The sequence below is a fragment of the Pseudomonas sp. PDM01 genome, assembly GCF_014852325.1.
Lineage (GTDB): Bacteria > Pseudomonadota > Gammaproteobacteria > Pseudomonadales > Pseudomonadaceae > Aquipseudomonas > Aquipseudomonas migulae.
In genome coordinates this window covers 230687-342681 of the sequence record NZ_JACVBK010000008.1, presented here as the reverse complement: position 1 = coordinate 342681, position 111995 = coordinate 230687, and the positions used below count along the sequence as shown (strand labels likewise).

The 111995-nt window shown below is 61.0% G+C and carries 109 protein-coding genes (2 of these 109 running past the window's edge); 68 read left to right on the top strand and 41 right to left on the bottom strand.

Annotated features, from left to right (window positions below):
- The 3 genes from IB246_RS21480 to IB246_RS21470 form a co-directional block, all read left to right on the top strand.
- On the top strand, positions 1 to 867 hold the 3' portion of the coding sequence (locus IB246_RS21480; protein ID WP_008042803.1) for a nucleobase:cation symporter-2 family protein. It extends 492 nt beyond the left edge of the window; 867 of the gene's 1359 nt are visible here — the last part of the coding sequence; the start codon falls outside the window, past its left edge; the stop codon is at positions 865 to 867.
- 153 nt (positions 868 to 1020) lie between these two features.
- Positions 1021 to 1806 (top strand): outer membrane protein OmpK, encoded by a 786-nt coding sequence (locus IB246_RS21475; RefSeq protein WP_008040551.1) that lies wholly within the window; start codon positions 1021 to 1023, stop codon positions 1804 to 1806.
- A gap of 375 nt (positions 1807 to 2181) precedes the next feature.
- Positions 2182 to 2967 carry an outer membrane protein OmpK gene (locus IB246_RS21470; RefSeq protein ID WP_008040550.1) on the top strand — a complete coding sequence of 262 codons (786 nt, stop codon included), beginning with the start codon at positions 2182 to 2184 and terminating at the stop codon, positions 2965 to 2967.
- A gap of 131 nt (positions 2968 to 3098) precedes the next feature.
- On the opposite strand, the gene IB246_RS21465 is transcribed toward IB246_RS21470, so the two are convergent.
- Together IB246_RS21465 and IB246_RS21460 are read right to left on the bottom strand one after the other, a co-directional pair.
- On the bottom strand, positions 3099 to 4271 hold the full coding sequence (locus IB246_RS21465) for a patatin-like phospholipase family protein (protein WP_008040549.1): 1173 nt from the start codon (positions 4269 to 4271) through the stop codon (positions 3099 to 3101).
- 158 nt (positions 4272 to 4429) lie between these two features.
- Positions 4430 to 5362 (bottom strand): lipid A biosynthesis lauroyl acyltransferase, encoded by a 933-nt coding sequence (locus IB246_RS21460; protein WP_008031451.1) that lies wholly within the window; start codon positions 5360 to 5362, stop codon positions 4430 to 4432.
- Between the two features lie 118 nt (positions 5363 to 5480).
- Between IB246_RS21460 and minC the strand changes: the two genes are divergently transcribed.
- The 8 genes from minC to IB246_RS21420 all read left to right on the top strand — a co-directional run bounded on the left by minC (position 5481) and on the right by IB246_RS21420 (position 13225).
- Positions 5481 to 6218: a septum site-determining protein MinC gene (gene minC / locus IB246_RS21455; RefSeq protein WP_032832547.1), complete on the top strand. Its 738-nt coding sequence runs from the start codon at positions 5481 to 5483 to the stop codon at positions 6216 to 6218.
- A gap of 200 nt (positions 6219 to 6418) precedes the next feature.
- A complete protein-coding gene (gene minD, locus IB246_RS21450) occupies positions 6419 to 7231 on the top strand; it encodes a septum site-determining protein MinD (protein ID WP_008040547.1) in 813 nt (270 codons plus the stop codon).
- On the top strand, positions 7231 to 7485 hold the full coding sequence (gene minE, locus IB246_RS21445; RefSeq protein ID WP_007944431.1) for a cell division topological specificity factor MinE: 255 nt from the start codon (positions 7231 to 7233) through the stop codon (positions 7483 to 7485). The genes minD and minE overlap by 1 nt, the downstream gene beginning before the upstream one ends.
- 180 nt (positions 7486 to 7665) lie before the next feature.
- Positions 7666 to 8301: an RluA family pseudouridine synthase gene (locus tag IB246_RS21440; protein WP_008031443.1), complete on the top strand. Its 636-nt coding sequence runs from the start codon at positions 7666 to 7668 to the stop codon at positions 8299 to 8301.
- A 152-nt stretch (positions 8302 to 8453) separates the two neighbouring features.
- Complete coding sequence (locus tag IB246_RS21435) at positions 8454 to 9296, top strand: lipopolysaccharide kinase InaA family protein (protein WP_008040546.1); 843 nt, start codon at positions 8454 to 8456, stop codon at positions 9294 to 9296.
- Positions 9297 to 9402: 106 nt separating this feature from the next.
- Entirely contained in the window at positions 9403 to 10692 is a 1290-nt protein-coding gene (locus IB246_RS21430) for a M18 family aminopeptidase (protein ID WP_008040545.1), read from the top strand.
- Between the two features lie 130 nt (positions 10693 to 10822).
- The gene (locus IB246_RS21425) at positions 10823 to 10990 is read left to right on the top strand and encodes a hypothetical protein (protein WP_162130712.1); all 168 of its coding nucleotides are present in this window, start codon (positions 10823 to 10825) and stop codon (positions 10988 to 10990) included.
- Between the two features lie 78 nt (positions 10991 to 11068).
- Positions 11069 to 13225 carry a mechanosensitive ion channel family protein gene (locus IB246_RS21420; protein ID WP_192230170.1) on the top strand — a complete coding sequence of 719 codons (2157 nt, stop codon included), beginning with the start codon at positions 11069 to 11071 and terminating at the stop codon, positions 13223 to 13225.
- Between the two features lie 215 nt (positions 13226 to 13440).
- On the opposite strand, the gene IB246_RS21415 is transcribed toward IB246_RS21420, so the two are convergent.
- Positions 13441 to 15114, bottom strand: coding sequence for a DEAD/DEAH box helicase (locus IB246_RS21415; RefSeq protein WP_008031432.1), 1674 nt, complete (start codon positions 15112 to 15114; stop codon positions 13441 to 13443).
- Between the two features lie 432 nt (positions 15115 to 15546).
- Between IB246_RS21415 and IB246_RS21410 the strand changes: the two genes are divergently transcribed.
- Positions 15547 to 16338, top strand: coding sequence for a crotonase/enoyl-CoA hydratase family protein (locus IB246_RS21410; protein ID WP_008040535.1), 792 nt, complete (start codon positions 15547 to 15549; stop codon positions 16336 to 16338).
- A 112-nt stretch (positions 16339 to 16450) separates the two neighbouring features.
- On the opposite strand, the gene IB246_RS21405 is transcribed toward IB246_RS21410, so the two are convergent.
- Positions 16451 to 17206: a spermidine synthase gene (locus tag IB246_RS21405; protein ID WP_008040534.1), complete on the bottom strand. Its 756-nt coding sequence runs from the start codon at positions 17204 to 17206 to the stop codon at positions 16451 to 16453.
- A gap of 149 nt (positions 17207 to 17355) precedes the next feature.
- Here IB246_RS21405 and IB246_RS21400 point away from each other — a divergent pair, with 149 nt between their 5' ends.
- Positions 17356 to 18702, top strand: coding sequence for a class II 3-deoxy-7-phosphoheptulonate synthase (locus IB246_RS21400; protein ID WP_008031425.1), 1347 nt, complete (start codon positions 17356 to 17358; stop codon positions 18700 to 18702).
- A gap of 89 nt (positions 18703 to 18791) precedes the next feature.
- Here the strand turns inward: IB246_RS21400 and IB246_RS21395 are convergent, their stop codons facing one another.
- On the bottom strand, positions 18792 to 20021 hold the full coding sequence (locus tag IB246_RS21395; RefSeq protein WP_008040533.1) for a winged helix-turn-helix domain-containing protein: 1230 nt from the start codon (positions 20019 to 20021) through the stop codon (positions 18792 to 18794).
- A 64-nt stretch (positions 20022 to 20085) separates the two neighbouring features.
- The gene (locus IB246_RS21390; RefSeq protein ID WP_008031420.1) at positions 20086 to 20301 is read right to left on the bottom strand and encodes a DUF1127 domain-containing protein; all 216 of its coding nucleotides are present in this window, start codon (positions 20299 to 20301) and stop codon (positions 20086 to 20088) included.
- A 96-nt stretch (positions 20302 to 20397) separates the two neighbouring features.
- Here IB246_RS21390 and IB246_RS21385 point away from each other — a divergent pair, with 96 nt between their 5' ends.
- Positions 20398 to 21252, top strand: a complete 855-nt coding sequence (locus IB246_RS21385) for a LysR substrate-binding domain-containing protein (RefSeq protein WP_008040532.1) — start codon at positions 20398 to 20400, stop codon at positions 21250 to 21252.
- On the opposite strand, the gene IB246_RS21380 is transcribed toward IB246_RS21385, so the two are convergent.
- Positions 21242 to 21991, bottom strand: coding sequence for a sulfite exporter TauE/SafE family protein (locus tag IB246_RS21380; protein ID WP_032832543.1), 750 nt, complete (start codon positions 21989 to 21991; stop codon positions 21242 to 21244). The two genes, IB246_RS21385 and IB246_RS21380, sit on opposite strands and share 11 nt — an antisense overlap.
- Before the next feature lie 110 nt (positions 21992 to 22101).
- Here IB246_RS21380 and IB246_RS21375 point away from each other — a divergent pair, with 110 nt between their 5' ends.
- The 4 genes from IB246_RS21375 to IB246_RS21360 all read left to right on the top strand — a co-directional run bounded on the left by IB246_RS21375 (position 22102) and on the right by IB246_RS21360 (position 25375).
- On the top strand, positions 22102 to 23058 hold the full coding sequence (locus IB246_RS21375; RefSeq protein ID WP_008031414.1) for a LysR family transcriptional regulator: 957 nt from the start codon (positions 22102 to 22104) through the stop codon (positions 23056 to 23058).
- A gap of 69 nt (positions 23059 to 23127) precedes the next feature.
- Complete coding sequence (locus IB246_RS21370; RefSeq protein WP_008031411.1) at positions 23128 to 23589, top strand: MarR family winged helix-turn-helix transcriptional regulator; 462 nt, start codon at positions 23128 to 23130, stop codon at positions 23587 to 23589.
- A 317-nt stretch (positions 23590 to 23906) separates the two neighbouring features.
- Complete coding sequence (locus IB246_RS21365) at positions 23907 to 24326, top strand: organic hydroperoxide resistance protein (protein ID WP_008031409.1); 420 nt, start codon at positions 23907 to 23909, stop codon at positions 24324 to 24326.
- A gap of 32 nt (positions 24327 to 24358) precedes the next feature.
- On the top strand, positions 24359 to 25375 hold the full coding sequence (locus IB246_RS21360; protein WP_008031407.1) for an alpha/beta hydrolase: 1017 nt from the start codon (positions 24359 to 24361) through the stop codon (positions 25373 to 25375).
- Positions 25376 to 25543: 168 nt separating this feature from the next.
- Here IB246_RS21360 and IB246_RS21355 read toward each other — a convergent pair whose 3' ends face one another.
- Together IB246_RS21355 and earP are read right to left on the bottom strand one after the other, a co-directional pair.
- Positions 25544 to 26113, bottom strand: coding sequence for an elongation factor P (locus IB246_RS21355; protein ID WP_007943632.1), 570 nt, complete (start codon positions 26111 to 26113; stop codon positions 25544 to 25546).
- Between the two features lie 48 nt (positions 26114 to 26161).
- Positions 26162 to 27319, bottom strand: a complete 1158-nt coding sequence (gene earP / locus IB246_RS21350) for an elongation factor P maturation arginine rhamnosyltransferase EarP (protein WP_008040530.1) — start codon at positions 27317 to 27319, stop codon at positions 26162 to 26164.
- A gap of 124 nt (positions 27320 to 27443) precedes the next feature.
- On the opposite strand from earP, the gene IB246_RS21345 reads away from it, so the two are divergent.
- Both IB246_RS21345 and IB246_RS21340 read left to right on the top strand, forming a co-directional pair.
- Entirely contained in the window at positions 27444 to 27854 is a 411-nt protein-coding gene (locus tag IB246_RS21345) for a hypothetical protein (RefSeq protein ID WP_008040529.1), read from the top strand.
- Positions 27855 to 27856: 2 nt separating this feature from the next.
- The gene (locus IB246_RS21340) at positions 27857 to 28339 is read left to right on the top strand and encodes a GreA/GreB family elongation factor (RefSeq protein ID WP_008031400.1); all 483 of its coding nucleotides are present in this window, start codon (positions 27857 to 27859) and stop codon (positions 28337 to 28339) included.
- A 7-nt stretch (positions 28340 to 28346) separates the two neighbouring features.
- Here the strand turns inward: IB246_RS21340 and cysB are convergent, their stop codons facing one another.
- The 5 genes from cysB to IB246_RS21315 form a co-directional block, all read right to left on the bottom strand.
- Entirely contained in the window at positions 28347 to 29321 is a 975-nt protein-coding gene (gene cysB, locus IB246_RS21335) for an HTH-type transcriptional regulator CysB (protein ID WP_008031398.1), read from the bottom strand.
- Positions 29322 to 29434: 113 nt separating this feature from the next.
- Positions 29435 to 29938: a universal stress protein gene (locus IB246_RS21330; RefSeq protein ID WP_008031396.1), complete on the bottom strand. Its 504-nt coding sequence runs from the start codon at positions 29936 to 29938 to the stop codon at positions 29435 to 29437.
- A 94-nt stretch (positions 29939 to 30032) separates the two neighbouring features.
- Positions 30033 to 30938 (bottom strand): 5'-nucleotidase, encoded by a 906-nt coding sequence (locus IB246_RS21325; protein WP_008031392.1) that lies wholly within the window; start codon positions 30936 to 30938, stop codon positions 30033 to 30035.
- Positions 30939 to 30963: 25 nt separating this feature from the next.
- Positions 30964 to 31920 (bottom strand): putative 2-dehydropantoate 2-reductase, encoded by a 957-nt coding sequence (locus IB246_RS21320; protein ID WP_008040528.1) that lies wholly within the window; start codon positions 31918 to 31920, stop codon positions 30964 to 30966.
- Positions 31917 to 32303 (bottom strand): thioredoxin family protein, encoded by a 387-nt coding sequence (locus tag IB246_RS21315; protein WP_032832541.1) that lies wholly within the window; start codon positions 32301 to 32303, stop codon positions 31917 to 31919. The genes IB246_RS21320 and IB246_RS21315 overlap by 4 nt, the downstream gene beginning before the upstream one ends.
- Between IB246_RS21315 and IB246_RS21310 the strand changes: the two genes are divergently transcribed.
- Positions 32302 to 32745, top strand: coding sequence for a PilZ domain-containing protein (locus tag IB246_RS21310; RefSeq protein ID WP_008040526.1), 444 nt, complete (start codon positions 32302 to 32304; stop codon positions 32743 to 32745). The two genes, IB246_RS21315 and IB246_RS21310, sit on opposite strands and share 2 nt — an antisense overlap.
- A gap of 162 nt (positions 32746 to 32907) precedes the next feature.
- Entirely contained in the window at positions 32908 to 33984 is a 1077-nt protein-coding gene (locus IB246_RS21305) for a 3-deoxy-7-phosphoheptulonate synthase (RefSeq protein WP_008031386.1), read from the top strand.
- A 60-nt stretch (positions 33985 to 34044) separates the two neighbouring features.
- Here the strand turns inward: IB246_RS21305 and IB246_RS21300 are convergent, their stop codons facing one another.
- On the bottom strand, positions 34045 to 34332 hold the full coding sequence (locus tag IB246_RS21300; RefSeq protein WP_008031384.1) for a GNAT family N-acetyltransferase: 288 nt from the start codon (positions 34330 to 34332) through the stop codon (positions 34045 to 34047).
- Between the two features lie 644 nt (positions 34333 to 34976).
- On the opposite strand from IB246_RS21300, the gene oprI reads away from it, so the two are divergent.
- On the top strand, positions 34977 to 35228 hold the full coding sequence (oprI, locus tag IB246_RS21295) for an outer membrane lipoprotei OprI (protein ID WP_003172710.1): 252 nt from the start codon (positions 34977 to 34979) through the stop codon (positions 35226 to 35228).
- A gap of 123 nt (positions 35229 to 35351) precedes the next feature.
- Here the strand turns inward: oprI and IB246_RS21290 are convergent, their stop codons facing one another.
- From IB246_RS21290 to IB246_RS21280, 3 genes are all read right to left on the bottom strand, one after another.
- The gene (locus IB246_RS21290) at positions 35352 to 36323 is read right to left on the bottom strand and encodes a L,D-transpeptidase family protein (protein ID WP_008031383.1); all 972 of its coding nucleotides are present in this window, start codon (positions 36321 to 36323) and stop codon (positions 35352 to 35354) included.
- 1050 nt (positions 36324 to 37373) lie between these two features.
- Positions 37374 to 37667 (bottom strand): hypothetical protein, encoded by a 294-nt coding sequence (locus IB246_RS21285; RefSeq protein WP_003226812.1) that lies wholly within the window; start codon positions 37665 to 37667, stop codon positions 37374 to 37376.
- A gap of 56 nt (positions 37668 to 37723) precedes the next feature.
- A complete protein-coding gene (locus IB246_RS21280; RefSeq protein WP_008041183.1) occupies positions 37724 to 38329 on the bottom strand; it encodes an arylesterase in 606 nt (201 codons plus the stop codon).
- A 10-nt stretch (positions 38330 to 38339) separates the two neighbouring features.
- Between IB246_RS21280 and IB246_RS21275 the strand changes: the two genes are divergently transcribed.
- The 3 genes from IB246_RS21275 to greB are packed head-to-tail and all read left to right on the top strand — an operon-like array spanning position 38340 to position 42059.
- Complete coding sequence (locus tag IB246_RS21275) at positions 38340 to 39023, top strand: ABC transporter ATP-binding protein (RefSeq protein WP_008041184.1); 684 nt, start codon at positions 38340 to 38342, stop codon at positions 39021 to 39023.
- Positions 39023 to 41527, top strand: a complete 2505-nt coding sequence (locus IB246_RS21270; RefSeq protein WP_008041185.1) for an ABC transporter permease — start codon at positions 39023 to 39025, stop codon at positions 41525 to 41527. Before IB246_RS21275 ends, IB246_RS21270 begins: the two co-directional genes overlap by 1 nt.
- Positions 41528 to 41561: 34 nt before the next feature.
- Complete coding sequence (gene greB, locus IB246_RS21265; RefSeq protein WP_008031876.1) at positions 41562 to 42059, top strand: transcription elongation factor GreB; 498 nt, start codon at positions 41562 to 41564, stop codon at positions 42057 to 42059.
- Positions 42060 to 42062: 3 nt separating this feature from the next.
- On the opposite strand, the gene IB246_RS21260 is transcribed toward greB, so the two are convergent.
- From IB246_RS21260 to IB246_RS21250, 3 genes are all read right to left on the bottom strand, one after another.
- A complete protein-coding gene (locus IB246_RS21260; protein ID WP_008031878.1) occupies positions 42063 to 42371 on the bottom strand; it encodes a hypothetical protein in 309 nt (102 codons plus the stop codon).
- A 248-nt stretch (positions 42372 to 42619) separates the two neighbouring features.
- Positions 42620 to 43054: a DoxX family protein gene (locus tag IB246_RS21255; RefSeq protein ID WP_008041186.1), complete on the bottom strand. Its 435-nt coding sequence runs from the start codon at positions 43052 to 43054 to the stop codon at positions 42620 to 42622.
- A gap of 105 nt (positions 43055 to 43159) precedes the next feature.
- Positions 43160 to 44581, bottom strand: coding sequence for a transglycosylase SLT domain-containing protein (locus IB246_RS21250; protein WP_008041189.1), 1422 nt, complete (start codon positions 44579 to 44581; stop codon positions 43160 to 43162).
- Between the two features lie 235 nt (positions 44582 to 44816).
- Here IB246_RS21250 and IB246_RS21245 point away from each other — a divergent pair, with 235 nt between their 5' ends.
- Positions 44817 to 45623, top strand: a complete 807-nt coding sequence (locus IB246_RS21245; RefSeq protein WP_008041192.1) for a TatD family hydrolase — start codon at positions 44817 to 44819, stop codon at positions 45621 to 45623.
- 124 nt (positions 45624 to 45747) lie between these two features.
- On the opposite strand, the gene IB246_RS21240 is transcribed toward IB246_RS21245, so the two are convergent.
- Positions 45748 to 46977: an acyl-CoA dehydrogenase gene (locus IB246_RS21240; protein WP_008031886.1), complete on the bottom strand. Its 1230-nt coding sequence runs from the start codon at positions 46975 to 46977 to the stop codon at positions 45748 to 45750.
- Positions 46978 to 47129: 152 nt separating this feature from the next.
- On the opposite strand from IB246_RS21240, the gene IB246_RS21235 reads away from it, so the two are divergent.
- The 4 genes from IB246_RS21235 (at position 47130) to IB246_RS21220 (ending at position 50324) form a co-directional block, all read left to right on the top strand.
- Positions 47130 to 48059, top strand: coding sequence for a LysR family transcriptional regulator (locus tag IB246_RS21235; protein ID WP_008031887.1), 930 nt, complete (start codon positions 47130 to 47132; stop codon positions 48057 to 48059).
- Positions 48060 to 48255: 196 nt separating this feature from the next.
- Complete coding sequence (locus IB246_RS21230; protein ID WP_008041195.1) at positions 48256 to 48657, top strand: MerR family transcriptional regulator; 402 nt, start codon at positions 48256 to 48258, stop codon at positions 48655 to 48657.
- 147 nt (positions 48658 to 48804) lie between these two features.
- The gene (locus IB246_RS21225; protein WP_008041198.1) at positions 48805 to 49704 is read left to right on the top strand and encodes a hydroxymethylglutaryl-CoA lyase; all 900 of its coding nucleotides are present in this window, start codon (positions 48805 to 48807) and stop codon (positions 49702 to 49704) included.
- A 419-nt stretch (positions 49705 to 50123) separates the two neighbouring features.
- A complete protein-coding gene (locus IB246_RS21220) occupies positions 50124 to 50324 on the top strand; it encodes a hypothetical protein (RefSeq protein ID WP_032832611.1) in 201 nt (66 codons plus the stop codon).
- A gap of 58 nt (positions 50325 to 50382) precedes the next feature.
- Here IB246_RS21220 and IB246_RS21215 read toward each other — a convergent pair whose 3' ends face one another.
- Positions 50383 to 52080 (bottom strand): AMP-binding protein, encoded by a 1698-nt coding sequence (locus tag IB246_RS21215; protein ID WP_008041200.1) that lies wholly within the window; start codon positions 52078 to 52080, stop codon positions 50383 to 50385.
- Between the two features lie 295 nt (positions 52081 to 52375).
- On the opposite strand from IB246_RS21215, the gene IB246_RS21210 reads away from it, so the two are divergent.
- The 4 genes from IB246_RS21210 to IB246_RS21195 all read left to right on the top strand — a co-directional run bounded on the left by IB246_RS21210 (position 52376) and on the right by IB246_RS21195 (position 58041).
- The gene (locus tag IB246_RS21210; protein ID WP_008031893.1) at positions 52376 to 53539 is read left to right on the top strand and encodes an isovaleryl-CoA dehydrogenase; all 1164 of its coding nucleotides are present in this window, start codon (positions 52376 to 52378) and stop codon (positions 53537 to 53539) included.
- Positions 53540 to 53551: 12 nt separating this feature from the next.
- Complete coding sequence (locus tag IB246_RS21205) at positions 53552 to 55159, top strand: carboxyl transferase domain-containing protein (RefSeq protein WP_008041204.1); 1608 nt, start codon at positions 53552 to 53554, stop codon at positions 55157 to 55159.
- Between the two features lie 117 nt (positions 55160 to 55276).
- Positions 55277 to 56092: a gamma-carboxygeranoyl-CoA hydratase gene (locus IB246_RS21200; protein WP_008041207.1), complete on the top strand. Its 816-nt coding sequence runs from the start codon at positions 55277 to 55279 to the stop codon at positions 56090 to 56092.
- On the top strand, positions 56092 to 58041 hold the full coding sequence (locus IB246_RS21195; RefSeq protein WP_008041209.1) for an acetyl/propionyl/methylcrotonyl-CoA carboxylase subunit alpha: 1950 nt from the start codon (positions 56092 to 56094) through the stop codon (positions 58039 to 58041). Before IB246_RS21200 ends, IB246_RS21195 begins: the two co-directional genes overlap by 1 nt.
- Positions 58042 to 58080: 39 nt before the next feature.
- On the opposite strand, the gene IB246_RS21190 is transcribed toward IB246_RS21195, so the two are convergent.
- Positions 58081 to 58728, bottom strand: a complete 648-nt coding sequence (locus tag IB246_RS21190) for a LexA family protein (RefSeq protein WP_008041211.1) — start codon at positions 58726 to 58728, stop codon at positions 58081 to 58083.
- 130 nt (positions 58729 to 58858) lie between these two features.
- Here IB246_RS21190 and IB246_RS21185 point away from each other — a divergent pair, with 130 nt between their 5' ends.
- Both IB246_RS21185 and IB246_RS21180 read left to right on the top strand, forming a co-directional pair.
- Positions 58859 to 59200 carry a DUF6124 family protein gene (locus IB246_RS21185; protein WP_008041212.1) on the top strand — a complete coding sequence of 114 codons (342 nt, stop codon included), beginning with the start codon at positions 58859 to 58861 and terminating at the stop codon, positions 59198 to 59200.
- A 488-nt stretch (positions 59201 to 59688) separates the two neighbouring features.
- Positions 59689 to 60840 carry a M14-type cytosolic carboxypeptidase gene (locus IB246_RS21180; protein ID WP_008031906.1) on the top strand — a complete coding sequence of 384 codons (1152 nt, stop codon included), beginning with the start codon at positions 59689 to 59691 and terminating at the stop codon, positions 60838 to 60840.
- 117 nt (positions 60841 to 60957) lie between these two features.
- Here the strand turns inward: IB246_RS21180 and IB246_RS21175 are convergent, their stop codons facing one another.
- Positions 60958 to 61506, bottom strand: a complete 549-nt coding sequence (locus tag IB246_RS21175) for a cytochrome b (protein ID WP_008031911.1) — start codon at positions 61504 to 61506, stop codon at positions 60958 to 60960.
- Complete coding sequence (locus tag IB246_RS21170) at positions 61503 to 62588, bottom strand: catalase family peroxidase (protein ID WP_008041214.1); 1086 nt, start codon at positions 62586 to 62588, stop codon at positions 61503 to 61505. Before IB246_RS21170 ends, IB246_RS21175 begins: the two co-directional genes overlap by 4 nt.
- Before the next feature lie 158 nt (positions 62589 to 62746).
- On the opposite strand from IB246_RS21170, the gene IB246_RS21165 reads away from it, so the two are divergent.
- Positions 62747 to 63253, top strand: coding sequence for a sigma-70 family RNA polymerase sigma factor (locus IB246_RS21165; protein ID WP_032832617.1), 507 nt, complete (start codon positions 62747 to 62749; stop codon positions 63251 to 63253).
- On the top strand, positions 63250 to 64002 hold the full coding sequence (locus tag IB246_RS21160) for an anti-sigma factor family protein (protein ID WP_008041218.1): 753 nt from the start codon (positions 63250 to 63252) through the stop codon (positions 64000 to 64002). Before IB246_RS21165 ends, IB246_RS21160 begins: the two co-directional genes overlap by 4 nt.
- Positions 64003 to 64116: 114 nt before the next feature.
- On the opposite strand, the gene IB246_RS21155 is transcribed toward IB246_RS21160, so the two are convergent.
- Positions 64117 to 64953 (bottom strand): IclR family transcriptional regulator, encoded by an 837-nt coding sequence (locus IB246_RS21155; protein WP_008031920.1) that lies wholly within the window; start codon positions 64951 to 64953, stop codon positions 64117 to 64119.
- A 242-nt stretch (positions 64954 to 65195) separates the two neighbouring features.
- Between IB246_RS21155 and IB246_RS21150 the strand changes: the two genes are divergently transcribed.
- The 7 genes from IB246_RS21150 to IB246_RS21120 all read left to right on the top strand — a co-directional run bounded on the left by IB246_RS21150 (position 65196) and on the right by IB246_RS21120 (position 73061).
- The gene (locus IB246_RS21150) at positions 65196 to 66215 is read left to right on the top strand and encodes an ABC transporter ATP-binding protein (protein ID WP_008041220.1); all 1020 of its coding nucleotides are present in this window, start codon (positions 65196 to 65198) and stop codon (positions 66213 to 66215) included.
- Positions 66212 to 67081, top strand: a complete 870-nt coding sequence (locus tag IB246_RS21145; RefSeq protein ID WP_008041222.1) for an ABC transporter permease — start codon at positions 66212 to 66214, stop codon at positions 67079 to 67081. Before IB246_RS21150 ends, IB246_RS21145 begins: the two co-directional genes overlap by 4 nt.
- A 6-nt stretch (positions 67082 to 67087) precedes the next feature.
- Positions 67088 to 67882 carry an ABC transporter permease gene (locus tag IB246_RS21140; RefSeq protein ID WP_008031926.1) on the top strand — a complete coding sequence of 265 codons (795 nt, stop codon included), beginning with the start codon at positions 67088 to 67090 and terminating at the stop codon, positions 67880 to 67882.
- Between the two features lie 7 nt (positions 67883 to 67889).
- Entirely contained in the window at positions 67890 to 68180 is a 291-nt protein-coding gene (locus IB246_RS21135) for a (2Fe-2S)-binding protein (protein ID WP_008041223.1), read from the top strand.
- A 1348-nt stretch (positions 68181 to 69528) separates the two neighbouring features.
- Positions 69529 to 70884: an NAD(P)/FAD-dependent oxidoreductase gene (locus tag IB246_RS21130; RefSeq protein WP_008040456.1), complete on the top strand. Its 1356-nt coding sequence runs from the start codon at positions 69529 to 69531 to the stop codon at positions 70882 to 70884.
- The gene (locus IB246_RS21125; protein ID WP_008040458.1) at positions 70881 to 71996 is read left to right on the top strand and encodes an NAD(P)/FAD-dependent oxidoreductase; all 1116 of its coding nucleotides are present in this window, start codon (positions 70881 to 70883) and stop codon (positions 71994 to 71996) included. The genes IB246_RS21130 and IB246_RS21125 overlap by 4 nt, the downstream gene beginning before the upstream one ends.
- Before the next feature lie 18 nt (positions 71997 to 72014).
- Positions 72015 to 73061, top strand: coding sequence for an ABC transporter substrate-binding protein (locus IB246_RS21120; RefSeq protein WP_008029601.1), 1047 nt, complete (start codon positions 72015 to 72017; stop codon positions 73059 to 73061).
- A 162-nt stretch (positions 73062 to 73223) separates the two neighbouring features.
- On the opposite strand, the gene IB246_RS21115 is transcribed toward IB246_RS21120, so the two are convergent.
- The 7 genes from IB246_RS21115 to IB246_RS21085 form a co-directional block, all read right to left on the bottom strand.
- Positions 73224 to 74198, bottom strand: a complete 975-nt coding sequence (locus IB246_RS21115; protein ID WP_008040459.1) for a spore coat protein U domain-containing protein — start codon at positions 74196 to 74198, stop codon at positions 73224 to 73226.
- The gene (locus IB246_RS21110; protein ID WP_008040462.1) at positions 74195 to 76555 is read right to left on the bottom strand and encodes a fimbria/pilus outer membrane usher protein; all 2361 of its coding nucleotides are present in this window, start codon (positions 76553 to 76555) and stop codon (positions 74195 to 74197) included. The genes IB246_RS21115 and IB246_RS21110 overlap by 4 nt, the downstream gene beginning before the upstream one ends.
- Before the next feature lie 53 nt (positions 76556 to 76608).
- Entirely contained in the window at positions 76609 to 77397 is a 789-nt protein-coding gene (locus IB246_RS21105) for a molecular chaperone (protein ID WP_008040464.1), read from the bottom strand.
- A 44-nt stretch (positions 77398 to 77441) separates the two neighbouring features.
- Entirely contained in the window at positions 77442 to 77942 is a 501-nt protein-coding gene (locus IB246_RS21100; protein WP_032832536.1) for a spore coat U domain-containing protein, read from the bottom strand.
- Positions 77943 to 77946: 4 nt separating this feature from the next.
- Positions 77947 to 78480, bottom strand: a complete 534-nt coding sequence (locus IB246_RS21095; RefSeq protein WP_008040468.1) for a spore coat U domain-containing protein — start codon at positions 78478 to 78480, stop codon at positions 77947 to 77949.
- A gap of 20 nt (positions 78481 to 78500) precedes the next feature.
- Positions 78501 to 79025, bottom strand: a complete 525-nt coding sequence (locus IB246_RS21090; RefSeq protein WP_008040469.1) for a spore coat U domain-containing protein — start codon at positions 79023 to 79025, stop codon at positions 78501 to 78503.
- A 106-nt stretch (positions 79026 to 79131) separates the two neighbouring features.
- A complete protein-coding gene (locus IB246_RS21085) occupies positions 79132 to 79620 on the bottom strand; it encodes a spore coat U domain-containing protein (protein ID WP_085988404.1) in 489 nt (162 codons plus the stop codon).
- A 315-nt stretch (positions 79621 to 79935) separates the two neighbouring features.
- Here IB246_RS21085 and zapE point away from each other — a divergent pair, with 315 nt between their 5' ends.
- Complete coding sequence (gene zapE / locus IB246_RS21080; protein WP_032832538.1) at positions 79936 to 81066, top strand: cell division protein ZapE; 1131 nt, start codon at positions 79936 to 79938, stop codon at positions 81064 to 81066.
- 233 nt (positions 81067 to 81299) lie between these two features.
- A complete protein-coding gene (locus IB246_RS21075) occupies positions 81300 to 82601 on the top strand; it encodes a protein kinase (protein WP_008040475.1) in 1302 nt (433 codons plus the stop codon).
- Between the two features lie 108 nt (positions 82602 to 82709).
- On the opposite strand, the gene IB246_RS21070 is transcribed toward IB246_RS21075, so the two are convergent.
- Positions 82710 to 83414 (bottom strand): YebC/PmpR family DNA-binding transcriptional regulator, encoded by a 705-nt coding sequence (locus tag IB246_RS21070; protein ID WP_008029612.1) that lies wholly within the window; start codon positions 83412 to 83414, stop codon positions 82710 to 82712.
- Between the two features lie 219 nt (positions 83415 to 83633).
- On the opposite strand from IB246_RS21070, the gene IB246_RS21065 reads away from it, so the two are divergent.
- On the top strand, positions 83634 to 84962 hold the full coding sequence (locus tag IB246_RS21065; RefSeq protein WP_008040477.1) for a type VI secretion system Vgr family protein: 1329 nt from the start codon (positions 83634 to 83636) through the stop codon (positions 84960 to 84962).
- Here IB246_RS21065 and IB246_RS21060 read toward each other — a convergent pair whose 3' ends face one another.
- A complete protein-coding gene (locus tag IB246_RS21060; protein WP_177318181.1) occupies positions 84963 to 86360 on the bottom strand; it encodes an FAD-dependent oxidoreductase in 1398 nt (465 codons plus the stop codon).
- 4 nt (positions 86361 to 86364) lie between these two features.
- A complete protein-coding gene (locus IB246_RS21055; RefSeq protein ID WP_008040481.1) occupies positions 86365 to 87690 on the bottom strand; it encodes an MFS transporter in 1326 nt (441 codons plus the stop codon).
- A gap of 267 nt (positions 87691 to 87957) precedes the next feature.
- Between IB246_RS21055 and IB246_RS21050 the strand changes: the two genes are divergently transcribed.
- The gene (locus IB246_RS21050; protein WP_008040483.1) at positions 87958 to 88830 is read left to right on the top strand and encodes a LysR family transcriptional regulator; all 873 of its coding nucleotides are present in this window, start codon (positions 87958 to 87960) and stop codon (positions 88828 to 88830) included.
- Between the two features lie 93 nt (positions 88831 to 88923).
- Here the strand turns inward: IB246_RS21050 and IB246_RS21045 are convergent, their stop codons facing one another.
- Positions 88924 to 89787 carry a LysR substrate-binding domain-containing protein gene (locus IB246_RS21045; RefSeq protein WP_008040484.1) on the bottom strand — a complete coding sequence of 288 codons (864 nt, stop codon included), beginning with the start codon at positions 89785 to 89787 and terminating at the stop codon, positions 88924 to 88926.
- 109 nt (positions 89788 to 89896) lie between these two features.
- Here IB246_RS21045 and IB246_RS21040 point away from each other — a divergent pair, with 109 nt between their 5' ends.
- The 3 genes from IB246_RS21040 (at position 89897) to IB246_RS21030 (ending at position 92794) form a co-directional block, all read left to right on the top strand.
- A complete protein-coding gene (locus tag IB246_RS21040) occupies positions 89897 to 91006 on the top strand; it encodes a 2-aminoethylphosphonate--pyruvate transaminase (protein WP_008040486.1) in 1110 nt (369 codons plus the stop codon).
- A gap of 122 nt (positions 91007 to 91128) precedes the next feature.
- Positions 91129 to 91956, top strand: a complete 828-nt coding sequence (phnX, locus tag IB246_RS21035; RefSeq protein ID WP_008040487.1) for a phosphonoacetaldehyde hydrolase — start codon at positions 91129 to 91131, stop codon at positions 91954 to 91956.
- A 277-nt stretch (positions 91957 to 92233) separates the two neighbouring features.
- A complete protein-coding gene (locus IB246_RS21030) occupies positions 92234 to 92794 on the top strand; it encodes a cytochrome b (protein ID WP_008040489.1) in 561 nt (186 codons plus the stop codon).
- A gap of 102 nt (positions 92795 to 92896) precedes the next feature.
- Here IB246_RS21030 and IB246_RS21025 read toward each other — a convergent pair whose 3' ends face one another.
- Together IB246_RS21025 and IB246_RS21020 are read right to left on the bottom strand one after the other, a co-directional pair.
- Positions 92897 to 93832, bottom strand: a complete 936-nt coding sequence (locus tag IB246_RS21025) for a 1-aminocyclopropane-1-carboxylate deaminase/D-cysteine desulfhydrase (RefSeq protein ID WP_008042598.1) — start codon at positions 93830 to 93832, stop codon at positions 92897 to 92899.
- A 167-nt stretch (positions 93833 to 93999) separates the two neighbouring features.
- Positions 94000 to 96039, bottom strand: coding sequence for an FAD-dependent oxidoreductase (locus tag IB246_RS21020; RefSeq protein WP_008042616.1), 2040 nt, complete (start codon positions 96037 to 96039; stop codon positions 94000 to 94002).
- 282 nt (positions 96040 to 96321) lie between these two features.
- Here IB246_RS21020 and IB246_RS21015 point away from each other — a divergent pair, with 282 nt between their 5' ends.
- The 15 genes from IB246_RS21015 to IB246_RS20945 all read left to right on the top strand — a co-directional run bounded on the left by IB246_RS21015 (position 96322) and on the right by IB246_RS20945 (position 111701).
- A complete protein-coding gene (locus tag IB246_RS21015) occupies positions 96322 to 96993 on the top strand; it encodes a GntR family transcriptional regulator (RefSeq protein WP_008029632.1) in 672 nt (223 codons plus the stop codon).
- Between the two features lie 114 nt (positions 96994 to 97107).
- Positions 97108 to 98040, top strand: coding sequence for a 4-hydroxyproline epimerase (locus IB246_RS21010; RefSeq protein ID WP_008042617.1), 933 nt, complete (start codon positions 97108 to 97110; stop codon positions 98038 to 98040).
- Positions 98037 to 99152 (top strand): NAD(P)/FAD-dependent oxidoreductase, encoded by a 1116-nt coding sequence (locus IB246_RS21005; protein ID WP_008042618.1) that lies wholly within the window; start codon positions 98037 to 98039, stop codon positions 99150 to 99152. Before IB246_RS21010 ends, IB246_RS21005 begins: the two co-directional genes overlap by 4 nt.
- Complete coding sequence (locus IB246_RS21000) at positions 99145 to 99381, top strand: 2Fe-2S iron-sulfur cluster-binding protein (protein WP_008042619.1); 237 nt, start codon at positions 99145 to 99147, stop codon at positions 99379 to 99381. Before IB246_RS21005 ends, IB246_RS21000 begins: the two co-directional genes overlap by 8 nt.
- Positions 99378 to 100634, top strand: coding sequence for an FAD/NAD(P)-binding oxidoreductase (locus tag IB246_RS20995; protein WP_008042620.1), 1257 nt, complete (start codon positions 99378 to 99380; stop codon positions 100632 to 100634). Before IB246_RS21000 ends, IB246_RS20995 begins: the two co-directional genes overlap by 4 nt.
- Positions 100635 to 100708: 74 nt before the next feature.
- Positions 100709 to 101458 carry an AraC family transcriptional regulator gene (locus IB246_RS20990; protein ID WP_008042622.1) on the top strand — a complete coding sequence of 250 codons (750 nt, stop codon included), beginning with the start codon at positions 100709 to 100711 and terminating at the stop codon, positions 101456 to 101458.
- A gap of 229 nt (positions 101459 to 101687) precedes the next feature.
- Positions 101688 to 102506, top strand: a complete 819-nt coding sequence (locus IB246_RS20985; protein ID WP_008024648.1) for a transporter substrate-binding domain-containing protein — start codon at positions 101688 to 101690, stop codon at positions 102504 to 102506.
- Positions 102507 to 102516: 10 nt separating this feature from the next.
- On the top strand, positions 102517 to 104295 hold the full coding sequence (locus IB246_RS20980) for an aconitase X (RefSeq protein ID WP_008042624.1): 1779 nt from the start codon (positions 102517 to 102519) through the stop codon (positions 104293 to 104295).
- A complete protein-coding gene (locus IB246_RS20975) occupies positions 104288 to 104953 on the top strand; it encodes an amino acid ABC transporter permease (protein WP_008024646.1) in 666 nt (221 codons plus the stop codon). The genes IB246_RS20980 and IB246_RS20975 overlap by 8 nt, the downstream gene beginning before the upstream one ends.
- 10 nt (positions 104954 to 104963) lie before the next feature.
- Complete coding sequence (locus IB246_RS20970) at positions 104964 to 105614, top strand: amino acid ABC transporter permease (protein ID WP_008024645.1); 651 nt, start codon at positions 104964 to 104966, stop codon at positions 105612 to 105614.
- Complete coding sequence (locus IB246_RS20965) at positions 105607 to 106329, top strand: amino acid ABC transporter ATP-binding protein (RefSeq protein ID WP_008042626.1); 723 nt, start codon at positions 105607 to 105609, stop codon at positions 106327 to 106329. The genes IB246_RS20970 and IB246_RS20965 overlap by 8 nt, the downstream gene beginning before the upstream one ends.
- A gap of 121 nt (positions 106330 to 106450) precedes the next feature.
- A complete protein-coding gene (locus IB246_RS20960) occupies positions 106451 to 107479 on the top strand; it encodes a trans-3-hydroxy-L-proline dehydratase (protein ID WP_008042628.1) in 1029 nt (342 codons plus the stop codon).
- Positions 107480 to 107607: 128 nt separating this feature from the next.
- A complete protein-coding gene (locus IB246_RS20955; protein ID WP_008042630.1) occupies positions 107608 to 108525 on the top strand; it encodes a dihydrodipicolinate synthase family protein in 918 nt (305 codons plus the stop codon).
- Positions 108526 to 108596: 71 nt separating this feature from the next.
- On the top strand, positions 108597 to 109994 hold the full coding sequence (gene abaF / locus IB246_RS20950; protein WP_008042632.1) for a fosfomycin efflux MFS transporter AbaF: 1398 nt from the start codon (positions 108597 to 108599) through the stop codon (positions 109992 to 109994).
- A gap of 126 nt (positions 109995 to 110120) precedes the next feature.
- On the top strand, positions 110121 to 111701 hold the full coding sequence (locus IB246_RS20945) for an aldehyde dehydrogenase (NADP(+)) (protein WP_008042646.1): 1581 nt from the start codon (positions 110121 to 110123) through the stop codon (positions 111699 to 111701).
- Between the two features lie 39 nt (positions 111702 to 111740).
- Here IB246_RS20945 and IB246_RS20940 read toward each other — a convergent pair whose 3' ends face one another.
- A protein-coding gene (locus IB246_RS20940; RefSeq protein ID WP_008042648.1) for an Ldh family oxidoreductase crosses the window boundary here: on the bottom strand, positions 111741 to 111995 show its final stretch. It continues 753 nt past the right edge of the window; the window shows 255 of its 1008 coding nt (coding positions 754-1008); its start codon lies off the right edge, out of view; the stop codon is at positions 111741 to 111743.

Here is a 111995-nt window from a genome sequence, read left to right as displayed (position 1 = left end):
GGTGCCGGCGCCGCTCAATTCGGTTCACCGATTTACCTGGCCATTGCCGCACTGGTGCTGGCCACCATTCTGTTGGTCCATCGTTTCATGCGCGGTTTCTGGGTCAACATTTCCGTGCTGATCGGCATGTGCCTCGGTTACGTGATCTGCGGGTTGATCGGCATGGTCGACCTCAGCGGAATGGCCCAGGCGCCTTGGCTGCAATTCGTCACCCCGCTGCACTTCGGCATGCCGAAGTTTGAACTCGCGCCGATTCTGTCGATGTGCCTGGTGGTGGTGATCATCTTCGTCGAGTCCACCGGGATGTTCCTCGCGCTGGGCAAAATCACCGGCCAGGAAGTCTGCCCACGGATGCTGCGTCGCGGCTTGCTGTGCGATGCCGGCGCGTCGTTCTTCGCCGGTTTCTTCAACACCTTCACCCATTCCTCTTTCGCGCAGAACATCGGCCTGGTGCAGATGACCGGCGTGCGCTGCCGTTCGGTGACCATCGTTGCCGGCGGGTTGCTGATCGTATTGAGCCTGCTGCCGAAAGCCGCGTTCCTGGTCGCCTCGATTCCGCCCGCCGTGCTTGGCGGCGCAGCGATTGCGATGTTCGGCATGGTCGCCGCCACCGGGATCAAGATTCTCCAGGAAGCCGACATCGGTGACCGTCGCAACCAATTGCTGGTGGCGGTGAGCATCGGCTTGGGCCTGATTCCGGTGGTACGTCCGGAGTTCTTCGCCCACCTGCCGTTGTGGATGAGCCCGATCACCCACAGCGGCATCGCCATGGCGACGTTGAGTGCCTTGGCGCTGAACCTGCTGTTCAACATCCTCGGCGGCAAGGAACGCGCCGCGATCAACGACTGCCACGCCCACTCGCACTAAGACAGAACGCAAACCCTGTAGGAGCCGGCTTGCTGGCGAAGCGGTGGGTCAGACGACATCAATGTTGGATGTTCTGACCTCATCGCCAGCAAGCCGGCTCCTACAGGGGTGGGACACCTGCGCCTTGAAAATAAAAACAAGAGGGAGCAACAGATGATTCGGACACAGACAAACCTGCTGTTAGGCAGCGGTCTTCTGGCTGCCAGCCAAGCCATGGCCGGCGATTTACTGCTGTGGCAGACCAACAGCCTGAGCTATCTGTACGGCAAGGATTTCGCGATCAACCCGTCGATTCAGCAGACGATCACCTTCGAACACGCCGACCGCTGGAAGTACGGCGACAACTTCCTGTTCGTCGACAGCACCTACTACAACGGCGAGAAAGACCGGAACAAAGGCGTTCACGCCTATTACGGCGAATTCAGCCCGCGCCTCTCCTTCGGCAAAATCCTCGACCGCCGCTTCGAATTCGGCCCGATCAAGGACGTGTTGCTGGCCATGACCTACGAGAATGGCGAAGACGACACCGAAGCCTACCTGATCGGCCCCGGCTTCGACCTTGCAGTACCGGGCTTCAACTTTTTCACCTTGAATTTCTACTATCGCCAGACCGAAGGCTCGCGCCCCGGCGATGATGTCTGGCAGATCACACCGGCCTGGTCCTACACCGTCCCGCTGGGCAATTCGAACCTGTTGATCGACGGCTACCTCGACTGGGTCGTGGACAACGACCAGAACGCGCGCGGCACCTATCACGCCAACCTGCATTTCAACCCGCAGATCAAATACGACCTGGGCAAGGCCCTGGGCTGGCGGGAGAAACAGGTGTATGTCGGCGTCGAGTACAGCTACTGGAAAGACAAGTACGGCGTGGAAAACAACGCCCGCCTCGACACCAATGAAAACACCACCAGCCTGCTGGTGAAGGTGCACTTTTAAGATGACCCGCAACAGTGCCCAAAACCTGTCGTCGGTGCGCTGTTGCGGGGCACTTGAGACCCGGCCCTGGAGTCAGTATTCTCCGCGGCCGCCTGAATCCGCTTTAAAAAAAAGCCCGGATTTAATTCCTGACCAGAAAGCCAACTTATCCCGGCCCTGGACGGTATCAAGGCATTCCAACCCCCCTCTCAATCGACGGCTCTTGAGCCGCCGAACGGGAGTTTTTTTGCTTTTCGAAAGCCTTGGCGCAGCTCTTGCTAACAGCACTGAAGCTGACCGATTGGATGATTTTTTACCGCTACGGAAAAAGGCGCCACACCAGAGCGCCGACCTTAAAAAAACAACGTGAAACACCTACTTTTTGGGAGCAACCGAATGAAACGTACGTGCACTAGCCTGATGCTGGCGGGATCCTTGCTGGCCGGGGGCCAGGCCATGGCCGGCGACTTGCTGCAATGGCAGAACAACAGCCTGACCTACCTGTATGGCAAGGACTTCCAGGTCAACCCGCGCATTCAGCAGACCGTGACCTTCGAACACGCCGATGGCTGGAAATATGGGGATAACTTCTTCTTCGTCGACAAGATCTTCTACAACGGCGAAAAGGATTTCAACGTCGGCCCGAACACCTATTACGGTGAGTTCAGCCCACGCATTTCCCTGGGCAAAGTCCTCGACCAGAAAATCGAATTCGGCCCGGTCAAAGACGTGTTGCTGGCCATGACGTACGAGTTTGGTGAAGGCGATACCGAGTCCTACCTGATCGGCCCGGGTTTCGACCTGGCGATTCCAGGCTTCGACTACTTCCAGCTGAACTTCTACCAGCGTCATACCGAAGGCAGCCGTGCGGGCGACAACGTCTGGCAGATCACCCCGGTTTGGTCCTACACCATCCCGGTCGGCGATTCGAGCATCCTGATCGATGGTTTCATGGACTGGGTAGTCGACAACGACTCCAACTCCAAAGGCGACTACTACGCCAACCTGCACTTCAACCCGCAGGTTAAATATGACCTGGGTAAAGCGCTGAATTTTGGCGAGAAACAGTTGTATGTGGGTGTGGAGTATGACTATTGGTCGGACAAGTACGGGATTAAGGATAGCCAGTACTTCAAGACTGATCAGAGCACGACGAGCTTCCTGGTGAAGTTCCACTTCTGATCCAGCGGCGTCTGTGAGGACGCCTTCGCGGGCAAGCCATGCTCCTACAGGTTTTGTGTCGTTCGCCCATTATGTGAACGACACAAAACCTGTGGGAGCGTGGCTTGCCCGCGAAGGCCGCACCGCCGATCTCAAGCAGCTACCACCGGCTGCACCAACCCAAGAAACCGACACAACTCATCCTTCTTGGCCAACGCATCCCGCCGCCCCAGATCTATCAACTCGCTGCAATACCCCGCCTCGAACAGCAGATAACTCAACACCCCCGCCCCACTGGTCTTGGTCGCACCCGGCCCGCGCAAAAACAGACGCAGCGCTGCCGGCAACTCCTGGCGATGTCGCGCAGCGATCTCATCAATCGGCTGGCTCGGCGAAATCACCAGCACCTCCACCGGCGCTACGCCGAGCGTGCGGGTCGGCGTGCCGGCGGGCATCAGATGGCTGAACTGATTCAAGCGCTGCAGCAGTTCGATGTCACTTTCCAGGCTGTCAATGAACGTACTGTTGAGCATGTGCCCACCGATCTGCGCGAGCGTCGGCTGCTGTCCGGTGTAGGCCCGTTGCAGCGGTCGCTCCGGGTCGACCCCGCGCGGGTTGCCGCTGACGCCCACCACCAGCACGCGGCTGGCACCCAGGTGCAGGGCCGGGCTGATCGGTGCCGATTGGCGCACCGCGCCGTCACCGAAATATTCCTCGCCGATTTTTACCGGGGCGAACAGCAATGGGATGGCGGAGCTGGCGAGCAGGTGCTCGACGGTCAACTGCGCAGGAACGCCGATGCGTCGATGGCGTAACCAGGCGTCGATGGTGCCGCCGCCCTGATAGAAGGTGACTGCCTGACCCGATTCGTAACCGAACGCGGTGACCGCCACGGCCTTCAACTGCTTCTGCGCGATGGCTTCGGCGATGCCGGTCATGTGCAATTTGTCGTTGAGCAACCGGCGCAGCGGCGAGCTGTTGAGCAGGGCCACCGGCACCTGAGCGCCGATGCCGAGCAGACTGTGGCTGACAAACCGGCTGGCCTGACGGATCACGCCCGGCCAGTCACTGCGCAAAACCAGATGGCTACGGAACCCTTGCCAGAAAGCAGTCAGGCGTTCGATGGCATTGCGAAAGTCCATCGCCCCACTGGCGAGGCTGACCGCATTGATCGCCCCGGCCGAGGTGCCGACGATCACCGGGAACGGATTGTTTGCCCCCACCGGCAGCAGCTCGGCAATCGCTGCCAGCACGCCGACCTGATAGGCCGCCCGAGCCCCGCCGCCGGAAAGAATCAACCCTGTAACCGGTTCGCCTGGACTCATGCACAACTCTCCATGGTGCTAGTTGGAATTTTCCATTCCCCTGTAGGAGCGAGACCGGCTTGCCGGCAATGGTCGTCAACGATGACGTTGGCTGCCTGACACTCCGCGACGCTCTCGGGTTTTTCGCGAGCAGGCTCGCTCCTACAGGGATTGGGGGTTCAACCGCGTTTTGCGTACAACTTGGGTTCGCCCGGCGGACGACTCTTGAAGCGGCGATGGGCCCAGAGGTATTGCTCCGGGCAGTCGCGCAAGACGCCTTCGATCCATTGGTTGATCCGCAGGCAATCGGCCTCTTCGGTCTCGCCGGGGAAACCTTCGAGCGGCGCATGGATCACCAAGCGATAACCGCTGCCGTCCGCCAGACGCTCTTGCGTGAACGGCACCACCAGCGCCTTGCCCAGCCGCGCAAACTTGCTGGTGGCAGTGACGGTCGCGGCCTGAATCCCGAACAGCGGCACGAAGATGCTTTGCTTGGCGCCGTAGTCCTGATCCGGTGCGTACCAGATCGCCCGGCCGGCCCGCAGCAGTTTGAGCATGCCGCGCACGTCTTCACGCTCCACAGCCAGCGAGTCGAGGTTGTGTCGCTCGCGGCCATTGCGCTGGATGTAATCGAACAGCGGGTTCTTGTGCTCGCGGTACATGCCGTCGATGGTGTGTTGCTGGCCGAGCAGCGCCGCGCCGATTTCCAGCGTGGTGAAATGCACGGCCATCAGAATCACGCCCTTGCCTTCGCGCTGGGCCTTTTTCAGGTGCTCCAGCCCTTCGACATGCGCCAACCTGGCCAGGCGCTCCCGCGACCACCACCAGCTCATGGCCATTTCAAAGAATGCGATGCCGGTGGAGGCAAAGTTTTCCTTGAGCAGGCGCTTGCGCTCGGCAGCGGATTTTTCCGGGAAGCACAGCTCCAGGTTGCGCTTGGCAATGCGCCGTCGGTCGCCCGCCGCGCGATACATCAATGCACCGAGGGCACGACCAATAAACAGCAGCGCCGGGTATGGCAACTGAACGATCAGCCACAACAGCCCCAAGCCGCACCACAGCGGCCAGAAACGCGGCATCAGAAATGTTTTTTGAAAACGCGGGCGATCCATTAAAGGTTCCGGAAAGACAATGGCCGCGCATTCTACATCGTTCGACCCGGCTTGCGGCTCGCGAGCGTTCTCGTTATAAGTCTCGGCACTTTTAGTGACAAGCCGTTGTATGCCGACCATGAGCCAAATCGAACCGCAAGACCAGGATCCCGTGTTCCAGTTGAAGGGCAGCATGCTCGCCATTACCGTGCTGGAGCTGGCCCGCAACGACCTCGAAAGCCTTGATCGGCAATTGGCCGCCAAGGTCGCCCAGGCGCCCGGCTTTTTCAGCAACGCGCCGCTGGTACTGGCGCTGGACAAGCTTCCGGCCAGCGAAGGTGCGGTCGATCTGCCAGGCTTGATGCGCGTCTGCCGCCAGCACGGCCTGCGCACCCTGGCGATCCGTGCCAGTCGCATCGAAGACATCGCCGCCGCCATCGCGGTCGACCTGCCGGTGCTGCCGCCCTCCGGCGCCCGCGAGCGTGCGCTGGACCCGCTTGAAGGCACCGTGGCGAAGAAACCGGAAAAACCCGCTGAACCGACGATCAAACCGACGAAAATCATCACCTCGCCGGTACGCGGCGGCCAGCAGATTTATGCCCAGGGTTGCGACCTCGTCGTGATCTCTTCGGTCAGCCCGGGGGCGGAACTTCTCGCCGACGGCAACATCCATGTATACGGACCGATGCGTGGTCGTGTATTGGCCGGGGTCAAAGGCGACACGAAAGCCAGGATTTTCTGTCAGCAAATGAGCGCTGAACTGGTCTCCATCGCAGGCCACTACAAGGTTTCGGAAGATCTGCGTCGCGACCCTTTGTGGGGCGCGGGCGTACAGGTCAGCCTGTCGGGCGATGTGTTGAACATCATTCGGCTTTAACGGATACTGCCGCATTTTCCAAGCATCTCTAAAACGTAGCGAAAACGGCTCAAACGAAGTAGGAAAAAGGCCTAAAGCAGTGTTTACCGGGGGTAAGCGCGGTTCATGACCGGATTCCAGCCAAGCTGTCCGACTGCAGTCGTTTTTCCAGAGATGTTTTTCAGGGGCTAAATGTCCTTTTTCCTTAGGGGTGAAACACCTTGGCCAAGATTCTCGTGGTTACATCCGGCAAGGGTGGTGTGGGTAAGACCACCACCAGTGCTGCTATCGGTACCGGCCTCGCACTGCGCGGTCACAAAACAGTTATCGTCGACTTCGACGTCGGCTTGCGTAACCTCGACCTGATCATGGGTTGCGAGCGTCGCGTCGTGTATGACTTCGTCAACGTGGTTAACGGCGAAGCCAACCTGCAACAGGCCCTGATCAAAGACAAACGCCTGGAAAACCTCTACGTACTGGCCGCCAGTCAGACCCGCGACAAAGACGCGCTGACTGTCGAAGGCGTGGAAAAAGTCCTGATGGCGTTGAAGGAAGACTTCGAATTCGTGGTCTGCGACTCCCCGGCCGGCATCGAGAAAGGTGCTCACCTGGCCATGTACTTCGCCGATGAAGCGATCGTCGTGACCAACCCGGAAGTCTCCTCGGTTCGTGACTCGGACCGCATGCTGGGCCTGCTGGCCAGCAAATCGCGTCGCGCTGAAAACGGCGAAGACCCGATCAAGGAACACTTGCTGTTGACCCGTTACAACCCGCAACGCGTCAGCGATGGCGAGATGCTCGGCGTTGAAGACGTCAAGGAAATTCTCGCTGTGACCCTGCTGGGTGTGATCCCTGAGTCCCAAGCGGTACTCAAGGCGTCCAACTCCGGCGTGCCGGTGATTCTCGACGATCAAAGCGACGCCGGTCAGGCGTACAGCGATGCGGTCGAACGCCTGCTGGGCAAAACCGTGGAGCATCGGTTTCTCGATGTGACGAAGAAAGGATTCTTTGAGCGTCTGTTTGGAGGCCGGTAATGAACATTTTTGACTTCTTTCGTGCTAACAAGAAGCCAAGTACCGCCTCGGTAGCGAAAGAGCGTCTACAGATCATCGTGGCGCATGAACGCGGCCAACGCAGTACGCCGGATTACTTGCCAGCCTTGCAGAAAGAGCTGGTCGAAGTCATCCGCAAGTACGTCAATATCGGGTCCGATGACGTGCATGTCGCCCTGGAAAACCAGGGTAGCTGCTCGATTCTGGAACTCAATATCACCCTGCCGGATCGCTGAGTCGATCCGTCGGGAGCCACGGCGGCTCAGGCTTTTGCAGCTCCTTGTAGGAGCGAAGCTTGCTCGCGAAGGTGTGTCAGTCGACATTAACGTTGCTGACACACCTTCGCGAGCAAGCTTCGCTCCTACAAGAGCCCTGAAAGCCTGAGTCGCCGTTGGCGTTTGTTACGAGGCTGTTTAATGCCGCTGTCCAACGTCCACATCATTCATCAGGACGCCGCCGTACTGGTGGTGAATAAACCGACCCTGTTGCTTTCCGTCCCTGGCCGGGCCGATGACAACAAGGATTGCCTGATCACCCGCCTGCAAGAAAACGGCTACCCCGAAGCCCGAATCGTCCATCGCCTGGACTGGGAAACCTCCGGCATCATTCTGCTGGCCCGTGACCCGGACACCCATCGCGAATTGTCTCGGCAATTTCACGACCGTGAAACCGAAAAGGCCTACACCGCACTTTGCTGGGGTCAGCCGGAACTGGACAGCGGCAGCATCGACCTGCCCCTGCGCTACGACCCGCCGACCAAGCCGCGCCATGTGGTGGATTTCGAGTTCGGCAAAAACGCCCTGACATTCTGGCGCGTGCTGGAACGATGCGGCGACTGGTGCCGGGTTGAACTGACGCCAATCACCGGCCGCTCCCATCAGTTGCGCGTGCACATGCTCTCCATCGGCCACCCGCTGCTGGGTGACGGGCTCTATGCCCACGAGCAGGCGCTGGCTGCCTGGCCACGGCTATGCCTGCACGCGAGCATGCTCAGCTTCACTCACCCGCAGACCGGTGAACGCCTGCGTTTCGAGTGCCCCGCTCCGTTTTGAGCAGACTCGCCGAAATGAAAAACGCCCTTCAACTGAAGGGCGTTTTCATTTACTGAAACAAATTACCCGTCGTAAAAATGGCGTTAAATTATTGTCATAAATTTGTAAAGAAACGTAAAATGATGGCACTACGATAGCAGGCAGGATGCCCCGTGCTCAGTTGCAAGACACTTCAGAACGACTACCCAATCACCTTCAACTTTTCCAACACCACCCTGCACCTCAGTGAACAGCCTTGCATCGAAGCACGGCAAGCGCTGGAGCAACTGATTGAAAAGCGCAGCGCTCGCAAGCTCACCCGCGCGAGCGCACCGCTCGCCAGCGGTGACACCCCTCTATTTGCCAAGGTTCAGCCGCTGGATACGTTAAAGGCGAAAGTGCGGGTAACCTTTGGCAAACCACAGCGCAACGGTCGCTTCGACTGGCCGCTGGAAGAACTGATCAATACCCATGAAGCGCAGCGCCGTGGCGTCCGGATGCCACCACTGCAAGGGTTTGGCTACACCAAGGATCTGCTGGGACTGACCCAGGAGTATTTCATTATCACGCGCCTGCTTGACGACCATCTTGACGGCGTACAGTGGCTTAAACGCAACCCCGGCAACGTGGAGGCATTTATCCTGGATGCTTTCGACCTGCTCCACTCCCTTGCCCTGAAGAACATCACTCACATGGATTTCTGGGCCGGCAACATCATGATCCCCGAATCGTCGCAGTCACCGCTCAAAGCCATCGATTTTGAAAACTGCTTCTCCGGCCAGACACCCCATCAAAGCGAAACCCTGGGTTTCCAGCTGGGATTTTTCTATCGCCGGGAAATCTACAAACACATTACTGAAGCCGACTATGATCGGCTGGTTGAAACGTACACAGGACAACTCCCTGGCATCTCGAAGAAAAAGTTCAACCCGGTGTATGTCGCGAGCAAGCATGAATACGTGGGTCGCAAGCAACGCCGTGAAGTGTTCCTCAGCGGACTTCTGATCACAGGCTGACGCGCAAATCAGACCCACCGACAAACGTCGCGCGACGGACGGCATTGTGTCTGCAATGCCGTGAGCCAATACGGTAAACTTGCGCCATTGCTGTCTGGAGCTACTTATGCGCGAAGAGTTGAACCAAGGCCTGATCGATTTCCTCAAGGCCTCCCCTACCCCGTTTCATGCCACCGCCAGCCTTGTTCAGCGCCTGGAAGCGGCGGGTTATCAGCGTCTCGACGAACGCGAGCCCTGGACCACCGAAGCCAACGGCCGCTACTACGTCACCCGTAACGACTCTTCGATTGTCGCCGTCAAAATGGGCCGTCACTCTCCCCTGCACGGCGGTATCCGCCTGGTCGGCGCCCATACCGACAGCCCGTGCCTGCGAGTCAAACCCCAGCCGGAACTGCAACGCCAGGGTTTCTGGCAGCTGGGTGTCGAAGTGTATGGCGGCGCGCTGCTGGCTCCGTGGTTCGACCGCGATCTGTCCCTGGCGGGCCGCGTGACCTTCCGCCGCGACGGCAAGGTCGAGAGCCAGCTGATCGACTTCAAGACGCCGATTGCGATCATTCCCAACCTGGCCATTCACCTCAATCGTGAAGCCAACATGGGTTGGGCGATCAACGCCCAGACCGAATTGCCGCCGATCCTCGCGCAGTTCGCCGGTGACGAGCGCGTGGACTTCCGCGCCGTGCTCACCAATCAACTTGCTCTCGAGCATGGCCTGAACGCCGACGTGGTGCTCGACTACGAGTTGAGCTTCTACGATACCCAGAGCGCTGCGGTCATCGGCCTGCATGGCGACTTCATCGCCGGTGCGCGCCTCGACAACCTGCTGTCCTGCTACGCCGGCCTGCAAGCGTTGCTGACGGCTGAAACCGACGAAACCTGCGTGCTGGTCGCCAATGACCACGAAGAAGTCGGCTCCTGCTCGGCCTGTGGCGCTGACGGCCCGATGCTGGAACAGACGCTGCGTCGCTTGTTGCCCGAAGGTGATGAATTCGTACGCACCATTCAGAAATCCCTGCTGGTCTCGGCCGACAATGCCCACGGCGTTCACCCCAACTACGCCGACAAGCACGACGCCAACCACGGCCCGAAACTCAACGCCGGCCCGGTGATCAAGGTCAACAGCAACCAGCGTTACGCCACCAACAGCGAAACCGCCGGGTTCTTCCGCCATCTGTGCATGGCCGAAGAAGTGCCGGTGCAAAGCTTCGTGGTGCGTAGCGACATGGGCTGCGGCTCGACCATCGGCCCGATCACCGCCAGCCACCTGGGCGTGCGCACCGTGGACATCGGCCTGCCGACATTCGCCATGCACTCGATCCGCGAACTGTGCGGCAGTCATGATCTGGCGCACCTGGTGAAAGTGCTTAGCGCGTTCTACGCCAGCCAGGAATTGCCATAAAACCTGTAGGAGCCGGCTTGCCGGCGATGGCGTCCTTGAAATCGCTATCGCCGGCAAGCCGGCTCCTACAAGTGTTAAAACCGCTAGACTTTAAATACCCCCTTCGACAAGGCAGTCGCTCATGATCTCGATGTCTTCATTTCACGCCATGCTGATCCCGATTCTTGCCGGGATGATCCTGCTGGCGATCGGCTTCAACTTCCGCGACAAAAATGCTGGCGTGTTCGCGATGTGGATCGGCATGCTGACCATCCTCGCTACCGTCGTCTTCAAGATCCTCGCCAAACTCAACGAATAAATCCTCGCCCTCGGCTCGCATTGATTTTGGCGGGCTCGTACACTCGGTCGATCTGCTCTTTTCAAGGTTGACCGCCTAGTGTTCGCTCGTCTTTTTGCCCTGCCCAGCCTTTTCCTCGTCTGCCTGATGGCGCTGCTGCCGGTCATGCCGGCCCAGGCCGTCGGTTTACCGAGCTTGCTCAACAGCTCGGCGAAAACCCAGCCCGAGGCGCAAGAACCCCTCGGGCAATCCCTCGACGAAGTCATCAAGTCACTGGAGAACGATCAGCAACGCAGCAAATTGCTGGCCGACCTGAAGAAGCTGCGCGACGCCACCAAAAAAGCCCAACCGGCTGCTGAAGAAGGCGTGTTGGGCCTGATTGGCGGCACGCTGGCCAATTTTGAAAAACAATTCTCCGGCGCTGACAGCCCGCTCACACGCTGGTCCGACGAGTTTGATCTGGCCAAGGAAGAACTGGCAGGGTTGGTGTTGCCGGCCAATGAATGGCTGCCGATCATCTTTGGCTTCGCCATGATTCTGATGGTCTGGAGCCTGCTGGCCGCCGCGCTGATCTGGCTCGGTCACCGGGTACGGATGCGCTTCGGCCTGACCGAAGAATTACCACAGCACCCCAAGGCCCTCGACATGTTGCGCTTTGCCCTGCGCAAACTCGGGCCTTGGCTGATCGCCCTGGTGATGACCGTCTACATGACCTACGCCCTGCCCTCGTCATTGGGCAAAAGCCTGGCGATGGTGCTGGCCTATGCGCTGGTGGTCGGCACGTGTTTTTCGGCGATCTGTGTGATCGCCTTTTCCTTGCTCGACGGGCCACACCGCCACCGCGCCTTGTACATCCTGCGGCATCAGGCCTTTCGGCCGCTGTGGCTGATCGGCAGTTTTGCCGCGTTCGGCGAAGCCTTGAACGACCCGCGACTGGTCGCCAGCCTCGGCAGCCATTTGGCGCACACCGCCGCCACCATCGCCAACGTGCTGGCCGCGCTGTCTACCGGGCTGTTCATCCTGCGCTTCCGACGCCCCATCGCCCACTTGATCCGCAACCAACCGTTGTCCCGGCGCCTGACCCGCCGCGCGCTCAGCGACACCATCGAAATTCTCGGCACCTTCTGGTACATGCCAGCGCTGGTGCTGGTGGCGATTTCGCTGTTCGCCACGTTCGTTTCCGCCGGCGACACCAGCACCGCGTTGCGCCAGTCGCTGATCTGCACCGTGCTGCTGGTGTTGTGCATGGTCATCAACGGACTGGTACGCCGGCATGCACTGAAACCGCAACGTGGCGTGAAGCGCCATGCACTGTATTCCGAACGCCTGAAAAGCTTCTTCTATACCCTCGCCCACTTGCTGGTGTGGCTGGCGTTCATCGAACTTGGCCTGCGGGTCTGGGGCATGTCGCTGATTGCGTTCACCGAAGGCGAAGGCCATGAAGTCAGCGTCAAACTGTTCAGCCTCGGCGGCACACTGATTTTTGCCTGGCTGATCTGGATCCTCAGCGACACCGCCGTGCACCACGCCCTCACCCGCTCGCGTAAAGGCCAGGCCAACGCCCGTGCGCAGACGATGATGCCGCTGATCCGCAACGTGCTGTTCGTGGCGATTTTCATCGTTGCACTGATCGTCGCCCTGGCGAACATGGGCATGAACGTCACGCCACTGCTGGCCGGTGCCGGCGTGATCGGCCTGGCCATCGGTTTCGGCGCACAGTCGCTGGTCGCGGACCTGATCACCGGGCTGTTCATCATCATTGAGGACTCCCTGGCCATCGACGACTACGTGGATGTTGGCGGCCACCTCGGCACTGTCGAGGGCCTGACCATTCGTACCGTGCGCCTGCGGGACATCGACGGCATCGTCCACACCATCCCGTTCAGTGAAATCAAAAGCATCAAGAACTACTCGCGGGAGTTCGGCTACGCGATCTTTCGCGTGGCGATCCCCTCGAACATGGACATCGATAACGCGATCAAACTGATGCGCGACGTCGGCCAGAAGATGCGCGCCGATCCACTGCAACGACGCAACATCTGGTCGCCGCTGGAGATTCAAGGGGTCGAGAGTTTCGAGTCAGGCAACGCGATTCTGCGGGCCCGCTTCAAGACCGCGCCGATCAAGCAGTGGGAAGTTTCCCGGGCGTTCAACCTGTCCTTGAAACGGCACCTGGATGAAGCCGGGCTTGATCTGGCGACACCGCGCATGAGTGTGCAAGTGGTCACGGCGGGTGGCGGGCCCGCAACAGATTAACCTCCTGTAGGAGCCGGCTTGCCGGCGATGGACGTGAACGATTACGTTTGCTGCCTGAATGAACGCGGTGCCTTTGCGTCCATCGCCGGCAAGCCGGCTCCTACAGGGGTCGCGGAAAATCGCGTGATTGGCAGCGACTAACAAATCGCAGGCATAAAAAAATCCCCGAACCAGTCGGGGATTTTTTATGTTCGATCAATCAGCCCGGGGGCGGATCAATCTTCGCGATAGCGACGCAGCTTCAACTGCTTACCGGCAACGCGAGTGTCCTTCAGCTTGGTCAGCAGACGCTCCAGACCATCTTCCGGCAGCTCGACGAGGCTGAAGCTGTCACGCACCTGGATGCGACCGATCGCTTCACGCGCCAGACCACCTTCGTTGAGGATGGCGCCCAGCAGGTTTTTCGCCGCGATACCGTCACGCGCGCCCAGCGCGGTACGGCAACGGGCACGACCTTCGGCCAATGGAACCGGAGCACGACGCTCACGATCACCACGGTCCGGACGATCACCGGTGCGCTCTGGACGATCGCCACGCGGTGCGTTGTTCGGCACCAGTGGACGTTCTTTCTCGATTGCAGCCAGGGTCAGCGCCTGAGCGTTGGTCGCCTTGCGCAGCAGGGCAGCAGCCAGTGCACGCGGCGTGCAACCGATATCGGCAGTCAGGCGATCCAGCAGATCACCGTGAGTCGATTCGGCATCACCAACCAGCGGCGACAGGCTGTTGGTCAGTTTCTTGATGCGGGCATCGAGAACAGCCTGAGCGTCCGGCAGGCGAACTTCGGCAACTTTCTGACCGGTTACACGCTCGATCACTTGCAGCATGCGGCGCTCACGCGGAGTCACCAGCAGCAGTGCACGACCTTCGCGACCGGCACGGCCAGTACGGCCGATACGGTGAACGTAGGATTCAGGATCGTACGGCATGTCAACGTTGAACACGTGAGTGATGCGCGGAACGTCCAGGCCACGAGCGGCAACGTCGGTCGCCACAACGATGTCCAGACGGCCATCCTTGAGGGAGTCGATCACGCGCTCACGCTGGTTCTGGGCAATGTCACCGTTCAGCGCAGCGGCTTTGTAGCCTTTGGCTTCCAGGGCGCTGGCCAGGTCCAGGGTCGCTTGCTTGGTGCGCACGAACATGATCAGGGCGTCGAAGTCTTCGACTTCCAGCAGGCTCAATACAGCCGAGGTCTTCTGGTCAGCGTGAACCAACAGGTGAGCCTGTTCGATCGCGGTAACGGTCTGAGTCTTGGTCTGGATCTTCACGTGTTGCGGATCGCGCAGGTGGCGTTCGGCAATGGCACGGATCGACTGCGGCAGGGTAGCCGAGAACAATACGGTCTGACGGGTTGGAGGCAGCGCCTTGAAGATGACTTCGAGGTCGTCCATGAAACCCAGTTTGAGCATTTCGTCGGCTTCGTCGAGAACCAGGTGGTTCACGGTCGACAGGACTTTTTCGTCGCGACGCAGGTGGTCGCACAGACGGCCCGGAGTGGCGACAACGATCTGTGCGCCATTACGGATTGCTTTCAGTTGTGGACCCATAGGGGCGCCGCCGTAAACGGCCACAACGGTAACGCCTGGCATTTGCTTGGCGTAGGTTTCGAAAGCGGTTGCTACTTGCAGCGCCAACTCACGGGTTGGCGCCAGGATCAGGGCTTGCGGCTCGCGCTTGGCAGGATCGATGCAGTGCAGGATAGGCAGGGCGAACGCAGCGGTTTTACCCGTACCGGTTTGCGCCTGACCAATCATGTCCTGGCCGGCCATGATGATCGGGATCGATTGCTGCTGAATAGCCGAAGGCTCTTCGTAGCCAGTCGCAATGACGGCTGCAAGGATATTCGGATTAAGATTAAAAGCGGCGAAGCCGCCGGTTTCCTGGGTCATGGGTCTGCCTCTAAGTGCATCCGCAAAGACCCATGCTCCAAAGCTGCGCATGCCGTGTAAGACTCAAGAGTCGCCCTGGCTGCTTTGTCGGCGGGGATTTGCGAAAACGAATGAATGAAAAAGATTCGTCAAGGGAGAGTCCGCTGTGCGGACGTGCAGCCGAAGCTGACTTCGGGGAATTGCGCTACCTAAACGCGGCCCGGTTAAAGGCCGGCGCGCACTATACCGGAATTCGCCCAAAAAGGGAGCATTATTTGTCGGAAAACTGACGGATACACCGTTGTGTCACAGGCTTTGCGGATAATCGTGCGACGGTCTATTTTTCAAAGGCCCGGCCCTGCTGGGGATGGCGCTAAAACGGTTCACCGTTGTGACTCGGACCTGCGGCCTCGCCTACCCCTTCAAACCCCTTCCCGCCCGAGGAATTGTTCGATGAATCAACCTGTTACCAGCCGTGTGACCTGCGAAAGGCGCGGCCATGTCCTGTTGATCGGCCTGGATCGGGTAGCCAAGCGCAATGCCTTCGACCTCGACCTGCTCAACGCACTCAGTCTGGCCTACGGTGAGTTCGAGGCTGACAGCGAAGCGCGGGTGGCGGTGGTGTTCGGCCATGGCGAGCATTTCACCGCCGGGCTTGACCTGGTCAGCGCCAGTTCGGCCCTGGCCGAGGGCTGGCAGGCACCGCCCGGCGGTTGCGATCCGTGGGGCGTGTTCGCGGGTCCGCGAGTCAGCAAACCGGTGATCGTCGCCGCGCAAGGTTATTGCCTGACCATCGGTATCGAGCTGATGCTCGCCGCCGACATCAACCTCTGCGCCAGTAACACCCGGTTTGCCCAGAAAGAAGTGCAGCGCGGGATTTTCCCGTTCGGCGGTGCCACATTGCGCCTGCATCAAGTCGCCGGCTGGGGCAATGCGATGCGCTGGTTGCTGACCGGGGATGAATTCGATGCGCATGACGCGTTGCATCTGGGGTTGGTGCAGGAAGTCATGGCCAGCGAGGATTTGCTGCCCCGGGCGATTGAGCTGGCGGAGCGGATTGCCCGGCAGGCGCCGCTGGGGGTACAGGCGACGTTGATGTCGGCGCGACAGGCGCGTTATGAAGGCGAAACAGCCGCTGCGCTGGGGTTGCCGCCGCTGGTGAAGAGTTTGTTGGCGAGTGAGGATGCGAAGGAAGGCGTGCGGTCGATGGTTGAGAAGCGGCCGGGCATTTTCAAAGGGGTTTGAGGTTTGTGGCGAGGCGGATATTGCCTTCGCGGGCAAGCCTCGCTCCTACAGGGAAATGCGCCCCCTTGTAGGAGCGAGGCTTGCCCGCGAAGAGGCCCTAAAGAACAACAAATCAAGTAGCCGGGCGAATCGCCTTGATCAACGACTGCAACGAATACCCCAACCGTGGCGCCAGCCCTTCGGCCCGCGCAACCAACCCATCCATGTCCAGTTCCTGATCCAGCTCCGACGGCACGAGCAGAATCACATTGCCCTCCTTCACCGGCAACTCCCAGTAATGCCGGTGATAGAGCCCACGCAACAGCGCCGCGCCCAACGGTTTGCCATCGTCGGTGGCCCACTGGTTGATCACCAGCCAGCCACCCGGATTCAGGCGTTTCTGACAGTTTTCCAGAAAACTCCAGGCCAGATGCCCGACACCCGGCCCGACATCGGTATAAAGGTCGACGAAAATCAGGTCGGCCGGCTCGGCGGTATCGAGCAGTTCCAGCGCATCGCCGACACGGATGTACAGCCGCGGATCGTCATCCAGCCCCAGGTATTCGATGGCCAGGCGCGGCACGTCGGGCCGCAGCTCGATGGCTTCGACATCTTCCAGCGGCAAGAACTTCAGGCAAGCCTGAGTCAGCGTGCCGGCACCGAGGCCGAGGAACAGCGCGCTTTCCGGTTGCTCGTGGCACAACGCGCCGATCAGCATGGCACGGGTGTAATCGTATTCGAGCCAGCTCGGGTCGGCAGTGAACACGCAGCTCTGTTCGATGGCATCACCGAACTCGAGAAAACGGTAATCGGCCACTTCCAGCACGCGAATCACGCCGAACTCGTCCTGTACCTCGGCGAGCAGATGCTCGACGCGCTCCTCAGTCATTTCGTCTCCAGATCGTCACCGGGCCCGGCAACGCAATGCACCGCAACATCAGGCGGCAAAGGCGCGATTGTCCGCGAAGCGACGGGAACAGGTCACGCACTAATTTGCTGATAACATGAACGTCCGAGCGTAAAACAACCGAGACCGTGATGAGCCAACCCTGGAGCCCTGACAGCTGGCGCGCCCTGCCGATCCAGCAACAACCCCACTACCCCGACGCGGCGCATTTGCTGCACGTCGAGCAAACCCTGGCGAGTTATCCGCCGCTGGTGTTTGCCGGTGAAGCCCGGGAGTTGCGACGTCAGTTTGCCGAAGTGACCCAGGGCCGCGCATTTCTGTTGCAGGGCGGCGATTGCGCCGAGAGCTTCGCCGAGTTCTCTGCCGCGAAAATCCGCGACACCTTTAAAGTGCTGCTGCAAATGGCCATCGTCATGACCTTCGCCGCGGGCTGCCCGGTGGTCAAGGTCGGGCGCATGGCCGGTCAGTTCGCCAAACCGCGTTCGGCCAACGACGAAACCATCGACGGTGTGACCCTGCCCGCCTACCGTGGCGACATCGTCAACGGCATCGGCTTCGACGAAAAAAGCCGTGTGCCGGACCCGGAGCGTCTGCTCCAGTCCTATCACCAGTCCACCGCGACCCTGAACCTGCTGCGCGCCTTCGCCCAGGGCGGCTTTGCCGACCTGCATCAGGTGCACAAGTGGAACCTGGACTTCATCGCCAACTCGGCGCTGGCGGAAAAATACAGCCACCTCGCTGATCGCATCGATGAAACCCTGGCGTTCATGCGCGCCTGCGGCATGGACAGCTCGCCACAACTGCGCGAAACCAGTTTCTTCACCGCCCACGAAGCGCTGCTGCTGAACTACGAAGAAGCCTTCGTGCGTCGCGACAGCCTGACCAACGACTACTACGATTGCTCGGCGCACATGTTGTGGATCGGCGACCGCACCCGTCAGCTCGACGGCGCTCACGTCGAATTCCTGCGCGGGGTGAACAACCCGATCGGGGTCAAGGTTGGTCCGAGCATGAACCCGGAAGACTTGATTCGCCTGATCGACGTGCTCAACCCGGACAACGATCCAGGTCGCTTGAACCTGATCGCACGGATGGGCGCGAACAAGGTTGGCGATCATTTGCCGCAACTGATCCGCGCGGTGCAGCGTGAAGGCAAGCAGGTGCTTTGGAGTTCCGATCCGATGCACGGCAACACCATCAAGGCCAGCAGCGGCTACAAGACCCGCGACTTTGCGCAGATTCTTGGCGAGGTGAAGCAGTTCTTCCAGGTGCACGAAGCGGAAGGCACCTATGCCGGCGGCATTCACATCGAGATGACCGGGCAGAATGTCACCGAGTGCATTGGCGGTGCGCGACCGATCACCGAGGACGGGCTGTCGGATCGGTATCACACCCATTGCGACCCGCGGATGAATGCGGATCAGTCGCTGGAGTTGGCGTTCCTTATTGCCGAGACGTTGAAACAAGTCCGCCGGTAAACCGTGTCGCTGCCTTCGCGGGCAAGCCTCGCTCCTACAAGGGATCGCGACCCTCTGTAGGAGCGAGGCTTGCCCGCGAAGGCGTCAGCTCAGTCACCACCAATACCGGCCAATGCCACCCGTAACCGCCCCGCACTCTCCCGCGGGCAATTCAACTGCACCCGCTCCAACCCCAACCAATCCGCCATCCGCCGCAAATTCACCGCCAACGCCAGCATCCCTTCCTCATCCAGCCCCGGCTCTTCCTCATGCACGGCATGCACCGCCAACCGCCCCAACGCCCGCTCCGCACGCAAATCCACCCGCGCAGCAATCCGCTCGTTGTATAAAAACGGCAGCACGTAATAGCCGTAGACCCGCTTGTCCGGCGGCGTATAAATCTCCAACCGATAGCGAAAATCGAACAAACGCTCGGTACGACTGCGCTCCCAGATCAGCGAATCGAAGGGTGACAGCAAGGCACTGGCCTCAACCTTGCGCGGCACTTTCGGCTCTGGCAAACAAAAGCCCGGTTGCCGCCAGCCCTGGACTTCACAGGTCAGCAGCTCCCCGACCTCCACCAGTTCCGCCAAGCGCGGACGCGCATCACCCGGGCTGAGCCGGAAGTAATCGCGCAGGTCCTTTTCCGTCGCCACACCCAAGGCATTCGCGGCGTGCAACAACAGCCCGCGCTGGGCCTCGTCCTCCGCGAGCAACGGCTGCTGCAGAATCGCCGAAGGAATCACCCGCTCCGGCAAATCATAGAGCCGCTCGAATCCACGCCGCCCGGCCACGGTCACTTCCCCGGCGGCGAACAACCATTCCAGCGCATGCTTTTCCGCGCTCCAGTCCCACCACGGCCCTGCCCGCTCCTGACGGGTCGAAAGGCTGCCGGCACCCAGCGCGCCGAGCTCTTCAACCGAGGCCAGCACCCGCCGGACAGTGTCCTGCTGCTCACGCCCGAAACGTGCCAGCTGCTGATAGATATCTTCGCCACGACCCGCGCGCTGCATACGCCAGCGCATCAACGGGTACATCGACAGCGGCAGCAACGAGGCTTCATGCCCCCAGTATTCGAACAGCGTGCGTCGCCGGCCCGAACTCCAGGCAGCCTGGTCGAGCAAGTCGGATGAGTAATTGCCGAGGCGGGAAAACAAGGGAAGGTAGTGCGAACGCACCAACGCATTGACCGAATCGATCTGCAAGATGCCCAGCCGCTCGATCAGGCGATTGAGCTGTACCGCTTTGATCGCCGCTGGCGGCTGGCGCCCGTTGAATCCTTGGGCGGCCAGCGCCAGGCGTCGAGCCTGTTTGATGGAAAAGGACAGCATTGCGGGCATGAGCATCTCCTTGTCTGCTCGCAACCTACCTCACCGGGAGACGGTTTGTGTAGTTGTGGCTTACTCATTTGTGCATCGGGTCATCCCAGAATGGGCGGACGGTTTCGTGCTCGACATCCGCACGACTGAGCCCGATGTCCTTCAACGCTTCGTCGCTCATGCCCGCCAACAACTCACGTTCACGGTGCAATTCGTACCAGCGACTGATCTTGTGCAGTAAATCCGAGACGACGTGGATGGAATGTTTCTCTACCTCGACATAACCTTTTTGACCTTTCATCTTGTTGCCCTCCGTTTGGGATGGCTCAAGTGTCACGCCAGAGCTAAGATCAATCCAACGAATGTTTCTTATGCAATACATCTCGGAGATTGATGTATGTCCGCCTTCCCAAGTATCGACACCGAAGTGCTGCGCACCTTTGTTGCCATCGCCGATCAGGGCGGTTTCACCCGCGCAGGGGAGCTGGTCAACCGCACGCAATCCGCCGTCAGCATGCAAATGAAGCGGTTGGAAGAGGACGTGTTGCAACGCCAACTGTTCCAGCGCGACGGCCGCCAGGTGCGGCTGACCGCTGAAGGCCAGGTGCTGCTGGGTTACGCCCGGCGCATCCTCAAGTTGCACAGCGAAGTGTTCAACACCCTGCGCGAACCGCACATGGTCGGCACGGTGCGGATCGGCACGCCGGACGATTACGTGATGCGTTTTCTGCCGGGGATTCTGCGGCGATTCGCCCAGTCATATCCGCTGATCCAGATCGAGGTGCACTGCGAATCATCAAAACAATTGCTGCTACGCCAGGATCTGGATTTATCCATCGTTACCCGCGAGCCGGGCAACGAGATCGGCCAGTTGCTGCGCAAGGAACGTTTCGTCTGGGCCGAGGCACAATGCTACAGCGCCCACGAGCAGACGCCGTTGCCGCTGGCGATGTTCAACAGTGATTGTTTCTGCCGGCTGTGGGCCTGCAATGCGCTGGACGCGATGGGTCGCGACTACCGCGTGGCCTACAACAGCTCAAGCCTGTCGGCGATCATGGCGGTGGTCAGCGCCGGCCTGGCCGTCACCGCACAACTGGAAAGCCTGATCACCCCGGACATGCGCATTCTCGGTGACGCCGAAGACCTGCCCTTGCTGCCTGAAGCCAGCATCATGCTGGTGCGCAACCTGCACAATCCGTCACCGATTACCGAATGCCTGGCCGAACACATCATCGACGGCTTCAAACTTTAAACGCGAGCATCACCGCGCACAGCACCAGGAAGCCACAGAATAGCCCGCGCAGGAGGCGCTCCGGCATGGCGTGGGCGATCTTCACGCCCCAGCTGATGCTCAGCAGTCCACCCACGGCCAACGGCACGCCGATCATCCAGTCCACTTGATGATGCACGGCATAGGTGACCAGCGTGACGCCCGTGCTGGGCAATGCCAGTGCCAGCGACAACCCTTGGGCCACCACCTGGCTGGTGCCGAACAGGCTGGTCAGCACCGGCGTTGCCACCACCGCCCCGCCCACGCCAAACAATCCGCCCATGGTCCCGGACGCCGCGCCGAGCACACCCAGCCATGGCCAGGCGTAATTCATCTGCGAAGAAGCCGGCGCATTGGCGTAGAACATTCGCAACAGGTTGTAGGCCGACAGCGCGATCAGGAAGGCGACAAACCCGATGCGCATGGTTTGCGCATCAATACCCACCGCCCAGATGGAGCCGGCCCAGGCAAAGCAAAACCCCATCGAGGCCAGCGGCAGCGCGTGACGCATTTCGATTTTGTTGCGCTGGTGATAACGCCATAGCGCCAGCATCACGTTAGGGACGACCATCACCAGCGCGGTGCCCTGGGCAATTTGCTGATCGAGACCGAACAACACGCCGAGCAACGGAATCGCGATCAGACCGCCGCCGATGCCAAACAAGCCGCCGAGGGTTCCCAGGGCTGCGCCAAATACCAGGTACATCAAAAACTCGATCACGGCCGATTTCCTTTTATCTCAGGCCATTCATCCTACGCAGTCGGCGCTGGCGGGGAAACGCACAGCAACGCACAATGGCTGTGCCAACTTCGCACAAGCATTAATACGCCATGAACCCTAATCAATTGACCGAACAACTCGGGCTGTTCCTCGATGTGCTGGAAACCGGCAGCTTTTCCGCTGCCTCTCGCCGTCATCCACTGACCCCTTCGGCCGTGGCGCGGCGCATCGATAGCCTGGAAAGCGCGGTCGGCAGCCAGTTGTTCATTCGCAGCACCCATGCCGTCCGAGCGACCCCGGCCGGCGTGGCGTTTGCCGAGCGTGCGCGGCGGATCGTGGCGGAATTGCAACTGGCCCGCGCCGAGGCAGTGTCCCTGAGCAGCGCGCCGGAAGGCTTGATCCGGATCGACGCGCCGGCCGCGTTCGGCCGACGGCATCTGGCGCCGGTGATCGCTGATTTTCTGATGCTGTACCCCGGCCTCGACGTGCAACTGCACCTGATCGACAGTTTTGTCGACATGCAGGGTTTGAATCTGGGCAAGGTCGATCTGGTGCTGCGCGCCGGGCAAATGGCCGACACCCGGCTGGTGGCCACGCCGCTGGCGAGCATGGTGCGCATCGCCTGCGCCAGCCCCGCATACCTGCAACGCCGAGGCGTGCCGACCGATCCGGCGCAGTTGAGTGATCACGACGGTCTCGACTGGGATGGCCTGGCGCCGCCATTTGCCTGGCGCTTCGAGCAAAACGCAGAAATGCATTTGCATCGTCCCGGGCGCATCCGCATGAGCGCCAACAATGCCGAGGCGCTGGTCTGCGGTGCGCTGGCCGGGCTCGGTATCGCGCACTTGCCGACCTGGCTGACCAGCGAATACCTGTTGCGCGGCGAACTGCTGCCGCTGTTCTGTGAACACGGCCTGCCACCGCCGGAAACCACCGGCATCTATGCGTTGCGCCTGGAGCAGCAACCCAACCCGAGGAGTCGTTTATTGCTGGAGTACCTGAAAGTCCGCTTCAGCCCTGTCCCGCCATGGGATCTGGCGCTGCGAACCAATCTGGACCGGCACTAGGTCAGAATTATCTGGCGCATTAAAGATTCGCCCGCTAGATTCATGAAGATCACTGATCAAGGCTTTGAGATGAACACCGAACGCGACACCACGGATAACTGCGACGACCTGCTGCTGGACAACCAGGCCTGCTTCGCCCTGCATTCCACTTCACTGCTGATGACCAAGGTCTACAAGCCGCTGCTGCAAGCGCTGGGCCTGACCTATCCGCAGTACCTGGCGATGATGGTGTTGTGGGAACGGGACGGTTTGACCGTAGGCGAAATCAGCACGCGCTTGCTGACCGATCCCGGCTCGCTGACCCCATTGCTCAAGCGCCTGGAAGTCGAAGGCTTGCTCAGCCGCACTCGCAGCCGCGAGGACGAGCGAGTGGTGATTGTCGAGCTGACTGAACAGGGTCGCGCGTTGCGGGACAAGGCGCGCGGCGTGCCCCAGTGCATCCTCGGCGCCAGCGGCATGACGCTTGAGCGCTTGCAAAAACTGCAAGCGGAGCTGCAAGTGCTGCGCAGTAATCTGCAGGACAGCCTTTAAGCGATCACCTGATAGATCGCGTTATCGTTCTTCGCGGGCAAGCCTCGCTCCTACAGGTCATGTGCGGTCTGTAGGAGCGAGGCTTGCCCGCGAAAGCATCCTCGACGCCACAAAAAAATTCCTGCCTGTTACTCCCACACCAAAGCCTCTACATCAAGCCTCTCCCCGCCGAATGCATACCCTGCGCATGCTTTCAGGGAAACTTTTTTAAAAATTTATCTTGCGCGCTAAATATTAGCGCGATACATTCATCTCGCACTTACTTAGCGCGCAAACATTTAGCGCAAACCATACAAACCTGAAACGAGGCCTACATCATGCAAACTCTCTACACCGCAATCGCAACCTCCACTGGCGGCCGTGACGGTCGTGCGGTTTCCAGCGACAACATCCTCGACGTCAAACTCGCGACCCCGAAAGAACTCGGTGGTGCTGGCGGCGCGGCCACTAACCCGGAACAACTGTTCGCTGCCGGTTACTCGGCCTGCTTCATCGGCGCGCTGAAATTCGTTGCCAGCCAGACCAAACGCAGCATCCCGGCCGACGCCTCGATCACTGCCCACGTCGGCATCGGCCAGATTCCTGGCGGCTTCGGTCTGGACATCGATCTGCACATCAGCCTGCCGGGTCTTGAACAAGCCGATGCGCAAACCCTGGTCGACGCGGCCCACCAGGTCTGCCCGTACTCCAACGCCACCCGCGGCAACGTCGAAGTGCGCCTGCACGTGACCGTCTAACCGTCGACTCCAAGACCGAACAGGAAACGAACATGAACACTTTCAGCAAAGTCTTGACCGGTACCCTTCTCGCCCTGTCCATCCACAGCGCATTCGCGGGCGACGGGGTTGAACACAACACCCAGGCGTTCCTCGATGTCCTGAATGCCGGCACCGGCAAACCGATGGAACAGCTTTCACCGAAAGATGCCCGGGCCATTTTGGTCGGCGCGCAAGCCGGGGTGAAACTGACGCTGCCAAAAGCAGACGTCAGCCAGAAGACCATTCAAGTCGACGGCCAACCGCTCAGCCTGACCATCGTCCGGCCGGCCGGGGTCAAAGGCGAGCTGCCGGTGTTCATGTTCTTCCACGGCGGCGGCTGGGTGCTGGGGGATTTCCCGACCCACGAGCGGCTGGTTCGGGATCTGGTCACGGGTTCGGGGGCAGCGGCGGTGTTCGTCAATTACACCCCGTCGCCGGAAGCGCATTACCCGGTGGCGATCAACCAGGCTTACGCGGCCACTAAATGGGTGGCCGAGCACGGCAAAGAGATCAACGTCGATGGCAAGCGACTGGCCGTGGCCGGTAACAGTGTCGGCGGCAACATGGCGGCCGTGGTTGCGCTGATGGCCAAAGATAAAGGCACCCCGGCGATCAAGTTCCAGGTGCTGTTGTGGCCAGTGACCGACGCCAGCTTTGAAACCGCGTCTTACAACCAGTTTGCCGAGGGGCACTTCCTCACCAAAAACATGATGAAGTGGTTCTGGGACAACTACACCACCGACGCCAAGCAACGTAACGAGATCTACGCTTCACCGCTGCGGGCGACCACCGCACAACTCAAGGGCTTGCCACCTGCGCTGGTGCAGACGGCCGGTGCTGATGTGTTGCGCGATGAGGGTGAAGCCTATGCGCGCAAACTGGATGAGGCGGGTGTGCCGGTCACGGCGGTGCGTTACAACGGCATGATTCACGATTACGGTTTGCTGAACGTAGTGAGCCAGGTGCCAGCGGTTCGCTCCGCAATGCTGCAAGCGTCCGAAGAACTGAAGCAACACCTGAAGAAATAACACCACTCACCTGTAGGAGCCGGCTTGCTGGCGATGGCGTCTTCAAAATCGCCATCGCCAGCAAGCCGGCTCCTACAGGTTTTGCGGCGTTTTCCCAGTCAGCGTGTTTCTGGCAGGCACAAAAAAGCCCGACTCAATGGTCGGGCTTTTTCATTCCTGAAGCAGTGCTTATTTAGCACGGCCTTTGTAGGAACCGCCTTCGCGGGTATCGATCTCGATCATGTCGCCGATTTCGATGAAGTCAGCAACCGACAGCTCGGTACCGTTCTTCAGTTTGGCAGGCTTCATTACCTTGCCGGAAGTGTCGCCGCGAGCGGAACCTTCGGTGTAGTCAACCTGACGCACGATAGTGGTCGGCAGTTCTACGGAAACCAGACGCTCTTCGAAGAAGATCGCTTCGCAAACATCGGTCATGCCTTCTTCAACGAAAGGCAGAACGGCTTCGATGTCTTCAGCGTTCAGTTCGTACATGGTGTAGTCGGTGGTGTCCATGAACGTGTAGGTGTCGCCGCTGATGAAGGACAGGGTCGCTTCTTTGCGGTCGAGGATTACGTCGTCCAGTTTGTCGTCAGCGCTGTAAACGATCTCGGTCTTGTAACCGGTCAGCAGGTTTTTCAGCTTGGTCTTCATGATCGCGCTGTTACGACCGGATTTGGTGAATTCAGCTTTCTGAACCAACCATGGATCGTTTTCGAGACGGATCACGGTACCGGGTTTCAGTTCTTTACCAGTTTTCATTGCGAATATCCGAATTTGGATGGGATTTACAAAAATCTAGGCCGCGTATCATATCCAATTTAGGTAAAACTGTACCAGCGCTGCGGCAAGATCAGCCTGCAAAGCCTGTTCCAGACACCACGCTTCGGCGTGTTTTTGCAGTTCTGGCCAGTGTTTACGGGTCGTAGCCCAATGGTCGGACATATCATGCCCGGCATTCCACTCTCGCCAAAGACCGCTGATCGCCTCGCGGGCAGGCGCAGACAGGCCTTTTGTGTAGAGCGTGAGGAAGGCTTCGAGCTTGTCCAGGTGAATGTCTTCGTCCTGCCGATAGATGTGCCAGAGCAGCGGCCGCCCTGCCCATTGCGCGCGGACAAACGAATCTTCGCCGCGCACGGCGTTGAAATCGCAGCACCAAAGCAGGTGATCGTATTGATCCTGTCGGACGAACGGCAGCACTTGCACGGTCAATGACTCGCGCACATGCACCGCGCCAGCCGCCAAACCCTCGACACCGAGCCAACGCTCGACATCACCGAGAATCCGCCCTTCGGGCACCAGCAGATGCGTGGGCACGGAATCTGCGGCCAGGACATCCAGCCAACTGGCCAGGCCGGCATTTTCGTAGGCGAACAGAGAAATCAACTGCGCGCCTTGCGCCCGATCAATCCCTAAACCTTGCAGGAATGCGCGCTGAGCCTTCGGGTCTTGCTGAAACTGCCGACGCCGTTCCAGCAATCCGCTTTCACGCAGCAAGCCACCGGTGCCCTTTTGGAACCCCGGAAAGAAAAAGAATTTCTGCACATTTTTGTACTTCACCGACGGCAAGCCGTGGCAGCCAACGACCCAATCCTCAGCGCTCAGGTAGTCGAGGTTCAACCACAGCGGCGGTTTCTCCCGCGCCGCCATGGCCTCCATGTAAGCACTCGGCAACTGGCAGGCGAACGCGGCGATCACCACATCAGCCGCGTCAGTCGGCTGCCAGTCGGCCGTCCACTGACGCACCTCGACCCCCTCCTGCCACTGCTGTGGAAGATTGAGATCAATGGCTGGGCACAAACGCTCGAAGGCCCGCAAATCATCGACCCACAAACGCACGTCCATCGCATGTTCGGCCACCAATTGGCGGGCCAGGCGCCAGGTCACACCGATGTCGCCAAAGTTATCGACCACGGTGCAAAAAATATCCCAGCGCCTGCGGTTTTTCATTTGAGGCAGTTCAGGCATTCCGGGCTCCCGTTGGCAAAGGCGCCGATTGTCCGCATAAATTACCCCGTGCAGAAGAGCCGACGGCGATTAATCTTCATGCGACAATCGCCACTCGCCCGCGACCACCCGCCAGGAGGCAGTCATGCCCTACCGTCCCAATCCGCGCCGCCGCTTGCCGATCCAGCTTAATGCCCTGCAACTGACGGGCAGTATCGCCCTCGGATTGTGGCTGGGTTTCCTCGCGATCGCACTGACCTGCTGGCTCGCCTCGCGCCTGTTGTTCAGCGAGCAACTGGCGCCCGTCGCGCAAGCGGTGGAGCAATTGGCCAAGCCGCCGGTAGTGGTGCAACCGGTGCCGGACATTCCGCCGCAGAGCCCGATGTTCCAGCAGTACGAAGAGAACCTGCGCAAGAACGAACAGGCACAACGGCTGGATCAGGCGCGCAGCAGCAACCGCAATCTGTCGAACCCCAATTGCCAGTTCTGGCTGCAACAGGACCGCACCGCACCGAGCGAAAAAAGCCGCGCCAATGTCCTGCAATTCTGCGATTGATCATGAATAAGCAAACCGTCCACCAACTGATTATCGACAAGCTGCGGATTGATCTCGACATTGCCGAGCGTGCCGCGCAAACCGCTTACGAAACGGCGACCCACGAAGAAAACATCGCCGAAAACAAGTACGACACCCTGGGCCTGGAGGCGTCATATCTGGCAGCCGGGCAGGCAAAGCGCGTGGAGGAAATCAGGCAGTCACTGACGCTGTGCCAGAACCTGACGCTGCGGCCTTATGACGATCAGCGCGGCATCGAAGTCGGCGCCCTGCTCGGTCTCGAAGACGAAAAGGGACGTGAGCAATGGCTGTTCCTGGCGCCCGACGCGGCGGGTTTGAAGGTCGATCTGGTGGGGCAGTGGATTACCGTCATCACCCCTCGCTCGCCGCTGGGCAAAAGCCTGCTGGGCAAGTTCGAAGGGGACGAGGTGGAGATTCTGGTGGCGGGTGCTCGGCAACAGTTTTCTGTTACCGAGGTGGTTTAGCGGGAGATCAATGAACCGGCAGTTCGACGCCGTCGAATAGCTCTTCCAGTTCCTGCTTGTTGTGGCACTGAATGGCTTTGGCCATGACTTCGCGGGTCAGGTGCGGGGCGAACTTCTCGATGAAGTCGCACATGAAGCCACGCAGGAAGGTGCCGCGACGGAAACCGATTTTGGTGATGCTGGATTCGAACAATTCGCTGGCATCGAGCACCACCAGGTCATTATCGAGCTTGGTATCGACCGCCATTTTCGCCACGATGCCCACGCCCAACCCCAGGCGAACGTAAGTCTTGATCACGTCGGCGTCGGCGGCGGTGAACACCACTTTCGGCGTCAGGCCGCGATGGCTGAAGGCTTCGTCGAGTTTCGAACGGCCGGTGAAACCGAACACGTAAGTCACGATCGGGTATTCGGCCAGCGCTTCGAGAGTCAGCTTCGACAGCTTGGTCAACGGGTGGCCCTGAGGCACGACCACGCAGCGGTTCCAGCGGTAGCACGGCATCATCACCAGATCACCGAACAGCTCCAGCGCTTCAGTCGCGATGGCGAAATCGACAGTGCCGTCAGCGGCCATTTCGGCGATCTGCATCGGCGAACCCTGGTGCATGTGCAGCGCAACGTCCGGGTATTGCTTGATGAAATTGCTGATCACCGGCGGCAACGCATAACGCGCCTGGGTGTGCGTGGTGGCGATCGACAGGGTGCCTTTCTTCTCGTTGGAGAATTCCTGGGCGATCTGCTTGATGCTTTCAACCTTGCGCAGGATCTCGCCGGCGGTGGTGATGATGCGCTCGCCGGCCGGGGTGACGCGGGTCAGGTGCTTGCCGCTGCGAGCAAAAACCTCGACGCCCAATTCGTCTTCCAGCAGACGGATCTGCTTGCTGATGCCCGGTTGCGAGGTGTAAAGGCTTTGGGCTGTAGCGGAAACGTTGAGGTCGTGGTGCGCCACTTCCCAGATGTAGCGCAATTGTTGAAGCTTCATATGAATCCCTCAAAGCAGGTAGACGCCACGGGCATCAGCGACGGTATATAACTATATTAATGGTTTGAAGAATAAATCTAGAACTTTTTTATCAAACTGCCACTATTCGTGGACTAGCGGTCCCCTTGGCGACGGCGTTCCACCAGCGGCACCAGATAGACCGGGACCCGAGCCAACTGCAACACCCGCGCTGCGGTCCGCCCCAAAGGCGTTTCCGCACCAGCACCATGGCTATGACTACCTACGATCAACAAATCCACGGAGAGTTTCTGCGCCTGTTCGAGAATCACCTGCGACGGATCGCCCTGAAGCACCCGCACCGCTTGTATCCGCTCCAGATCCTGCTCCCCTTCATCCCCCAGTTCTTCACGAAAACTGTCGAGCACGCGCTGCTCGATATTGGCGATCACGGTGTTCAGGCCCTGACTGTGAAACTCGTTCAGCGCCTGCTCATCGAGGTAACTCTGAAGCACCGATTCGGCAAACAGCCCCATGGGTTCAACCGCGTGCACCACATACAGGTCGGCATTGAATGTTCGAGCCAGCTCCAGGGCATGCTGCATCACCAAAGGGGCGTACAGGCCGAGGTCAGTGGCATAGAGCATCGAACGAATCATATGACCTCCTCGAGTGCCAACATGGCGGAGATTGATTCAGCTTAGCAGTGCCTTGGCGAGTGCGACGTCCCGCGTAACGCGTTGAACGGCGGGCTTAAACCTTTTGCTCATTGCTTATGCCATGCGGCACATGGCCGGTAGCGACCACCTCGCGAGCCAACTCGCAATGGCCGGCCTGATCGTCGAAAAACACGTCAGCGGCAAAGGCTTCAAGGAAAGCGGACTTGGTCAGGCCACCCAGAAACAGCGATTCGTCCAAGCGAATATCCCACTCGCGCAGGGTCCGAATCACCCGTTCATGAGCCGGTGCGGAACGCGCGGTGACCAGCGCGGTACGGATCGGACAGTCGTCCTCCGGGAACTCGCGCTGCAACAGATTGAGCGCCGCGAGAAAGCCCTTGAACGGCCCACCGCGCAAGGGCTCGCGGGCGCTTTCGCGTTCGCTGGCCTGGAACGCTTCAAGGCCGCCCGCCTGATAAACCCGCTCCGACTCGTCGGAAAACAGCACGGCGTCACCGTCGAAGGCAATCCGCAATTCATCGCTGGCCGCACGGCTGGCGCCGCCCGACAGAATGGTCGCCGCCGCGAACCCGGCATCCAGCGCACTGCGCACGTCTTCGGCATGGGTCGAGAGGAACAGGTCGCAGCCAAACGCCTTGAGGTACGGATAGGGACTGCGCCCGCCGACAAATGCCGCGCGCGAAATCGCCAGCCCGTAATGGTGAATCGAGTTGAACACCCGCAGCCCGGTGTCGGCACTGTTGCGCGACACCAGGATCACCTCGACCCTGGCGCGGCCGAGGCTGGCGTTCAGGTTCAGGAGTTTTTCAACGAGAGGGAATGCGTCGCCGGGCTCGAGGATTTCGTCTTCGTGTTCGATCTGATATTGCCGATAGGCCTCGACGCCGCTCGACAGATAAACCTTGTGGCTTTCGCTCAGGTCGAACAGCGCACGCGAAGAAATCGCCAGTACCAGTTTGTCGTCAATCGTCTTTGCCATGCCCTTCCCCCTCGGGTTGATCGACTCAGGTGTTGCGTCGATCGATAAAACTCAAACTGCGATACAACGCGTCGATTCGCGGCAATTCGCACCCGACAGCCTTGGCCGCCGCCAGTGGCCGGGCGTAAATGGCCGCCAGTTCCAGCGGTCGCTTGTGCAAAAAGTCGTGGTGCATGCTCGGCCAGTAGTCCGGCATTTTCTCGGTCATCATGAACAGATAATCGGCATAACCGGCCGGCATGTCGTGACCGCAAGCCTTCGCGCCCAAGACCACTTCGGCCATCAAGGCCTTGATCAGTTCGCGGCTGTCGGCGTCGGCCATCAACGCTGTGGTGCCCGCCCCAAGCAGAACCGAGAGGCCGTTGTAAGGAATATTCCAGACCAGTTTTTGCCAACGCGCCTGTTGCAGGTTCGCCATGGCCTGGGAATCGATGCCGGCGCTGCGGAACAACCCGGCGCCCTCCTCGACGATCGCCATGCGCGCCGGCTCATCGCCAGCGGGGCCACTGTGGTAGCCGACGTTCACCGCGCCGAGGGCCTGATGGGTGATCGCGCCCGGGCCGGTGCGATGCACGCAGATCAGACAAAGCCCGCCGAGCAGGTGCAGCGTATCGGGAAGCAATGACCGCAGACTGTCTTCGACGTCCAGGCCGTTTTGCAGCAGCAGTACCTTGGCATTCGGCGCTGCGGCTTGAATGATCGCCGGCGCCAGACCGGCATTGCTGGTGGTCTTGGCGCCCACCAGCAACCAGTCGCAGGGCGGCATGTCTTCGGCCGACGAATAGGCCTGAACCGGATTCAACGTCAGCGCGCCGTGTGGTGCACTGTCGATGTGAAGTCCGTGCTCGGCCACCGCCGAAAACTCGCTGCGCAGCAGAAAATGCACATCGAAACCGGCACGCGCCAGCATGACCCCGTAAAACCCGCCGATCGCACCGGTTCCGATAATACCGATGGTCGGTTTGGCAACTGCAGCCGTCATGGCAACTCCTCTGCTGTTCTCGTCAACGCCTGACCTACGGCCTCATTCAGCTCGGTAGCGGTCAGGCGTGATTTTAGTGCCCCGAAGAACTCACCGTCGCGCACCACAAACAGCGCCGGCAAATGAAAGACCTGATAACGCTCGACCACCCCGCCGTTGTCCCCGGCATCGATCCAGCACAAGCGATCGACATCCAGATCGAGCCTGGGCAATTGCTCTCGGGCAAAACGGCAACTGGCGCAGCCGACGCTGGTAAAAACAACCAGCGAAACGCCGCTCATCGCCAGCAACCGTTGGTCGGCGTCGAAATCGGTCAGTGCCAATTCGACCACTATACTGGGGGAAACAATGTCAGATGGCCGACACATGGAGTCCGTGCTCATGGGACGTTTTATTCCTCATCCTGACGATGTACCCGTCGAATTAACGTTGCTAAAACCTGAGTGTATTTCACGGCAACAGCTGCACACTATCAGCCTCGGGGGCATGGCTTGCAATTACCACCGCGCCTGGCGTCACGGTACCGCGCTGGAAGTACGCATGCCGACCTTGAACCCCGATATGCGTTTTCTGGGCTACGTGGCCTGGTGCTTGCGACGCAAGCGCGGCTACCTGGTAGGCATTGCCTTTGTTGACGAGCAGATGATGTTCAGCGCCCGAATGGGCGAACAGGTGTGTCAGATCGAGCGTTACTGTCGCTTGCATGACGCCCACGACGACCTGCAGGAAACCCAGGCGCTGGCCCTCGAATGGGTCCAGCAGCACGCCGACGAGTTCTCCCACGACACGGTTCGCAAGGCATTTTCGCAGGCGGTGCTGGATTAAGGGACGTCATCAATTCGTTGCGAATGGCCCTTAAACCGCTGTCTGCCCATTGTCGAGCCACGGTGTAACGCGCTAAGGTTCCGCTCCCCGACGCGCTTAATTTGCTGTGCTCCGCCGCGCGGGTTCGCTGGCGGCCGGCACCCGTGACCTGACGAGTAAACGATGGCTGATTTACCGATCAACGACCTAAACGTCGCCTCCAACGAGACGCTGATCACTCCTGACCAGCTCAAGCGTGATATCCCTCTGAGCGACGCTGCCCTGCGCACCGTCACCAAGGGTCGCGAAGTCATTCGCAACATTCTTGATGGCACCGACCACCGCCTGTTTGTCGTCATCGGGCCGTGCTCGATCCACGACATCAAGGCTGCCCACGAATACGCCGAGCGCCTGAAAGTGCTGGCCGCGGAAGTGTCCGATACGCTGTATCTGGTCATGCGCGTGTATTTCGAGAAGCCACGCACCACTGTCGGCTGGAAAGGCTTGATCAACGACCCGTACCTGGACGACTCCTTCAAGATTCAGGACGGTCTGCACATTGGTCGTCAGTTGCTGCTGGACCTGGCCGAAATGGGCCTGCCGACCGCGACCGAAGCCCTTGACCCGATCTCTCCGCAATATTTGCAGGACCTGATCAGCTGGTCGGCCATCGGCGCGCGCACCACCGAATCCCAGACTCACCGTGAGATGGCTTCCGGCCTGTCCTCGGCGGTCGGCTTCAAGAACGGCACCGACGGCGGCCTGACCGTTGCGATCAACGCCCTGCAATCGGTTTCCAGCCCGCATCGTTTCCTGGGGATCAACCAGGAAGGTGGCGTGTCGATCGTTACCACCAAGGGCAATGCCTACGGTCACGTGGTGCTGCGCGGCGGCAACGGCAAGCCGAACTACGATTCGGTCAGCGTCGCACTGTGCGAACAAGCGCTGAACAAAGCGAAGATCAAGCCGAACATCATGGTCGATTGCAGCCACGCCAACTCCAACAAGGACCCGGCCCTGCAACCGCTGGTGATGGAGAACGTCGCCAACCAGATCCTCGAAGGCAACCGGTCGATCATCGGCCTGATGGTCGAAAGTCATCTGAACTGGGGCTGCCAGGCGATCCCGAAAGACCTCGCCGACCTGCAATACGGCGTGTCGATCACCGATGCCTGCATCGACTGGTCCGCCACCGAAAACACCTTGCGCAGCATGCACGCCAAGCTCAAGGATGTGCTGCCTAAACGTGATCGCACCTGATCACTGTTCAGCGCACACAAAAACGCCGGGCTTAACCCGGCGTTTTTTTATGCGTTCGTTTTACTGGCTCAGCTTGGCCGCATGCCGCTGGTGGCGCTCCATGTAGCGCTCCACGTAGGAACACGATGGAATCACGGTGTAGCCCATTTCCTCGGCGTACTCCAGCGCCTTCTCGGTCAAGGCTGCCGCAATGCCGCGACCACGCAATGCGTTGGGCACGAAGGTGCGATAGATATCCAGAGTCTGTTTCCCCAGATCCATATAGGTCAGGTAGGCACGATGACCGTCCACATTGGTCTCGAACTGATGACCTGCCTGGTCATGGTTGATGGACAACGCCTCGCTCATCACAACTCCTCTGCGGGTCTTGAATTCTGACCCCTACCTTACCGATGTTTTTCCGGCGAAGGAACATCTACGCCACCCCCGTGCCTGAATGGACACCGAGAAGAGCTGCACCGATCTCGCGCAACCGAGCACGTATCAAATAGTAGGCACCATTGGCAGAAATGCTCAAGGTGCGCTCGTCATCACGCGGGGTTGGGCGGGTGCTGCTCCGGGTTACGCAGGGACGGCTCGACCGAAGCGCTCTGCGGGTCGATAGCCTGAACATTGCCGGATGTTGAGACTTAAGACGAGCGTCCCTCTATTAAGTCACCTCAACTAGGCGAAAGAGTTTGAGAGGTGCCGCGCAAATTCCGAACAAAAGTGTAGACGAATCCATCTAGACAGACTTTAGCCAAGATGGGAAAAACAGTCCTGCCTCCGGGAACTTTTTCGTGCCAACTCGCTCAGCTCGGGCCTTGCAGCTGGATATTTTTTAATCAATCGCAAGTAAAAGTTGCTCGAAAAAGAATCAACGCCTACAATTTTTTTTGCTTCTTGCTTTACGTCAGTTTACTTACGACAAGTAATGGGTAGTATGTACGCCGGCTATTTCCTCACTCTGAGGAGACAGCTAATTTAATTGAAAGTCCTTGAAGGGGAACACGATGAACAACGTTCTGAAATTCTCTGCTCTGGCTCTGGCCGCAGTTCTGGCTACCGGTTGCAGCAGCGTATCGAAAGAAACCGAAGCACGTCTGACCGCTACTGAAGACGCAGCTGCTCGCTCCCAGGCTCGTGCAGACGAAGCTTACCGTAAAGCTGATGAAGCTCTGGCTGCTGCTCAAAAAGCACAACAGACTGCTGACGAAGCTAACGAGCGTGCTCTGCGCATGCTGGAAAAAGCTAGCCGCAAGTAATAATCCTTCGGGGTTGTTATCAAGCCGACCCATTTTTTGGGTCGGCTTTTTTATTGCCCGGCGTTTGTCCAGGCAATAAAAAACCCGCCGACGCTCTCAGCGCCGGCGGGTTCTGTTCAAGCCTTACTGCAACGGATCGATCGGTGCACTCGTCACCATCGGCGCAGAAGTATTCGGCACGGCGATTTCCACCGGCAGGCCATCTTCAGCGGCAACCACATCACGCACCACATCCCAGTTCATGCGCAGGTTGTTGGTGATGTCTTCGCGCTTGAGCATCGCGTTGATCACAGCCGTGTGCTTGTCGACGACCGACGGGTTGCCCTTGTCGTCCAGCGGCGTGTGCGCTTCCAGATACACCTTGCCGCCACTTACACCGAACTTGTACGGGTCGTTGAGAATGCGCACTGACGTGCCGACCGGCACCATGCCTGCCATTTGCAGCACGTTGTTGTTGAACATGCGGAAGCAGCCGTGGCTGGTGCGCATGCCGATGCCGAACTTCTTGTTCGAACCGTGGATCAGGTAGCCCGGTGTGCCCAGGGTGAACTTGAACGGGCCCAGCGGGTTGTCCGGGCCGGCCGGCACGACGTTCGGCAGCGGATCGCCGTCAGCGGCGTGCTCGGCCTTGATCGACGCTGGAGGCGTCCAGGTCGGGTTCGGCGTCTTCGCAACGATGCTGGTGTGGGCAATCGGCGAACCCCAGCCTTCACGACCGATACCCAGCGGGAAGGTGTAGACCACGTTCCGGCCTTTCGGGAAGTAGTAGAGGCGGTATTCAGCCAGGTTGATGACGATGCCTTCACGTGGGCCTGGCGGCAGGATGAAGCGCGTCGGCAGCACGATCTCGGTGCCGGCACCCGGCAACCATGGATCGACGCCCGGGTTGGCCGCGACCATTTCCGAGTAGCCCAGATCGTAGGTGGTGCCAAGGTCGGCGAAGGTGTCTTCGTACTTGGCCTTGATCACTTGCACCTGGCCGATGATGTCTTCACCGGGCGGTGGCAGGGGTAGCTCCAATGCTGCTACGGGGCCAGCCACACAAAGGGCGGCAAGAGTCAGGCAGCGGGTGACGGCAGGAAAGCGCGGCAACATCCGGAAAATCCTTCGCATAATCGACTGGGGTTTAAGAACGCAATTGTACACTGGCGCTCTGGTATTCGGGGAGTGACACCGATAGAGCGTGAATTGGCTGCGATATTTTTTCAGGGGGCATATCCGTTTCTGCGGTAACGGCCGCTAATGGTTTCGCCCTTACGGCGAGTCACTTGGAAAAGCCCCAAGTAACCAAGGGCTCTTGCCCCTTTCGTTCGGTGCCTCGCCTAGGCTCGGCATGCCCTCGCTCCGGTCCTGCTCCGTGGGCCCGCCGCCATCGGCCATCCTTGGCCGTGCGCGGCTAACCCGGCATCCATGCCGGGTTGCCCACTACGCAGAACCTCCACTCGGCCTCTCGAGGGGGCGCTCAGATCAAAAGCGGAAGGCGAGCTAACGCTCGGCCTGATGAGTGGTGAAAATCAAAAGCGTATGGGATTCCCTGTAGGAGCCGGCTTGCCGGCGAAAAACGTCGGGGCGACGCGCTCATTCAGACACCCAGCGTTATCGTTGACGTCCATCGCCAGCAAGCTGGCTCCTACAATTTTGAGTCGTGTGAACCCAATCCATTGTAGGAGCCGGCTTGCTGGCGATAGCGGTGGATCAGTCGACGCATTTATTGGCTGGACTGACGCTATCGCCAGCAAGCCGGCTCCTACAGGGGGGGCACATGTCCGGAATGAGTGAACGCAGTAGAAAAGGAGAACGCGGACATCAAAAGAGCCAGGTCGGCTTTCAGGCCGCCTCGGCGGCTGTGGCGGTAGTAGCCCCCTCGAGAGGCCGAGTGGAGGTTCTGCGCAGTGGGCAACCCGGCATGGATGCCGGGTTAGCCGCCCCCGGCCATGGATGGCCGATGGCGGCGGGCCCACGGAGCAGGACCGGAGCGAGGGTATGGCGAGCATTAGCGAGCCACCGAACGAAAGGGGCAAGAGCCCTTTGGTTACTTTGGGGCTTTTCCAAAGTGACTCGCCGTAAGGGCGAAACCATAAGTGGCCGTTACCGCAAAAACGGATATGCCCCCAACCCAACCCAACCCAACCCCACATCAAGCCATCAAAGCTCGAACCGCAGCTCCGGCCAGATCGGCGAAGTACCGCGTTTTTGCGACTCCAGAATGGCCCGGCACAACGAACACAGCCGCTGGTCCTGGAACACCCGGCGATCAACGCTCGACCAGCGCGGTTGCGCGGGCAGCAGACTTCCGCACAAGGTGCGATCGGCCGAGCCGCCCAGCTCCAGCTGACGGGTCACCAGATGTACCCGCACTTCCTGGCAGGCGAACAGATCCAGCTGTTCGTCAGGCTCGATCAGTTGATAGGCAAAAAGTGACCAGGCGGGACGCGGCATCGGGGGCTCCAAATCGGGGGCGCCACCTTAGCCGAAACACCGCCGCTAGAAAAGCGTCAAAGCAGCGGTTTCAGTGTCGGCCAGACATTTTCCAGCAACTTGTCCTGAGCGCCCGCAGCCGGGTGCAGGCCGTCTGACTGCATCAGCTCAGGATGCCCGCCCACGCCCTCGAGGAAAAACGGCACCAGCGGGATTTTTTTCTCGGCGGCGACGTTGCTGAAAGCCTCAGCGAAGACCTTGTTGTAGCGCGCACCGTAATTGGGTGGCAGTTGCATGCCGAGTAGTAGCACTTTGGCGCCACTGGCCTTGGAGCTGTTGATCATCGCTGCAAGGTTTTGTTGCAATTGTGTTGGCAGCATTCCGCGCAGCCCGTCATTGCCACCCAACTCGAGGATCACCAACTCCGGTTTATGCTCTGCAAGCAGCGCAGGCAGGCGCGCCCGGCCTCCGGCGCTGGTGTCGCCGCTGATGGACGCATTGACCACCTTATCGTCGAAACCTTCGCGCTTGAGCCGTTGCTCAAGCAGCGACACCCACCCCTCGCGGGTATCCAGTCCGAAACCGGCGCTGATACTATCGCCAACGATCAGGACAGTACCCGCCGCTGCGTTCTGGGCCATGCACATCAAGGCCAGGCCAGCACTCAAAAACCACACTCGCATCGGATTCTCCATGGGCGCAAGCATTCTCACCGCGAAGGACCTCAGCAAAGTGGTTCCCAGCGCGGAAGGTGATCTGACTATCCTGCACGAACTCAGCCTGGAACTGAACAAGGGCGACAGCCTGGCCATCGTTGGCGCGTCCGGCTCGGGAAAATCCACCCTCCTCGGCCTGCTCGCCGGCCTCGACTTGCCGAGCAGCGGTGAAGTCACCCTCGCAGGCCAGGGCCTGAGCAATCTCGATGAAGACCAACGCGCACGCATTCGCGCCGAACACGTCGGTTTTGTCTTTCAATCATTCCAGCTGCTCGACAGCCTCAACGCCCTGGAAAACGTCATGCTGCCGCTGGAACTCGATGGCCGCAAAGACGCCCGTGAGCGCGCCACCGAATTGCTGCAACGGGTCGGTTTGGGCCAACGCCTGACCCACTCGCCCCGCCAGCTCTCCGGTGGCGAGCAGCAACGCGTGGCGATTGCCCGTGCGTTTGCCGCCGAGCCCGATGTGCTGTTCGCCGACGAACCCACCGGCAACCTCGACAGCCACACCGGCGAGCGCATCAGCGATCTGTTGTTCGAACTGAACAAGGAACGCGGCACGACCCTGGTGCTGGTGACCCACGATGAACGCCTGGCACATCGTTGCCGGCGCCTGATCCGCCTTGAAGCCGGCCTGCTGGTCGCCCCTCTGGAGCCTTGATGGCACGCCTGCCGCTGTTGCGCCTGTTCAGTCTCGCCATCCGCCAACTGCTGCGCGACGCCCGCGCCGGTGAGCTGCGGGTGTTGTTCTTCGCTTTGCTGGTAGCGGTGGCGGCGAGTACCGCCATCGGTTACTTCGGCGCCCGCCTGAATGGCGCCATGATGCTGCGCGCCACCGAGTTTCTCGGCGCCGACCTGCTGCTCGAAGGCAGTTCGCCGGCGCGACCCGAACAGATCAAAAGCGGCGCGGATCTGGGCCTCGAACATGCGCAGGTGGTGGAGTTCTCCAGCGTAATCGCCACCGACAATGGCATTCAGCTGTCCAGCATCAAGGCCGCCGACGACGTCTATCCACTGCGCGGCGAGCTGAAAAGCGCCGCCGCGCCCTTCGCTGCGGAAGAATCCGGAGGCGGACCGAAACCCGGCGAAGCCTGGGTTGAAGCGCGACTGCTGACCGCGCTGGACTTGAAGATCGGCGACAGCATCGACGTCGGCATGCGCACCCTGAAACTTGCGCGTGTACTGACCTATGAACCGGATCGCGCCGGCAACTTCTACAGCCTGACGCCACGGGTGCTGATCAACCTCAGCGATCTCGCGGCGACCGGCGTGGTGCAGCCCGGCAGCCGCGTCAGCTACCGCGAACTCTGGCGCGGCAAGGCCGAAGCGCTGGAAACCTACCGTCAATTGATCAAACCCGGCCTCGCCGCCAATCAACGCATTCAAGACGCCCGCGATGGCAACCGGCAGATCGGCGGCGCACTCGGCAAAGCCGAGCGCTACTTGAACATGGCGAGTCTGGTCGCGGTGCTGTTGTCCGGTGTCGCGGTGGCGCTGTCGGCGACGCGCTTCGCCACCCGCCGCTTCGATGCCAGTGCACTGTTGCGCTGTCTCGGGCTGTCCCGTCGGGAAACCATGGTGCTGTTCAGTTTGCAGCTGACGGTTCTCGGACTGTTGGCCAGCATCAGCGGCGCCTTGCTCGGCTGGCTGGCGCAACTCGGGTTGTTCGCGCTGCTGCATGATTTGTTGCCGGCCGATGTTCCACCGGGCGGCCTGCTTCCGGCCATCGCCGGGATCGGCACCGGACTGGTGGCGCTGGCCGGTTTTGCCTTGCCGCCACTGGCTGCGTTGGGTCGGGTCCCACCTCTGCGCGTATTACGTCGCGACATGCTGCCGATTCCTTCCAGCACCTGGATGGTCTACGGCGCTGCACTGGGCGCTCTCGGGCTGATCATGTGGCGCCTGAGCCTGGATTTGGTACTGACCTTCGCCCTGCTCGGCGGCGGCGTGATCGCGGCGCTGGTGCTGGGCGGCCTGCTGTTGCTGCTACTGAAGAGCCTGCGCCGGATGCTCGCGCGCGCTTCGTTGCCGTGGCGTCTCGGCCTGGGTCAACTGCTGCGTCATCCACTGGCAGCAGCCGGCCAATCGCTGGCCTTCGGTCTGATCCTGCTGTCCATGGCGCTGATCGCTTTGCTGCGCGGCGAATTGCTGGACACCTGGCAAAACCAGTTGCCGAAAAACGCGCCGAATTACTTCGCGCTGAACATCCTGCCGGCGGAAAAACAGGCATTCACCGATCGCCTGATCGAACTGTCGGCACAATCGGCGCCGTTGTACCCGGTGGTGCCGGGGCGATTGATCAGCATCAATGGCGAACCGGTGCAGGACATCGTCAGCAAGGACTCGGCCGGTGATCGGGCGATTCAGCGCGACCTCAGCCTGACCTGGGCGGCAGACCTGCCGGCCGGCAACAAACTCACCGCCGGCAACTGGTGGGGCGACCAGGCGCCGGACGACGTTCCCGGTGTGTCGGTGGAAGGCAAAGTCGCCGAGAGCCTGAAGCTCAAGCTCGGCGATCACTTGGTCTTTACTGTCGGCGGGGTCAATCGCGAAGCGAAGGTCACCAGCCTGCGGGAGATCAACTGGGACAACTTCCAGCCGAACTTCTTCATGATTTTCCAGCCCGGCACATTGAAGGATCTGCCAGCGACCTACCTGACCAGTTTCTATCTGGCGGCGGGCCACGACCAGCAGATCGTCGACCTGTCCCGCGCCTTCCCGGCGGTGACCATTCTGCAAGTCGAAGCCTTGCTGGCGCAGCTGCGCAGCATCCTCGCCCAGGTCACCCTGGCAGTGGAATACGTGTTGTTGTTTGTGTTGGCGGCGGGGATGGCGGTGTTGTTCTCGGGCCTGCAAGCCACGCTGGATGAACGCATTCGCCAAGGCGCATTGTTGCGGGCACTGGGAGCCGAGCGCCAGTTGCTGGTCAAGGCCCGACGGATCGAGTTCGGCCTGCTTGGCGCGGTCAGCGGGTTGCTGGCGGCACTGGGCTCGGAGTTGGTGAGCCTGGTGCTGTACCGTTACGCCTTCGACTTGCCGTGGCACCCGCATCCGTGGCTGCTGGTGTTGCCACTGATCGGCGCCGTGCTGATCGGCGGTGCCGGCGTGTTTGGCACCCGACGTGCCTTGAACGCCAGCCCCCTGACAGTCTTGCGCGAGGGTTGATAGACTCAACCCTTCTCAACCACAAGAAGTTGCCATGAGCCGTTATCGCCCTCCCCGCACCGCTGGCACCGCGCTGATCACCCCTGAAGGTGAAGCGCGGATGCGGGCCGAGTTCCATGAGCTCTGGCATGTGCGCCGACCGCAGGTCACGCAATCGGTCAGCGAGGCCGCGGCGCAGGGTGATCGCTCCGAGAACGCCGAATACACCTACGGCAAAAAGATGCTGCGCGAAATCGACAGTCGCGTGCGCTTTCTCACCAAGCGCCTGGAAGCGCTCAAGGTGGTCAGCGAAAAACCCAGCGATCCGAACAAAGTCTACTTCGGGGCCTGGGTCACCATCGAAGACGAGGACGGCAAAGAGTCGCGCTACCGCATCGTCGGGCCGGATGAACTGGACTTGAAACTGGGCCTGATCAGCATCGACTCACCGCTGGCTCGCGCCCTGATCGGCAAGGCACTGGACGCCGAAGTTCGGGTCCAGACGCCTACCGGCGAACAGTGCGTGTATATCGTGGCGATTGATTACCCATAAGCCTTAACGGCGGGTGATCAGCCCTTGCCGGGCGACGCGCGTTAGTTGCCTGATCATCTCTGGCGCGTCTTCAAGGGCGGGCGACTGAATCACCGCCAGGTCGAAACTGTCGCTGGCAAAACGCGCCAGTGACTCACCGTCTTCGACAAACTGGATCAGGAAAGCTGCGGGCCCACCGGTGCGACGTGGCCAACCATCGAGGTAACGCAGGAGCGTCGGCTGATGTTTGCCGCCAAGCAGGATTTTTGGATTGCGCTGGGTCAGATGTGCCGTGATCGGCGCGGGGCGTACAACGGGGTTTAGTGCATTCATCGTGTCGTGTCTCTGCCTCAAAAGTCTGCATGGCAGGTGAGAGGCAACACCGAACCAGCGCTTTAGCGGTATTTCGAAGCCTGTTTCAAGCTTCTATCGGCAACTGAATGAGTCACCTGGCGCCCCGCAAGTAGCTGTTTAAATCGGCGCATGAGCAGCATCCTAGAGAAGCTGACCGGACAGTGTCAAGAATGACGCACAACAAAAAAGGCCCGCGCAATGCGGGCCTTTTCGTTGAGCCAGAGCGATCAACCAGCGATGGCGCGATCAACCGACAGCTTGCCGGCGCCTTCGAACAGCACCGCGACGCTGCCACCCAGCAGGGCCAGGGCGAATTCATAACCGTTGTTGGCCATGAACAGACCGTTGCTGATATGCACGCTGAAGATGGCGACCAGCGACAGGAACGTCAGGCCGAGTGCCGCCGGGCGGACCAGCAAGCCGATGATCAAGGCCAGACCGGCGAAGAACTCGGTACCACCGGCCAACGTGGCCATCAGGTAACCCGGTGCCAGGCCGATGCTTTCCATGTACTGCGCGGTGCCCGCCAGACCGTAGCCGCCGAAAGCGCCGAAGAGTTTCTGCGAGCCGTGGGCCGCGAAGATGATGCCGACGAAGATCCGCAGGACAGTCAGGCCGTAGCCAGCGCGGGTAAACAGTACCTTGTTGATCAGTGAGCTCATGCTGTGTCATCCATTGTGTGTTTGTGTGTTGGTTGGCCGCTATATTAATCAATAAATTAAATGCTAAAAGCGCAAATTTTTCGCCATAACAATCAGTTTATTCGATCACTTCCTTAAGGCTACTTTCTGCCCCTGGGGCTCCAACGACTCCCGCTCCCGATCGAACGCCAAGTAATACTTGTTCACGCTATTAACATAGCTGACAGGTCCCATTCCCACCTGCTCCATGGCGATGCGCTCGACCTGGAAGAACCATTGATTGGGATTCAAGCCTCGCCGACGCGCCTCGGCGCGCATGCCCTGAACCCGCTCCGGCCCGATGTTGTAAGCCGCCAGCACGAACGCCATGCGCTCACGCTCGTTGAGTTTGGGGCTGGCAAAAAACTTGCGGCGGATCATCGCCAGGTATTTGGCCCCGGCCTGCACATTGGCATCGAGGTCCTGAATGTTGTTGACCCCTACCCGCTGGGCCGCGGACGGAGTGATCTGCATCAGGCCAGTGGGGCCACCGCCGCTTCGTGCGCGGGGTTGCAACGCGGACTCCTTGAAGGCCAATGCCGCCAGATTCAACCAATCCATGCCTTGGGCATCGGCGTGTTTCTGCAATACCGGTCTGAGTTTTTCCAGGCGCTGGCGATCAGTCTTGGCCAGTGGGTAATGCACTTGATAGAGGCGACGATAGATGCGCAGGAACGCCGCGTCCTGATCCGAAGGCTTTTTGTACCCGATCAGGAAGCGATCGATGCTCGCCCGCAGCATCGAGGCATCGCGGCGTACGAACCAGAACTCTTCCCCCGGCTCGCTGATCAGCACCTGCCGATCGAAACGCAACTTGGGCAGGATCTTGCCCCAGCGTTCGGCAATCGGCTGCTCGACGATGGTCAGGTGAAAAATCCCGCCCTGAACCATTTCCAGCACGTCTTCGACCGCCAGGCTCGGATCGACCCACTCGATCTTCACCGGTGCCAGTTTGTGCAAGGCAAGCTTTTGATTGATCTGACTGATCGCGTCACCGGCGGCGCTGCCGGTGGGTAGCGCCAGGGTTTTACCGGACAGTTGTTCGAGGCGGGTGTAGCGTTTCTCGCCCTTGATTCCGACCAGGACCAGAGGAATGTCGCTGGCAATCGGTTCGCTGGTGCTGACAGCGTAGCCCGGTTGCAGATCGAGCAACTCGCCCGGTGCAACCAGATCCCCCTCCCCGCGCTGCAACGCGCCGAGCAGTTGATCCTTGGCTTTGGGAATGATCTTGAGCGTCACTTCCTGACCGTCACGGGCATGACCATTGAGGTATTGCTCGAAGGCACGCAAGCGATGGTATTCGACGCCGATGGCCTGGCCCTGGACTTCGCCGGAGCTGTTGCGGCTCTGGTTGACCAGCACCTTCAGCACACGGCTGCTGCGGATTTCCTGCAGGTCACGCACCTGGGCCGCCGGCACGGCTTGCAGCGGGCCGGCCAGCCGCGCAACCGCCGGCATCGGCAGCAGCAACGAACCACACAGCAGTAACAAAATCGAGGGACGCGTCATCCACTCTCCGGAAAGAATACTGGGCCAATTTCAAAAAAATGTTTGAAATCGAACGACAGAAACAGAGCGCCTTGAGCGCTGGCAAAGTGCGAAAGACTGGCACAGTGATGGCATGCTGACCACCCCAGCTTGTCTCGCGGCATCAAAAGACAGCTTTAACTCGTTGTAGTTCTTGGCTTTTCTTATAAATCTACAGCTCTGATATGCTTTCCGGCCTTTGGTCCGAGGTAGCACCATGCAACTCATCGATATCGGCGTCAACCTGACCAACCCCAGTTTTGCCGACAAACACCAGGCTGTACTCGACCGCGCCTATGCCGCCGGAGTCTGCCAATTGGTGCTCACCGGCACCAATGTCGAAGGCAGCGAACAGGCGCTGGAGCTGTGCCGGCAATTGGATGACACGGCGCAACGGCTGTTCGCCACCGCCGGCATTCACCCTCACGCAGCCAGCGACTGGAACGCCGACAGCGCCCGGCGTCTGCGCAGTTTGCTCAAAGAGCCGAACGTAGTGGCGGTGGGTGAATGCGGGCTGGATTTCAATCGCGATTTCTCGCCGCGTCCGCAACAGGAAAAAGTCCTCGAAGAACACTTGGCGATGGCGGTCGATCTGCAACTGCCGGTGTTTCTCCACGAACGTGATGCCAGTCAGCGCTTGCTGGAAATCCTGCGCGATTACCGCGACCAATTGCCGGCCGCCGTGGTGCATTGCTTCACCGGCGAAAAGAAGGCGCTGTTCAGCTACCTCGACCTGGACTTGCACATCGGCATCACCGGCTGGATCTGCGACGAGCGTCGGGGCACGCATTTGCATCCGTTGGTGAAAGAAATCAAACGCGGGCGGTTGATGCTGGAGAGCGATGCACCGTATCTGCTGCCGCGCAGCTTGCGGCCAAAGCCGAAAAATGGCCGCAACGAACCGGCATACCTGACTGAAGTGTTGCGGGAAGTGGCGTTGCATCGCGGGGAAAGCGAGGAAGAGCTGGCGGCCCACAGCACTGCCTGTGCGCGGGCTTTTTACGGACTGCCAGTGATCGACTGAAACGCAATCAACTGTAGGAGCGAGCCCGCTCGCGATGGACTAATGAACACCGTGTTTATCCAATAAACACGCGTTATCGTTGGCGACCATCGCGAGCAGGCTCGCTCCTACAGAGGAGTGACACTCAGTGGCTGCTGCGCATCATTTCCTTCGGCACATACTTGCCGATCTCGAACTTGCCGATCGCCGCGCGGTGCACTTCATCCGGGCCATCGGCCAGGCGCAGCGTGCGTTGCATCGCATACATGTAGGCCAGCGGGAAATCGTTGGAAACCCCTGCCCCGCCATGGATCTGGATCGCCCGGTCGATGACGCGCAACGCCACATTCGGTGCCACCACCTTGATCTGCGCGATTTCGCTCTTCGCCACTTTGTTGCCGACGGTGTCCATCATGTACGCCGCTTTCAAAGTCAGTAGGCGTGCCATGTCGATTTCCATCCGCGAGTCGGCGATTTTGTCGATGTTACCGCCCAGGCGCGCCAGGGGTTTGCCGAACGCAGTGCGATTCACCGAACGTTTGCACATCAGTTCCAGCGCACGCTCAGCCATGCCGATCGAACGCATGCAGTGGTGAATCCGGCCCGGGCCAAGGCGACCCTGGGCGATTTCGAAGCCGCGTCCTTCGCCCAACAGGACGTTTTCGTACGGCACCCGGACGTTTTCGAACAGCACTTCGGCATGACCGTGAGGCGCGTCGTCGTAACCGAACACCGGCAGCGGACGAACGATCTTCACGCCCGGTGCATCCACCGGCACCAGAATCATCGAGTGCTGGGCGTGGCGCGGCGCATCAGGATTGCTCAGGCCCATGAAGATCAGAATCTTGCAGCGTGGATCGCAGGCACCCGAGGTCCACCACTTTTTGCCGTTGATCACCCACTCATCACCGTCACGCACGGCGCGGGCGGCCATGTTGGTGGCGTCGGACGAAGCCACATCCGGTTCGGTCATGGCGAACGCCGAGCGGATCTCGCCGCGTAGCAGCGGTTCGAGCCAGCGTTGTTTCTGTTCTTCGTTGGCGTAGCGCACCAGCACTTCCATGTTGCCGGTGTCGGGCGCCGAGCAGTTGAATGGCTCAGGCCCCAGCAGCGAGCGGCCCATGATTTCTGCCAATGGTGCGTATTCGAGGTTGGTCAGGCCGGCGCCGAGTTCGGACTCAGGCAGAAACAAATTCCACAGGCCTTCAGCCTTGGCCTTGAGTTTCAGTTCTTCCATGATCGCAGTCGGCTGCCAGCGGTCGCCCTCGGCAACCTGGCGCTCGAACACGGCTTCGGCGGGATAAACGTAGGTGTCCATGAACGCGGTCACGCGCTCACGCAGTTCTTGCACCTTGGGCGAATAAGCGAAATCCATGAGCAGCTACCTTCTGGGGGGAGGTTGTTTAGGTCATGCAATCGATGCTAGAACAGCTACGAAAATTTACCTAGCCTATTCTCGGCGTGTATTAACATTCATCACCGATATATGATCGGCTGATTGAGAACCAACAATAAGAGTGCAGCGCAATGAATCTGAGCAAGGTCGACCTCAACCTTTTCATCGTCTTCGACGCGATCTACACCGAAGCCAACCTGACCCGCGCCGGACAGATTGTCGGCATTACTCAACCGGCTGTTTCGAACGCTCTGGCCCGCCTGCGCGAGACGTTCAACGATCCTTTGTTCGTGCGTACGGCCCAAGGCATGGTGCCAACGCCGATGGCGCAAAACATCATCGGCCCGGTGCGCAACGCCCTCTCGCTGCTGCGGGTGTCGGTGCAGGAAAGCCGCATCTTCAACCCGTTGCAGGCGGTCAAGACGTACCGCATCAGCATGACCGACCTCACCGAAGCGGTGATCCTGCCGCCGTTGTTCCAGCGCCTGCGCCGCCTGGCGCCGACGGTGATCATCGAAAGCTTTCTGTCCAAGCGCCGCGAGACCACCAAGGAACTGGCGGCCGGGCGACTCGACTTTGCGGTGGACGCGCCGCTCAATACCGACCCGCAAGTGCGTCACGTCAAGTTGATGGAAGACCGTTACGTGTGCGCCATGCGCAAGGGCCATCCGCTGGCGACCAAGGAGAAATTCACCCTCGATGACTATCTGTCACTGACGCACATCCATATTTCCAGCCGCCGCAGTGGTCTGGGCCATGTCGATCTGGCGCTGGGCAAGATGGGCATCCAGCGCAAGATTGCCCTGCGTTCCCAGCATTACTTGATGGCGTCGCAGGTGTTGCAGCAAACCGATATGGTCATGACCGTGCCGGAGCGCTTCGCCCGCCGCCATGATTTGTACTCGGTGAACCTGCCTGTCAACGATGTGCCGCCGGTGGAGACCCACCTCTATTGGCACGAAAGCACTGACCAGGACCCGGCCAACCGCTGGATGCGCGAGCAGATGATCGAGTTGTGCCAGCAGGTGACGGCGCATGAGAAGAAGCTCGATAAGGTGTAGGGCTTTGTACCGCGTTATCGTTCTTCGCGAGCAAGCTTCGCTCCTACAGGATTTACACAGTACCTGTAGGAGCGAGCGGTGCGGCGATCCGACTTGCCCGCGAAGAGGCCCGCAATGACGACGAAAAAACCCGCCCCTTGACGTAAACGTCAACCTGCCATTAGCTTAGCGCCATGACCTTTTTTTGAGCGCTTCCATGAGCAGCCAGACCTATAGCATTTCCGACCTCGCCCGCGAGCTCGACATCACCACGCGGGCCATTCGCTTCTATGAAGAGCAAGGCTTGCTCAGCCCCGAGCGACGCGGCCAGGAACGCATCTATTCGCCACGTGACAAGGTCAGCCTGAAACTGATCCTGCGGGGCAAGCGCATTGGCTTCTCACTCGCCGAATGCCGCGAGCTGATCGAACTCTACGACCCCACCGGCGGCAATCAGAAACAGCTGCAAACCATGCTGAGCAAAATCGCCGAGCGCCGCGAACAGTTGGAGCAGCAGATGCTCGACATCGAGCAGATGAAGCTGGAACTGGACACCGCACAGGAGCGCTGCACCCAGGCGCTGGAACTAACGATGAAAAGCCAGCCGGTGGTTCAATAGGTTTACACCGTCCCCTGTAGGAGCGAGCCTGCTCGCGATAGCGGACGATCAGTCAACATCCATATTGAATGTCATGCCCTCATCGCGAGCAGGCTCACTCCCACAAGGGTTTGCGTACATTCAGATAATCAACAAAGGTCGATTCCCATGTCCCTACCTTCCCACGTACGCCTGGTCGAAGTCGGCCCTCGCGACGGTCTGCAAAACGAAGCTCAACCGATCAGCGTTGCCGATAAGGTGCAACTGGTCGATGCACTCACGGCCGCGGGCCTCGGCTATATAGAAGTCGGCAGTTTCGTTTCACCCAAATGGGTGCCGCAGATGGCCGGATCCGCCGAAGTCTTCGCGCAAATCCAGCGCAAACCAGGCGTGACCTACGGCGCCCTCGCCCCCAACCTGCGCGGCTTCGAAGATGCGATCGCCGCCGGGGTCAAGGAAGTCGCAGTGTTCGCCGCAGCGTCCGAAGCGTTTTCCCAGCGCAACATCAATTGCTCGATCAGCGAAAGCCTGGAGCGTTTTGCGCCGATCATGGAAGCCGCCAGGCTGCACGGCGTCACCGTGCGCGGTTACGTGTCCTGTGTGCTGGGCTGTCCTTATGAAGGTCACGTCAAACCCGAACAAGTTGCCCTGGTCGCCCGCGAGCTCTATGCCATGGGCTGCTACGAAGTCTCGCTGGGGGACACCATCGGCACCGGCACGGCGGGCGCGACGCGCAAGATGTTCGAAGTGGTTTCGGCCGACGTGCCACGGGAGAAACTGGCCGGGCACTTCCACGATACCTACGGCCAGGCCATGGCCAACATCTATGCCAGCCTGCTCGAAGGCATCTCGGTGTTTGACAGCTCCATCGCCGGCCTCGGCGGCTGCCCCTACGCCAAAGGCGCCAGCGGTAACGTCGCCACCGAAGACGTGGTTTACCTGCTCAATGGCCTCGGCATCGAAACAGGTATCGACCTGGACGCCTTGATTCTCGCCGGTCAGCAGATTTGCACGGTGCTGGGGCGCCCCACCGGTTCGCGCGTGGCCAAGGCTCGCAGCGCGCAGTAAGTGCGCTGATGTGTCCAGGTGTTACCGCTGCGTCTGGAACGTGGGGGATAAGCGAGTAACACGGAAACAAATTGTAGGGGTTTACCTGAGCGAAAAACCCCACAAAAACTCAAGTCATTGATTTTAAAGGGTTTTTAAAAGTTGGCACGGCTTCTGCTATCTCTATGGCATAACAAGAATAAAAAGCAGCAAACCAATAAAAATAAGACGTAACGACTCTGACATAACAAGAACAACACGGCAGAGACGCAGCTAACAGATTTTTTTGGAGAAGGTGTGCTTTTCAGGGTGCTTTTCGGAGTAACCCGCAACCGGGCAGAGAACAATAAAACTACCTTCAGGTAGCTCCCGAACTGGTTGGATCGCTTAGCGAAAAAGTAGATCAGCGCTCAAAAAAATACGTTTGCTCTTGATCCCGGATGGGGATCGACAAAAACAGCGGTAAAGGGTCACGGTTGCCAAAAACAAAAACAGACCGCCCCTCAATAATAAAAAAAGAGCATGCGCAACGAAAAATTAAAGGGGAGCTTCGGCTCCCCTTTGTGCTTTCTGCGATTCAGGTTTTCCCCATCGCCCCTGTGGGAGCCAGCCTGCTGGCGATTGCGGTGGTTCAGACATAGTTATGTTGACTGACACTCCGCTATCGCCAGCAGGCTGGCTCCCACAAGGGAAAATTTGTCACGCCTTGTTGATGCGCAATTCCTCGATGCTGATCTCGCGCATCCGGAATTTCTGGATCTTGCCGGTCACCGTCATCGGAAACTCTTCCACAAACTTGAAGTAGCGCGGTGTCTTGAAGTGCGCGATGCGCTCCTTGCACCAGGTTTGCAGTTCTTGTTCGGTGGCACTGTGACCGGGGTGGAATTTGATCCAGGCGACGATCTCTTCGCCATAACGCGAACACGGGATGCCGATCACTTGCACGTCCGCCACGGCCGGGTGAGTGAAGAAGAATTCTTCCAGCTCCCGCGGGTAAATATTCTCACCGCCACGGATGATCATGTCCTTGTTGCGTCCGGCAATGCACACGTAGCCTTCATCATTCATGCTCGCCAGATCACCGGTGTGCATCCAGCCGGCCTGATCGATGGCTTCGGCTGTGCCTTGCGGGTTGTTCCAGTAGCCGAGCATCACGCTGTAGCCACGGGTGCAGAGTTCGCCGATGGTGCCGCGAGGTACCAGGTTGCCCGCCTCGTCGATGATTTTGCTTTCAAGCTGCGGTTGGGTGCGACCGACCGTGGTGACGCGCAATTCCAGTTCGTCTGAAGGACCGGTCTGCAACGACACCGGACTTGTTTCCGTCATGCCGTAGGCAATCTGCACTTCATTCATGTGCATTTCGCTGATTACGCGACGCATCACTTCGATCGGACAGGTCGCGCCGGCCATGATCCCGGTACGCAGGCTCGACAGATCGAATTGCGCACGTTGCGGCTGATCGAGCATGGCGATGAACATGGTCGGTACGCCATACAGTGCGGTGGCCTTTTCTTCGGCGACGGTGGTCAGGGTCAGCAGCGGATCGAAGGCATCGTTGGGGTAAATCATGGTGCTGCCGTGGGTGATGCAGCCGAGGTTGCCCATGACCATGCCGAAGCAGTGATACAGCGGCACCGGGATCACCAGCCGATCATTGGCGGTCAGGCCGAGGCTTTCGCCCACCATGTAACCGTTGTTGAGAATGTTGTAGTGGCTGAGGGTCGCGCCCTTCGGAAAACCGGTGGTGCCGGAGGTGTACTGGATGTTCACGGCCTGGTCGAAATGCAGGCTGTCGCCCCGCTCGCGTAACTGCTCGCTGGATACACCCGCTGCGAGATCGCTCAGTTGCGACCACGGCAGAAAACCTGATGGCGGCTGCGCATCCAGGCTGATCACGCCGCGCAAGTCCGGCAGACGCTCGCTCTGCAACTGGCCGATGGATTGTTCTGCCAGCTCGGGCACCAGGCCTTGCAACATGCCGTGGTAGTTGGAGGTCTTGAACGCGCCCGCGCAGACCAGCCATTTGCAGCCTGACTGCTTCAGCACGTATTCGAGTTCCGAGCTGCGATACGCCGGATTGATGTTGACCAGGATCACGCCGATCTTCGCGCTGGCGAACTGGCTGATGCACCACTGCGCACAATTCGGCGCCCAGATGCCGAGGCGATCACCGGTCTGCAACCCCAGCGCGAGCAGCGCCCGGGCATGAAGGTCCACGGCGTCGGACAGTTGCTGCCAGGTGTAGCGCAACTGTTGATGGCGCACGACCAGCGCCTCGCCCGTCGGATACTGCGCGACGGTGTTATCAAATGCCTGACCGATGGTCATCGCCAACAAGGCTTTGTCCTGAGAACCACGGGTATAGCTGCGCTGCGGGCTTGCACTGGGTTGATCCATGACGACCCCTATTGTCTTTATTAATGGGCTACCAACGGATACCTGCAGGAGCGATGCTTGCTCGCGAAGAGGCCTCTACATTCAACATTTATGTCGACTGATCTGACGCTTTCGCGAGCAAGCATCGCTCCTACAAGTTGGGTCCGCTTTCTATCTTGAACTGGCTCTACTCTCGCTCAAGTTGACGTTAACGTAAAGGGTGATTGACAGCCATTCGTCACAGGCTTACGTTAACGTAAAGGTGAGAGCCAAATCACGACCCTCCCCGCCCTACAAAAAAGCCAAAAGGTGACCCATGAGCTATCCATCCCTGAACTTTGCCCTCGGTGAAACCATCGACATGCTGCGCGATCAGGTCCAGTCCTTCGTCGCCAAAGAGATCGCCCCGCGCGCCGCTCAGATCGACATCGACAACCTGTTCCCCGCCGACCTGTGGCGCAAGTTCGGCGACATGGGCCTGCTCGGCATTACCGTCCCGGAAGAATACGGCGGTGCTGGCCTGGGTTACCTGGCGCACGTGGTGGCCATGGAAGAAATCAGCCGCGGTTCGGCGTCGGTCGCCCTGTCCTACGGCGCGCACTCCAACCTTTGCGTGAACCAGATCAACCGCAACGGCAATCACGAACAGAAAAGCAAATACCTGCCGAAGCTGATCAGCGGCGAGCACATCGGTGCCCTGGCCATGAGTGAACCGAATGCCGGTTCCGACGTGGTCTCGATGAAATTGCGCGCCGACAAACGTGGTGATCACTACGTGCTCAACGGCAGCAAAACCTGGATCACCAACGGTCCCGACGCCAACACCTATGTGATCTACGCCAAGACCGACCTGGAAAAAGGCCCGCACGGCATCACCGCGTTCATCGTCGAGCGCGACTGGAAAGGCTTCAGCCGCAGCAACAAGTTCGACAAGCTCGGCATGCGCGGCTCCAACACCTGCGAGCTGTTCTTCGATGACGTCGAAGTGCCGGAAGAAAACATCCTCGGCGTGCTCAACGGCGGCGTGAAAGTGCTGATGAGCGGCCTCGACTACGAACGTGTCGTTCTGTCCGGCGGCCCGACCGGGATCATGCAGGCGTGCATGGACCTGATCGTGCCGTACATCCACGACCGTAAGCAGTTCGGGCAAAGCATCGGCGAATTCCAGCTGATCCAGGGCAAAGTCGCCGACATGTACACCCAACTCAACGCCAGCCGCGCCTACCTTTATGCGGTGGCCCAGGCCTGCGAGCGCGGCGAAACCACGCGCAAGGACGCTGCCGGCGTGATCCTCTACAGCGCCGAGCGCGCCACGCAAATGGCCCTCGACGCAATCCAGATTCTCGGCGGCAACGGTTACATCAACGAATTCCCGGCCGGTCGTCTGCTGCGTGACGCCAAGCTGTACGAAATCGGCGCCGGCACCAGTGAGATCCGTCGCATGCTGATCGGTCGCGAACTGTTCAACGAAACCCGCTAAACGGAGCTGTCCATGGCTATCCTGCATACCCAGCTCAACCCCCGTTCGGCGGAGTTTGCCGCGAACAGCGCGGCGATGCTCACCCAGGTCGACGCCTTGCATACCTTGCTCGCGCAAGTGCAGCAAGGTGGCGGTCCGAAAGCGCAAGAACGCCACACTTCGCGGGGCAAATTGCTGCCCCGCGAGCGGATCAATCGCCTGCTCGATCCGGGCTCGCCGTTTCTCGAAATCAGCCAACTGGCGGCCTACGAGGTGTATGGCGAAGACGTGCCGGCCGCGGGCGTGATTGCCGGGATCGGTCGAGTGGAAGGCGTCGAGTGCATGATCGTGGCCAACGATGCCACGGTGAAAGGCGGCTCGTATTACCCGCTGACCGTGAAAAAACACCTGCGCGCCCAGACCATCGCTCAGCAGAACCGCTTGCCGTGCATTTATCTGGTGGACTCCGGCGGCGCCAACCTGCCGCGTCAGGATGAAGTGTTTCCGGACCGCGAGCACTTCGGGCGGATCTTCTTCAACCAGGCCAACATGAGCGCCATGGGCATTCCGCAAATCGCGGTGGTCATGGGCTCGTGCACTGCCGGCGGCGCCTACGTGCCGGCGATGGCCGACGAAGCGATCATGGTTCGCGAGCAGGCGACTATTTTCCTCGCCGGCCCACCGCTGGTGAAAGCCGCGACCGGTGAAGTGGTCAGCGCCGAAGATCTGGGCGGTGCCGACGTGCACTGCAAGATTTCCGGGGTCGCCGACCATTATGCCGAGAGCGATGAACACGCCTTGGCCATTGCCCGACGCAGCATCGCCAACCTCAACTGGCGCAAGCTCGGCGAACTGCAACAACGCACGCCCATCGCCCCGCTCTACAGCAGCGACGAGTTGTATGGCGTGGTCTCGGCCGACGCCAAGCAGCCGTTCGATGTGCGCGAAGTGATCGCGCGGCTGGTGGACGGTTCGGTGTTCGACGAATTCAAGGCACTGTTCGGGACCACGCTGGTGTGCGGTTTTGCTCACTTGCACGGTTACCCGATCGCGATCCTCGCCAACAACGGCATCCTCTTCGCCGAGGCCGCGCAGAAAGGCGCGCACTTCATCGAACTGGCCTGCCAGCGCGGCATTCCGTTGCTGTTCCTGCAAAACATCACCGGCTTCATGGTCGGCCAGAAGTACGAGGCCGGCGGCATTGCCAAGCACGGCGCAAAACTGGTGACCGCCGTGGCGTGTGCCAAGGTGCCGAAATTCACCGTGATCATTGGTGGCAGCTTCGGCGCTGGTAACTACGGCATGTGCGGGCGGGCCTACGATCCACGTTTCCTGTGGATGTGGCCGAATGCACGCATCGGCGTGATGGGCGCCGAGCAAGCGGCGGGCGTGTTGGTGCAGGTCAAGCGCGAGCAGGCTGAACGTGGCGGGCATAGTTTCAGCGCCGAGCAGGAAGCCGAAATCAAGCAACCGATCCTCGATCAATACGAAGAACAGGGCCACCCTTACTACTCCAGCGCACGGCTGTGGGACGACGGCGTCATTGACCCGGCGCAGACCCGCGATGTGTTGGCCCTGGCCTTGTCCGCGTCGCTGAACGCGCCAATCGAACCGAGCCGCTTCGGCGTGTTCCGGATGTGATTTTTTGTGGGAGCGGGCTTGCTCGCGAAAGCGGTTTGTCAGTCACATCGATGCTGGATGTACCGACGCCTTCGCGGGCAAGCCTCGCTCCTACAAGTACCGTGGAGACGGATGAACATGAGCGACTTCAACACCCTCGAACTGCAGACCGACCCGCGTGGTTTCGCGACCCTGTGGCTCAGCCGGGAAGAAAAGAACAACGCGTTCAACGCCGAGATGATCCGTGAGCTGATCCTCGCGCTGGACAAGGTCTCGACCGACGCCAGCCTGCGCTTTTTGCTGGTGCGCGGACGTGGCAAGCATTTCAGCGCCGGCGCCGACCTGGCGTGGATGCAGCAATCGGCCGAGCTCGATTACCACACCAATCTCGACGACGCCCGGGAACTGGCGGAGTTGATGTACAACCTGGCCAAGCTGAAAGTTCCGACGCTGGCCGTGGTTCAAGGCGCGGCTTTCGGCGGCGCGCTGGGCCTGATCAGTTGCTGCGACATGGCGATTGGCGCCGACGACGCGCAGTTCTGCCTGTCGGAAGTACGCATCGGCCTCGCGCCAGCGGTGATCAGCCCGTTCGTGGTGCAAGCCATCGGCGAACGTGCGGCACGCCGTTATGCGCTGACCGCCGAGCGCTTCGGTGGGCAACGCGCTCGGGAAATCGGCTTGTTGTCGGAGAGTTATCCGGGCAATGAGCTGGAGCAGAAAGTCGAGCAATGGATCGACAACCTGCTGCTCAACAGCCCCGCAGCCATGCGCGTCAGCAAGGATTTGCTGCGTGAAGTCGGCAACGGCGCGCTGACCCCGGCGCTGCGTCGCTACACCGAAAATGCCATCGCGCGCATCCGCGTCAGCCCCGAAGGCCAGGAAGGCCTGCGCGCCTTTCTGCAAAAACGTCCGCCGAGCTGGCAGGCCGAAACCACCCCCAAGGAGCCGCGTTGATGAGCGCACCTGTCATTACCTCTCTGCTGGTGGCCAACCGTGGCGAAATCGCGTGCCGGGTCATGCGCACCGCCAAGGCCCTGGGCCTGACCACCGTCGCCGTGCACAGCGCCACCGACCGCGAAGCACGGCACAGCCGCGAAGCGGACATCCGCGTTGACCTCGGTGGCAGCAAAGCCGCCGACAGCTACCTGCAAATCGACAAACTGATCGCCGCCGCCAAGGCCAGCGGCGCGCAGGCGATCCATCCGGGTTATGGTTTTCTGTCCGAGAATGCCGGGTTCGCCCGCGCCATCGAACAAGCAGGCCTGATCTTCCTCGGTCCGCCCGCCTCGGCCATCGATGCCATGGGCAGCAAATCCGCCGCCAAGGCCTTGATGGAAACCGCTGGCGTACCACTGGTGCCCGGTTATCACGGCGAAGCTCAAGACCTCGACACCTTCCGCGACGCTTGCGAACGCATCGGTTATCCGGTGCTGCTCAAGGCGACGGCGGGCGGTGGCGGCAAAGGCATGAAAGTGGTCGAGGACGTCAGCCAGCTGGCCGAAGCCCTCGCCTCGGCCCAGCGTGAAGCGCAATCCTCGTTCGGCGATTCGCGGATGCTGGTCGAGAAATATCTGCTGAAGCCGCGCCACGTGGAAATCCAGGTTTTCGCCGACCAGCACGGCAATTGCCTGTACCTCAATGAACGTGACTGCTCGATTCAGCGTCGGCACCAGAAAGTCGTCGAAGAAGCGCCCGCACCAGGCTTGAGCCCGGAACTGCGTCGCGCCATGGGCGAGGCCGCCGTGCGTTCGGCGCAGGCCATCGGTTATGTCGGCGCCGGCACCGTGGAGTTCTTGCTGGATGCGCGCGGCGAGTTCTTCTTCATGGAGATGAACACGCGCCTGCAGGTCGAACACCCGGTCACCGAAGCCATCACCGGCCTCGATCTGGTGGCCTGGCAGATTCGCGTGGCACGTGGCGAAGCGCTGCCGATGACTCAGGATCAAGTGCCCCTGATCGGCCATGCGATCGAAGTGCGGCTGTATGCCGAAGACCCGGGCAATGATTTCCTGCCGGCCACCGGGCGCCTGGAGTTGTACCGTGAATCGGCTCAAGGTCCGGGACGTCGGGTCGACAGCGGCGTGGAAGAAGGCGACGAGATTTCGCCGTTCTATGACCCAATGCTCGGCAAGTTGATTGCCTGGGGCGAGGATCGCGAACAGGCGCGCCTGCGCTTGCTGAGCATGCTCGATGAGTTCGCGATTGGCGGGCTCAAGACCAACATCAACTTCTTGCGTCGAATCGTTGGTCATCCGGCGTTTGCGGCGGCGGAGCTGGATACCGGGTTCATTCCGCGTTACCAGGAGCAACTGCTGCCAGCGCCCTCGCCGCTCAGTGATGAGTTCTGGCAAGCCGCGGCGCAGGCGTTTTCCCAAAGCCAACCGGACACGACCCGCACTGATGACCTGAGTTCGCCTTGGGGGATCGGCACTGGGTTCCGTGCCGGATTGCCGACAGAAATCACCCTGCATTTGAGCTGCGAAGGTCAGGACCGTGCGCTGACGTTGGGCGCTACCCGATCGGCGCAACTCGCGGGCGAGCAACTGCTGACCGAACACAATGGCATGCGCCGCCAGCATCGGGCAATCCGTCGCGGCGGCGTTGTGTATCTGCAATGGGATGGTGAATTGCGCCGCATCGAGTCCTACGACCCGATCAGCGCCGTCGAAGCCAGTCACAGCCATCACGGCGGGCTCACTGCGCCCATGAACGGCAGCATCGTGCGGGTGCTGGTGGAGGCCGGGCAAACGGTCGAAGCCGGGGCGCAATTGGTGGTGCTGGAGGCGATGAAGATGGAGCACAGCATTCGTGCACCACACGCCGGGGTGATCAAGGCGCTGTATTGCCAGGAAGGCGAGATGGTCAGCGAAGGCAGTGCATTGGTCGAGCTGGAAGAAGCCTGAAATGCGGATCGGTCCTACGCCTTGCGAGGACCGATCTGATCAGAACCTGGCCGTTGCCTGAACCACTACGCCGATGATTCGGCAGGCTTCGGTGTAAAGGGCTTTCGGATACGTCGGATTGAGCGGGACCAGGTAACGCTGCCCGCCCTCTTCGATCAGTTTGCGAAACGTCGCTTCAGCGCTGTCCGGCCATTGGGCGATCACCAGTTTCCCGGGCTCCGGCACAATGGCCGGGTCCACCAGGATCATCATGCCCTCGGCGATACTGACGCCGCTCGGTGCCGTCATCGCATCGCCCACCACGGTCAACCAGAACGCCGCGCCCTGAGCGTGGTAGTCAGTCAGTTCGAAACGCGCCGTGTCATAGACCGTCGGCTCACCGTCGCGCACCTCGCAGGATTCACGCCAGTCACTGACCGGGTAACGGAAGTACGGGTTGTACTTGCGCACCAGATCCTGGCTTTCCTCCTTCGCAATGTCCGGCTCGCGGATCACCAGCGCCACCTCGAGAAACTCCATGCCCAGTGCGTGCAGCACACGGTTCATGTCATCGATGCCCGGTTGGCGACGTTTGTTCAGCCAATGACCGACGCCGCCCTGGGACATCCCCAGGCGGTCGGCGAGTATTTCCTGAGTGACTTTGAGTTCACTCATCTTGGCCTTGACCAATTCAATCCATTTATCCATGTGCGGCACGATACGTGGGCGCCTCCGGCCAGCAAAACACAACTTGTAGTATTTAAATTCTCGTCACAAATACAGTTCGTACTACGATTGGATCACGGATTTGAATCTAACACGGAGCTTTGCCATCGCCATGACCATCCCCAGCAATGACTTGCCAGACATGCAGATCGACACCTCCCTCACCTCGCCAAAAGGCTCGGCCGCCGCGCAGCGCGCCCTGGACTATTACTTGAAACCAGCTGTGTCCGAAGCGGTGGAAGAGGAGCGTTTTTTTGATGTGAACCGCAATGTCAGCTGCGAGGAAGCACTGGTGCGCGCTTCAGACCTGTTGCGCTGCGCCGCCGCCACGGCGTACGAGTCGGCGAACAATCTGCAGGGCGTGCACCGGGACCTGGCGTTTTCGACGGTGCATATGATCGATATGGCCAAGGCGTTGCTGGACCGATCCCTCGACGGGGATCATCACGCATAAGGCAGGCAGGTATATTTCGCGGGGCGCGGGAAAGAATTTTCCAATCGCGCAGATAAAATCGTTTGACTTGCAAACGAGAATGATTATTATTGCATGCAGCTGGTCGCGAGATCAGTCGATTGTCCAAGTGACCTTAGGTCGGTCTCCTGGACTATCTCCTCATCAGGCTAATCACGGTTTTTGACCCGGCTTTTTGCCGGGTCTTTTTTTTGCCAGTTATTCTGGCTTTACCTTCAGGCTAATGAAGTCTTTGGGTGCTGCAAATTCGATGGCGCGGATAATATCAAAAGAATATCTGTTGGCAAGAGAAGCCCGGCAACATTGGGCCAAACTAATGGTAAATAGCACTTGAGAATCAATCGCACAGTCTCTAAGCTGCGACGGCGTCAAGGAGGACGCCCCCCCTTTTACCCCCGCAATTTCCCCCGGTTTTTCCCTTCCCAGCGTGTAAAGTATCAGCCATAAAAAATCATATTCAGGAATCGATTATGACCGTGGCTAGATCTTCTTTCGACATCAGCGCCAACTTCGACAGCGGCAACATTGAAGTGCTGGACATCAGCAATCCGTTGCAAGCCCTGCTGGCCATCAAGCCAGACACCCGCAGCCAGCATTTTCAGTGGTTTCACTTCAAGGCCAGCGGTTTGCACGTCGGACAGGAACACTGGTTTCGTCTGAACAATGCCAGCAAATCCTCGTACAACAAAGCCTGGGACGGCTATCAGGCAGTGGCGTCCTACGACCACGTCAACTGGTTCCGGGTGCCGACCATCTTCGAAGGCGACTGCCTGCGTTTCAGCCTCGAAGCCACGGCCACCCACGCCTGGTTTGCCTACTTTGAACCCTACAGCCGTGGCCGCCATGACTGGTTGATCGAACAGGCGCTGACCAAGGCCGGCACTGAACTGCTGGCCACCGGCAAGAGTGTCGAAGGTCGTGACATTCAGTTGCTGCGCAAAGGCACCGGCGCCGAAGGCCGGCGCAAGGTCTGGATGATTGCCCAGCAACACCCCGGCGAACACATGGCCGAGTGGTTCATGGAAGGTGTGATCGAACGCCTGGAAAGACACGACGATCCAGTGCTGAACAAACTGCTGGCCAGCGCCGACCTGTATCTGGTGCCGAACATGAACCCGGACGGTGCCTTTCACGGTCACCTGCGCACCAACGCCATGGGCCAGGACCTCAACCGCGCCTGGCAGAGCGCCAGCCAGGAGATCAGTCCGGAAGTGCTGTTCGCTCAGCAACAGATGGAAAAGTACGGCGTCGACCTGTTCCTCGACATCCACGGCGATGAAGAAATCCCCTACGTGTTCACTGCCGGCTGCGAAGGCAACCCAGGCTACACGCCGCGGATCGAAAAACTCGAAGAGCATTTCCGCAGTCATCTGAAACACCTGACCAAGGACTTCCAGACCAAGCACGGCTACACCCGCGACGAACCAGGCAAAGCCAACATGACCCTGGCGTGCAACAGCGTCGGTCAGAAATTCGACTGCCTGTCGTTGACCTTGGAGATGCCGTTCAAGGACAACAACGACAAACCGGATCCGTTGACAGGCTGGTCCGGCAAGCGTTCGAAGCAACTGGGCAAGGATGTGCTGACGACCGTGGCGGACATGGTCGATACCTTGCGCTGATCCTGCGCAATGGCTGCATGCCAAGCATGCAGCCACGCCTCATTCGGCCGCCACTCGCACACTATCCTCCGGCCGCAAAGCATGATCTACAGAGTGCGCCCCAAAGCGCAAAGCCGGTTAACCGCGGTCCTTGTTGCCCCGCAGCATGCTGTCGAGCACCTCATCACGCCGTACCCAACCGTGAAACAATGCCGCCGCCAGATGCAGCAGCACGGTCAGAAACAGCAGGTACGCCAGATACCCGTGCGCCTTGCGCAGGAACGCAAACACCTGCGCATTCGCCGGCACAATCGACGGTAACTGCAACGAACTGCTGAGCATCACCGGGTCGCCCGCCGCCGAAATCATCGCCCAGCCGAGCAGCGGCAGGATCAACATCAAGGCGTACAGCAAGACATGCGAAGCCTTGGCCGCCAGCGCTTGCCAGCCCGGCAAGTCTGCCGGCAAAGGAGGTTGCCGGGTGGAAAAGCGCACAGCGAGGCGCACGATCACCAGCAACAGAATGGCGATGCCCAGTGGTTTGTGCAGATGGATCAGCCACTCGTGCCGCTCAGACACGGAAGCGACCATGCCCGCGCCGATAAACAGCATGGCAATGATCATCAGCGCCATCAGCCAGTGCAGCAGCCGCGCCAGCGGCGCGAAGTGGTTCGGTTGGTTGCTCATTGTTGAGCCTCCTGTTTGGCGGTGGGCAACTGACTGACTTCACTGGTGCGGCGCAAGTAGGAACTGGCGTAACCGGCGGAGCGCGCGGCGAGCAACGGGTCGTCGGAACCTTCGATACCGGCGGGCAATACCAGCGGGTCGTAGTTGATGTCCCGGCATTCGCCATTGAGCTGCGGCTGGGTGCTTTCAAGCACCAGCGTGCCGGCGTTCACCACTTTGCGACCGTCGGGCCAGGCCTTGCTGGCGTCGTTGACCGGATCACCGGGGTTGGCCAGCGTGATGTTCAACTGCCAACGCAACGGCCCCAAGGCAATCCGTTGAAGCAGGTCTTTCTCGAGGAAATCGCCACCCTCCGGCGCCGTGGCACCTGCCGCGTCCTTCACCAACGGCACCATGCTCCAGCGCACCGCTTGCTTTTGCCCGGCGGCGTTGACCAGGTAAAACGCATTGACGCTGTTATAGGTTTCCGTCACGTAACTGGCGGACGGCTTGGCGGTTTTGATCCAGGCCAGGAACGGCCCGGCTTCCGGGTGCGCCCCAAAGAACGCCGGCACCGCTGCCGGGTTCGGTTTGCCGGTGGCCGGGTCCGGCGACTGGGCTTGCTGCAATTGATAGAACGCCTCGGGTGTGCCCACAGGGAACACCGGCATGCTGTTCATCCCGGTGCGCCACTGTTGGCCGTTGGCCTGGGTGAAGCGCAGCGCCAGGCTGCGGATCGGCACGGCGCTGTCCGGCGCATATGGGTTGCCGGCCGGCAAGGCAAAACGCCCGACCACCGGGGTCCGCGCCTCGTTGAACACCTGAGCGCTGGAATAGCTGCGCGCCTCGCCACTGCTTTCGAAATGTCCGATCACGCACACGCCTTTGGAGTGATTGCGCCGGAAGCCCGGGTGCACGCCGTTGTTGGTTTCCAGCACGTTGATCAGCTTTTTCGGGGTCAGTCGCTGTGGGTCAAAGGTGCCGTTGACGTAGGCAAATGCCCCGGCCACTGCAGCGACCACCACGGCAATACCGGCCAGACGCAACGTCAGGCTCGCGGCACTCAAGGGGGGCCGGGTGGGCGGTGATGAGCGATCTACCATGAAAGACTCCAGGGCCATCGGCCACAAGTGAGAAGGATCAAGCAGACGAACCCCGCGAACGTTTATTCCATCGTGCGGTATTTATTTTTTCAGGCGTGGAATAACCTTCAGTGCCGGGCGTCTCTCTAGTCCACAGCGTAGTGACTAGCCAGAACTTCATGAACGAGATCGACGAACAACTCAGAGAAATCATTCCCGGATTGCGCCGATTCGCCGTGTCGTTGACGCGCAACCCCAGCAGCGCCGACGATCTGGTGCAGTCGTGTCTGGAGCGGGCGCTGTCGAGTTGGGGCGACAAACGCCCCGAAGGCGACTTGCGCGCCTGGCTGTTTTCGATTCTGTATCGGCAATTTCTCGACGCGCACCGGCGCTCCCGGCGTTATGCGCGGATGCTCGAATTCTTTACCGGACGGGACGATACCCAACCGTCGGTAGAACGCACCGTGATCGCCCAATCGACCCTGCAAGCCTTCGATCAGCTCGGCACCGAACAGCGTGCGCTGCTGCTCTGGGTGTCGGTCGAAGGCCTGAGCTACAAGGAAGTCGCCGAGATTCTCGACGTCCCCGTCGGCACTGTCATGTCGCGCCTGTCCCGCGCCCGCCAGGCCCTGCGCCAACTCAGCGACGGCGAAATCACCCGCCCTTCCCTGCGGAGACTCAAATGATCAGCATGCCCCCGAGCGAGCGTGACCTGCACGCGTATGTGGACCACCAGCTCAATGATGAAGACCGACGTCTGGTAGAGACTTTTCTGGCCGGCAACGTGGAAATATCCGCACAGGTTCGCGCCTGGCAGCAGGACGCCCAGCAACTGCGCGCGGCCCTGAGCGGTGCGTTGCAGCAACCCGCCAACCCGGCCCTCGACCCGGCGCTGATTCGCCAGCGCCTCAAACGCCAATCACGCCGCCATCTGGCCAGCGCCGCGGTGTTGCTGATTGCCGTGAGCATCGGCGGCTTCAGCGGTTGGAAGGCGCGGGAGATGACCCTCCTCAGCGCGGCGGCGCCGATGGCCGACGCGATGCAGGCTTATCGGCTGTTTGCCCAGCAAGGCATGCTGCCGGCCGATTACAAGGTCAGCGATGACGGCGATATGCAGGGCTGGCTCGACCGCTATTTCACGCAGGCCCATCGCTTGCCGGACCTTTCAGGCGCGGGGTTCAAACCGGTCAGCGGGCGCTTGCTCAGCACTGAGCAAGGGCCGGCGGCGATGGTGGTTTATGAGGATCGCAGCGGGCACAAAGTCAGCTTCTACGTGCGGCCGCCGGGACCGAAAAACTTTCTGCTGCCGAGGGGTAGTCGCAGTGACGGCGGGTTGCAGGCTGAGTATTGGTCCGGCAGCGGCTACAACTACGCGATGGTCAGCCCGAGCGATACACCGACGGCGCAGATGCTCAAGCAAACCGTGCAATTCTGACCACCCCTTGTAGGAGCCGGCTTGCTGGCGATGGCGGTGTATCAGTCACCATTGATTTGACTGACACACCGCCATCGCCAGCAAGCCGGCTCCTACAAGGGATTTTCGGTGTGTTCAGCTTTGGCCGAAGACTTGGGACGGCCGCCGCAACAACGGATCAAACGGATTGATCCGCGGCCCGATCAACGCTGCTTCGCGCTTGAGCATCTCCACCACCGTCGGCAAGCGATCCGGCCCCAATCGGTCACTCACAGTGGCCACACTCAACGCCGCCACCGCACGCCCCTCGCGATCCAGAATCGGCACCGCCACGCCGGCCATGCCTTGCAGCACGCCGGTGTTGCGCCCGGCATAACCGAGGGCGCGCACGTTCTCGACTTCCGAACGCAGGAACACCTCGTCGTACAGGTGAAAATCCTTCAGCCGCGGCAGGTTGTAATGGATCACCGTGTCGCGCTCCTCTTCCGGCAGGAACGCCAGGATCGCCAGACTGCCCTGGCCCACGCCCAGCGCCACCCGCCCGCCGATGTCGCCGGTAAAGGTGCGAATCGGAAACGGCCCTTCACTGCGGTCCAGGCAGATCGCATCAAACCCGCTGCGCGCCAGTAGAAACAATGAATCCCCCAGCGAAGCCGACAACCGCAGCAACGACGGCCGCACCAGTTCGCGCAGGTTTCCGGTGTTGCCGGCGCGCGCCGCCAGCGCAAAAAAATCCAGGCTCAGGCGATAGCGTTTGCTGCGCACGTCCTGCTCGACCATGCCCTCGTCCATCAGGCTGCGCAGCAAACGGTGCGTGGTCGGTTGCGACAAACCGATGCGCTGGGCCAGTTGCGTCACGCGCTCTCCGCCCTCGACGGTGTCACCCAGACTGCGCAGCACCGCAAACAGCCGGGAGACCGCACCGACGCCGACTTCATTTTTGTTTTCATTCCGCTCAATGGAATCAGTCATGCCATTTCTCGACAATTAATTTACTCACCGAATGAAACTGAAAATAGTCATCGCTTCAGTGAAATAGGCCATTGAGCCCATCCTAGTCTTCGTCCTAATCTGCGTCCACAGGGGCGATTCGAACAACAGCGGCAGCCGACTCAAGTCGAGCGCCAACGCACCCCGCAACACCCTTTCGTATCTGCCCATACAAAAAAGCGCGACCTCAGGCCGCGCATAACAATCTCAGGTGGAGCGCAGTTATGGCTTTTGTGCAACTTGAAGGACTCGGCAAACGTTACGGCGACATCGATGCCGTCGTCGCCACCCACCTCTCGGTCGAGAAAGGCGAGTTCGTGTCCCTGCTCGGCCCTTCCGGCTGTGGCAAAACCACCACCCTGCAAATGATCGCCGGCTTCGTCGAAGTCACCAGCGGGCGCATTCTGCTGGACGGTCGCGACATCACCCACGCCAAACCCGCCAGCCGTGGCTTGGGCGTGGTGTTCCAGAGTTACGCGTTGTTTCCGCACATGACCGTCAAAGACAACGTCGCCTTCGGCCTGCGCATGCGCAAAGTGCCCAACGGCGAGTTGCAGCAGCGCGTGGATCGGGTGTTGAAACTGGTGCGTCTGGACCAGCACGCAGAACGTTACCCACGCGAACTGTCCGGCGGCCAGCGCCAGCGTGTGGCGCTGGCCCGCGCCCTGGTGATCGAACCGCCGGTGCTGCTGCTCGACGAGCCGCTGTCCAACCTCGACGCCAACCTGCGCGAAGAGATGCAATTCGAGATCCGCCGCATCCAGCGCGAAGTCGGGATCACCACGTTGATGGTCACCCACGACCAGTCCGAAGCGCTGTCCATCAGCGACCGCGTGGTGGTGATGCAGGCCGGGCGCATCACCCAGATCGACGCGCCCTACACCCTTTACGAACACCCGCGCACCGAGTTCATTTCCGGCTTCGTCGGCAAGGCCAACCTGCTGCCCGGCGAACGAGACAGTGCGGGTGTGGTTCAGGTGCGCAGCGGTGGTGAACTGACCCTGAGCCTGCGTCCGGAAAAAATCGATCTGCGGGACAAAGATCACGGCCGCCTGCCAGGCAGGATCGTCAGCCGCTTCTTTCTCGGCAGCCAATGGTTATACGGCGTTTCGACCAGCCTCGGCGAACTCAGCGTGGTGCGCCGCAACGACGGCTCGGCACCGCTGAACGAAGGCACGCCGGTCGGCCTCGACTGGGACGCGGCGCTGCTGCGGGTGCTGAGTGTCGACGAGGTGTCGGCATGAGTACGCTCGTGGCTGTTCGCCAGGGACGTCAGGGTTACTTGTTGTCGGCACCGGCGCTGGCGTTGTACGTCTGCCTGCTGGTGATCCCGCTGCTGTTGACGCTGGTGTTGTCATTCAACGTCTTCGACTACAGCTCGGGCATCAACGGCGACGCCTACACCGTCGACCATTACAGCAGCCTGCTGGGTGATCCGTACTTCTACGAAATCTTTTTGCGCACGTTTTGGATCAGCGCCCTGACCACCCTGCTCTGCGTGGTGATCGGCGTGCCCGAGGCTTACATCCTCAGCCGCATGGGCGCGCCATGGCGTTCGATTTTCTTGATTCTGATCCTCACGCCGTTGCTGATTTCGGTGGTGGTGCGCGCCTTCGGCTGGAGCCTGTTGCTTGGTGCCGACGGCCTGGTCAACCAGACACTGCAAGCCTTCGGCGGCTCACCGATGAAGCTGTTGTACACGCCGTTCGCGGTGGTGATTGCGCTGGTTCACGTGATGTTGCCGTTCATGATTATTCCGGTCTGGACCTCGCTGCAAAAACTCGACCCGGCCGCCGAACAGGCAGCGATGTCGCTGGGTGCCAGTCACTTCACGGTGATGCGCCAGGTGGTGTTGCCGCAAATCATGCCCGGCGTGCTGTCCGGCACGTTGATCGTGTTCGGTCTCGCGGCCAGCTCCTTTGCCATTCCCGGCCTGCTCGGCGGGCGGCGGATCAAGATGGTCGCCACGCTGATCTACGACCAGTACCTGTCGGAGCTCAACTGGCCGATGGGCGCCGCCATCGCCGTCGCGCTGCTGTTGCTCAACCTGCTGATCATGCTGTCGTGGAACCGGATGATCGAAGGCCGCTACAAGAAGTCATTGGGATAACTCGTCATGTCCAAGAACGGTCCTTTCGCCCTGCTCTTCCATACCCTGGTGGTGGTGTTCATGCTGGCGCCGCTGGTGGTGGTCTGCCTCGTGGCGTTCACCCCGGAAAACACCCTGAGCCTGCCGACCACGGAGTTTTCCCTGCGCTGGTTCCGTGCGGTGTTCGAGCGTGCCGACTTTGTCGATGCGTTTTACAACAGTCTGATTCTGGCGTTCTGCGCGGCCAGCCTGGCGACGTTGATTGCGGTGCCGGCGGCGCTGGCAATCACCCGTTTCGAGTTTCCCGGACGGGACTTTTTCAACGGCCTGTTTCTGTCGCCGATCATCATTCCGCATCTGGTGTTGGGCGTGGCACTGCTGCGCTTGTTTGCGCTGATGGGCGTCAACGGCAGCTTCGCCTGGCTGATCTTTGCTCACGTGCTGGTGATCACGCCGTATGTGCTGCGACTGGTGCTGGCCTCGGCCATTGGCCTGGATCGCAGCGCCGAACACGCGGCGCAATCGCTGGGTGCCGGGCGCTTCACGCTGTTTCGCCAAATCACCTTGCCGATGATTTTGCCGGGGGTCGCCGGTGGCTGGCTGCTGGCGTTCATCAACAGTTTTGACGAGGTGACGCTGTCGATTTTCGTCACCTCGCCGGCCACGCAAACCTTGCCGGTGCGCATGTACGTGTACGCCACTGAGTCCATCGATCCGATGATGGCGGCGGTGTCGGCCCTGGTGATCGCGCTGACCGCGCTGACGATGATTCTGCTTGATCGGGTCTACGGCCTGGATCGGGTTCTGGTGGGTAAACAATGAGGGCGCCATGGCTCTGCTGAAACGACTGGCCGAAGGCGACCGCCCGGCCGTGAACTTTACCCTCGACGGCGCACCGGCCAGCGGGCTGCTCGGCGACACCGTGCTGACCGCCGTGCTGACCTGTAGCGAACACTTGCGCGGCAGCGATTTCAGCGCACAGCCCCGCGCCGGGTTTTGCTTGATGGGCGCGTGCCAGGACTGCTGGGTTCGCCTGGGCGATGGCCGGCGAGTGCGCGCGTGTTCGACGCTGTTAGAAGCCGGCGAGCAAATCAGCCGCGAACCGGGGCGATCACTATGAACACACATTACATCTCCCCAACCCGGATCCCCTGTAGGAGCGAGCCTGCTCGCGATGGCGGCGTATCAGCCGACATGAATGTTGGATGTAAGGCCCCCATCGCTAGCAAGCCAGCTCCTACAGGGGAGCTGTGTCGAGCACAAAATTCGCGACCAACCCCAATCAACTGTAGGAGCCGGCTTGCTGGCGATGGCGGTGGGTCAGCCGACATCAATGTTGGATGTGAGGGCCTCATCGCCGGCAAGCCAGCTCCTACAGGGGATCTGTGCCGAGCACAAAATTCGCGACCAACCCCAATCAACTGTAGGAGCCAGCTTGCTGGCGATCGCGGTGGGTCAGCCGACATCAATGTTGGATGTGAGGCCGCCATCGCCGGCAAGCCAGCTCCTACAAGGGAGCTGTGTCGAGCACAAAATTCGCGACCAACCCCAATCAACTGTAGGAGCCGGCTTGCTGGCGATGGCGGTGTGTCAGCCGTCATGGATGTTGGATGTAAGGCCCCCATCGCCGGCAAGCCAGCTCCTACAGGGGATCTGTGCCGGGCACAAAATCCGCGACCAACCCCAATCCACTGTAGGAGCCGGCTTGCTGGCGATCGCGGTGTGTCAGCCGACATGAGTGTTGGATGTAAGGCCGCCATCGCTAGCAAGCCAGCTCCTACAGGGGAGCTGTGTCGAGCACAAAATTCGCGACCAACCCCAATCAACTGTAGGAGCCGGCTTGCTGGCGATCGCGGTGTGTCAGCCGACATGAATGTTGGATGTAAGGCCCCCATCGCCGGCAAGCCAGCTCCTACAGGGGAGCTGTGTCGAGCACAAAATTCGCGACCAACCCCAATCAACTGTAGGAGCCGGCTTGCTGGCGATCGCGGTGCATCTGTCGACATGGATGTTGAATGTGAGGGCCTCATCGCCGGCAAGCCAGCTCCTACAGGGGATCTGTGTCGAGCACAAAATTCGCGATCAACCCCAATCAACTGTAGGAGCCGGCTTGCTGGCGATCGCGGTGTGTCAGCCGACATCAATGTTGGATGTGAGGCCGCCATCGCCGGCAAGCCAGCTCCTACAAGGGAGCTGTGTCGGGCACAAAATTCGCGACCAACCCCAATCAACTGTAGGAGCCAGCTTGCTGGCGATCGCGGTGGGTCAGCCGACATCAATGTTGGATGTGAGGCCGCGATCGCTAGCAAGCCAGCTCCTACAGGAGATCTGTGCTGGGCACAAAATTCGCGACCAACCCCAATCAACTGTAGGAGCCGGCTTGCTGGCGATCGCGGTATATCAGCCGACATCGATGTTGGATGTGAGGGCCTCATCGCCGGCAAGCCGGCTCCTACAGGGGGTTGGGTATGAAGTCGGTGGTTGTTGTGGGGGCCGGGCCGGCCGGGATTCGTGCGGCGCAGACGCTGGTGGCGCATGGTGTGCGCCCGGTTTTGCTGGACGAAGCCGTGCGCGGTGGCGGGCAGATTTATCGGCGGCAGCCAGCGAATTTCAAGCGCTCGGCGGTCAAGCTGTATGGCTTCGAAGCGCGCAAGGCGAAGGCCTTGCACCAGACGATTGACGAGTTGCGCGAGCAGCTCGATTACCGTCCTGAAACCCTGGTGTGGAACGCCGAGGCCGGCGCGCTCGACACCTTGCACGAGCAGCGCGCCGCACGCTTGGAGTTCTCTCGGGTGATTGTCGCCACGGGCGCCACCGACCGGGTGTTGCCGGTGCAAGGCTGGACGCTGCCGGGCGTCTACAGCCTCGGCGCTGCGCAGATCGCCCTGAAATTCCAGGGCTGCGCCATCGGTGAGCGCGTGGTGTTCGCCGGCAGCGGACCGTTGCTGTATCTGGTGGCGTATCAATACGCCAAGGCCGGCGCGAACGTGGTCGCGGTGCTCGACAGCTCGCCGTTCAGCGCCCAGGCCCGCGCCCTGCCCGATCTGTTGGCGCAACCGGCCACATTGGCCAAAGGCATTTATTACCGCAGCTGGCTGACCGCTCACGGCATCCCGGTGCATCAGGGTGCAACCTTGAAACGCATCGATGGCGAACACCGCGTGCAGTCGCTGCGTTGGGCCAACTCAAACGGTGAACATCAACTGGACTGCGACGCCGTGGCATTCGCCCATGGTCTGCGCAGTGAAACCCAACTCGCCGACTTGCTCGGCTGCGCATTCGCCTGGAACCCGCTCAACCGCGCCTGGCTGCCGCAGCGTGACAGCGCCGGTCGCAGCAGTGTCGCCGAGGTTTATCTGGCCGGCGACGGCGCCGGCATCATGGGCGCCGACGCGGCGGAAATGGCCGGCGAACGGGCCGCCCTCGCCTTGCTCGAAGACATGGGTCACGTGGTTGCGCCCAAGCGTGGCGTGCAACTGGAGCAGGCACTTGAACGAATCGATAGCTTTCGCCAAGGCCTGGAACGCGCTTTCGTGTTTCCACAAAACTGGGCGGCCGACACGCCTGACGACGTGATGATCTGCCGCTGCGAAGAAGTGCGCGCCGGTGACATCCGCGACGTCGTGCGCGAGGGCCATTGGGAAATCAACCGGGTCAAGGCCCATTGCCGGGTCGGCATGGGCCGCTGTCAGGGGCGCATGTGTGGCGCTGCCGCCGCAGAAATCATTGCCTGCGCCAGTCAGCGAAACGTCTCTGACATCGGCCGCCTGCGGGCGCAGGCACCGATCAAACCGTTGCCGTTTGGTCTGGAGGTCGAGCCATGATCGAGGTCGATGCAGTGATCATTGGCGGCGGCATTGTCGGTGCCTCCGCCGCGCTCTTCCTGAGCAAGGCCGGTCGTCGCGTGGCGCTACTGGAGCGCGACTTTTGCGGTTCGCACTCCAGCGGCGTGAACTACGGCGGCGTGCGGCGTCAGGGCCGACCGTTGTCGCAACTGCCGCTGTCGCAACAGGCTCACGAGATCTGGGGGCAGCTGCCGCAGTTGATCGGCATCGACGGTGAGTACCAGCGCAGCGGCCACTTGAAACTGGCGCGCAGCCTCAACGACCTGCGTGCATTGCAGGACTATGCCGCCAGCAGTCAGGGGTTCGGCCTCGATTTGCAGGTGCTTGATCGCCGTGAATTACGCGCGCGTTTTCCGTGGGTCGGCGACGTCGCGGTCGGCGCTTCGTTTTGCCCGGATGACGGCCACGCCAACCCACGACTGGTTTCACCCGCGTTTGCCCGGGCCGCACAGCGCCACGGCGCGCAAGTCCACGAACAATGCGCGGTGAGCGCCGTGGAGCATGACGGTCAGCGCTTTCGGGTCAGCACGCAAAACGGTTTAGAGCTGCACTCCCCTTGGCTGCTGAACTGCGCTGGCGCATGGGCCGGCAGCCTTGCCGCGCAGTTCGACGAAGCGGTGCCGATGCACGCCGGGCACCCGGCGATGTTGGTCACCGAACCCTTGCCATGGGTGATGGATGCCAGCACCGGCGTCGAGGGCGGCGGTATTTATGCGCGTCAGGTCGCGCGCGGCAATTGCGTGTTGGGCGGCGGCCAGGGGTTTGCCCTCGACGGCGCGCGCGCCCGCCCCGGTCAACACGCGGTGATCGAAATCCTGCGCCAAGCCGTAGAGCTTTATCCGTTTCTTGAAGGCGCCCAGGCGATTCGTACCTGGAGCGGCACCGAAGGTTACTTGCCCGATCGCCAACCGGTGATCGGTCACAGTGGCACTCAACCCGGTCTGTTGCACGCGTTCGGCTTTGCCGGCGCAGGTTTCCAGATCGGTCCAGCGGTGGGCCAGGCGCTCACCGAGATCATCTGCAGCGGCGCCTCAACCACGTCGCTGGATGCGTTTTCCATCACCCGGTTTCACTCCATCTCCGTTGCTTGATAGAGGAAGGTCGCGCCAATGAATAACGTCAAACGCACTGCACTGCTCGGACTTTCGTGCCTGAGCGCCCTGCTCACGGTCACCCAGGCCCAGGCCGAACCGACGCTTTACCTCGGCATGAACGGCGGGACCATGGAACGGCTCTACGCCGACAAGGTGCTGCCGGTTTTCGAGAAGGCCAACAACGTCAAAGTGGTGATCGTGCCCGGCACGTCCGCCGATATTCTGGCCAAGGTCCAGGCCAGCAAAGGCAACCCGCAAATGCACGTGATGTTCCTCGACGACGGCATCATGTACCGCGCCATCGCCATGGGCCTGTGCGACAAACTCGAAGACAGCCCGACCCTGGCGCAGATTCCGGCCAAGGGCCGCATCAAGGACCAGGCCGTGGCGGTCAGCCTCGGTGTCACGGGGCTGGCGTACAACACGCGGTTGTTCAAGGAAAAAGGCTGGGCGACGCCGACCTCGTGGATGGACATGGCCGACCCGCGCTTCAAGGACAAACTGGTGTTCCAGTCGATGGCTTCTTCGACCTTCGGCCTGCACGGTTTCCTGATGTTCAACCGGATTCAGGGCGGCAGCGAAACCGACGTCGAGCCGGGCTTCAAGGCGTGGCCGAACACCGTCGGGCGCAACGTGCTGGAATACATTCCGAGCTCGGCGAAGATTTCCGAAATGCTCCAGACCGACGAAGCGGCGCTGTTCCCGCTGACGCCGACCCAGGTCACCGCGCTGAAACTCAAAGGCATGCCGGTCGAATATGCGCAACCGAAGGAAGGCGCAGTGGTGCTCAACGTTGCCGAGTGCGCCATCGCCAACAACACCCAGCCGGAACTGGCGCAGAAACTCGCCGCGTTTCTGCTGACCCCCGAGGCGCAAGCCGCTGCACTTGAAGATGGCGATCAGATCCCGTCCAACCCGAACACCCCGACCACGGACAAGACCCGTGGCCAGGTCGAAGCGATGAAGCAGTATCTGACGACGGCGATTGCCATCGACTGGGACCAGGTCAACGAACAGCGCCCGGCGTGGAATGCGCGGTGGAATCGTAGTATCGAGCGGTAGTTCACTGGTCGATCAAACATCGTAAATCCCCTGTGGGAGCGGCGGTGCGACGATTCGACTTGCTCGCGAAAGCGGAGTATCAGTCACATCTATACCGTCTGACACACCGCTTTCGCGAGCAAGCCCGCTCCCACAGGTTCTGCGTTTGGTCAAAGGGATTCGTCAAAACCCCACATCCAGAATCACACTGTCCTGATACGTGCCCGCCGGCGGTGTGGTCTGGTCGGTGTAGATTTTCGCGTTGTAATTGAAGATCTGGCTCCCGGAGCCCAAACCGTTACCGGGATTGACCTCGGCATCGGTGCTGGCCCGGCGAGCACTGCCGACACTGCCCCAGCGGGTGGTGCCGGCGCTTTTGAAGATGTCATATGCCAGGTAATTACCGCCGAAAGCCATCCGTCGTCGCCCGCCAACACTGGCTGCCTGCAGACCGTCGCCCAGGCCGACGGTGTAAGCGCTGCCCTTGGTGCAGGCGAGGCTGATGGTCTGGCCGGTAACCGGCGCAAAGGCACTGACGACCGGCGCGCTGCCGAAACTGATGTTCGGGGCGGTGATGGTGCAGTCATTGGCGACCGTCAGGGTGACGGTCATGCTGGTGGTGCCGCTGCTGATATCGCGCCCCAGGCAAACACTGCCGGCGCCAATGCCGGAGCAATAATTCCAGCTCCAGGCAATGCTCAAGGTCTCGGTATAGATACCCGCCGCCACGTTACTGCCCGTGATTGTCCCCAGATAAATCGGTGCGGTTTTCGGCACCACGCTGCCCAGCAGCCCCAGCGCATCAATGATCCCGTTGCGCGCGAAGTCGAACGGCACGCCACGTTCGATCGGGTAACTGGTGGTGTTGTTGGCATACAGCGTGTAACCGATGACGTCTCCGGTCGGCCCGAGCAGTCCGGCTTGAGTCGAGGTAATTGTGGCGTTGAAATGGTCATTGTTGGTCAGCAACGAGACCAATGAGCCGGTGCAACTCAAACCGGCGTTGAGGCTTGAACTGTTCTGCACGGCGGTACGCAGCGCAATCGAGCTCACCGAACCGAATGCCACCGCCGTGGCAGGGACCACCACCGAACACAACGCCCATGCCGAGCCTGGCAACCAGATCGCCAGCAGCACCAGCCATTTCACGGCACTCATTGGCACACCAACGGCCCGATCAGCGGAATCTGATCCTGATTCATGTCCACCGCGAACTGGACGCGGCAGGCTTTCCCGTCGGCCAGCGTCACCTGCAATGTGTTCTGCGCCTGAAGATTTTCCAGGTACACCAGACCGTCCCATCCGACCACTGTTTGCGTGCCGCTCTGCTCATGCACGACACCACTGCCCAGAGACAGCTCTCGCTGCTGCGCATCCACCAGGACGATGCTCGCGGCGATCACTCGGCTCAATGGAAACGTCAGCAAATAACCGCTGCCACGGCGCACGGCAATCCGCTGTTCGACGTTCGGGCTGCGCACGTTGGCCGGCAGGTTCAGTGGATCGATCTCGTACTTGCCGCGGTAATAGGCGCTGCTCCACGGCACCAGCAGGTGGCCATTGCGATCAGTCTGGCCGACCTGCTGGTTTTCGTAGCGCACCGGAATGTCGGCGTAGCCATCGGTGCTGACCACCACAAAGGCATCGTCGATGCGGTTGGCGGCGAACACCTGGCGGTCCATCCACACCAGCGATCCGCTGGCATCGGCCCAACGGGTTTCGGCGTCGCTGTTGCCGTACACACCGGCCTGCAATTGCACCGACTGCAGGCGCCAGGTCAGGTCGGCCTGACGATAGGCCGGGCCGTCGCCGTGGGCGTAACCGAGGTTGAACCCCACCCCGCCTTCAGTCGGCACGGCGCGACTGTAATTGACCCGCTGCTGGCTCTGCCCGGTTTTGCTCCGTTCACTGCTGAGCGCGAGGCTGCCGCGCAAGTCGAACGGGATCACCAGTTGCGCCTGCACCGCCCAGTTGCTGTCGCCGATTTCGCGGTTGGCCGACAGGTAGAAACTGCTGTTGTGCCACAGCGGTTTGCTCCAGGTCAGGTTGAGCAAACGAGTGCGTGAATCATCCGCCGCGCGCACGTCGAAATACCCGACGCCGAGGCTGCCCCAGGCATTGAGATTCAGGCTCAGGGTCGCCTGTTCGCTGCGTTTGCTGAGGGTAGTGAAAGGACTGTCGACCACGGTCAGATCGGCGTATTGGTCGCGACGTTGCAGGCGTTGATAAGAGAAGCTGTAGCGCTGGCTGCTGTATTGATAACCCAGGCTCAGTTGTTGACCGCTGTCGCCATCGAACCGGCTTTGGCTGAGTGCGGTATTGAGCACGCCGAAATTGCCCAGGCGCAGGTTGCCGCCGACACCGCCGAGGGTCAGTGAGTCCGACGCTTCGGCGTGGCTTTCCAGGGTGAAGTTGTCGCTCAGGCCGTAGCGCAGGCTGCCCGATGAGACACCGGGACCGTAACCGAAATCGCTGATGCCGTAATCGCGGCGCAAGGTACCGGCCGCCACGGAAAAGTCGCTCAGGCCCTTTTGCAGCAAACTGCTGGTGACGTAAAACGGCACGGTGGTCGAGACCTGCCGACCGAGGGCATCGGTGGTGACCACCACGGCTTCACCGGCGCCATTGATGAACGGAATATTGGTCAGCGTGTAGGGGCCGGGTTGCAGGTCGGCGCTGCTGGATTTGTAGCCGTTGATGAACAGGTCGACCGAGGATGGCACCGCCGCTTCCCCGGCAAACTGCGGCAACGGATAAGTCACCAGGTCCGGGCGCACGCCGAAATCCCGCGACAGCTGCACCCCGCCCAGGCGCACCGAACTGCTCCAGGGCAATGCGCCGCTGACCAGGTCACCGGCCTCGTAGGTCAGCAATCGCTCGTCATCGGAGTAGCGCCAGGTGGTGTCGTAACGCAGGTAGCCATTGTTCAGCGTACTGACCGAATCGCCGGACAACGTGCGCCGGTATTGCCCGGTGTTGGACAGCGTGCCCCAGCTGTCGAACAGTCGCACTTCGTTCCAGGCCGCGAGGTAAGTGCCGGCATCATCGGTGTCGTTGAGGTACAGGTCGTAGTTGAACAAGGCACCGAAACTGCTCAGGGCCGGAGTGCGCGGGTAGGCGTCGCGATTGCCGACGAATTGCTCCGGCAGCCAGCTGGGCGGTACGTCGAGCAGCAGGCGCTGACCGGCGCTGTCGTACTCGCTGTGCAGGCCCGACAGGCTGTCGAGGTCGACTTCGGCGCCGAGGGTGTCCGGCAGTTTCATACCGGTGTCACGCAACGCGTTGGCCGACAGGAAAAACCGCCCGTTGCGTTGCTCCACCGCCACGACGTGTCCGGTATTCATCTGATTGACCACCAATTCCAGAAACAACTGCGCATCAGCCACGGCCTCCATGCTGCCGGGTGGCGGCGGCAAATCACCGGCCTGGGACGGGTGAGCGAACGCCAGGCAACCCACACAGCTCATGGCGCAGATCAACGGACGCTGGAAACTGCGGGCCCGATGCGGGCTCATTACCGCTTTACGTCCGTCGATGGACCCTGCCTCCCTTTCCCGTCAGTTGCAGATCAGCGCGCGGGCGTAATGCTTTGTACCTGCGGCGAACCATTCACCCGCACCTGCAACGCCGGGTCTTGCGCCATCGGACCGGGCGCCGGCCAGCGCATGATCGCGCCCGGCAGCACATAACCGAGCAGGCCTTCCACCAGAGGTTTTGTCTGGCCTCCCTGCTTCAGCGCCACGTCCGTCAACCGCGCATGCACCGCCCCCTGATTGCGAACTTCCACATAAGGGCGACCGTCCACCGCCACCGTGCGCCAGCTCAAATCCGGCAGCCCCGCGCCTTTGGGATCACGCTTGCGACTGGTGTCTTCCTTGCTCCACAGCCCCGCGCCGTAAGCAAACAACGGCACCGAATAACGCATCTGGAACCGAATGGCCGCCGCCGTCTTGCCACTTTCGCCGGAGGGCGGGGTGGCCGAAGGGATTTCATCGATGATGATGCGATAAGCCAGTTCCTGCCCCGGTGGGATCTCCCGGGTACGGGTCAGGCGCACCAGTTGTTTCTGGCCCGGTTCGATTTTCGCCACCGGCGGGCTGCCGATCACGTCGCGCTGGTTCTGGTATTGGTCGTTGAAACCGCTTTGGCTCCAGGCGAACACCCGGATCTGCAAATTCGCAGTCTCGTTGCCTCGGTTTTCCAGCCACAAGGCACTGGCCTGCTGATCGGCCTCCAGCACGGGATCGATCGGCCAGATCAGCACCGAACTGGCCGCCTGCACCTTGACCGCCCCCAACAGCAGCATCGCCAACACTGCCTGACGCACAACAGAATGCCGCCGCGCGGGTAAATCCATTTGCCTACTCCTTGTGCCTGTCAGGCCCGATCAAAAACGCCGCGTTACCACGACAGCTGCACTTGCAGCACATCGCTGTAGGTCCCCCCAGGCTGATTGCCCGGTAACAGCACCTGACCGTAAATCGGCAGGCGGATGTTGTTTGCGTCCGTGTACGCCACCGCGACGCTCTGGCCGATCCCCAGGCTTTGGCTGTAAGCCGCGTCGCGAAACAGCTGGTACGAAACGCGGTTGCTGCCGGTGGTCAGCTGCAGGTGTCGCCCGCTGCTGTTGTACTGACCGCCATCGACGGTCATGTTCATGGTCACGCCCGGTGTGCATTGCAGCTGTACATCCCCCGTCAGGGCCACTTGCACCGTGCCGGTGGCCAGCGCCGATTGGCTGCCGTAATTCAGGCTGCCGTAGTTCGACACCCCGCCGACCACCAGACAACCCGCAGTGACCGTGGCGCTGACCAGGAAACTCTGGCTGGTCACCGCTGCCAGCGGCAACGGCACACCGGCCGCGCACAACAGCGCCATCGCTGCCCATCCATGGCGGTTCATCGCCCTAGAACGTCAGTTCGACGGAAATCGTGTCGCTGTAAGTACCCGCCGGCAGCCCGGCCTTGCCCTTCGCCTGACCGTAGATGTTCACGGTCTGCGCCACGCCGGTGCTGGGGTCAAGGTTGATCACCCCGTCAATGGCTAAAAGCTGCGAGTGCCCGGAATCGGTGTACAAGTCGTACGGCACGTAGTTGGCGACACCGTCGTACAGCGCGCGAGAACCGCCCGCCGACAGTCCGTCATGGGCACCGGCACGCACCTTGACCGTTGGCGTGGTGCCGCTGGAGCAAAGGATCGACAGCGCCACACCACCGCCCATGACTTGTGCATCTTTCGTGGTGAACAGGCTGTTGTCGGTGCCGAAGTTCAAGGCACCAAAGTTCAGCCCGCTGGAGCCACCCGCACCATTTACCTGACAGCTGCTGATCAGAATCAGGCTGGCAGAGATCTGGCCGGTGACCGTGGTGGCCGCCTGCGCGCCGGACACCAGCGTCAGGCCAAGCAGTGACAAAACTATCCTTGATACGAGCATGCGCATGGTGTCCGTCCTCTACGGGTTTACCAATCGAGCGTCACGGTCAGGGTGTCGGTATAGACCCCGGCCGGTATCGCGCGGGTATTCGCCACCACCGAGCCAAACACCGGAATCGGTATCTGGGCCCCGCTGGTGACGGCGAAGTTGTGTTGTTGGCCGATGCTGTAGCTCTGGCTTCCGGATGCATCGAGGAACAATTGATAAGGCAGGGTCTGGCTGCCGTTGCTCAGGCGCCGGGTGGTGCCGTCACCATGGGTGCCGCCATCGATGGTGACGGTGAAGCCGGTGACCGAAGGGGTGCAGGCGACGTTCAATCTGCCGCGACCGTCAGCACCGAGGCGGGCTTTGATCGGGTTGGTCCAGGTCGGGCCTTGCTGGCCGAAATCCAGCGTGCCGAAATCACTGACCGGGCTGCCGCCATTGGTCACTTCACAACCGGCGATGATGATCAGTCGCGCATGGATCTGCCCGCTGATCGCCGCTTGCGCGCCCCCCGTCAGCAATACCCCTGCACCCACGGCCATCAATATCCAGAGTTTGCTTGTCATAACGCCAATCCCAATTCCATCAGGACTCCAGAACCCAGGCGCACAACGAGGAGCGCCCCCTTCCCTGCGCCAGCCGAATCCATTGGCGGCAGTTACACAGTTGCCGCTACCAGGTGACGGTCACTTTCAACAGGTCGGAATAGCGACTGACCCGGGGAATTTCCGCCAGCGGTTCGATGCGTGCATACAACGGTAAATCGACTGAACCGGTATCCGGCACACGGCCGCTCACCGGGACGTCCACCGCCAGCGGGATCAACCGCGCGGGGTCCTGATAGAGCCGATAGGGAATGGGTTTGCTGCCGGCGGAACCGGCCATGTAGCGCGTGTCACCGACGCCACCGTGCAGGCCGCCGTCGACCCGGAGTTGATAAGGGGTGTCGGGATTGCATTCGAGACGGGGCAGGCGCTCGTTCATCAGCGCCGCCGCCAAAGGCCCGGCGGGATCGTCCAGCCGCGCGGTATTGCCGAAGTCCAGCACCCCCAGTTGCTCGACGCCCGCTGTGCGTTGCTGGCCAACCACCTGACAACCGCGCAGCACGTCGACACGCACGTGCACCTGAAGTTCTGCGGCCGACACTTGCGCACTGAGCATCACGCCCAAGACTGCACATGCAATGATTCCATTCACGGCCGATTCCTTGTGGGGGGGCTTCTAAAAATGCAGGTTAGCAACGCCCCGAGGATTTTCCAGTGGCCCGAAAAAATTGGATCCGCCGAAGGAATGAGCTTTTATGTCGAATTGCTGGCAAAACCCCACAACCCCTACGCCCTACAAGCTGTACACACCGCACAATTCTGTCCAATTACACCCCACGCCCGTCGACACAACTGGAAGCAAATTTCCCCATTTGGTTACACTAGGCCGCCGCAGCTCGGGGAGCCTGCCTGACGATTACGGGGTGACACAGTGGCCGTTCGACCGCCCAACCGTTCGCGATTCACACCACGCTGGCCCGCGCTGCGCCGTCTCTTCGGCAAGGCATCGACCACCTCCGCCGCTCATTCAGCGATGGGGCGCGTGGTCCACGACTATTTCCGGCACAAGGCCCACGCACAGGGTTACACCCTCAGCCACAGCCAGCAGCGCGTGGTCGACTGCATGGCGCAGCACGCCGCGGCACTGCTCGGCACTTCGGCGAAAACGCTGCCGGGCCTGTATCTGTACGGCGCCGTGGGGCGTGGCAAGAGCTGGTTGCTCGACGGCTTTTTCCAGGCGCTGCCGATCGCGGAAAAACAGCGCCTGCACTTCCACGAGTTTTTCGCTCGACTGCACCAAGGCATGTTCAGTCATCGCGATCACCCGGATGCGCTGGCGACGACGCTCGACGACTTGCTGAACGATTGCCGGGTGCTGTGTTTCGACGAGTTTCACGTCCACGACATCGGCGACGCGATGCTCATCGCGCGGCTGTTCAAGGCTCTGTTTCGCCGAGGCATTCTGCTGCTGGTGACCTCCAATTACCCGCCTGAGGGCTTGCTGCCAAACCCGCTCTACCACGCGCGCTTCAAACCGGTGATCGACCTGATCAATGCGCGCATGCAAGTCATGGAAGTCGGCGGCCCGCACGACTATCGCAGTCAGGCGAGAACCCACGCCCAGCAGTTGTTTACCCAGGGTCACTACGTCTGGCCGGCTACGCTGGCGCAACGTCAGGCACTGAACCTGCCCGAGCCCGATGCGCCGTCCATTCCTTTGCCCGTCGGCAACCGGCATCTCCCAGCCCGATATTGCGCAGGACGCACCATCGGTTTCACCTTCGGCGATCTGTGCGACCACCCCACGGCGGTCATGGATTACCTGGAGCTGTGCCGACGTTTCGACCACTGGATCATCGACAAACTGCCCAACCTCGCCGACTGCTCGATTGCCGCGCAGCAGCGTTTCATCAATCTGGTGGACGTTCTGTACGACCAGGACAAGCACCTGATCCTGCTCGGCCACCGCTCGTTGCGCGAAAGCCTGGGCGGCGATGCCATCGACCTGGCGCGCACCCGCAGTCGATTGGGACAGTTGATGGAAGTCAGAGAACCGGCCTGAAAACCGGATTGGCGGTGCAGCATCTATCGCTTTCGTCGGATCGCCGCCATCGCGAGCAGGCTCGCTCCCACAGTTGACCGCGTACATCCAGATAACTTGGTCTAATGTGGGAGTGAGCCGGCTCCGGGCGGCGTTCCGACGATGGCGGTCTGACAGCCACCCGGGTTTTACCGCTATCATGTCGCCCTTCATCGGGCCTCGCGCCCTACCTTCGATCAATAGCGAATCTGATCATGGATACCCTTGCCCAACTGCGCGCCGGCCTGCTGGCTGGCACCACTCGCCTGGACCTGGCCGCCGACCTGACGGAGTTCCCCCGGGAAATCCTCGACCTGGCGGATTCGCTGGAGGTGCTCAACCTCAGTGGCAACGCGTTGCGCAGCCTGCCGGACGACTTTCATCGCCTGACCCGTTTGCGCGTGTTGTTCTGCGACCGCAACCAGTTCAGCGAACTGCCCGCCTGCCTCGGCCAGTGCCCGGCACTGACCATGGTCGGTTTCAAGGCCAACCGCATCGAAACCGTACCGGGCGCCGCGCTGCCGCCGTTGTTGCGCTGGTTGATCCTGACCGACAACCGCATCAGCGAATTGCCGACCGAGCTGGGTGAACGTCCGTATCTGCAAAAACTGATGCTGGCCGGTAACCGCCTGCGGTGCTTGCCCCAGAGCCTGAGCAATTGCCATCGCCTCGAGCTGACCCGCATCGCCGCCAACCAGTTGACCGAGTTGCCATCCTGGTTGCTGACCCTGCCGAGCCTGACCTGGCTGGCCTATGCCGGCAATCCGCTGGAAACCGAAGCCGATGCCGCCGCGCTCGATGCCACGCCGACGATTCCCTGGTCTCAGCTGAGCCTTGAACAGAAGCTGGGCGAAGGCGCTTCCGGCGTCATTCATCAGGCGTTGTGGAAGCAGGCAACGCCGGTCGCGGTCAAACTCTACAAGGGCGAAATGACCAGCGATGGCTCGCCGCTGCATGAAATGAACGCCTGCATCACCGCCGGCCTTCACCCCAACCTGATCCGGGTCGAAGGACGGATTGTCGAGCATCCGCAGGCCCAGGCCGGGTTGGTCATGGAGTTGATCGACCCGAGCTATCGCAACCTCGCCGGGTTGCCGAGCCTGGAATCCTGTAGCCGCGATGTCTACGCCAGCGATACCCGGTTCAGCGCCGACGTGGCCTTGCGAATCGCCTGTGGCATCGCGTCGGTGGCCGAGCATCTGCACCGCCAGGGCATCACCCACGGCGACCTCTATGGCCACAATATTCTATGGAACGAGCACGGCGATTGCCTGTTGGGGGACTTTGGCGCAGCGTCTTTCCACGCGACCGAGGACAGCCTTGAAACCCGTGCATTGCAGCGGATCGAGGTGCGCGCGTTTGGCGTTCTGTTGGGGGAGTTGCTGGAGCGGATCGACTCGGGGTTGAGTGATCAGGCGCGCGTGAAGCTGGAGGATTTGCAGCAACGTTGCTGCCAGCCGAAAGTGCTGGCGCGGCCGGGGTTCAGCGAGATTGTGCGGGAATTGAACAATCGGTGACCGCTGCGCGGTCAATCGCTAGCAGGCTAGCTCCCACAATTGACCGGTGTTCACAATCCAGTGTGGGAGCTAGCCTGCTAGCGAAGGCGGTATCACTGATGCAACAAATTACCCAGCCAACCCGACAAACATGTCCTGCACATCATCGTGGTTGTCGAGGCCTTCCAGGAACGCTTCAACCTCAGCCATCTGCTCGTCGCTCAGGCCGCTGACCGGGTTCTTCGGCTTGTAGCCCAGCTTCGCCGACAACACGGTGAAACCCTGCTCAGGCAAGGCTTTCTGCACCGAATCGAGATCGGTCGCTTCGGTGATGAACAGGGTGGCGCCGTCATCCGCAGGTTCGAAATCCTGTGCGCCGGCTTCGATAGCGGCCATTTCCGGATCGGCATCCGGGCTGTCCGGGGACGCCTCGATCATGCCCACATGGTCAAAGTCCCACGCAACGGAACCGGAGGCGCCGAGCTGGCCCTTGCGGAACGCGACGCGGATTTCAGCGACGGTGCGGTTGATGTTGTCGGTCACGCATTCAACGATCAGCGGCACCTGGTGCGGCGCGAACCCTTCGTAAGTCACGCGATGGTATTGCACGGTTTCGCCGAGCTGGCCGGAGCCCTTCTTGATCGCACGTTCCAGGGTTTCGCGGGGCATCGACGCCTTTTTTGCCTGTTCGACCACCAGACGCAGGTGTGCGTTGGTGGCGGTATCGGCACCGTTACGCGCAGCAATGGTGATTTCTTTCACCAGTTTGCCGAAGATCTTGCCCTTGGCGTTGGCTGCCGCTTCTTTGTGTTTAACCTTCCACTGTGCGCCCATTACTCACTCTCTTATCTATGGCGCCGAGACATCTATTGGCCGACGCTTTGCGCAAGTTTATACGGCCTAAAGTTGGCAATCGACCAAAAAATCCATCCTGTCGAATCGACTTCTTCACCGCTGGTTGTAGGGCGATTCTGAAACGTCGATTTGCGGTGACCATAAAGGGCCACGGTTTCGTACCCTTTGTGCCCGTACTCCCTGGCAGAAGCGCGATCGATGCACAACGACAAGGAAAGTCCCTTCACCCTGACACTGCTGGACGCCGATTTGAGTTGGCAGGTGGTTCAGTTCAGTGGCCATGAAGCGCTCAACCAGCCCTATCGATTCGATATCGAAGTGATCGGCCTGTCACCGGCGATGAGCCCGGATCGCCTGTTGCAACAACCGGTGTTCCTCAACCTGACGCAAGACCTTGGCATTCATGGCGTCGTCCACAGCGCCAGCCACGAACATCGTGGCCCGCACTGGGTCGGGTACAGGCTGGTGGTGGTGCCCTGGCTGCAAAACCTCGACCGGCAGCGTTGCCGCCGGGTGTTTCATCAACTCAATGTGCCAGCGATCCTGCGCCAGTTACTCGCAGAAAACTCAGTGCCCGAAGACAGCTATCGTTTTGAGCTGCCGAACGGACGTTATCCCGCCAGGCCGTTTTGCATTCAGTTTGACGAGAGCGACCTGACGTTCCTGCAACGTCTGTGCGAAGAAGAAGGCATCCACTATCACTTCGAACATCAATGCGACGGCCATGTGCTGGTGCTCGCGGATGACTGCCTGAGTTTCCCCCAGGAACCGCTGCTGACGCCGTTTCATGGCGACACACCCGGGCACGCGAGCGGGCCGGTGATCAACGAACTGTTCCAGCGGCATACCTCGCCGCCACTCTGCGCGCACCCCGCCCCGCCACCGCTCGATCGCGAACGGCTCAGCCGCCGAATACTCGAGCGCTTGCGCTGTCTGCATCGGCAGATACAGGGTCAAAGCAATCACAGCGAATTGCGCAGCGGACGCATCGTGCAAGTGTCGGAACATCCGTTGCAGAACTTCAACGATCAATGGCTGCTGACCGAGCTCCGTCATCAGGGACAGCAACCGTCGATTCTCGCCCCGGCCACCAGCGACATGAGCCGGCGTTACAGCAATCAGTTCACCGCAATCCCGTGGTCAACGGTGTTCCGCCCCGCGCTGACACACGCCAGGCCCGGCATTCCGGGCTTCCAGACCGCGCGGGTGCTCGGCCCGGTCGGCCAGCCTGCGGTGCTGGATGAACAAGGCCGGATACAGGTCAGGTTGTGGCCCACCCCGGAGTCCGATGACGATGAATCCCCCGGCCTTTGGCTGCCCCTGGCTCTCGCAACAGCGGACGGTCGGATCGATCCGTCGAAGCTGCCGGTCGCCGGCACCGAGGTGCTCATCAGTTTTCTCGACAGCGATCCAGACCGCCCGGTGTTGTGCGCGACAGCGAGCCATCCGCCAACGCCTCGAACCACCCGCCAACCACGCGGCGATGACCGGCTGCTGCTTGATTGGCTGATCAACCGTCAGGCCTGATCAGCCCTTGTCCGCCTTGCCCGCTGCCGCCGCGAATTTCGCCAGGCGCACGTCCAGATGCCGTGGCCGACGCCCGTGATCTTCGGCGCGCTCCTTGCGGCGGATGGCGTTGCGCACCATCAGCGAACCGAGGTAGCGAATCGGCTCCGGCGGAAAGAATCCCAACGGACCGTTGACCAGCGGTGAACGGGTCCAGGCATTGTCGAGCCCCTGAACCATCGAAGCGAGAATCTGCCCGCCCATGTGACAGGGCCCGACCCCGCTGCCGGAATAACCGAAGCCGTAGAACACATTCCCGTGGGCGCTCATCTGGCCGAAGAACGGTAAACCGGTGACCGAGCGATCCGATGGTCCGTTCCACGTCGCTTCGACTTTGACCTCGGCAAACGCCGGAAAAAACTCGCTGAGACTGTGCTGCAACAGGCCTGCATAGGGCGACGGCTGATCGAACACCGGCAGCATCCGGCCACCGTAGGCGAACGTGTTGCCGCCCTTGCCGAGCATGATCCGGCCGTCCGGGGTGTTGTGGTAGTAGTGCACGAAAATCCGTGAATCGAGCACCGTGACACCGCTGGTCAAACCGATCTGGTCGAGCAGGTCCGGCCGTGGTTCGGTGATCAGCATGTCGCTGGAGACAATCGCCACACTGCGCTCGAACTGCGGGAACGCGCGGGCCATCCACGCGTTCATCGCCAGCACCACCCGGTCCGCGCGGACAGTGCCGTGCGAGGTCTGGATCCCTGCCGGTTTGCCCTCCTCCAGTCCGGTCATCGCGGTGTTCTCATGAATCCTCACGCCCAACTGCAACGCCACCCGGCGCAAACCGCGCACCAGTTTGCCCGGTTGCACGCTGGCGGCGGCCGGTGAGAACCAGCCTTCCAGGTGTTTTCGGGAACCGGCCATGCGCTGCACATCCGCCACCGGCCGTTGCGTGAACGAGTTGATGCCGTGGCGTTCGAGCGCTGCGATCACCGCGTCGGTCGAGCCGCATTGGGCGCGGTTGGTCGCGGTGTAGAGCGTGCCGTCGAGGCGGTAATCGGCGTCCACGCCGTACTGTTCGCAGAAGGTGCCGATCGCATGAATACTGCGCTCGGATTCCTTGACCAGCCGCACCGCCTCTTCGACACCGAACAACCTTTCCAGGGTGAAATACTTGGCCGACCACGACAGCGCACAACCGCCGTTGCGGCCGCTGGCGCCGGCACCGCAGATGTCGGCTTCGATCAGCAACACATCCAGTTCCGGGTTCTGCTCCTTGAGCATGATCGCAGTCCACAAACCGGTGTAGCCACCGCCGACGATGCAGACATCGGCGCGGGTGTCGCCGGGCAAAGGTTCGCACGGCGCGCACGACTCAGCCGCCAGCGCCTGTTCCAGCCAGAAAGGTCTCATCGGTATTTCCTCAGGTACGCAGGGGTTTGACGCTCATCGGCCGGTTCGGCACGAATGCAGTTTCGCCACGCAGGCCAGCCGGGCGGCTATTCCAGTAGGGGATCAGCACCAGCGCTGAAAACAAGGCGCAACCGGCGAAGATAATGAACACGGTGACCGAGTCGAAGTAGCCCGGCAGCAAACCGCCGAGAATCGCCCCGACCGAGCCGCAACCATTGACGAAGCCCGCCGACGTGGCGCCGGCCTTGGCGGTGCCGAAATCGATGGCCGCCGCGCCGCTGATCATCGAGTCCGGTCCGTACAGGGTCAGGCCCATCACGAACAGCAGCGCCACCACCAGCATCACACTGCCGGTGTGCAAGGCGCCCATGAACAACGCCAGCGAAACGGTCAACGCAAGCAAACTGATCACGCAGGCCGGCATGCGTCGGGCGCCGAACAGTTTGTCCGAGGCCAGCCCGAGCAGGATCGGTCCGAGCAACCCGGCCAGTTCGAACGCCGTCGGGATGATCGCCGCACCGACCTTGCCCACGGTCGGCATCTGCTCGAAAACGATCACCGGCCCCCACAACAGAATCGCGTAGCGCGCCGGTTTCAGCAGGAAGTACGCGAGCCCGAGAACCAGCACCGTGCGGTTGCGCAGGATTTCCTTCAGCGGTTCCAGCACGCTGATCTTGCTTTGCGCATGCGCCTCTTCGGCGGTCATCTCTGGTTCCGGTTCGATCGCTGGCAAGCCAACGTCTTGCGGTTTGTTGCGTTGCAAAATAAAAAACAGCACGGCGACCAGCCCAACCACCGCCGCACTGGAAAAGAACGCCGCATGCCAGCTGCCGATGAGCGTGTACGCCCACCAACCGGCAAACGGCGATGCCACGAGCCCGCCAAAGGCATAGCAGGAACTCCATAAACCCAGCACTCGCCCGCGCTGTTCGGCGGGGAAGAAACTGCCGATGTTCTTGCACAGCCCCGACCATCCGGTGGACTGGGCCAGCCCTTGAATCAGCATGCAGGTGGCGAAAATCGGTAACGTTGCGAAACTGCCCATCACCAGCGCAGCCGCAGCGGAAATCAGCAAGCCGCCGAGCACCACGACCCGTGGGCCAAAGCGGTCGGCGAGGATGCCCCAGGTGAATTGGCCGATGGCGTAGGCCGCGAGGTAGATGGCGTCGAGGTTGGCCATGGCCATTTTGTCGAGCATGAAGGTGGGGTCTTCGGCGATCCCCAGTTTGGCCACGGAAAAGGCTTTGCGGGTGAAGTAGAAAGCGGCGTAGGCGAGCCAGGTGATCGCGAAGATCTGCACGCGCCAACGCTTGATGGTGCCGATGTGCTTGTTCATTGTGGTTCTGACCTCAGGGTGTGAGTGTGCCGGCAGAATTGGAAGAAAACGCCTGTGTTTTTATTGTTGAGCACTGCGATATCGCTGCGTCCCTTTGGCGATACCGGTCAGATGAGTCCTGCAATTGCACGCGCAGGCTCATGGTCACGGAGGCTGTTCGACTGACCAGTCACCGCGACTGGAGCCGATAAAAACAATTACTGATTAATAAGTGAAATCGATTTATCGTATTTCCAATATAAGCTCAGCTTGTTACTGGAGGTTTCGATGTCGGTTTCCCACGCCCAGCTCAAAGCCTTCCATGCCGTGGCGGTTCACGGAAGCTTCACCAAAGCCGCCGAGCGGCTTTTTCTCACGCAACCGGCGATTTCCGACCAGGTGCGCAAGCTCGAAGAGCGCTTCGGGGTATTGCTGTTCCACCGCAACAAACGGTCGGTGCGCCTGACCGATCTGGGTGAACGCTTGTTGAGCATTACCCAGCGATTGTTCGTCATCGAAGCCGAGGCGCAGGAGTTGCTTCACGACTCGCAGGCGTTGCAGACCGGCAGCCTGATTCTGGCGGTGGACGCCCCGGTGCACGTACTGCCGCAGATTGCGCGGTTCTGCGAGCGCTACCCCGGCATCAGCGTGAAGATCGAAACCGGCAACACTGATGAATCGCTGTTTCGGCTGTTCAACTATCAGGCTGACCTGGCGTTGCTCGGGCGCGATGTCAGCGATGAACGATTGATCTCGCTGCCGCTGCGCAATGACCCGATGGTGGCGTTTGTTTCGCGCAATCATCCGTGGGCCGACCGCGAGTCGATCTGCCTCGCGGACCTCGACGATACGCCACTGGTGCTGCGGGAAATCGGCTCGGTGACGCGCCAGACGCTGGAGGAGGAAATGGCCGGTGCCGGGTTTCGGATTCGCCCGGCGATTCAGGTCGAAGGCCGGGAGGCGGCGCGTGAGGCGGTGGTCGTGGGGATTGGGGTGGGGGTGGTCTCGGCGGCGGAGTTTGGTGCGGATTCGCGGGTGTGTGCGCTGCCGATTACCGACTGCAAGCGGCGGCTGACGGAAACGCTGGTGTGTTTGCGCGAGCAGAGTTCGCGACGGGTGGTGGCGACGTTTCTGGAGATGGTGCGCGAGAGTCTGGTGTAGGCAGGTCTGGCCCCTTCGCGGGCAAGCCTCGCTCCTACAAGGTCGTATGCAATCTGTAGGAGCGAGGCTTGCCCGCGAAGGCCGCACCTCGGTCTAACTGACCGGCGCCAAATCGAAAAACGCCTGAATCAAGCGCAAATCCCGCCGCCGCTCCATGCACCCGATCATGTGCCGGTTCACCAACCCCTCGCCAATAATCGGCACCGCCGCCACCCGCGGGTCGTGGCTGACCTCCACCGACGACACCACGCCAACCCCCAACTGCGCCGCGACGGCCTCGGTCACCGCCTCGCGACTGTCCAGTTCCAGCAACACCCGAGGGCTCACCTTCGCCTGGGCGCAAGCGTCATCGAACGTGCGTCGGGTAATCGAACTCGGTTCGCGCAACACCATGATGACCTGATCCAGTTCCTTCAGCGGCACCCCTTTCGAACGCTGCGCCCAAGCATGCCCCTCAGGCACCAGCGCACAAATCCGCGACTCGCTCAGCGCCTGCAAATGTAAACCCTTGCGCGGCTCAACCTCGGTCAGCACCGCCACATCGGCATGTTCCGACAACAGCGCCGCCAGGGTTTCCTGCGCATTGCCCAGGCGCAGGTTCACGGTGATCCCCGGATACCGAGCGCGCAGGCTCGCGAGCATCGGCATGACCATGTGCGGCCCATCCGCCGCCACTTCCAGACGCCCGGTGAGCAATTGCCGATTGGCCTCCAGCATCACTTGCGCTTCTTCGGCCAGACCAAACATCGCCCGGGTGATCGCAGCGAGTTTGGTGCCCTCCTCCGTCAGTTCGACCCGCCGCGCGGTGCGCCGCAGCAAGGTGATCTGGTAGTGCTCCTCCAACGCCTTGATGTGCCCGGTGACCGCCGGTTGGCTGATGAACAGCCGCGTGGCGGCCCGGGTAAAGCTGCCCTCGCGGGCCACCGCATCGAAGGCGCGGAGCTGGAACAGGTTCATGAATAACCCTCACTGATGGCTGGCATAACAATAAACAATTTGATTGATAGCACGGCAAATTGCAATTTAAGCCCCGTAGCTTCATCCCATCGATTGCGAGGACACGAGAATGAGTACTGCCGAACCCATCCTGCTCACCCCCGGCCCGTTGACGACGTCGGCCCGCACCCGTCAGGCGATGATGGTCGACTGGGGTTCATGGGATGACCGCTTCAATCAACTGACCGCCAGCCTCTGCGAGCAACTGCTGGCGATCATCAACGGCGGCGACAGTCACCACTGCGTGCCCCTGCAAGGCAGCGGCACCTTCGCCGTCGAAGCGGCAATCGGCACGCTGGTGCCTCGCGACGGCAAAGTCCTGGTGCTGATCAACGGTGCCTACGGCAAACGCCTGGCGAAAATCTGCGAAGTGCTCGGCCGATCCTTCAGCACCTTTGAAACCGCCGAAGACGAACCGACCACCGCCGCTGACGTAGACCGTCTGCTGCGGGCCGATGCCAGCATCACCCACGTCGCGCTGATCCACTGCGAAACCAGCACCGGCATCCTCAACCCGCTGCCGGAAATCGCCCAGGTCATTGCGCAACACGGCAAACGCCTGATCATCGACGCCATGAGTTCCTTCGGTGCGCTGCCGGTGGATGCGCAACAGGTGCCGTTCGACGCGCTGATCGCCGCCTCGGGCAAATGCCTGGAAGGCGTACCGGGGATGGGGTTTGTCTTCGCTCGCAAAGACGCGCTGGCAAATGCCGCCGGCAACTCGCATTCGCTGGCGATGGACCTGTTTGACCAGCACACCTACATGGCCAAGACCGGCCAATGGCGCTTCACCCCGCCAACCCACGTGGTCGCGGCGCTGCACGAAGCCCTGCTGCAATACAACGAAGAAGGCGGTTTGCCGGCGCGGCATCAGCGTTACGCCGACAACTGCAAAGTGTTGCTCGATGACATGGCCGGACTCGGCTTGCGCAGCTTCCTGCCTGCCGCGATCCAGGCGCCGATCATCGTCACTTTCCACGCACCGAAAGACCCGCGTTACCAGTTCAAGGAGTTCTACGAACGCGTCAAGGCCAAGGGTTTCATCCTCTATCCCGGCAAATTGACCCAGGTCGAAACCTTCCGCGTCGGCTGCATCGGCCACGTCAACCAGGCCGAGATGCACGCGGCGGTGGCGGCGATTGCCGAAGTGCTGCGCGAGATGGAAGTGCTCGAAATCTGAACCACAGACACCGCCGTCCCTGTAGGAGCGAGGCTTGCCCGCGAACACAGGCGACGCGGTCTGTCCGACAAACCTCGTCATCGTTCTTCGCGGGCAAGCCTCGCTCCTACAGGATCAAAAAAATGAACTATGCAAACCCAACCAAACTGCAAGCCGCCATCCTCGACTGGGCCGGCACCGTGGTCGACTTCGGCTCCTTCGCCCCAACCCAGATTTTTGTCGAAGCCTTCGCCGAATTCGACGTCCAGGTGTCCATCGAAGAAGCCCGTGGCCCGATGGGCATGGGCAAGTGGGATCACATCCGCACCCTGTGCGATCAGCCGGCCGTCGCCGAACGTTATCGCAAGGCCTTCGGCCGCACGCCGACCGACGATGACGTCACTGCGATTTACCAACGCTTCATGCCGCTGCAAATCGAAAAAATCGCCGAGCACTCGGCGCTGATCCCCGGCGCGCTGGAGACCATCGCCAACCTGCGTGCGCAAGGGATCAAGATCGGCTCCTGCTCCGGCTACCCGAAACAGGTCATGGACAAAGTGGTCGAACTCGCCGCCACCAACGGCTACGTCGCCGATCACGTGGTCGCCACCGACGAAGTGCCCAACGGCCGTCCATGGCCGGCTCAGGCACTGGCCAACGTGATCGCCCTGGGCATCGACGATGTCGCCGCGTGCGTGAAGATCGACGACACCGTGCCAGGCATTCTTGAAGGTCGTCGCGCCGGCATGTGGACCGTGGCGCTGATCTGCTCGGGCAACGCGCTGGGCCTGGACTACGAAGGTTATCGCGCCCTCGGCAGTGACGAGCTGGACAGCGAACGCAAGCGTATCCACGCACTGTTCGAAGGCTCGCGCCCGCACTACATGATCGACACCATCACCGATTTGCCGGCCGTGATCGCCGACATCAACCAGCGCCTGGCCAACGGCGAGATGCCGCAAACCAACTGATCCCCCCAAAGCACCACGTTCCCCTGTAGGAGCGAGGCTTGCCCGCGAAGGCGTACTATCTGCCGACATCCATGTTGAATGTTCAGACGCCTTCGCGGGCAAGTCGGATCGCCGCACCGCTCGCTCCTACAGGGGGAATTGTGTTTTTTTGCTCAATCACCTGACTTAGAGCATTGAACCGCCAATGGCTTGAGGCAAACCGTGCGAAACAGGCTTACAGTTAACGCACACCGTCAACCAAGAACGGTGGCCTGACCCGACCTGTGAGGAACGCCGTATGCCCTGGAAAAACTCCGACTCACGCTACAGCACCGTGTCGATCACGCTGCATTGGTTGATGCTGGTGTTACTCGCGGTGGTTTACGCCAGCATCGAATTTCGCGGAATCTTTCCCAAAGGCAGTGGTGGCCGAACGCTGATCGTTGAAGCGCATTTCATGCTCGGTCTGACGGTGTTTGTGCTGGTGTGGTTGCGGCTGTTCGCGCGCAGCCTCGGCCCGGCGCCGCAGATCTTCCCCGCTTCGCCGCACTGGCAGACCGTGCTGGCCAGATTGATGCACTGGGCGCTGTACCTGTTCATGATCGCCATGCCGATTCTGGGTTGGCTGGTCACCAGCGCCAAGGGGCATCAGGTGATGTTCTATGGCATTGATCTGCCGATGCTGCTGTCAGAGGACAAGGAGTTGGCCAAGCAAATCGAAGGCTGGCATGTACTCGGCGGCACCATCGGTTACTGGCTGATCGGGCTGCACGCCGTGGCGGGGATTTATCACCACTATGTGGTGGGCGACAACACCCTGCTGCGGATGATGCCCAAGCGCGTAAACCGCAATTCCTGAAAACAACGCCCTCCCCTGTAGGAGCGAGGCTTGCCCGCGAAGAACGATGACGAGGTTTGTCGGACAGACCGCGTCGCCTGTGTTCGCGGGCAAGCCTCGCTCCTACAGGGGTATGAGTTGCGACGAAAATCCGCGGCGGCCCTGCAAGCCGCCGGTGTGGATGAAGATCAGTCGCGTACCCTGTGCGAATCGTCCGGCTTCGACTTGCTGCTTGAGCGCCAGCAGCGCTTTGCCGGTGTACAACGGTTCAAGGGGAATGCCACTGGCCTGTTCGGTTTGCGCGATGAAATCCAGTAACAGCGGATCAACTTTGGCGAAACCGCCGCGACTGGCATCCAGCAATTCGTAAACCGCATTCTGCAAGCCCGCTTCCTGCACGATCGATGCGATTTGCTGCGCCACTCCATGATCGTCGGGCACCGCCAGCGCGCCATAAACCGGATGATCCCCCGCTTCAGCCAACGCCAGGCCGGCCAGCGTGGTGCCCGTTCCGCAGGCCAGCCACCAGCCGTCGTAGTCGCTCCAGCCCAGACCGTTCAGTTGCGCGCCGACCATCGACTTCAGTTGCATGCAGCCCTTCGCCCCCGGCAAACCGCCGCCACCTTCCGGCACCGCAAACAGCTCAGGGTATTGCGCCTGCCAGGGTTCCCAGAAACCCGCATCGTGCCGCGCGCGATAGCCGCCATAACCGAGCCAGTGCAACTGCATGCCGAAGGCTTGCAAGTCGCTCACTGTGGGCGTTTCCTGTGGATGGCCGCGCAGTAAACCAACGGTCGTGAAACCGAAGCGCTTGCCGGCGGCAGCCAGTGCGTGAAGATGATTGGAGTGAGCACCGCCGAGACTGATGATGCCTTTGGCTGCGGCAAGGTCAGCCGCTTTGAGGTGTTCGATCAGCTTGAACCACTTGTTGCCGCTGATCAGCGGGTCGATCTGGTCCAGGCGCAGGATGGCGACTTCGATGCCGGTGCTTTCGAGCCAGTCGAGATGAAGGGGTTCGAGCGGGGCTTTGGGGAGCCAGTCGTTGGGCGGGAGAAGCATTGGTGCTGGCTCTGGGTAAAGAGCCGGCATATTAGCAGCCTTGAGGACGCCTTCGCGGGCAAGCCTCGCTCCTACAAGATTCGAGTTGTTCACCAAATGGTTGTTCAACGCGACTCCTGTAGGAGCGAGGCTTGCCCGCGAAGGCCATTGGCACGCTGGACCTGCTGTTAAAGCTCAGCAGCCAACCGCGAACCCTGATTGATCGCCCGCTTCGCATCCAGCTCCGCCGCCACATCCGCGCCGCCAATCAAATGCACGTTCTGCCCTGCCGCAACCAACCCGTCCTGCAATTCGCGCAACGGATCCTGCCCGGCGCAGATCACGATGTTGTCCACCGGCAGCACTTGCGGCTCGCCGGTTTCGCCGATGCGGATGTGCAAACCTTCGTCGTCGATCTTCAGGTATTCGACGCTGTTGAGCATCTGCACTTGCTTGTTCTTCAGACCGGTGCGGTGAATCCAGCCGGTGGTTTTGCCCAGGCCATCGCCGACCTTGGATTTCTTGCGTTGCAGCAGGAACACTTCACGCGCCGGTGCATGCGGCTCAGCCTTGATGCCGGCGACACCGCCACGCGCCTGAAGAAGCGTGTCGATGCCCCACTCTTTCCAGAACGCTTCACGGTCCAGGCTGGTGGCAACGCCCTGATGCACCAGGAACTCGGACACGTCGAAACCAATCCCGCCCGCGCCGATCACGGCGACCCGTTTGCCCACCGGCTTACGCTCAAGAATCACGTCCAGGTAGCTCAACACCTTGGCGTTCTCGACGCCCGGAATCGCCGGCACACGCGGCGCGATGCCGGTGGCGAGGATGATCTCGTCGTAACCGCCTTCAACCAGTTTTGCCACATCGACCCGAGTGTTCAGGCAGACCTCGACGTTGGTGGTTTGCAACTTGCGGTTGAAGTAGCGCAGGGTTTCAAAGAACTCTTCCTTGCCCGGCACGCGTTTGGCGATGTTGAACTGACCGCCGATTTCGCCGGCCGAATCGAACAGCGTCACTTGATGACCACGCTCGGCGGCCACGGTCGCGGCCGACAGACCCGCAGGGCCGGCACCGACCACGGCGATTTTCTTGATCTGCTGCACGGGCAGGTAGTTGAGTTCGGTTTCATGGCAGGCCCGCGGGTTCACCAGGCAAGTGGTCAACTTGCCGCCAAACGTGTGATCGAGGCACGCCTGGTTGCAACCGATGCAGGTGTTGATTTCATCGGCACGGCCCTCAGCGGCCTTGTTGACGAAGTCGGCGTCGGCGAGGAACGGCCGCGCCATGGAGACCATGTCGGCATCGCCTTCGGCAAGAATCTGCTCGGCGATTTCCGGAGTGTTGATGCGGTTGGTGGTGATCAGCGGAATGCTCACCGAGCCGCGCAGCTTGGCGGTGACTTTGCTGAACGCCGCGCGCGGCACTTTGGTGGCGATGGTCGGAATCCGCGCTTCGTGCCAGCCGATGCCGGTGTTGATAATGGTTGCACCGGCCTGTTCGATGGCCTTGGCCAGGGTCACGATTTCTTCCCAGCTGCTGCCGCCTTCCACCAGGTCGAGCATCGACAGGCGGAAGATAATGATGAAATTCGGGCCTACGGCTTCGCGTACACGGCGGACGATTTCCACCGGCAGGCGCATGCGGTTTTCGTAGCTGCCGCCCCAGCGGTCGGTGCGGTGGTTGGTGTGCGCCGCGAGGAACTGGTTAATGAAATAACCTTCGGAGCCCATGATCTCGACGCCGTCGTACTCGGCTGTTTGCGCCAGGGTCGAGCAGGTGACGAAATCGCTGATCTGCTTCTCGATGCCTTCCTCGTCCAGCTCTTTGGGCTTGAACGGATTGATCGGCGCCTGAATGGCGCTCGGCGCAACTTGCTTCGGGCTGTAGGCATAACGGCCGGCATGCAGGATCTGCATGCAGATCTTGCCGCCCGCCTCGTGCACCGCGCGGGTCACGATCTGATGCTTGAGCGCTTCTTCGAGGGTGGTCAGTTTGGCCGCGCCGGAATACACACCGCCTTCGTCGTTCGGGCCGATACCGCCAGTGACCATCAGGCCGACACCGCCACGGGCGCGCTCGGCGAAGAAAGCAGCCATGCGTTCAAAGCCGCCGGGCTTTTCCTCAAGACCGGTGTGCATCGAACCCATCAGGGTGCGGTTGCGCAACGTGGTAAAACCCAGGTCCAACGGAGCCAACAGGTGCGGGTAATGAGCGGCGGTCATCGGTAACTCCACAACGAGCGTTCACGGAAAAAGTGTGGGCGCTCTTTGGCGCCCCTCTGTCATGTGTAACAGACTATGAGCACTCCTCCGGCCGCTCAATGACCGAAACTGACAACTTAATGATCCAAATGCGCAACGGCCCGGGTGTCGGACGTTTGCGCCATCTCCTCTGCAATGAACGCCGGGGAGTCAGGGTGCGGCTGTCGAAAGGCAGCGCAAGTGCACTGAACCCAATGAAAATTCGTATACCATATCTCCAACTCAATCCGAACGACTGCCGCCGTGACCCTACCCAAATTCAATGCTCCAGACTTGGGCAATGCGCCTTCGACATCTGAAATCATCACCCGCCATCTGCGTGACGCCATCGTTGCCGGGCATTTCGCCGAGGACGAGCCGATTCGCCAGGACGACATCGCCCGGCAGTTCAACGTCAGCAAGATCCCGGTGCGTGAGGCCCTCAAGCGCCTGGAAGCCGAAGGCCTGGTGATGTTCCAGCGCAATCGCGGGGCGATGGTCACACGGGTGTCCGATGCCGAGCTGGCGCAGATGTTCGAAGTGCGCATGTTGCTCGAAGACAAGGTGCTTCGCCTGGCCATTCCCAACATGACCGAAGACACCTTCGCCCGGGCCGAACGCATCTGCCAGGAGTTCGTCGGCGAAGATGATGTGGGACGTTGGGCCGAGCTCAATTGGGAACTGCACGCCTGCCTCTATGAACCGGCACAACGTCCGTTTCTGGTGAGCCTGATCCGTTCGGTCAACGACAAACTGGAACGTTACCTGCGCATGCAGATGAGCCTTTCCGCAGGCAAGGAGCGCGCCGATCACGAACACCGGGAGATCCTCGAAGCCTGTCGCGCCGGTGACGTCGACCGGGCGGTGAAGCTGCTGGACGAACACATCGCCGGAGTCTGCAAAACCCTGTTCGAGCACCTGCCCCACCACCACTGACAGACCGCGACACTGTGCCGATTTCGTCATCGGCACCGGGTAAAACCATCAAGCCTGCAAGCCCCCGCACGGGCCACTCTTGCGTTCACTCATCTGAACGGACGTGGCCCACTCATGAAACGTATCACCGTGATTGACTCCCACACCGGCGGCGAACCCACCCGCCTGGTGACCTCCGGTTTTCCCGAACTGGGCACCGGCAGCATGGCCGAACGTCTTCAACGGCTGGCTGAACACCATGACCAATGGCGCACCGCCTGCGTGCTCGAACCGCGAGGCAGTGATGTGCTGGTCGGCGCACTGCTGTGCGAACCGGTTGACCCTGCGGCCTGTGCCGGAGTGATCTTCTTCAACAACTCGGGTTACCTCGGCATGTGCGGCCACGGCACCATCGGCCTGGTGGCGTCGCTTGCTCACCTGGGCAAGATCGGTCCGGGCGTGCACAGCATCGAAACGCCGGTCGGCACGGTGCAGGCAACCTTGCACGACGACCACTCCGTCAGCGTGCGCAACGTGCCGGCCTACCGTTATCGCAAAGCCGTGGCGTTGCAGGTGCCGGGAATTGGCGAAGTGGTCGGTGATATTGCCTGGGGTGGCAACTGGTTTTTCCTGATCGCCGAGCATGGTCTGCGCGTCGCCAGCGACAACCTTGATGCGTTGACCGCCTACACCTTCGCCGTGCAGCAAGCACTGGACGTTCAGGGGATACGTGGCGAAGACGGCGGGTTGATCGACCACGTCGAGCTGTTCGCCGAGGATGAACAGGCCGACAGCCGCAACTTTGTGCTCTGCCCCGGCAAGGCCTACGACCGCTCGCCCTGCGGCACCGGCACCAGTGCAAAACTGGCGTGCCTGGCGGCCGATGACAAATTGCAGCCGGGCCAGATCTGGCGCCAGGCCAGCGTCATCGGCAGCGAGTTCGAAGGCTCCTACGAACAGCACGGCGAGCGCATCGTACCGACGATTCGTGGCCGCGCCTTCATCAGCGCCGAGGCCAGCCTGATCATCGAACAGGACGACCCGTTCGCCTGGGGCATTCGTCCATGAGCCAAGGCCTGGTGGCCGATGTCATCGTGATCGGCGCCGGCATCATCGGTGCCGCGTGCGCCCAGGCGCTGGCCCGGCGTGGCTTGCGCGTGCTGGTGCTGGACGCTGGCTTGCACAGCGCGACGGCCGCCGGTATGGGCCACTTGCTGGTGCTCGACGACAACCCGGCCGAGCTGGCCCTGAGCCAATACTCGCTGCAACGCTGGCGCGAACTGGCGCCGGACTTGCCTGAAGGCTGCGCTTACCGCAGCAACGGGACGTTGTGGCTGGCAGCCAATGCCGAAGAAATGGCCGTGGCCCACAGCAAATACCTGAACCTTCAGACCCAGGGCGTTGCCTGCGAGTTGATCGCTCGTAACGCCTTGCGCGCCCGTGAACCTGAACTGCGCGAAGACCTCGAAGGCGGTTTGCTGATCAACGGCGACGGCATTCTCTACGCTCCGGCGACCGCCAACTGGATGCTCGACACCGCCGACATCGAACAACGTCGGGCGCGGGTCAGCGAGGTCGATGGCAATCGCGTGCGGCTCGATGACGGCCAGTGGTTGAGCGCTGAGGCAGTCATATTGGCCAACGGCATCCAGGCCAACGACCTGTGCCCCGAATTGCCGATCGAGCCGAAAAAAGGCCACTTGCTGATCACCGACCGCTACCCCGGCAAGGTCACCCACACGCTGGTGGAACTGGGTTATGTCACCAGCGCTCACAACGCCACAGGGCCCTCGACCGCCTGCAACATTCAGCCCCGGCCAACCGGGCAACTGTTCATCGGCGCCTCGCGACAATTCGGCACCACCGACCCGCAGGTCGAAGGCTGGATGCTCGCGAAAATGCTCAAGCGCGCCACCGAGTACATGCCGGGCCTGGCTCAGCTCAACGGCATCCGCGCCTGGACCGGTTTTCGCGCTGCCAGCCCCGACGGGCTGCCACTGATTGGTGAGCACCCATCACGCAAAGGTTTGTGGCTGGCGGTCGGTCACGAGGGACTGGGTGTCACCACGGCCCCCGGCACCGCCGATTTGCTGGTCGCGCAACTGTTCAATGAGACGCCGCCATTGGCGGCGCAAGCCTATCTGCCGCAACGTTTTCTCGGGGAGGCCGTGTATGCCTGATCTGGTCCTGGACGGCCGCACCCTGCGGGTCGCCGAAGGTACGACTGTCGCCGCGGCATTAGCCTTGGCCGACGACGGGTGTACTCGCACCTCGGTCAGCGGTCAGCGGCGCGCACCGCTGTGCGGCATGGGCATCTGCCAGGAATGCCGGGTGACCATCGACGGACGCCGCCGACTGGCCTGCCAGACGCTGTGTCATGACGGCATGCAGGTGCGGACCCGACCATGAACGAATACGCCGATTTGCTAATCATCGGTGCCGGCCCCGCCGGCATGAGCGCCGCCCTCGCCGCCGCGCCCAGTGGCGCCCGCATTATCGTGCTCGACGACAACCCGTTGCCGGGAGGCCAGATCTGGCGCGACGGGCCTCAGGCCAGCCTGCCGAATCAGGCACGGCAGATGCGCGAGCGCCTGCATGCCAACAGCAATATTCGCCACTACAGCGGCACTCGTGTGATCGCCTGTTCCGGCCCCAAACAATTGCTGGTGGAAGACGCCGATCACGGATGGCTGATCGGCTACGACAAACTGATTCTGTGCACCGGCGCCCGTGAGTTGCTGCTGCCCTTCCCCGGCTGGACATTGCCGGGTGTGACGGGGGCCGGAGGACTCCAGGCATTGATCAAGGGCGGCCTGCCGGTGCAGGACGAACGCGTGGTGATCGCCGGCAGCGGGCCGTTGGTACTGGCCAGTGCGGCCACCGCGAAACACAACGGCGCCCACGTGCTGAGCATTGCCGAGCAAGCCTCCTCGGTTGCGGTCGCCGGGTTCGCCCTGCAACTGCCACGCTGGCCGGGCAAGCTTGTGCAATCCTTCAGCCTGTTTGATCGTCATTACCGCACCGGCTCCCACGTCGTGGCAGCCTTGGGTAATGAACGGCTGGAAGGTGTGCGTCTGTGGCAACAGGGCAAAATCGTCGAACTGGCCTGTGATCGCCTGGCCTGTGGTTTCGGCCTGATTCCCAATATTCAACTCGGTCAGGCGCTGGGTTGCGCACTCGACGGCACGGCGCTCGCGGTCGATGCCTGGCAAGCCACGAGCCTTGCCGATCACTACGCCGCAGGTGAATGCACCGGTTTCGGTGGCAGTGAACTGGCGTTGGTCGAAGGTGCCATTGCCGGGCATGCCGCCGTCGGTAACACCGCAGCGGCACGCCAATTGTGGCCGCGTCGGACACGTTGGCAGGGTTTCGCCAAGGCGTTGAACAACGCGTTCAGCCTCAGCCCGCACCTCAAGTCACTGGCGCAAGCCGACACGCTGGTCTGTCGCTGCGAGGACGTGCCCTACGCGGCACTGGCCGGGCACGCTGACTGGCGTGCGGCAAAACTGGCCAGCCGCTGCGGCATGGGCGCCTGTCAGGGGCGAGTGTGTGGCGGCGCCTTGCAGTACCTGTTCGACTGGCAACCCTCGGCCCCGCGACCGCCGTTCAGCCCGGCACGTATCGAAACCCTGATGTGCCTGGAAGACACCCCGCCCGCGTAAACGCTCGCTCCGGGGTTTCGGGGGCACTGCCGAGTCTTTATGATCCCGGTAGTTGCCACCAGGCCCCCAGCGCTATGTTCCCCTCACTCAATCAGTTCAAACCCTGCGATTTGCCGACGCTGCTGAGCAGTCTGCAGCCCATCGCTACGCTGCTCGACACCCTGGCGGACGTGGTGTTCTTCATCAAGGACCGCGAGGCGCGCTATGTCTTCGTCAACCAGACCCTGGCTCGACGGTGTGGTTTCAAGCACAGCGGGCAACTGCTCGGGCTGACGGCGGACCAGGTCTTCCCGGCACGATTTGGCCCGCTGTACACCGAGCAGGATCGGCGCGTGCTGTCCACCGGCCGTGAACTGGCGGATCAACTGGAACTGCACCTGTATTTCGGCAACCAGCCAGTCTGGTGCCTGACCCACAAACTCGCCCTGCATGACGAACAAGGTCGGATCGTCGGCCTCGCCGGCATTTCCCGCGACCTGCAACTGCCCCAGTCCAACCATCCGGCGTTCCAGAAACTGGCAGCGGTGGACGCACACATTCGCCGTCATTTCGCCCGACCGATCAGCCTGGCCGAACTGACGGCCATCGCCGGTTTCTCTGTGGCGCAACTGGAACGCCATTGCAAACGGGTGTTCCAGCTCACGCCACGGCAGATGATCCACAAGTCCCGCCTGGAGGAAGGCTCGCGCCTGTTACTCGACACCGACCTGCCGATCACCGAAATCGCCCTGCGCTGCGGCTACACCGACCACAGTGCGTTCAGCCGCCAATTCCGCGCCCTCACCAGTCTTTCGCCCAGCCAGTACCGCGATAGCCGTCGTTAAAATGTTCCTTTAAGGGGCGCTGCGCACCCTGCGTGCTCCCTTCCGTAACACCTCCTCGACCGACACCGTCGTAGCGTTGCCCCGCTCGCTTGCGCTGAGCCGCCCTGCTTCAAGGGTTGGCAAAAATTCGGCGGCAAAAGCAAAAACGGCACGGCCATTGCTATTGTTAATATCGTATACGAAATCCCCAATACGATATTCAACAGCACTTCCACAGAACGAGGCCTCTATGAAAAACCCCGCATTTGCCGTAGCCCTCAGCGCTGTTCTCAGTACCTCCTTCATTGCCACCGCGCAGGCTGACAAGCTCGACGACATTATCGGTTCCGGCAAGCTGCGCTGCGCCGTGACCCTGGACTTCCCGCCCATGGGTTTCCGCGATGCCAGCAACGCTCCTGCCGGTTTCGACGTGGACTATTGCAACGACCTGGCGAAGATCCTCGGGGTCGAGGCCGAAGTGGTGGAAACGCCGTTCCCGGACCGCATTCCGGCGCTGATCTCCGGACGGGCTGACGTGATCGTCGCCTCGACTTCCGACACCCTCGAACGGGCCAAGACCGTTGGCCTGACCGTGCCGTACTTCGCCTTCCAGATGGTCGTGCTGACCCGCGACAACACTGGCATCAACAGCTTCAACGACATCAAGGGCAAAGCGCTGGGCAACACCAGCGGCACTTTTGAGGCCATCGCGCTGGAGGGCGATGTGAAGAAATGGGGCAGCGGCACCTTCCGCGCCTATCAGTCACAAAACGACACGCTGCTGGCGGTGGCCCAGGGTCACATCGACGCCACGGTAGTAACCAACACCGTCGCCGCCGCGACGATCAAGTCGGGCAAATACAAAAACCTGAAAATCGCCGGCAACGCGCCTTACACCATCGACTACGTGTCCCTGGGTGCCAAGCGCAATGAGTACGGCCTGCTCAACTACCTCAACCTGTTCGTCAACCAGCAGGTGCGCAGCGGTCGCTACAACGAGTTGTTCACCAAATGGGTCGGCACTGAAATCCCGCCGACTGACCTGACCGTGCCAAAGGTCTACTACTAAGGTGTCCGGCATGCCTGGGTCCACTGCTCTCATCGGTCGTAACCTGGTCCCGGGCTCCGCCCAGGGCGCGCTGCTGTTTGCCGATGTCGGGCTGAGCTTCTGGGGCGGCGTCGACCCTTGCACGGGTGAAGTCATCGACCGTCACCATCCGCTCAGCGGCGAACATCTGCACGGTCGTGTGCTGGCCATTCCCAGTGGTCGCGGCTCATGTACCGGCAGCAGCGTGCTGATGGAGTTGATCAGCAACGGTCATGCACCGGCAGCTTTGGTCCTGGCCGAAGCCGATGAGATTCTGACCTTGGGCGTGCTGGTGGCACAGACCATTTTCGAGCGCTCCCTGCCGGTGCTGTGCATCGGCCGGGAGGCCTTCGCGACCTTGCGCGGCAAAGCCTTCGCCCGAGTCGAAGGCGCCTCGCTGGCGATGTTCGATCACGTGCCCATCGATGGCTGGCAGCCAACCGAAACACCGATGCACACAGGCGAAACCAACGAGTCGGTTGAGCTCAGCGGGTTCGACCGTTCGCTGCTCGACGGCGAACATGGCAAAGCCGCGCAGATGGCCATGCAGATTGTCCTGCGCATGGCCGAACTGCAAGGCGCCCACCAATTGGTGGATATCGCTCAGGCCCACATCGACGGTTGTATTTACACGGGACCGGCGAGCCTGCGTTTTGCCGAACAACTGGTGCAGTGGGGCGCGAAAGTTCGGGTGCCCACCACCCTCAATTCAATTTCCGTGGACCAGCGCCGCTGGCGAGCGTTGGGCATCGACCCGTTGCTCGGCGAACCGGCCAGTGCCTTGGGCGATGCCTACATGGCGATGGGTGCGCAGCTCAGTTTCACCTGTGCCCCCTACTTGCTCGACACCGCACCGAAGGCCGGCGAGCAGATCGTCTGGGCCGAATCCAACGCGGTGGTCTACGCCAACAGCGTGCTCGGTGCGCGCACGTTGAAGTACCCGGACTACCTGGATATCTGCATCGCCCTGACCGGCCGCGCGCCCCTGATCGGTTGTCATCTGGAGGCGCCACGCAAAGCCCGCCTGCGCGTTGAATTACCGGACCTGGGCGAACTCGACGATGCGTTTTACCCCTTGCTCGGCTACCACATCGGAGCCCTCGCGGGCAGCCGGATCCCGCTGGTGTTCGGGCTGGAACAGTACCAGCCAGACCTAGACGACCTGAAAGCCTTCGGCGCAGCGTTCGCCACCACGTCGGCCGCGCCGTTGTTTCATATCGCCGGGGTCACACCGGAAGCACTCGACCCTGCACAAGCACTGGAAGCCGACGTCCCGATACCTGTGGAAACAATCCGCCTGGCGGACCTGCTGGGCAGTTGGCGCGAGCTCAACAGTGCCCGTGACAACCGCGTGGAGGTGGTCTCGCTGGGTAACCCGCACTTCTCGCTCAGCGAGTTCGCCCGACTCGCACGGCTGTGTCACGGCCGGCACAAACACCCCGAGGTGGTGCTCGCCATCACGTGCGGTCGTGCGGTGCTGGAACAGGCGCGTGACGCCGGACACATCGGCGTCATTGAAGCCTTCGGCGCCACCCTGGTGACGGACACCTGCTGGTGCATGCTCGGCGAGCCGGTGATCCCGCCAGCCGCCACAACCTTAATGACCAACTCGGGCAAATACGCCCATTACGCACCCGGTCTGGTGGGGCGAAAAGTGCACTTCGCCAGCCTCGCCGAGTGCGTTGAATCCGCTTGCACTGCCAGCGCCAGCGGGCGACTGCCGAGCTGGTTGCAACCTGCCTTGCTGATGGAGAGCCTCGCGCATGTTTGATTACACCTTCCAATGGCGCGCCACCCTGCGCGCCTTGCCGGACATGCTCGCCGGCGCCTGGGTCACGTTCGAGACCGCTGCGCTGTCGATGATTTTCGGCGTATTGATCGCCCTGGCCCTGACAGTCATGCGTGAAACCAGACACCCACTGCTGCGCGGTATCGGCAACGGCTGGGTGTCGATTGCCCGTAATACCCCGTCGCTGTTCCAGATCTACATCCTGTACTTCGGCCTCGGCTCCATGGGCCTGCACGTCAGCTCCTGGCTCGCGCTGTTGGCCGGGATCACCTTCAACAATGCCGGCTATCTCGCGGAGAACTTTCGCGGCGGGCTCAAGGCGGTGCCTGGCACGCAAGTGCGGGCCGCGCGCTCGCTGGGCATGAGTGCCTTCCAGGCCTACCGGATGATCATCGTCCCGCAACTGCTGCGGATCGTGTTCTACCCGTTGAGCAACCAGATGGTCTGGGCAGTGTTGATGACGTCGCTGGGGGTGATTGTCGGGCTCAACAACGACCTCACCGGCGTGACCCAGGACTACAACGTCAAGACGTTCCGCACCTTCGAATATTTCACCATCGCCGCGGTGCTGTATTACCTGATTGCCAAGGCGATCGTCGCGACGGCCCGGCTGATGGCCTGGCGGCTGTTCCGTTACTGAGGACGTGACTATGTTTTCCACCGGTTTTTCCTGGAACGACCTGCTGTTCCTGCTTAACGGCGCCTGGATCACGCTGCAACTGACTTGCTGGGCGATCCTGCTCGGCACGTTCGCCGGGCTGGTGTTCGGCCTGCTGCGTGCGCTGTTGCCACGGGCCAGCCTGCCACTGGCATGGGTACTGGACGTGTTTCGCAGCGTGCCGCTGCTGATCCAGTTCGTGCTGTTCAACTCGCTCAAGAGCATCGTCGGCCTGAACATCAGTGCTTTCAGCGTGGGCTGCATCGTGCTCGGGGTTTACGCCGCCGCGTACTTCACCGAGATCGTGCGCGGCGGCGTGTTGTCGGTACCGCTGACCCTGCGCCGGGCCAGCCGTTCACTGGGCCTGAGTTTCTTCCAGGACCTGCGCTGGATCGTCCTGCCGATGGCCTCGCGGGTGGCCTTCCCCGGCTGGCTGAACCTGGTACTCGGGGTGATGAAAGACACCGCGCTGGTGATGTGGATCGGCATCGTCGAACTGCTTCGCGCCTCGCAAACCATCGTGACCCGCATTCAGGAACCGCTGCTGGTGCTGTGCATCGCGGGCCTTATCTACTACGTCATGAGCCTGGTGGTCGCACGCCTCGGCGCTCGTCTGGAAAGAAGGTGGCAAGAAAATGATTGAGATCGACAACGTACACAAATCCTTCGGCGACCTTGATGTGGTCAAGGGTGTCAGCCTGACCGTGAACAAGGGCGAAGTGGTGTCCATCATCGGCGGCTCCGGCTCGGGAAAATCGACCCTGCTGATGTGCATCAATGGCCTGGAACCGATCCAGAAAGGCAACATCCGCGTGGATGGCGTCGAGGTGCATCACCGCGCAACCGACCTCAATCACCTGCGGCAGAAAATCGGCATCGTGTTCCAGCAATGGAATGCCTTCCCGCACCTGACCGTGCTGGAAAACGTGATGCTCGCACCGCGCAAGGTCCTGGGCAAAAGCAAGGCCGAAGCCGAGGCGCTGGCCGTGCAGCAACTGACTCACGTTGGCCTGGGCGACAAGCTCAAGGTGTTCCCCGGCAAGCTTTCGGGCGGCCAGCAACAACGCATGGCCATTGCCCGCGCCCTGGCGATGTCACCGGACTACATGCTGTTCGACGAAGCCACCTCGGCCCTCGATCCACAGTTGGTCGGCGAAGTGCTGGACACCATGCGCATGCTCGCCGAAGACGGCATGACCATGGTGCTGGTGACGCACGAGATCCGCTTCGCCCGTGACGTGTCCGACCGCGTGGCGTTCTTTCGCAACGGCCTGGTGCATGAGATCGGCTCGCCGGATCAGGTGATTGGTAATCCGGTACATGCGGAAACCGCTGCGTTTCTAAAATCGGTGAAATAACGGATGGCCCCATCGCCGGCAAGCCGGTCTCGCTCCCACAGTGTTTTGTGAGCGCCACAGATCCCTGTGGGAGCGAGCCTGCTCGCGATGAGGCCCTGACAGACGAAACAAGGAGCAAACCATGCGCTCATCGAAAGTGATTCATGTAGTCAGCTGCCACGCCGAAGGTGAAGTCGGCGACGTGATTGTCGGCGGCGTCGCACCACCGCCCGGTGCCACGGTGTGGGAACAATCACGCTGGATCGCCAGGGATGAAACCCTGCGCAACTTCGTGCTCAACGAGCCGCGTGGCGGGGTGTTCCGCCACGTCAACCTGCTGGTGCCGGCCAAGGACCCGCGGGCGCACATGGCCTGGATCATCATGGAACCGGCGGATACCCCGCCGATGTCCGGCTCCAATTCCCTGTGCGTGGCCACCGTATTGCTCGACACCGGTATTGTGCCAATGACCGAACCGCAAACCCGGCTGGTGCTCGAAGCCCCCGGCGGCCTGATCGAAGCCGTGGCCGATTGCCGTGACGGCAAGGTCGAACGAGTGGAAATCAAAAACGTACCGTCCTTCGCCGATCGCCTCGACGCGTGGATCGAAGTGGAAGGTGTCGGCTCCCTCAAGGTCGATACCGCCTATGGCGGTGACAGCTTTGTGATCGCCGATGCCAAGGAACTGGGCTTTTCAATCCGCCCCGATGAAGCCGCCGACCTGGTGGCGGTCGGGCTGAAAATCACCCGTGCCGCCAACGAGCAATTGGGCTTTGTGCATCCGTTGAACCCTGAGTGGTCGCACATTTCCTTTTGCCAGATCGCCGCGCCCGTCGTCCACGAAAACGGCATCGCCACCGGCGCCAACGCGGTGGTGATCCAACCGGGCAAGATCGACCGCTCGCCGACCGGCACCGGTTGCTCGGCGCGCATGGCGGTGTTGCACGCCAAGGGATTGATGCGCGTCGGCGAGCGCTTTATCGGTCGCTCGATCATCGGCTCCGAATTCCACTGTCGGATTGACTCACTGACCGAAGTGGCCGGACGCCCCGCTATCTACCCCTGCATTTCCGGCCGGGCCTGGATTACCGGCACCCATCAATTGCTGCTCGATCCGAACGATCCGTGGCCACAAGGCTATCGACTGTCAGACACCTGGCCCGGTGCCTGAACACTCTGAAGCACTGACCACCCCGACCGACGGCTGACAAAAACCCCACAAACCTGAAAAAAGCACTAGCCGAATTTTTTCATTTTAAATATCGTATACGAAATACAATAAACAACCCGGAGGCAACAATGAGCAAGCGAATTAACTGGAGTGGCGTCTTCCCCGCGGTGACCACTCAATTCAACGATGACTTCTCGATCAACCTGGATAAAACCCATCAGGTGATTTCCAACGTGATCCGCGACGGCGTATCAGGCCTGGTGGTTTGCGGCTCGGTCGGCGAGAACACTTCGCTGACCGCTGAAGAAAAAATCGCCGTGACCGAAGTCGCGGTCGATGCCTCGCGCGGCCGTGTGCCCGTGATTTGCGGTGTGGCCGAATTCACCAGTGTGCAAGCGGCCAAGGTCGCCAACGCCGTGCGCAAGGTCGGTGTCGATGGCGTGATGCTGATGCCGGCGCTGGTCTACGGTTCCAAGCCGTTCGAAACCGCCGAGCATTACCGCTACGTGGCAAAAAACGCCGACGTGCCGTTGATGGTCTACAACAACCCGCCGATCTACAAAAACGACGTGACCCCGGACATCCTGATTGCCCTGGCCGACTGCGACAACGTGGTGTGCTTCAAGGATTCCTCTGGCGACACCCGCCGCTTCATCGACATCCGCAACGAAGTGGGTGACCGTTTTGTGCTGTTCGCCGGCCTCGACGATGTGGTGCTGGAAAGCCTCGCCGTGGGCGCTGAAGGCTGGGTGTCGGGCATGTCCAACGTGTTCCCGAAAGAAGGCGAAACCATCTTCCGCCTGGCCAAGGCCGGACGTTATGCCGAAGCCATGCCGATCTACGAATGGCTGATGCCGATCCTGCACCTCGACGCCCGTGCCGACCTGGTGCAGTGCATCAAGCTGTGCGAAGCCATCGCCGGTCGCGGCAGTGCGCTGACCCGTCCGCCACGCCTGGCCCTGCCGGAAGAAGATCGGCTCTTCGTCGAGCAGATCATGGCCAAGGCCCTGGCCAACCGTCCGCACCTGCCGGACGTCGGTCTCTGAGTGATTGCCGGGCGGGGCTTTGCGGCCCCGGCCCGGCTACCTGTTTTTGCGCCCCTACAGGAAACGCCAGCATGCCCAACGCTCAACACGCTCACCGCGCAACCACACCCTCGGGACTCAAGCGCGTCGTGGCCGCCGCCATGGCCGGCACAGTCGCCGAATGGTATGAATTCTTCCTTTATGGCACCGCGTCGGCACTGGTCTTCGGCCAGTTGTTCTTCCGCCAGACCGACAGCCCCATCGATGGCATCATCGCCGCTTTCGCCCTGTACGCCGTGGGCTTTCTCGCCCGCCCGTTGGGTGGCCTGGTGTTCGGTCACTACGGCGACAAGTACGGCCGCAAGCGCCTGCTGCAACTGAGCCTGGTGGTGGTCGGTATTACTACCTTCTTGATGGGTTGCCTGCCCGGTTTCAACCAGATCGGCTATGCCGCACCGGTGTTGCTGGTGCTGCTGCGGCTGATCCAGGGTTTCGCGTTTGGCGGCGAATGGGGCGGCGCGATTCTGCTGGTGTCCGAGCATTGCCCGGACAATCGCCGAGGTTTCTGGGCCAGTTGGCCGCAAGCCGGTGTGCCGGCCGGTAACCTGGTGGCGACGGTTGCACTACTGCTGTTGTCGTCGAACCTATCGGAGGAGCAATTCCTCGCCTGGGGCTGGCGCGTGGCATTCTGGTTCTCGGCCTTCGTGGTACTGATCGGCTACTGGATTCGCACCAGCGTCGATGACGCGCCGATTTTCAAGGAAGCCCAGGCGCGGCAAGCGCAGACCAAGCAACAGCAACTGGGCGTGGTCGAAGTGCTGCGTCACCACTGGCGCTCGGTACTGGTCGGTATTGGCGCGCGGTTTGCCGAAAACATCCTCTATTACACCGTCGTGACGTTCTCGATTACTTATCTGAAACTGGTGGTGCACAAGGACACGTCCGAGATTCTGCTGCTGATGTTCGGCGCGCATCTGCTGCACTTCTTCATGATTCCGTTGATGGGTTATCTGTCTGACCTGGTCGGGCGCAAACCGGTGTACCTGACCGGCGCGATCCTCACGGCGTTCTGGGGCTTCATCGGCTTCCCGATGATGGACACCGGCAACAACTGGCTGATCATGGCGGCCATCACCCTGGGCCTGGCCATCGAGTCGATGACCTACGCGCCCTACTCGGCGCTGATGGCGGAAATGTTCCCGACCCACGTGCGCTACACCGCGTTGTCCCTGTGCTACCAGGTGGCGCCGATCTTCGCCGGCTCCCTCGCCCCACTGATTGCGATCACCTTGCTCAACAAGTACCACAGCTCGACACCGATCGCGTTTTACCTGGTCGGCGCGTCGCTGATCTCCATCATCGCGGTCGGCCTGACCCGTGAGACGCGTGGCAAGTCGTTGCACCTGGTGGACAGCGAATCTGCCGCGCGCATCGCCGCCCTCCACGATGCCGAACCGGTGACCGCACGCCGCAGCGATTCGCTCGCCTGACACGGCCCCCTGTAGGAGCCGGCTTGCTGGCGATGGCGGTGTATCAATCAACATTGATGCCGTCTGACACACCATCGCCAGCAAGCCGGCTCCTACAGGTCCTCTACATACCAAACGGAGCTTTTCATGCCCCAGATCATCGGCCACAACTACATCGGCGGTGCGCGCAGCGCCGCTGGCAAGATCACCGTGCGCAGCCACGACGCCACTACCGGTGAAGCGCTGCCCTACGCGTTCATGCAGGCCACCAACGAAGAAGTCGACGCCGCCGCCCAGGCCGCCGCAGCCGCCTACCCGACCTTTCGCACGTTGTCGGCTATTCACCGTGCGGAGTTTCTCGAAGCCATCGCCACGCAACTGGAGGCACTGGACGATGATTTCATCGCTCTGGTAACCCGCGAGACGGCGCTGCCGAACGGACGCATTCTGGGTGAGCGCATGCGCACCAGCAGCCAGATGCGCCTGTTTGCGCAAGTCCTGCGCCGTGGCGATTTTTATGCGGCACGCATCGACCGGCCCCTACCCGAGCGTCAGCCACTGCCACGAGCTGATTTGCGCCAATACCGGATCGGCGTCGGCCCGGTCGCGGTGTTCGGTGCGAGCAATTTCCCGCTGGCATTCTCAACCGCCGGTGGCGATACCGCTGCCGCCCTGGCCGCCGGTTGTCCGGTGGTGTTCAAGGCCCACAGCGGGCATATGGCGACTGCCGAACTCGTGGCCGACGCGATCATCCGTGCCGCCGAGCAGACTGACATGCCCAAGGGTGTGTTCAACATGATCTACGGTGCTGGCGTGGGCGAAACCCTGGTCAAACATCCGGCGATTCAGGCTGTCGGTTTCACGGGGTCACTCAAGGGTGGCCGCGCGCTGTGCGACATGGCCGCGGCACGAGCGCAGCCGATTCCCGTGTTCGCCGAAATGAGCAGCATCAATCCAGTGCTGGTATTGCCCGAAGCACTGCAAGTGCGGGGCGAGAAAATTGCCAGCGAACTCGCCGCCTCCGTGGTGCTCGGCTGTGGCCAGTTCTGCACAAACCCGGGACTGGTGATCGGTATTCGCTCGCCAGCGTTCAGCGCCTTCACCCAATCGCTGAGCGCCGTGATGGCCGGGCAACCGGGGCAGACCATGCTCAACTTCGGCACGCTCGACAGCTACGCCAACGGTGTGCAGGCGTTGCACGCGCACCCGAACATCACTCACCTGGCCGGTCGCGACCAACAGGGCAAACAGGCACAGCCGCAACTGTTCAAGGCTGACGTGAGTCTGTTGTTCGATGGCGACCCGCTGTTGCAAGAAGAAGTGTTCGGTCCGGCGACAGTGTTGGTGGAAGTGGCCGACAAAGCCGAACTGCAACGGGCACTTCAACACTTGCACGGGCAACTCACGGCCACGCTGATTGCTGAAGCCGGCGACCTGCAAAATCACCCCGGGCTGTTACCGCTGCTGGAGCAAAAAGTTGGCCGGGTGTTGTTCAACGGTTACCCGACCGGCGTCGAAGTCTGCGATGCGATGGTGCATGGCGGGCCTTACCCGGCCACCTCAGATGCGCGCGGCACCTCGGTCGGCAGCCTGGCCATCGAGCGCTTCCTGCGCCCTGTGTGCTATCAGAACTGTCCCGACGCGCTTCTGCCCGACCCGCTGAAAAATGCCAACCCGCTGGGCATCGCTCGTCTGGTCGATGGCAGCAGTCAACGCACGCCCCTGTAAAAAAAACGCCACCGGTTTACCGGTGGCGCACGCTCTCACTCATCCCAGCAGCGCGTTCAGATCGTTGTACAACGCCTCGGGAATCTCGACGCCCTCCACCAGGCTACGCGCTCGCGCCTCATAGCGCCGTTGCGAGGGCAACCGTGCGCCCTGCCCTTCAATACTCTCGAACAAGACCTCGGCACGGGCCAGATGCTGTTCGGTGGCTTCACCGAGAAAGCGTCGTGGATCAAGGGCAATGATCAACTCGCCGTGGTACGGCGACGACTTGCTGCCGGCGTCGTAAGCCAGTGA

What these genes read in the sequence shown, in the direction of transcription:
- IB246_RS21475 (WP_008040551.1), top strand. Translation starts at nt 1,021, where the DNA reads ATGATTCGGACACAGACAAACCTGCTGTTAGGCAGCGGTCTTCTGGCT.
- IB246_RS21470 (WP_008040550.1), top strand. Translation starts at nt 2,182, where the DNA reads ATGAAACGTACGTGCACTAGCCTGATGCTGGCGGGATCCTTGCTGGCC.
- IB246_RS21465 (WP_008040549.1), bottom strand. Translation starts at nt 4,271, where the DNA reads ATGAGTCCAGGCGAACCGGTTACAGGGTTGATTCTTTCCGGCGGCGGG.
- IB246_RS21460 (WP_008031451.1), bottom strand. Translation starts at nt 5,362, where the DNA reads ATGGATCGCCCGCGTTTTCAAAAAACATTTCTGATGCCGCGTTTCTGG.
- minC (WP_032832547.1), top strand. Translation starts at nt 5,481, where the DNA reads ATGAGCCAAATCGAACCGCAAGACCAGGATCCCGTGTTCCAGTTGAAG.
- minE (WP_007944431.1), top strand. Translation starts at nt 7,231, where the DNA reads ATGAACATTTTTGACTTCTTTCGTGCTAACAAGAAGCCAAGTACCGCC.
- IB246_RS21440 (WP_008031443.1), top strand. Translation starts at nt 7,666, where the DNA reads ATGCCGCTGTCCAACGTCCACATCATTCATCAGGACGCCGCCGTACTG.
- IB246_RS21430 (WP_008040545.1), top strand. Translation starts at nt 9,403, where the DNA reads ATGCGCGAAGAGTTGAACCAAGGCCTGATCGATTTCCTCAAGGCCTCC.
- IB246_RS21425 (WP_162130712.1), top strand. Translation starts at nt 10,823, where the DNA reads ATGTCTTCATTTCACGCCATGCTGATCCCGATTCTTGCCGGGATGATC.
- IB246_RS21415 (WP_008031432.1), bottom strand. Translation starts at nt 15,114, where the DNA reads ATGACCCAGGAAACCGGCGGCTTCGCCGCTTTTAATCTTAATCCGAAT.
- IB246_RS21410 (WP_008040535.1), top strand. Translation starts at nt 15,547, where the DNA reads ATGAATCAACCTGTTACCAGCCGTGTGACCTGCGAAAGGCGCGGCCAT.
- IB246_RS21405 (WP_008040534.1), bottom strand. Translation starts at nt 17,206, where the DNA reads ATGACTGAGGAGCGCGTCGAGCATCTGCTCGCCGAGGTACAGGACGAG.
- IB246_RS21400 (WP_008031425.1), top strand. Translation starts at nt 17,356, where the DNA reads ATGAGCCAACCCTGGAGCCCTGACAGCTGGCGCGCCCTGCCGATCCAG.
- IB246_RS21395 (WP_008040533.1), bottom strand. Translation starts at nt 20,021, where the DNA reads ATGCCCGCAATGCTGTCCTTTTCCATCAAACAGGCTCGACGCCTGGCG.
- IB246_RS21390 (WP_008031420.1), bottom strand. Translation starts at nt 20,301, where the DNA reads ATGAAAGGTCAAAAAGGTTATGTCGAGGTAGAGAAACATTCCATCCAC.
- IB246_RS21385 (WP_008040532.1), top strand. Translation starts at nt 20,398, where the DNA reads ATGTCCGCCTTCCCAAGTATCGACACCGAAGTGCTGCGCACCTTTGTT.
- IB246_RS21375 (WP_008031414.1), top strand. Translation starts at nt 22,102, where the DNA reads ATGAACCCTAATCAATTGACCGAACAACTCGGGCTGTTCCTCGATGTG.
- IB246_RS21370 (WP_008031411.1), top strand. Translation starts at nt 23,128, where the DNA reads ATGAACACCGAACGCGACACCACGGATAACTGCGACGACCTGCTGCTG.
- IB246_RS21365 (WP_008031409.1), top strand. Translation starts at nt 23,907, where the DNA reads ATGCAAACTCTCTACACCGCAATCGCAACCTCCACTGGCGGCCGTGAC.
- IB246_RS21360 (WP_008031407.1), top strand. Translation starts at nt 24,359, where the DNA reads ATGAACACTTTCAGCAAAGTCTTGACCGGTACCCTTCTCGCCCTGTCC.
- IB246_RS21355 (WP_007943632.1), bottom strand. Translation starts at nt 26,113, where the DNA reads ATGAAAACTGGTAAAGAACTGAAACCCGGTACCGTGATCCGTCTCGAA.
- earP (WP_008040530.1), bottom strand. Translation starts at nt 27,319, where the DNA reads ATGCCTGAACTGCCTCAAATGAAAAACCGCAGGCGCTGGGATATTTTT.
- IB246_RS21345 (WP_008040529.1), top strand. Translation starts at nt 27,444, where the DNA reads ATGCCCTACCGTCCCAATCCGCGCCGCCGCTTGCCGATCCAGCTTAAT.
- IB246_RS21340 (WP_008031400.1), top strand. Translation starts at nt 27,857, where the DNA reads ATGAATAAGCAAACCGTCCACCAACTGATTATCGACAAGCTGCGGATT.
- cysB (WP_008031398.1), bottom strand. Translation starts at nt 29,321, where the DNA reads ATGAAGCTTCAACAATTGCGCTACATCTGGGAAGTGGCGCACCACGAC.
- IB246_RS21330 (WP_008031396.1), bottom strand. Translation starts at nt 29,938, where the DNA reads ATGATTCGTTCGATGCTCTATGCCACTGACCTCGGCCTGTACGCCCCT.
- IB246_RS21325 (WP_008031392.1), bottom strand. Translation starts at nt 30,938, where the DNA reads ATGGCAAAGACGATTGACGACAAACTGGTACTGGCGATTTCTTCGCGT.
- IB246_RS21320 (WP_008040528.1), bottom strand. Translation starts at nt 31,920, where the DNA reads ATGACGGCTGCAGTTGCCAAACCGACCATCGGTATTATCGGAACCGGT.
- IB246_RS21310 (WP_008040526.1), top strand. Translation starts at nt 32,302, where the DNA reads ATGGGACGTTTTATTCCTCATCCTGACGATGTACCCGTCGAATTAACG.
- IB246_RS21315 (WP_032832541.1), bottom strand. Translation starts at nt 32,303, where the DNA reads ATGAGCACGGACTCCATGTGTCGGCCATCTGACATTGTTTCCCCCAGT.
- IB246_RS21305 (WP_008031386.1), top strand. Translation starts at nt 32,908, where the DNA reads ATGGCTGATTTACCGATCAACGACCTAAACGTCGCCTCCAACGAGACG.
- IB246_RS21300 (WP_008031384.1), bottom strand. Translation starts at nt 34,332, where the DNA reads ATGAGCGAGGCGTTGTCCATCAACCATGACCAGGCAGGTCATCAGTTC.
- oprI (WP_003172710.1), top strand. Translation starts at nt 34,977, where the DNA reads ATGAACAACGTTCTGAAATTCTCTGCTCTGGCTCTGGCCGCAGTTCTG.
- IB246_RS21290 (WP_008031383.1), bottom strand. Translation starts at nt 36,323, where the DNA reads ATGTTGCCGCGCTTTCCTGCCGTCACCCGCTGCCTGACTCTTGCCGCC.
- IB246_RS21285 (WP_003226812.1), bottom strand. Translation starts at nt 37,667, where the DNA reads ATGCCGCGTCCCGCCTGGTCACTTTTTGCCTATCAACTGATCGAGCCT.
- IB246_RS21280 (WP_008041183.1), bottom strand. Translation starts at nt 38,329, where the DNA reads ATGCGAGTGTGGTTTTTGAGTGCTGGCCTGGCCTTGATGTGCATGGCC.
- IB246_RS21275 (WP_008041184.1), top strand. Translation starts at nt 38,340, where the DNA reads ATGGGCGCAAGCATTCTCACCGCGAAGGACCTCAGCAAAGTGGTTCCC.
- IB246_RS21270 (WP_008041185.1), top strand. Translation starts at nt 39,023, where the DNA reads ATGGCACGCCTGCCGCTGTTGCGCCTGTTCAGTCTCGCCATCCGCCAA.
- greB (WP_008031876.1), top strand. Translation starts at nt 41,562, where the DNA reads ATGAGCCGTTATCGCCCTCCCCGCACCGCTGGCACCGCGCTGATCACC.
- IB246_RS21260 (WP_008031878.1), bottom strand. Translation starts at nt 42,371, where the DNA reads ATGAATGCACTAAACCCCGTTGTACGCCCCGCGCCGATCACGGCACAT.
- IB246_RS21255 (WP_008041186.1), bottom strand. Translation starts at nt 43,054, where the DNA reads ATGAGCTCACTGATCAACAAGGTACTGTTTACCCGCGCTGGCTACGGC.
- IB246_RS21250 (WP_008041189.1), bottom strand. Translation starts at nt 44,581, where the DNA reads ATGACGCGTCCCTCGATTTTGTTACTGCTGTGTGGTTCGTTGCTGCTG.
- IB246_RS21245 (WP_008041192.1), top strand. Translation starts at nt 44,817, where the DNA reads ATGCAACTCATCGATATCGGCGTCAACCTGACCAACCCCAGTTTTGCC.
- IB246_RS21240 (WP_008031886.1), bottom strand. Translation starts at nt 46,977, where the DNA reads ATGGATTTCGCTTATTCGCCCAAGGTGCAAGAACTGCGTGAGCGCGTG.
- IB246_RS21235 (WP_008031887.1), top strand. Translation starts at nt 47,130, where the DNA reads ATGAATCTGAGCAAGGTCGACCTCAACCTTTTCATCGTCTTCGACGCG.
- IB246_RS21230 (WP_008041195.1), top strand. Translation starts at nt 48,256, where the DNA reads ATGAGCAGCCAGACCTATAGCATTTCCGACCTCGCCCGCGAGCTCGAC.
- IB246_RS21225 (WP_008041198.1), top strand. Translation starts at nt 48,805, where the DNA reads ATGTCCCTACCTTCCCACGTACGCCTGGTCGAAGTCGGCCCTCGCGAC.
- IB246_RS21220 (WP_032832611.1), top strand. Translation starts at nt 50,124, where the DNA reads ATGGGGATCGACAAAAACAGCGGTAAAGGGTCACGGTTGCCAAAAACA.
- IB246_RS21215 (WP_008041200.1), bottom strand. Translation starts at nt 52,080, where the DNA reads ATGGATCAACCCAGTGCAAGCCCGCAGCGCAGCTATACCCGTGGTTCT.
- IB246_RS21210 (WP_008031893.1), top strand. Translation starts at nt 52,376, where the DNA reads ATGAGCTATCCATCCCTGAACTTTGCCCTCGGTGAAACCATCGACATG.
- IB246_RS21205 (WP_008041204.1), top strand. Translation starts at nt 53,552, where the DNA reads ATGGCTATCCTGCATACCCAGCTCAACCCCCGTTCGGCGGAGTTTGCC.
- IB246_RS21200 (WP_008041207.1), top strand. Translation starts at nt 55,277, where the DNA reads ATGAGCGACTTCAACACCCTCGAACTGCAGACCGACCCGCGTGGTTTC.
- IB246_RS21195 (WP_008041209.1), top strand. Translation starts at nt 56,092, where the DNA reads ATGAGCGCACCTGTCATTACCTCTCTGCTGGTGGCCAACCGTGGCGAA.
- IB246_RS21190 (WP_008041211.1), bottom strand. Translation starts at nt 58,728, where the DNA reads ATGGATAAATGGATTGAATTGGTCAAGGCCAAGATGAGTGAACTCAAA.
- IB246_RS21185 (WP_008041212.1), top strand. Translation starts at nt 58,859, where the DNA reads ATGACCATCCCCAGCAATGACTTGCCAGACATGCAGATCGACACCTCC.
- IB246_RS21180 (WP_008031906.1), top strand. Translation starts at nt 59,689, where the DNA reads ATGACCGTGGCTAGATCTTCTTTCGACATCAGCGCCAACTTCGACAGC.
- IB246_RS21175 (WP_008031911.1), bottom strand. Translation starts at nt 61,506, where the DNA reads ATGAGCAACCAACCGAACCACTTCGCGCCGCTGGCGCGGCTGCTGCAC.
- IB246_RS21170 (WP_008041214.1), bottom strand. Translation starts at nt 62,588, where the DNA reads ATGGTAGATCGCTCATCACCGCCCACCCGGCCCCCCTTGAGTGCCGCG.
- IB246_RS21165 (WP_032832617.1), top strand. Translation starts at nt 62,747, where the DNA reads ATGAACGAGATCGACGAACAACTCAGAGAAATCATTCCCGGATTGCGC.
- IB246_RS21160 (WP_008041218.1), top strand. Translation starts at nt 63,250, where the DNA reads ATGATCAGCATGCCCCCGAGCGAGCGTGACCTGCACGCGTATGTGGAC.
- IB246_RS21155 (WP_008031920.1), bottom strand. Translation starts at nt 64,953, where the DNA reads ATGACTGATTCCATTGAGCGGAATGAAAACAAAAATGAAGTCGGCGTC.
- IB246_RS21150 (WP_008041220.1), top strand. Translation starts at nt 65,196, where the DNA reads ATGGCTTTTGTGCAACTTGAAGGACTCGGCAAACGTTACGGCGACATC.
- IB246_RS21145 (WP_008041222.1), top strand. Translation starts at nt 66,212, where the DNA reads ATGAGTACGCTCGTGGCTGTTCGCCAGGGACGTCAGGGTTACTTGTTG.
- IB246_RS21140 (WP_008031926.1), top strand. Translation starts at nt 67,088, where the DNA reads ATGTCCAAGAACGGTCCTTTCGCCCTGCTCTTCCATACCCTGGTGGTG.
- IB246_RS21135 (WP_008041223.1), top strand. Translation starts at nt 67,890, where the DNA reads ATGGCTCTGCTGAAACGACTGGCCGAAGGCGACCGCCCGGCCGTGAAC.
- IB246_RS21130 (WP_008040456.1), top strand. Translation starts at nt 69,529, where the DNA reads ATGAAGTCGGTGGTTGTTGTGGGGGCCGGGCCGGCCGGGATTCGTGCG.
- IB246_RS21125 (WP_008040458.1), top strand. Translation starts at nt 70,881, where the DNA reads ATGATCGAGGTCGATGCAGTGATCATTGGCGGCGGCATTGTCGGTGCC.
- IB246_RS21120 (WP_008029601.1), top strand. Translation starts at nt 72,015, where the DNA reads ATGAATAACGTCAAACGCACTGCACTGCTCGGACTTTCGTGCCTGAGC.
- IB246_RS21115 (WP_008040459.1), bottom strand. Translation starts at nt 74,198, where the DNA reads ATGAGTGCCGTGAAATGGCTGGTGCTGCTGGCGATCTGGTTGCCAGGC.
- IB246_RS21110 (WP_008040462.1), bottom strand. Translation starts at nt 76,555, where the DNA reads ATGAGCCCGCATCGGGCCCGCAGTTTCCAGCGTCCGTTGATCTGCGCC.
- IB246_RS21105 (WP_008040464.1), bottom strand. Translation starts at nt 77,397, where the DNA reads ATGGATTTACCCGCGCGGCGGCATTCTGTTGTGCGTCAGGCAGTGTTG.
- IB246_RS21100 (WP_032832536.1), bottom strand. Translation starts at nt 77,942, where the DNA reads ATGAACCGCCATGGATGGGCAGCGATGGCGCTGTTGTGCGCGGCCGGT.
- IB246_RS21095 (WP_008040468.1), bottom strand. Translation starts at nt 78,480, where the DNA reads ATGCGCATGCTCGTATCAAGGATAGTTTTGTCACTGCTTGGCCTGACG.
- IB246_RS21090 (WP_008040469.1), bottom strand. Translation starts at nt 79,025, where the DNA reads ATGACAAGCAAACTCTGGATATTGATGGCCGTGGGTGCAGGGGTATTG.
- IB246_RS21085 (WP_085988404.1), bottom strand. Translation starts at nt 79,620, where the DNA reads ATGCTCAGTGCGCAAGTGTCGGCCGCAGAACTTCAGGTGCACGTGCGT.
- IB246_RS21075 (WP_008040475.1), top strand. Translation starts at nt 81,300, where the DNA reads ATGGATACCCTTGCCCAACTGCGCGCCGGCCTGCTGGCTGGCACCACT.
- IB246_RS21070 (WP_008029612.1), bottom strand. Translation starts at nt 83,414, where the DNA reads ATGGGCGCACAGTGGAAGGTTAAACACAAAGAAGCGGCAGCCAACGCC.
- IB246_RS21065 (WP_008040477.1), top strand. Translation starts at nt 83,634, where the DNA reads ATGCACAACGACAAGGAAAGTCCCTTCACCCTGACACTGCTGGACGCC.
- IB246_RS21055 (WP_008040481.1), bottom strand. Translation starts at nt 87,690, where the DNA reads ATGAACAAGCACATCGGCACCATCAAGCGTTGGCGCGTGCAGATCTTC.
- IB246_RS21050 (WP_008040483.1), top strand. Translation starts at nt 87,958, where the DNA reads ATGTCGGTTTCCCACGCCCAGCTCAAAGCCTTCCATGCCGTGGCGGTT.
- IB246_RS21045 (WP_008040484.1), bottom strand. Translation starts at nt 89,787, where the DNA reads ATGAACCTGTTCCAGCTCCGCGCCTTCGATGCGGTGGCCCGCGAGGGC.
- IB246_RS21040 (WP_008040486.1), top strand. Translation starts at nt 89,897, where the DNA reads ATGAGTACTGCCGAACCCATCCTGCTCACCCCCGGCCCGTTGACGACG.
- phnX (WP_008040487.1), top strand. Translation starts at nt 91,129, where the DNA reads ATGAACTATGCAAACCCAACCAAACTGCAAGCCGCCATCCTCGACTGG.
- IB246_RS21030 (WP_008040489.1), top strand. Translation starts at nt 92,234, where the DNA reads ATGCCCTGGAAAAACTCCGACTCACGCTACAGCACCGTGTCGATCACG.
- IB246_RS21025 (WP_008042598.1), bottom strand. Translation starts at nt 93,832, where the DNA reads ATGCTTCTCCCGCCCAACGACTGGCTCCCCAAAGCCCCGCTCGAACCC.
- IB246_RS21020 (WP_008042616.1), bottom strand. Translation starts at nt 96,039, where the DNA reads ATGACCGCCGCTCATTACCCGCACCTGTTGGCTCCGTTGGACCTGGGT.
- IB246_RS21010 (WP_008042617.1), top strand. Translation starts at nt 97,108, where the DNA reads ATGAAACGTATCACCGTGATTGACTCCCACACCGGCGGCGAACCCACC.
- IB246_RS21005 (WP_008042618.1), top strand. Translation starts at nt 98,037, where the DNA reads ATGAGCCAAGGCCTGGTGGCCGATGTCATCGTGATCGGCGCCGGCATC.
- IB246_RS21000 (WP_008042619.1), top strand. Translation starts at nt 99,145, where the DNA reads ATGCCTGATCTGGTCCTGGACGGCCGCACCCTGCGGGTCGCCGAAGGT.
- IB246_RS20995 (WP_008042620.1), top strand. Translation starts at nt 99,378, where the DNA reads ATGAACGAATACGCCGATTTGCTAATCATCGGTGCCGGCCCCGCCGGC.
- IB246_RS20990 (WP_008042622.1), top strand. Translation starts at nt 100,709, where the DNA reads ATGTTCCCCTCACTCAATCAGTTCAAACCCTGCGATTTGCCGACGCTG.
- IB246_RS20985 (WP_008024648.1), top strand. Translation starts at nt 101,688, where the DNA reads ATGAAAAACCCCGCATTTGCCGTAGCCCTCAGCGCTGTTCTCAGTACC.
- IB246_RS20980 (WP_008042624.1), top strand. Translation starts at nt 102,517, where the DNA reads ATGCCTGGGTCCACTGCTCTCATCGGTCGTAACCTGGTCCCGGGCTCC.
- IB246_RS20975 (WP_008024646.1), top strand. Translation starts at nt 104,288, where the DNA reads ATGTTTGATTACACCTTCCAATGGCGCGCCACCCTGCGCGCCTTGCCG.
- IB246_RS20970 (WP_008024645.1), top strand. Translation starts at nt 104,964, where the DNA reads ATGTTTTCCACCGGTTTTTCCTGGAACGACCTGCTGTTCCTGCTTAAC.
- IB246_RS20965 (WP_008042626.1), top strand. Translation starts at nt 105,607, where the DNA reads ATGATTGAGATCGACAACGTACACAAATCCTTCGGCGACCTTGATGTG.
- IB246_RS20960 (WP_008042628.1), top strand. Translation starts at nt 106,451, where the DNA reads ATGCGCTCATCGAAAGTGATTCATGTAGTCAGCTGCCACGCCGAAGGT.
- IB246_RS20955 (WP_008042630.1), top strand. Translation starts at nt 107,608, where the DNA reads ATGAGCAAGCGAATTAACTGGAGTGGCGTCTTCCCCGCGGTGACCACT.
- abaF (WP_008042632.1), top strand. Translation starts at nt 108,597, where the DNA reads ATGCCCAACGCTCAACACGCTCACCGCGCAACCACACCCTCGGGACTC.
- IB246_RS20945 (WP_008042646.1), top strand. Translation starts at nt 110,121, where the DNA reads ATGCCCCAGATCATCGGCCACAACTACATCGGCGGTGCGCGCAGCGCC.